Source organism: Haloarcula argentinensis DSM 12282 (assembly GCA_000336895.1).
In the GTDB taxonomy this organism is placed as follows: domain Archaea; phylum Halobacteriota; class Halobacteria; order Halobacteriales; family Haloarculaceae; genus Haloarcula; species Haloarcula argentinensis.
The window spans coordinates 449,318-563,015 of record AOLX01000014.1; the positions used below are offsets into that span (position 1 = coordinate 449,318).

Sequence of the window (113,698 nt, forward strand, 5' to 3'; positions counted from 1 at the left end):
GGACCGGAGCGCATCACGTCACAGATAACCAGCGGCGTCTCGCTGGTGGCGACCAGTCCGAACGTCTCGGTCATCAGGTCGATACCCGGCCCGGACGTGGCGGTCATGGCTCGGGCACCGGCGCGGGCCGCGCCAAGTGCCATGTTGATGGCTGAGAGTTCGTCCTCGGCCTGGACGACCTTCCCGCCGAACTGGTCGACGCGGCCGGTCATGTACTCCATCACGTCCGTCGCCGGCGTGATGGGATAGCCAGCGTAGAACCGACAGCCGGCGGCGATAGCGCCCATGCCGATGGCCTCGTCGCCGTTGAGGAGCACGTAGTCCTCGTCGGTGGTCTCCATGTCGTAGTCGAACTCGCCGTACTCCTCCTGGACGTAGTGCTGGCCCTTCCGGGCGGCTTCCTTGTTGTTCTCGACGATGGCCTCGCCCTTGTCGCCGAAGCGCTTTTCGAGGCTTTCGTCGAGGTTCTCGATGGGGAAGCCGGTGACCTCACACGCCGCGCCGAGGGCGACGACGTTGAGCATGATGGCCCCACCCGCGTCCTCGGCGAGTCGTTTCAGCGGTACTTCGAGTGCCGTCGCGTCGCCGGGAACCTCCACGTCCTGCATCGTCGAGCGCTCACCGTCGTAGATGATGACGGAGTCCTCGTGGAGCTCGTCCTCGTTCTCGTGGATGGTGCGCTCTGTGAGTGCGATAAGGATGTCGAGGCGGTCAACGACACTCTCGACGCGGTCGACTGACGTCCGTACCTTGTAGGCAGTGTACCCGCCACGGATGCGGGAGGCGAAGTCCTTTGAGGTGAAGACGTGTCGACCAGCCCGGGAGAGTGCCTGCGCGAAAATCTTCCCGGTGGAGTCGATTCCATCGCCGGCTTCGCCGCCGATGGCCCAGTTCAGGTCCTCTGGCATTATATCCCTCGGGTAGCCAGCGTGGTAGGAAAAGCCTTCCGTAACCGCCCGCGCGCGCACTACTCGCATTCGAGTGAATACCGGTGTAGTTTCGAGCGGATACCGGCATAATACACCGTATGTGGGAAAACACCGGCAATCGATGCCGGCGAACGTGAAACTCCGCGACCGTAACCCCCTTGCCCGGTCACGGTAACTCCCGAGTATGGATGAACGAGTCCTCGACGTGGTTGCCGTCCGAGATGTCGGACCGGGTACCGTGGCGATCGACTTCGAGACACCGGACGCCTTCGACGCACAGCCAGGTCAGTTCGTCAAGCTGACGCTACCCGTTGAGGGGGAGGACGTCTCGCGGTTCTACACGATTTCTTCGCCGACAGTCGAGGGGGCGTTCGAGATCACTGTCGGTATCGACCCCGACGGCGAGCTGGCCCCCCAGCTCGGCGCGCTCGAAGCGGGCGACGGCGTCCGCATCGCCGGGCCGTTCGGGTCAGATTACTACGAAGGCGAGAGCCGCGCTGTCGTTCTTGCCGGGGGTCCCGGTGTCGGTCCGGCCGTCGGTATCGCCGAGCGCGCGCTGGACGACGGCAACGAGGCCGCAGTCGTGTATCAGGACGATGCACCGGTCCACGAGGAGCGGCTGGACGCGCTCGCTGAGGCCGGAGCGCTCGTCGCGGTCATCGGCAGCGAGGAGTCCCTGACCGAGCCAGTCGCCGACGCCGTCGAGGACGGCGGGCAGGTGTTCATTTACGGCTTCGCGGACTTCCTCGACGCCGCCACGGAAGCGCTGGAAGCTGCTGGGGTCAACACTGACGACGCGAAGGTCGAGAACTTCGGATAGGTCGGTCGAGCGCCGTTCGGGCGCTGTCTTATCGGCTGGCCGTCCCTACGATAGACCGCTGGTAGCGGCGTTATTGCTCCTCACCGGCGTCCGACGCTCGAACAGTCATCACCGGCACCGGCGAGGTTCGGACCAGCTTTTCCGCAACGCTGCCCAGTAGGTAGCGGTCGATGCCGGTACGGCCGTGAGTTCCGATGATGACGAGGTCGGCATCAGCTTCCTCAATAGCGTCGAGGATAGCCCGATACGGGACGCCGTGCGCGATAGCTGTCTCGACGGTTTCGACCCCCATCTCGGAGAGTCGGTCGGACGTATTCTCGACTGCATCCGTCGCAACTGACTCCAGCTCGTCGACGATAACGCTCGATCCGACATCGACACCGAGCGACCGCGTGTCAACGACCGAAACGAGATGGACGGTGGCATCGGTTACGCTTGCGAGCGCGCCCGCCGGTTCAATCGCTGCCTCCGCGCCGCTACTGCCGTCGGTTGGGAGCAGAATGTCGTCGAACGAAACGGTGCCCGGCTCCGCGTCGGCTTTGACCGAGAGGACTGGCACGTCGGCGAGGCGGACGACCTTTTCGGTAACGCTGCCCAGGAGGAACCGCCGGACCCCAGTTCGACCGTGGGTCCCCATGACGATGAGATTGATGTCGGTCTCGTCGGCGTAGTCGAGAACCGCGTCGTGGACGACTCCCTCGCGGACCGCGGCGGTGACGGACAGGTCCTCGGTGTCGACGTGGTTAGCCTGGGATTCTATGAAGGCCGCTGCTGGGGAGTCGCCGTCGTAATCCCAGTCGTCCGTGGGTCCGTGCTCGTCAACGACCGAAAGGACGTGAACGGTGGTGTCGTGTGTTCTTGCGAGCGTCGCGGCGGCCTCAAACGCGCGCTCGGAACCGGGGCTGCCGTCGGTCGGCACGAGGATACTATCGAACATCGGTTGGTGTCGCTGTTCACCGCCGTCGGTGATAAAGTATCGTGGCGGATGGAGGAACGTGGCGGATGGGGGAACTGGCCGGGAGACGGCGACGGTGGTGCCACAAGAACAGAACAAAGCCTATAACAATCGGATGCCAACTTCTCCCATGCGCGAGGCAAGTCGGACGACGCGCCAGCGCATCGCTGACCAACTACGCGACGAAGCGATGGCCGCCGGGACAATCGCGAACGAGTTCGAGATACAGACCAGCGACGCGCTCACACACGTAGAGCACATCTCGAAATCTCTGGAATCGACCGACGAACAGCTCCTCGTTGCCCCACCCGAGTGCGAGGAGTGCGGCTTCACGGACTTCGATGACCTGACGAACCGACCGAGCCGGTGTCCGGAGTGCAAATGCGAGGCCGTCTCGGAGCCGGCGTACCGAATCAGCTGATACAGGCACGACTCTCGGCGGCACCGATTCTGTGCGTTCAGTTTCCGGAGAAGCCGATGCGACCGCGTGATGAAAGGTCGTGGTCGCCGGACGGCCCCTGGTTTTCGAACTCGTAGCGCTCGTCGGTCAGGTAGACATCACCGTCCTCGGTGGTGATAGCGACTTCCTCCAGAACCGCCCCTTCGCAGGGACCGTAGTTACACAGCCCCGAATCGGATGCAAACGTCGCCCCGTGTTTCTCACACACCAGTTCTCCGTTGCGGATCGTCGCTCCACTGCCCTTGTCCAATCGGACATCCGTCCAGTGGGGACAGTAGTTCTCGAACGCGACGACTGCATCTGACAACTCGACAATAATCGCTTCCTTGGTGTCGAACCCGTCGCGAACAGTGAACAGAAATGTTCCGTCATCAGGTACCTCGTCCAGTGCGACGATACGGCTGTCCTCGTCCATACTACGCATCCGTAAGGATGTAAGCCGTTTCAAACCGCCGGTCACGGCGAGTAGCGCGGAACGTAGCTCCGCAGACCGTTGTGGTGGGAATCAAGTCGCCAAAGCCGTGAACGGCCACCAAGCGGGTCCCGGATTCGGACCACTCGTCGGGATTCTGATGTCCACTGGCACGGTGGGTTCTGAGTTGCGTCTCGCTATTGGCGGTGTAGAGCGCGAAGACGTGGTGAACGAGCCGTCTCGATACAGAGTGAGTTTGCAATTAAGCAATCAAATAAGAAATACGTTCCCAACGCTGTATATATCGAGGGTCGGAAGTGAGTATAGATAGCGGCTCTGTCGACGATTCTTTCCCTGATTAGCATTCAGGTCCTCTCGAACTCTGACACATAATCCTACTATCACTACCGACTATTTATTATGATGTAGTGTTTCATCATTCTTTGCAGATGTACATGATAGATAACATGAGACAGACCTTCGATTCCAGATGAACAGAACCCAAATAACCGGCAGTGGCCGAGCGTCTCGGCGAACTGTGCTGAAAGGGATTGGCGCGCTCGGTGCTGCAGTATTCGGTACCGCCACATCGGTCGGCAGTAGCGCCGCCGTCGGTGATAGCGCGGTGTACCAGTACTACCACACAGACTGGACAGAAGTCACAGCGACGCTGGAAACAGTCGCACAACAGGGCTACGATGCAATTCAGGTTCCACCGGCCCATCGGAGCCGCCTCGATCGGAACCATCAAAACGGTGTCACCGACCCGCCGCTGGGGTACCAGCCCGTCGACCTGACGGATTTCAACAGCGTGTTCGGCACAGAGCCCGAGTACGAGGCGATGGTTCAGGAGGCCCACAATCAGGGCCTCGACGTCGTCGTCGACGCAGTCATCAACCACATGGCTGCAAACGACGACTTCCGGGACGCGCCGGGCATTACGTTCGAGGACCTCCCCCGGTTCAGCGAACGCGACTTCCACCCGAAAGACGACATTAACTACGACGATCCAGAGTCGGTCGAGGACGACTGGCTCGTCGGACTGAAAGACCTGAAACAGACGTCCGAATACGTCCGCGGCGAGTTACAGAACTACGTCCAGAAGTACGCGGACCTCGGTGTCGACGGCATTCGCTGGGACGCAGCCAAACACGTCCCCGAGTCGTTCTTCGCCGACTACGCGAACCAGTGGGCCGACGACCTCGATCTCTGGACAGTGGGTGAGGTGCTCGACGGCGATGTCAGCGTCTGCCAGGGGTACGCTGACACGGGGATGTCCGTCACTGACTACCCACTCTATTACACGATGAAAGAGGAGACGTTCCACAGCGGCGGCGATATGCAGGCGCTCGACGGCGCCGGCATGGTGAATCAGTCGCCGTTCCAGGCGTTCACGTTCGTTTCAAACCACGACAGCGGGCCGCCGGACTACGAGAAACTCGCGTACGCCTACATCCTCACATACGAGGGGTATCCACGGGTGTACAGCAACCGTATCAGTGTCGACGACGACGACATCCGGAACCTCCTCTGGATCCGGAACAACCTCGCAAGCGGCGACGCTCAGACCCGTCACGTCGATCAGGACCTGTACGTCTACGAGCGCAAAGGGAACCTCCTCGTCGGCCTGAACCGTGCGAGCGGCCAGCGGAGCAAGTGGGTCCCCACAAGCTGGACGAACCAGGCACTCAACGATTACAGCGGCAACGCGGGCAACGTCTCGACCAACGGTGACAGCTGGGTGCAGATCACCGTTCCCGCAACAAGTTGGGTCTGCTACGCACCCGAGTAGGCAGCGGACACGGGCACCAGTCAGCTAGCACGCCAGCGATCCACGCTGGCTTGCTTTCTACCCCTTCAGTGCAATCAGTACTGTTGCTCCTCGATGCGCTCGTCGAACAGTCGCTGGAGGAGCTTCGTCATCGGCCCGCTCCCGACGGAGATGCCGTCGACGGTCTCGATCGGCCGGATCTCCCACGTCGAGTTTGTGAGAAACGCCTCGTCGGCGTCGCGAAGGGCATCGCGCGAGTAGTGGCCCGTTTCGACGGGGAAGTCCTCGCCGCGAGCGATGTCCATCACCACGTCGCGGGTGACCCCCGGTAGCAGATCGAGGTCCGTACTCGGCGTCCGGAGACCGTTGTCCGTGACGAAAAAGAGGTTGCTCGTCGCTCCTTCGGCCAGATTCCCATCCGTGTCCCGGATGAGACACTCGTCGGCTGGTTCGCCGCCGGCGGCGGCTTTCCGGAGTTCCAGCCGGCCGAGAATCCCGTTGAGGTAGTTGTGCGTCTTCGCGTCCGCCGGGACGGCCTCGCTGGGAATCCGCCGGGTCCTGACCGTCTGGACCGACGCCGGTTCGTCCCAGACACGCTCGCCGTCAAGGCCGCCCCGTGGCAGTCCCTTGCATATGACGACGACAGTCGGGTCGACGTCGCTCCCCGGCGTGAGCTTCCCGGGCTGGACGCCCCGCGTGACAGATAGCCGGACGTACGCCTCCTCCAAGTCGTTAGCCGTGAGCGTCTCATCGACACGCTCCCGGAGGTCCTCGGGCACGGCGTCGGCGAAGCCCAGCGTCTCGGCCGTCCGCTGGAGACGGTCGCGGTGGGCGTCCCACCGGAACGGCTCGCCGCCGTAGGCCCGGAGCGTTTCGAACGCCGCGTCGCCGTAGATAAACCCGCGGTCGCGCACTGACACCGTCGCCTCGTCCTCGGGGACGAGCGTCCCGTTTACGTGGTATTGCATAGCAGGCAGAAGTTCTCGATCATGGTCTTACCGTGATCAGTCAGGATGCTTTCGGGATGGAACTGGACGCCGATGTGTGGGCGGTCGTTGTGGCGGACGCCCATGACGACCTGCGACTCGTCCGTGCCGTCGGCGGTGGCAGCATCGGCTGACTCCGGTACCGCAGCGGCCCCAGCGTCGTCGTCGCTGACAGTGTATGCCGTTTCGGTCAGCACGTCGGGGAGGTGCTCGCGGTCGACCGCAAGCGAGTGGTACCGGCCGACGTCGAACGGGTCCGAGATGTCTTCGAACACACCTGTGCCGTCGTGGGTGACCGACGAAGACTTGCCGTGGACAACCGCCTCGGCGTGGCCGACGGGTGCGCCGTTGGCCGCACACAGCGCCTGATGGCCGAGACAGACACCCAGTGTCGGGTATTCCAGCTCCTCGAATATCGGCATTGAGACGCCCGCCTCCTCGGGCGTCCCCGGTCCCGGTGAGACGACGATACCGTCGGGGTCCATCTCCCGGATGTCCTCGATATCGATAGCGTCGTTGCGCCGCACAACTACGTCGTCCTCGGTCCCGCCGAGGCGGAGGACCACTTCGCCGACGTACTGGACGAGGTTGTACGCGAAGGAGTCGTAGTTATCGACGACCAGCACGGTCGGCGCCAGCGAATCTGTCGCCGGACCGCCCGCGGCGTCGGTGCCGCTATCGCCGCTACCACCGCTGTCAAAATGGCCGCTCATCTCTCGCCCTCCATCGCCAGGTCGACGCGCCGCCCCAGCGCATCGTCGACGGCGTGGACGAGCGCGCGGCCCTTGTCCAGCGTCTCCTGATACTCGCTGTCGGGGTCCGAATCGTGGACCACGCCGGCACCGACGCGGAGGTGGTACTCCTCGGCGTACCGGACCAGAGTCCTGATGACAATGTTCAGCGTCGCTCTGCCGTCGAAGCCGAACAGGCCGATAGAGCCGGTGTAGGGTCCCCGTCGCGTGGCCTCGACCTCGTCGATAATCTCCATCGTCCGGGGTTTGGGCGCACCAGTGATGGTGCCGCCGGGGAATACCGCGCCGATGGCGTCCTGCAGGGACGCGCCGTCGCGGAGTCGGCCCTCGACGACCGAGACGAGATGCATCACCTCTGAGTAGCGGTCGACGCGGCGGTAGTCCGACACCTCGATGCTCCCGAATTTACTCACTTTCCCGAGGTCGTTGCGTTCCAGATCGACGAGCATCGCGTGTTCGGCGCGCTCCTTCTCGTCGTCAAGCAGATCCCTTTCCAGTCGGTCGTCGGCATCGGGCGTCTCGCCACGCGGTCTGGTACCGGCGATGGGTTCGGTCTCGATCCGGTCACCGTCGCGGTGCAGGAGGAGTTCCGGGCTGGCGCTGACGAGGTCGACGCCGGGGAACTCAAGCAGGGCCGAATACGGTGCGGGATTCACAGTTCGAAGTGCGTCGAAGGCCTCGACCGGGTGGACTGCGGCGGGTGCGCGCAGGCGTTGCGAGACGTTCGCCTGGAACGTGTCGCCGTCGCGGATGTACTGCTTGACCGTTCGGACCCGATCAGCAAACGACTCGCGCGTGCAGTCGCTCTCGAAGGTCGCTTCATCAGTCTCGACCGGCGGGTCGTCGACGGTGGGGTCACCCTGCACCGCCGCCCGTGCGAGGTCAACGGCGTGCTGTTTACCGAACTCATAGGCCAGTTCGGGCGTCTCGAAGTCGCCGACCCGCGGGCAGGCTGTCACGCGTAGCGTCACCGATTCACCGCGGGGTTCCGCCCAGGCGGCGAAGCGGTCGTAGCGAGCTATCTGCAGGTTCGGGAGTGCACGGTCAGCGTCAGCGCTGTCGGGCAGTGACTCCAGTTCCCGTGCCACGTCGTAGGAGAGCCAGCCGACGGCTCCGCACGGATACGGCACGTCGCAGTCACCGCGGACCAGTCGCTCGCCGTCGAGAAACTCGGTCAGCGCGGCGAGGGTGTCACCCGCTCTCGGATCGACCTCGCGGAAGTCCGCCGGAGCGGTCCCGAAGTAGCCCCACCCAGACTGGCCGCCGGTCGTCGCCAGATACACACCGCCGGTTTCGTCGCGCGCCCGACGATAAGCGAGAAACGGGTCATCGACGTCCACTCGAACCTCGACAGGGACGCGCGCTTCTGAGGGCGCATCGGCTGCGAGGTCGGTGAACGTAGTCCGGTCGGTTTCGACCGATTGCATTACCGAACGAAAACAGTGCGGCGACTAATTCCCTTGCGGTTCGGTGCACAAAGACGGAACGTCAACGGTCTCAGAAGTCTTCGGCTCGCTCGACCCAGCCCGAAACACGGCTCTCGGAGAGGTCAGTGTCTGCGGCGATGTCTGCTGCATCCGCGACGGCCAGCTCGCCCACCGTCTTGATACCGATATCGGCGAGCCGGTCAGCGTAGGCGGGACCAATGCCCTTGATGTCTGTGACAGGGGCGGTGCTCCCCTCCTCGACATCGGTCGAGTCATCGTTGGATTCGGCTGGCTCCGCATCGGCCTCGGCCGGGTCCTCGTCAGCGGTGGCCTCCGAGTCGCCGGCTTCGTCGTCGGCCACCGTTTCTGTCTCGGAGTCCATAGAAGAATCATCGGCCGAAGATGTCGATTCGTCATCAGTGGTGGCCGGTGACGCGGCAGTCTCCGACTCATTCGTGTGAGCGGGCGTCGCACTCCCATCCCCTGATTCAGTACCGTCCCCAGCCGCGGTATCGGATGTGTGGGTCTCGGTAGTCGTCGCGGTGTTTGTCCCTTTCACAGCGTCTTCGTCTTCAGTAGAGGGCTCTCGCTCGACGGTCACGTCCACGTCGCGATTAGCTCCCGACGTGGATGACCCAGTCCCGTCAAGCCCGAGGGCGGATTTCAATTTCTGAAGCAGACCCATACATGAACGTATTTATCCCCCACACAAATCTCTTGCTGGTGACCGCTCCGCTACAGGTGGTCGCGCAACTGGTCGTTCATCCGGTCCACTGGCGCATCTTCGCCAGTCCAGCGTTCGAACGCTTCGACCCCTTGATACAGGAGCATCCACGCACCGTCGACTGTCGTTGCGCCCGCGGCCGCCGCGTCCTGTAGCAGACGGGTCTCGATCGGCGTGTACACCGCATCGAGCACCGCGAGGTCACCGTGCAACGCGTCAGCGGGGACCGGTGTCGTATCTTCTTCCATGCCGACGCTGGTGCAGTTGACGAGGACGTCGGCGTCCGCAAGCAGGTCGGGGAGCGAGTTGAGCCCGTGGCCGGAGGCGTCCGGGACTTCATCGGCGAGCGCGTCGGCTTTAGACTCGGTCCGGTTCGCGATCCGCACCGACAGCCCCTCGTCGGCGAGACCGAACGCGACCGCTCGCCCCGCACCGCCGGCCCCGACAACGACCGCCGTGCCCGATAGCGATACGTCGTGGTGCTCTAGCGCTCTGACCGCACCAACCGCGTCGGTGTTGTAGCCCGTCGGCGTCCCGCCGTCGAAGTCGACGGTGTTGACCGCGCCGATGCGTTCGGCGAGTGGTGCGGGGTCGACAGCGTCTAGCACGTCCTGTTTGAACGGGATCGTGACGTTGAGGCCGTCGATCCCGAGCGTCTCAGCCGCTTCGATGGCTTCGGCACCAGAATCCGCCGCTGGTTCGAACGTGACGTAGCGTGCATCTAGCCCCAGTGCCTCGTAGCCCGCCTCGTGCATCGGCGGTGACAGCGAGTGCCCGACGGGGTTCCCGATGAGTCCGTAAACGTCCATACCAACGCCAGCGCGCCCCGGTCGTATCAACGCCACGCTCTGTGGGAAGCACGGCTCGGGCCGACACTTTCGCAAGCTTTTCAGCCGAACCCAGCCACACTTCCGACAGTGAGTCGTTTTCGCCATCCACTGATGCAAGTCGCAGTCGCGCTGGCCCTGACTGTCGGCTGGATTTACCTATTTATCTCCGGCATTGCGGTCGGGAACGTGACCACCGTCGCGGTCAGTGGGCTCGCCGTCCTCGGGGCGTCGTTCCTGCTGGCCTGGGGCGCTGAAACCGCAGAGAAAGACGTACCGAGGGCGTTCGCTATCGCTGTTCTCGCTATCCTCGCCGTGGCTCCCGAATACGCCGTCGACGCGCTGTACGCCTGGAACGCCGGGGCTGGTGGTGCGACAACGGAAGCCTGTCGCCAGTTCACGGCGGCAGAAATCGAGTCCGCGAGCGGGGGGCTCGCTCGTGCCTGTCACGACGCGAACCTCGCGATCGCGAACATGACCGGCGCGAACCGCATCCTCATCGGTATCGGCTGGGCCGGCATCGCCGTGTTCACGGTCTTGCGGGCCGCAAAGACGCGGGACCCCGCAGTCACGAAACGCGACGGCTTCCTGAAAGACGCCGTCCAGTTGGACACAGACATCGCGACCGAGATTTCCTTCCTCTTTCTGGCGACGATGTGGGCGTTTCTCGTCCCCCTCGGTGGCGGTATTGGTATTTTCGATACGCTGTTTCTGGTCGGCCTCTACGTCGCGTACATCGGCCTCGTACTCAAGTCCGACATCGAACACAGCGAGCACACCGTCGGCGTCCCGAAGTACTTCCAGGAGTGGTCGCTGCCGTGGCGGCCGCTCGTCGTCCTAGTGCTGTTTGGCTACTCCGGTGCGATGATCTTCACGGCGGTCGAGCCGTTCGCCCACGGCCTCGAAGAGATCGGTGTCGCGAATGGCATCCCCGAATTCTTCATGATCCAGTGGGTTGCTCCGCTGGCCAGCGAATCGCCCGAACTCATCGTCGTCGCCGTGCTAGTCAACAAAGCCCGGTCGACGGCCGGGTTCAACGCCCTCATCTCCTCGAAACTCAATCAGTGGACGCTGCTCATCGGGACCATCGCAGTGGTGTACTCCATCGCCCTTGGCGGGTACGGTGTCCTGCCGTTCGACGCCAGACAGGGCGCGGAGATCTGGATTACAGCGGCTCAGTCCTTCTTCGCGCTCGCCATTCTGGTCAACTTCGAGATCAGTATCCGCGAAGCCGTCGGGCTGTTCGTGCTGTTCATCTCGCAGGTGATTTTGGAGTTCGCTATCATCAGGGATCTCATCGCTGTGCCGATATCGAGTCACGACCTCCTGCTAGCGTACACAGGGCTGTACGTCATCGTCGGGGCCGGACTGTTCGTCCAGCGCCGCGAGGCGCTGAAACACCTGTTCGGACTGGCTGGTGACGCCGTCCGGACCGCAATGGGCCGTGAACCGGTCAATCTGGAGAACGCGGACTGATGCTTGGAATCGTCGTCTCACACGCTGACTCGGCGTCGGCTCACATCGGCGAACACCTGCGTTCTCTGCGTAACTGGGAAACAAGCGTCGACGAAACGCAGCCCGACGCCGAGGGCGGTGGCACGGTGTTCCGAACAGACAGCGTGGAACTCCGCGAGTTCGAGGCGTTACATCTGGACATCGAAAACGTCGCGTCGGCGTTCGACGACCTAGACCTGCTGGTGTTCGCTTCAAAGCACGCTGGCGAGACGGACGAACTCCTGACGGCTCACCACACTGGGAACTTCGGCGTCGCGGAGTACGGCGGCGAAGACGGGCAGTTCGCCCGCGCCTGTCCCGGTGCTCACAAGGCCGTGGTGTCGGCGCTCCAGCGCCACGCTCCGTCGGACTACGAAGTCGGGATAGAGTGTACGCACCACGGTCCGACGGCGGTCGGCGTCCCGTCGATGTTTGTCGAGGTTGGCAGCGCGGAGCCACAGTGGGAGGACCCAGACGCTGCCGAGGCCGCCGCGAGGGCGATACTGGACCTCGCCGACGGACCGGCCGACAAGCCACGAGAGAACGGGACGCGCCGCCACCTCCTCGGTGTCGGCGGCGGCCACTACGCGCCGCGGTTCGAGCGCGTCGTCCGCGAGACGGACTGGGCGGTCGGACATATCGCCGCCAACTGGTCGCTGGACGCACTGGCGGAGTGGGCTGACAGCGACGAGGAGCGCGATACCGTCCTCGAACGGGCCTTCCGGGCCAGCGCGGCCGACTACGCCCTCATGGAGGGCGACCGGCCGGATCTCGAGGCAGCTATCGAGTCGCTGGGCTACCGTGTCGTCAGTGAGACGTTCGTGCAGGAGACGACCGGTGTCGACCTTGGCCTCGTCGAGACGCTGGAAGACGCTGTCCGGCCGGTCGACGACGGTCTCAGGTTCGGAGAGCTTGCACCCGGATACGACGGCGAGTGGACGGTTGTCGATCTCCCTGATGAGCTTGTTTCGGACGTCCGCGGCGTCGATAGCAAGGCGCTGCGCGAAACTGTCGAACGGCAGTCCATCGCGTACGCGACCGAACAGAACGGAACCGTCCTCACCGGCCCGATCGTCTGTCCGGCGACGACGGACCTGCAAACGGTCGTCGACCCACTCGTCGAAATCCTCGAACGGCGCTTCGACACTGTCGAGTGGACTGCGGACGAACTCGTCGCCCGCGAGACGGCGTTCGACCCGGACCTCGCGCGAACTGCTGGCATCCCGGAGGGGCCGAAGTTCGGGCAGCTCGCCTCGGGCGAGTCAGTCGAAATCGATGGGGAAGAGATCGACCCAGAACGGTTCCAGCGCGAGCGTATACGTCGATATACGCTGTGAACACTGGCGTGTCAGCCGTCGAAACTGGCACTCAACACGTCAGACGAGCGTCAGACACAGGGGGAAAACTAATAACTGCTCGTCTGCAAGGACGCTTTAAATTATGGATTCGATAATCGACGACGCTATTGACGAGGCAGAACAAGACGGGGAGGACGCGGCTGGTGGCACTGTCGACGAGACGACATCGACGCCGTCACAGGACATGTCGACGTCGGGGACGATGTCCGACGAGGAACTGGCAAGCGTCGTCAAAGACCTGGAAACGAAGATCACGGTCGTCGGCTGTGGTGGCGCTGGCGGGAACACGGTCACTCGGATGATGGAGGAGGGCATCCACGGGGCCAAACTCGTCGCCGCAAACACCGACGCACAGCACCTCGCCGACGAGGTAGCCGCCGACACCAAGATTCTCATCGGTCGCAAGCGTACCGGTGGCCGCGGCGCGGGCTCCGTCCCGAAAATCGGCGAGGAGGCCGCCCAAGAGGACATCGAGGACATCCAGCAGTCTATCGACGGCTCGGATATGGTGTTCGTCACCGCCGGTCTCGGTGGTGGCACCGGTACCGGCGCGGCCCCGGTCGTCGCACAGGCCGCGCAGGAAGCCGGCGCACTCACCATCTCTATCGTCACGATTCCGTTCACCGCCGAGGGTGAGCGCCGCCGTGCCAACGCCGACGCTGGCCTCGAACGACTCCGATCCGTCTCCGATACGGTCATCGTCGTCCCGAACGACCGTCTGCTGGACTACGCGCCGTCGATGCCGCTCCAGGACGCGTTCAAGATCTGTGACCGCGTGCTGATGCGCTCGGTCAAGGGCATGACCGAACTGATCACCAAGCCCGGCCTCGTCAACGTGGACTTCGCCGACGTTCGCACCATCATGGAGAACGGCGGCGTCGCGATGATCGGCCTCGGGGAGTCCGACTCCGAGAACAAGGCCCAGGACTCCATCCGCTCGGCGCTTCGCTCCCCGCTGCTGGACGTGGAGTTCGACGGCGCGAACTCCGCACTCGTCAACGTCGTCGGTGGCCCCGACATGAGCATCGAGGAAGCCGAGGGCGTCGTCGAAGAGATCTACGATCGCATCGACCCCGACGCCCGCATCATCTGGGGCGCGTCGGTCAACAACGAGTTCGAGGGCAAGATGGAGACGATGATCGTCGTCACCGGCGTCGAGAGCCCACAGATCTACGGCCAGAGCGAGGCCGAACAGGAGAAGGCCGCCCAGCAACTCGGCGAAGACATCGACTACGTCGACTAAACTGCCTCGTCGTCTCAGATTTTTCACCCCTTTTTAATCACCAAAACGTACAGATTCATCTACACTCCCCCTATCATAAATGATATTCTCGCCGAAAAGCGTTTATCCAGAAATTCGGACTCTTTGTCTATGTACTCAGACTCGAGGCGTGGTGTTCTCAAAAAGTGTATTGCAGCTGGGAGCTTGGGACTCTCGTCTGGCTGCCTTGGCTCTCTGAGCGGGAGCGGTGACACCGTCCAGTTTGGTGCCCTCCTCCCACTCAGTGGTGCGCTCGCCCCACTCGGGCAACACGGCAAGCGCATGGTCGAGCAGGCAGCGAGCGACGTCAACGCGGCCGGTGGTATCCGCGGGAACGACCTCGAAGTGACCATCCTCGATACCGAAGCGAACGCCGAAACCGCTGTCGAGCAGTACGGGACGCTCGTCGACCGTGGTGTCACCGGCTTCGTCGGTGGCCTCGTCAGCGACGCGTCGCTCGCCCTCGCACCGGAGGCAGCCAGCGACGAAATCATGGAAGTCAGTCCTGCCAGTACTGCCCCGCAACTGTCGACAGCCGGCCGAGCCAACGGGCGGAAATACTTCGGCCGAACGGTACCGAGCGACGGGACGCAAGCGCTGGTCATGGCGAAGGTCGTCGACGACCCGCTGTACATCGATGCGGACTCCGTCGCGTTACTGAGCATCGACAACTCGTTCGGTGCTGGACTGGCAGACGCACAGCGTGAGGCACTGGACGCCGAAATCGTCGCCGACGTTCGGTACGACCCGTCGTCGGGATCGTTCGACGACACGATCGCGGACGTGTTCCAGAACGACCCTGATGCCGTCAGCTTCACCAGCGTCTCCGGCCAGGAGCGGGGTATCCTTGATGCATACAATCAGTCGGAGTACGACGTTCCTTGGGTGTTGTCCGCGGGGATGTTCGGCGGCGACCTCCCGTCGTACTACGACGGATTCTACAGCGCGTCGCTGTCCTCTGCTCGGACGCAAGCGTACTTCGAACTCGTCCGCCGGCTCTCGGACATCGACCAACCCAGAGCGTACTCTGTCAATGCCTACGACGCGCTGTTTTTGATGGCCTGTGCCGCCGAACAGGCCGGTGAAGCCAGCGGGCCGGCAATCGCCGAGACCATTCAGTCGGTTTCTGGCGGGTCCGGACACACTGTCTCTGTCGGCGACTTCGGCCGCGTTCGGTCACTCACCGACGCAGGCCGAGCGGTGAACTATCAGGGCGCGTCCGGAAGCGTTGACCTGACTGCGAACCTCGAACCGCTGAGTTCGTACCTGATCGAACGAGTCAACAACGGGTCAGTTGAGTCGCTGGAGCTACTGCAGTCACGGTTCTTCAAATCAGGAGGCAACCAATGAGTTCACTTCCAAGCCGAATGGTTCAGGCGACGGAGCGTGCGCTCCCTGACGTTATTCGGCAGCGATACGCGGCGAAGTTCGGCGTCCTGTTGCTCGGCGTGGTCGTCGTGCTCGCGCTCGGCGGCGCAGCGATCCACCTCGACACGGGGTCCCTGGTCGAGTCACAGACCGAGGAACAGATCCTCGGCGTTGCAGAATCCCAGTCGAGTTCCGTGTCGAGTTGGGTCTCGAACAAGCAATCCACTGCGTCATTCCTCGCGGCGTCTATCGGTGACCGGTCCGAGTCAACCTCGGATACAGACCACCAGCGGTGGCTCGAACAGAAGCTCATCGGGCTCCCGGGAGATGTCCGTGCGCTGCATTACGTCGATACTGCTGACGGCACAGTCACCGCCAGCACCGACGACGACCTGAACGGCGTTGCGCTGAGCGACGTTGACGACCCGTGGACCGACGCGAGTGGTGCAGTCGTCTCGTCGGGACCGACGGGCACGTCCGAAGCGTACCAGAGCGGGAACGAATCGGTCATCGCGTTCGTCCAGCCCGTCTCCGGCACCGATGAATACGTCGTGCTGACGGCGTCGCTTGAGGCGCGCTCCCATGAGTTCACGTCACCGTTTGCGACCGGCGACGTGAAAGTCGTCGGGTCGAACGGCCAGATCATACTCGACAACCGGAAAAGCTCGATTCTCGAAGAGTACGCGGCGACCGGGGATTCGACCGACACGAGTGTCGAAGCAGCACTGAACGGCGAAACCGGCTACAAGTCCGTCTCCGCCAGAACGGGCATGGAAGACGGACAGTACGTGATGGCGTACACGCCGGTGACCGGCACTGAGTGGGCGTTGCTGTATCACGTTCCCCAAGATCGTGCGTTCGCCCTGCAGTCGGCTGTCTCCCAGAACATCGCGCTCCTGGTGGCGCTTGCCGTCGGAGCACTGTTCGTCGTCGGCGTGACAATCGGGCGCGGAACCGCAAACGCACTCTCCCGCGTGGCCGAAAGCGCCGAGGACATTGCCGCGGGTGAGATCAACAGCACCCTCCCCGAGACCACGCGCGTCGACGAGATGGGACAGTTGTACGACTCCTTCGCGTCGATGCAGGCGTACCTGACGACCGCCGCGGACCAGGCTGACGCGCTCGCTGCGAAGCGGTTCGACGACCCGGCGCTCGACGAGAACATTCCCGGCGAGTTCGGCGCGGCGCTGGAGGAGATGGGCGAGGACATCCAGACGTTGATTACTGACGTCGAGGCCGCCAGAGACGAGGCGGAGGCGGCGAAAGAGGACGCTGAGTCGATGGCGTCCGCCCTCGAAGCGAAAGCGGCCGAGTTCAGCGACGTGATGGACAAGTCGGCGGCCGGGGACCTCACCCAGCGGATGGCTACCGACAGCGACTACGACGCGATGGTCGACATCGCGGAGAGTTTCAACGAGATGATCACGGAACTCGAACGGACGGTCAACCGTATCGAAGGGTTCGCCGGCACCGTCGACAGCTCGACAGAGACGATTTCCGCAAGCGCACAGGAAGTGCGGTCGGCCAGCGAGTCGGTGAGCGAGTCGGTGCAACAGATCGCTGAAGGCGCTGACGAGCAAAACCGGAACATCCAGCAGGTGAGCGACGAGATGACCGACCTGTCGGCGACCGTCGAGGAAATCACCTCGTCCACTGACGAAGTCGCATCGAAGTCCCAGCAGGCCGTCAACGACGGCGAATCCGGCCGTGAATACGCCGAGCAGGCCGCCGCCGAAATCGAGGCGCTCGAACGGAAGTCCACCGAGGCCATCGAACAGGTGGAGTCCCTCGCGGAGGAGATGGAGCGCATCGGTGAGGTCACGACGCTCATCGACGAGATCGCGGAACAGACGAACATGCTCGCGCTCAACGCGAACATCGAAGCCGCCCGGGCCGGTGAGGCGGGCGAAGGGTTCGCTGTCGTGGCCCGCGAGATCAAGACGCTCGCAGAGGAAACGCAGGAAGCGACGACTGACATCGAGTCAATGATCGACGACATCCGGTCCCGGACGGATACCACCGTCGAGGACATGCAGGAGATGGGCGAAAGCGTCGACACCGGGAAAGAGACGGTCGAAAACGCGACCGACGCGCTGACCAGTATCGTTCAGCAGGTCAACGAAGCCAACGACGGCGTGCAGGCTATCAGCGACGCGACCGACGAGCAGGCGGCTTCGATGGAAGAAGTCGTCTCGATGGCCGAGGAAGTCGGCTCGATCAGCGAGGAGACATCCGCCGAGGCCGAAAACGTCGCCGCGTCCGCCGAGGAACAGACGGCGTCGATCACGGAGGTCACCGAGAAGATACAGTCGCTCTCCAGTCAGGCGACCGACCTCAAGGAACTCATCGACCAGTTCGAAACCAGCGATGCCGATGGCAGTAGTGAACTGGGGTCACACGGGTCGGACGGAACCGCGCTGACCGACGACTGACTGAACGAGTTCAGAACGCCCGTTCCGATTATCGGTCCGTTCTGTCGGCTGCTTTTTTGTGACGCTATACAGTCCGCTCTGTGAAGGGTCGGACTCGTCGCCGCGCACCACAATATAGAAAAGCCACCAGTGGGTACGACCCGCTATGGACGTTCCATACGATCTCACCTCCTACATCCGCGTACTCAAACTGGCGAGTACGCCGTCGTGGGAGGAGTTCTCCCAGATCGCGAAAATCGCCGGCGCGGGCATCGCGCTGGTCGGACTGCTCGGGTTCATCATCTTCGCCGTGATGACCTTCATCCCTGGCAGCAAGCCGGTGTAAACCGATGGGGATCTACGCAGTCAAAACCACGGCCAGTCAGGAGCGCACCGTCGCGGACATGATCATCTCCCGCGAGGAAGACGAGATCCACGCCGCGCTTGCGCCGGACTCGCTCACCAGTTACGTGATGGTGGAAGCGGACGATCACAACGTCTTCGACCGCATCCTCGACGAGATTCCCCACGCCAACGGCGTCGTGCAGGGGGAGTCCTCGATGGCGGAAGTCGAGCACTTCCTCTCACCGAAACCGGACGTGGAAGGTATCGCGGAGGGCGACATCGTCGAACTCATCGCCGGCCCGTTCAAGGGCGAGAAGGCGCAGGTCCAGCGTATCGACGAAGGCAAGGATCAGGTCACCGTCGAACTGTACGAGGCGACGGTCCCGATTCCGGTTACCGTGCGTGGTGACCAGATTCGGGTGTTGGATAGCGAAGAGCGCTGAGCGCAGCGAAGCGCGCCTCGTTCAATTCGAACGGGGAGCGTAGCTGTCCGTGAGAGACCGGAATAATCCTTCTTCGGCGACGTACCAATTGATACGCCGTCTCCGTTTTCAAAAACGCGCAGTCGCTACGCTTCGCCGCCTTCCAGCCGATCGATGACCTCGCTCATGTTGGCGGCGGCCTCGACGGACTCCTTGATCTGTTCGCGGCGGCGGACCTCGGCGGCGGAGGCGTCGTAGGCGCGAACGTACTCCGCACGGGAGTGTTCGTCGAAGGCGTGCTTGATAGCGAAGTAGCCGTCGGGGACGACGGCACCACAGACCTTGCACTCGATACGGTCGTGTTCGACCGACTGGTGGATGATAAGCTCCTCGACGCGGTCGAACTGTCTGTCGTCCCCTTCGATGTCGCACTCCCAGCGTGGCATTTGCTCAGTGGCAGGCGACGCGGGGTTAAAAACGTTGGCTGCTACCTGTCAGGAGTCTGTCCCTCAGATTGCCAAAACGGAAACCCCTAATGGCAGTACGGAGTTAGCGTTCACCGTGCAACCCGAGGGGTACGCCGTTGATCTCCACGTGAAAGTGCTCGACGATGGGGTTGTCGAGCGCGCGAAGGCACGTGGCCTCGACGCGCTGGTGTATGCGCCGCACTTCACGCGACTACCGGAGATACGGCGGCAAGCAGCGGCGTTTTCCGACGAAGAGCTGACTGTGTTTCCAGCCAGAGAGATATTTACTGGCACCTGGCAACAGCGCCGGCACGTGCTAGGCATCGGACTTGAAGAGCCGATCCCGGATTTCATTACCTTCGACGGCGCGATGCGAGAACTGGATCGCCAGGATGCGGCTGTACTGGTTCCGCATCCCGGATTTCTCAATGTCAGTCTCGGACTGGACGATATCGAAGCGTACGACGACAGTATCGACGCGCTGGAAGTGTACAACCCCAAGCAGTTGTCCCACCACCGGGACCGCGCGCAGTCGTTCACGTCGGAAACCGGTCACGAGCCGTTCGTTTCGTCGTATGCCCACGTCCGTGGGACCGTCGGCGAGGCGTACGTGAACTTTACCGAAGCGTTCGACGACGTGGCGGCGCTCAGTACGGCGCTGAAAAACGACGTGGAGCGATCGCTGTTCCATCGCGACGGTCTCTCACACGACCTGCGGCGGGCGGTCGAGTGGGCGCACCTGGGGCTCGAAAACACGTGGGGCAAGTTCGACCGATTGATGTTACAGGGAACCGAGCCGACGCATCCTGACCACGTCGCGTACGACGGTCGATTCAACGACGTGAAAGTGTACTAAACCAGAAACGCGCTGTTCTCGACGACGAAGGTTCTGACCGTTGGCGGCAGATACTGTGGGAGTACGTGGACAAGCAGGGCAACCGCGAGCAGTTCGAAGGCAGTAATCACGACGGTGACGGCTTCGGCGCGGTCGCTTGACGTTGTCACGCCTGTCGGCGAGCCGTACTCTGTGTCCGAGAACGGGTAGAACAGGGCAATCCCCCGTCGGGAGCCGAAGTAGTCAAGCACGTAGTGCGTGAGGACGCCGAGCCACACCCACTGGAGATTGCCGCCGTGATACAGCGGATGGGCCAAGAATATGATGAGGACGGGAAGATTGTGCAGGGTCTTGCGGTGCTTGCCGAAGGCGGTGTCGACATCGGGGAACAGCGCACCCAGGACGATGGGAAGGAACACCTCCGCGATTGTCGCGAAGGTCGTCACGTCGCCCGAGGGGTCGAGAACGTACCCCAGTCCGATGCTCAGGAGGACCGCGTTCAGGACGTGCCCACGTTTGTTCATCTACCGGACCGTCTGTGTCCCGACTGAAAGAGCTTACTACTCCTGTACTGCGGTTTCCAGGTCCCGAAGCGCCTGTGTCGCGATGGCCGCCTTGATCTCGCGACGGGTGCCGTCGAACTCGTAGCGGGAGACTGTCACGCCAGATTCGTTGGTCCCCCACGGAGCGGCCTCGGCGACGGCGATGTACACCGTCCCGACGGGCGTCTCCGGCGAGCCGCCGCTCGGCCCGGCGACGCCAGTCGTGGCGACGCCCCAGTCGGTCCGGGCAGTGTCGCGAACGCCCTGGGCCATTTCGATAGCAACCGGCTCTGAGACCGCGCCGTGAGCGTCCAGCGATTCCCGCGAGACAGCCAGTAGTTCCCGCTTGGCCTCGTAGGAGTAGGTGACCAGTGAGCGGTCGAAGTAATCGCTAGAGCCGGGTATGTCCGTTATTTTCGACCCGACAAGGCCACCGGTACAGGACTCCGCGGTGGCGACCGTGGCAGCAGCCTCTCGGAGACGCTTGCCGACGCGCTTCTCGACTGGGTCCGCAGCATCGTCTGCCATTGGGCGTAGTTGTCGTGATGGGCGAATAAACGTTCAGGGCGGGCCGGGATATTTCAGTTCGGAGACAAAATACGTGTATGAGCTATCAGACGACGCTTGGCTGGTCACTCGTCACGTCGGGCCTCGTGACGCTGTTCCTCTGGGTCTTGCCGGGTTCGGACCTCCTGTGGGGGGTCCTGCTGCTCGCCCTCGGCGGACTGACGCTGTACATCCGCCAGTAGACAGAAAAGCAGACGGGGCCGGCGGTCGGAGTGTGCATATGGACTACACGGAACCCCAGTTTTTCCGAGTCATGCAGTATTCGGCCCGGGCCGATCGGGACGTGGTGGACATGGTGTCGGGCAATCCCGACTGGGACCCACCCGAGGGGCTTCGGGACGGGCTCAGAGACTACGCCGAAGCCCCGGCCGATGACTACCAGTATCCGCCAAGCGTGGGCCTCACGCCGCTTCGTAACGAAATCGCCGCTCGGCGCGGCGTGGACCGGAACCGCGTACTCATCACGAACGGCGCTGGCGAGGCGAACCACCTCGCGATGACCGGCGGGCTCCACCATTTCGACGGCAACGAAATCCTCCTGACGGACCCCGTCTACCCCTACTACGCCGGCCGGGCGAATTTCATCGGCGCGGACATCTCCTTCGTCCCGGTCGACGAGCACAACCGACTGGCCCCCGCGGACGTTCGAGCAGCTGCAAGCGAGGACACAGCCGTCATCGTCGTCAATTCGCCGAACAACCCTACCGGCGCGGTGTACGACGCCGACGCGATGGACGAGTTCGCGGCCATCGCCGAGGAGTACGACGCGCTGTTGCTCAGTGACGAGGTGTACGACCACTTCGACTACGCGGGTCGGTTCAGTTCAGCACTCAACGCTGACTCCGACCACGTCGTCGCTACCAACTCCTTTTCGAAGACGATGGCGATAACAGGGTTCAGAGTCGGCTATGCAATTTTCCCGCCGGAGGAAGGGCCTACTGGGACACTGCTTGAACGCGCTCGCACTCAGCACATGCTCACGAACGTCACCGGGAGCCGGCCGGCCCAGTACGCCGTCCTGCGGGCGCTGAAGACGACGAGTCCAGACTACTACGCCGCCTGCCGACGACGACTGGAAGATCGCGTCGACGACTTCTGTGCCGCACTGGCTGCGGCCGGTGCCGAGTACAACCGCCCCGACGGCGGCTTCTACGTGATGGCGCGGTTCCCCGACTTCCCTGGGTCGTTCGAGAACGTGTACGAACTCATCGACGAGGCCGGCGTCGCCGGGATGCCCGGCGAGGCCTTCGGCGAGTCCCGTAGCGATTGGATACGGTTCGCGCTGGTGACCGCTCGGGTCGACGAGGCAGCCCAACGGCTGGCGAACTATTTCGAGTGAAAAGCGGTCGCCGGCTTAGCCGAAGATCAGTTCCACGTCTCTCGCCCGTGCCAGCAAGTCGTCATCGTAGTACGCCTCGGTCTGGGCAGGATGTGTCTCGTCGATGGCTCGGACAGTCTTGACGGTGTTGGCGAAGTTCTTGTAGGTCGCTTCGTCGACCATCTGGCCGTCAACGACGACCGCGCCGGTGCCCTCGCGTTTGGCCTCGTTGAACGACTCGATCTTGTGGAGGTCCCGCTCCATCTCTTCCACTGTCGGCATGTGGATGCGATTCGCCTGTTCGGTCTGCTTGGGGTGCAGTGACCACGAGCCGTCAATGCCGATAGTCGCCTCGTACTCTACCTGATCGGCGTACCCCTCGGCGTTGTAGTAGGTGACGCCGGCGCGCTCGTGGAACAACTGGTCGAAGGGGCCGCCGATGGCGACGATATCGGCCGCGCTCGTCTCGTTCGACAGCGCTTCGAGCAGGCCGTCCCAGCGGGGCCGCTCGCCGTCGAGCGTGCGACCGCCGAGTTCCGCCGTGTAGTCCACCGGCCCGAACACGAGCCCGGAGAGCCGGGAGTCTGTTGCGTACTGGCAGATCTCACGAAGGTCCGAGCGGCCGGGGGCCGTCTCCAGAATGATCGCCATCTCCAGTGCTCCCTCGGTAAGTCCGGCGTCGCGCTCCGCGTCAGCGACGACCCCTGCGGCGTCGCGTACGTCGTCGAGGCGGCCGGTTTTCGGGAAGACGAAGCCATCGAGTTCCTCGCCGACCTCCTCGGCTAGGCGAGTCACCTGCTCGATGCCGCGCTCGCGGGCGTCGGCGTCGTCGTAGGCCCACTCGACACGGGGGAGGATGTCCCCGGCGAAGTCGTCGGCATGGTCCGGAATGTGCTCGACGATGTTGTCGACGGCCTCGTCTTTCATCGACGGCGCGGTGCCGTCCTCGATGTCGGGAACGAGCCAGTCGGGGGCCTGAAACCCCTCGCTGGTGAGTCCCGAGACGAGGAACTTCGCGCTGTTGTCGTTTGGTATCGCGGCCGGTGCGGTCTGGAATGAGCGACAGAGTCGTGTCATGTATCTCGCTGAATGAGTGCGGTTCGCCGGCCCGAGTAGACCGGGGTCTGGTCCTGATTGAACGCGACGTGCTCGAACGTGACCGCGCCGGCCCGCTCCGGTCCGGCGTCGGGGTCGCAGTCGAGGACGCGAGTGAAGCCGTAGATAGTGTCCCCCAGCGTAACGAAGTCGTGGAACCGCTCGTCGGCGAACCGGTGTTCGCGGTAGGTCGCCTCGTCGGAGCGGGCATGTGCCAGCGCAATCGAGCGAGTCACGTCGCCGTACGCGACGATGTCGCCCGACGGCGAGTCGGCCATTTCGTCGCGGTTGTGGTGCTGGCGAGCGGTGTTGAGCGTCGCCAGCGGCAGGCCGGCGACGAGCTGGTCGTCCATCGTCCGTCCACGTTCGTGGCGGTAGGCGACGGCTGCGTGCTCCTCTTGGGCGGTGTCGAGCGCCCGCCGGAAGTCCTCGAAGTACTTGCCATCTGGAGAGACGAGGGTCTCGGGCAGCGCTGGACCGCCTTCGTCTTGCTCCCCGACAGCGCCGCCGTCGGTGGCTGCCGGCTCGCGTCGCGGAATCATATTCGTCCGCTGGTAGGATACCAGTGTCTCACCTGTCTCGCGGTCCCGGCCCTCGGTCTCCCAGGTGACGATGCCGTACTTCGGACGGGACGAGGACGTGCGGGTGTCGACGACGGTTGAGGTGACTGAAAGCGGCGTCCCGGCCGTCACCGGCTGATGGAACGTCACGTCGTCGCGGCCGAGGAAGTAGCCACCCTTCTCCGAGAGGTCCTCGACGGTGATGCCCATCACACACGCCAGCAGATAATCCGGGTGGACCGGGCGCTCGTCGAAGCCGCGTTCGCGGGCGGTGTCGGCCCGCCAGTACGCCGGGTCGTGGTTGAGTGTCTGGCCCATCCACTGCTCGCTGCCGTGATGGGTGAGTCGGAGGCCGGGGTCGTGAGCGAGTTCGTCGCCATCCGCGAAGAACTCGAAGAAGTGCCCCTTCTCTCGGGTGGCAGCCCGGTCGACCATCGAGTCGAACGCCTCGCTGTCCGAGAGGTCCAGCGCGTCGGGGTCGGTCCAGTCAGTCATCGGCCGGCACCTCCTGTGTGGCGTCCCGCCTGGCAAGCGCCCGCCGCATCTCGTTCGTGACGACCATGAACCCCTCGTCGAAACCCATGCCCGGTTTCGCGAGCACCTGCGCGGCGTCGGTCGCCAGCGCGACGTGGGCACAGGCCCGTGCGGAGGTCACGGTCTCGTTGCACGTCCCGCCGACGTAGGCACGGGTGTCCGTGCCGTCGCAGTACAGCACCGCTTCAGCCGAGCGCTGGATGCCCCCGAGGTCCGGCGTCTTTATTTGAACGAGGTCGGCGGCTTCCGCGTCGACGAACGCCTGCACGTCCTCGAAGGTGTTGCACCACTCGTCGGCGACGATGTCCACGTCGACGCCCGCATCGGCCAGTCCGTCGCGGAGTTCAGCCATCTCGGTTATTTGTGCCTGCCGGCCGCCAGCGTCCATCGGTCCCTCAACTTGAAGGGGGTACGGCGCGGCGGCCTCCCGCAGCGTCTCGAAGTAGTCGGTCACCTCGGTCCGGTCGTACGGCGGGCCGAACACCTTCCCGAGGATGCCGTACACGTCGATGTGGAAGCGCGGCGAGTACGGCTCCGGACCGAGAGCGGTCGCCCGGTCGGAGAGCCAGGCGAGGTAATCTCGCAGCCCCTCGCCGTCCTCGCCGACCTTCTCGACGCTGTTGAACAGGCCGTGGGGCAGGACCGGCACGCCCTTGATGAGCATCTTTTCGGCATTGATGCGGCGCTCGTCACCTGACTGCCCGAATACCGGAATCGGCGAGGTCGCCGGCTCGGTGTCGTAGGTGTCGGCAAGCACGTCCGTCGGCGTCTCGCCCCGTGCTTGCGCGGCGGCGTTCAGCAGCGCCTGCGAGACGCCGTAGCGGACCGCGGTGTGGAGCTGGTCGCCGCCCGAGCGCTGGGCGCTCATCTCCTCCAGCATCGTCGCGTTGGCCCCGAACTGGGTTGCGTCCTGCCCGCGGAGCGCGTCGGCGACGGGACCTTCGACGACCGGGCGGTACTTCTCAGCCCGGAACAGCGGGTCGCGGCCGCCGGCCCCGGAGTATTGGACCGCAGCGCAGTCGCCGGTCGCGATGGAGCCGTCGGCGAGTTCGATTTCGACGATGAGGGCTTCGCCGGCCTCGCGGATGCGGTCGAACCCCTCGGTGACCGGCTGACCGTCGTAAGCGAACCCACTCTGTGTCGCCCCGTCCTTGATCGCCTGCTGGTCGTCGAAGAAGAACCCGGAGAGGCCGGGAACCGTTCGAACGTCCTCAATCCGCATCGCTTGCACCCCCCGCAGGGCTGTTGTCGCCGGCCGGCCGCCCGATGAGCTTCCCGTCGCTGATGGCGTCCACGTCGTCGGCGACCATCCGGAACGACTGGTCGCGGCCCTCGGTCTCGGCCCGCTCGCCGAGCCGCGCGGCGTGAATCTCCTTGATGTCGTCCGGAAGCGCGAGGTCCGCGAACTCGAAGATGCGGACTCGGCCGTCGTCGTCTCTGGCCGGCAGCACCGCGCCCTTGGCGGCGTCGCTGGGTGCAAAGGGCACGTCCAGCGCACCGCTGTCGAAGGCGTTGATAACGCCCTGTGCAACGTCGCCGTCACCGGCCTCGTAGATAGCGTCCATCAGCGCCCGTGTCTCCCGTTCGATGAGCGCCTGTTCCTCGTCGATACCCCCGAGGTCGATGTCCTGTTCGATCATCATATCGATAAGCTGTCTCGTCGTTCGCAGTCCGGCCGCGTTGGCCTCCTTCGTCGGCACGCCCTGGAACTCCTGGGCGGACTTCGTGATGACTTTGTCCGGCTGGGCGACGGCCGCCGTCGCGCCGCCGAGACTGATGACGCCGTTGGCCCGCGCCTCGTCGGGCGGGAACCCTCCCATCCACTCGTGGAAGACGGTCGTGACAGTCACCTCGTCGCGGAGGTATTCGTTGCCGAGCTTCCGCAACGCTCGCAGCGCCGCCACGTCCTGCACGAGGTTTCCGACCTGTCCGTAGCCCAGCGTGAGCGACCGGACACCCTGTGTCGCAGCAAGCTCGCCCTCCACGAGCATCACCGCGATGGCGATGCTCGGCGGGACGAGGGTGCCGGTCAGCGGGCCGAAGGGCTCGCGGTTGATGGTCACGCCGCGCTCGGTGTAGGCCCCGCAGAGCCGGTCGACGAACTGCCAGTGTTCGATGGTCGTCGCGAGGTCGTGTCGCTTCGTGTACGGAATGTTGTAGGAAATCGGCCCGCCCTCGAAGCTCTGAAAGCCGCCGGCGAGCGTGACCATGGCCAGTAGCCGGGCGTCCGGCGTGCCGTGGCGAACCTCGACCGGGGCGTCTAGCGCCCGGATGAGCCGCCGGCAGTCCTCGACGCCGTGATTGACCGCTGGAAACCCGTTCAGTTCGTTTTCGTCGCTGCCGCGGGAGGCGGCCAGTCCCTCCTCCGCTTTCTCATACTCGTTGTCCCGCGTGTACGAGTCGATGGTCGTCGGCAGGAGGTCCGCGCCGCCCTCGTCCTGCAGGTACCGCAGCAGGTCGATCTGTTCTTCGAGGCAGGGGACGCCCGCCCGCGGCTGGAGGAGCGGCTGGTCGGCGGACTCCAACACTTGGGCGAACTGCTTTGAGGCCGGCAGCGACTCGTGGAAGGCGATAGCCTCCTCGAAGTCGACTTCGCGGCCTGTGTGCCAGTTGTCTCTGAGGTCGTTTGCGATGCGCTGTAGCTGGTCGTCGCTGAGTCGCTCGTCAGTTGGCATAGTCACCCGTCAACCCTGATCTGCTCCGCCTCTGTTGTCGTCAGTTGCAGGTCTTCGCGGAGCATCTCGATTGCCTCCTCCGGGTCCGTCTCCGCGTCGAAGACGCGGTCGAAACCCATCTGTTGGAAGGTCGCCTGCGTCTCCTCGAAGTCGGACTGTCCGACGGCGAGGTTCCCACCGACGTACGTGAGCACGTCGAGGCCGGCGTCGTCGAGCTCGTCGTGCAGCCCCTCGCAGTCCTGGCGGGCGTGCCCGTACAGCGAGGATACCAGTACTGCCTCGGCGTCATGAGATTTCGCGGCGGAGACGAACTCGTCCTGTGCGGTCTGGACACCGAGGTTGATGACCTCGAAGCCAGCGGCCGAGAGCGCCTGCTCTAGAATCGTGATGCCGACGACGTGCGCGTCGGAGCCAATCACGCCGAGGATAACGGTCCGGGGCATGTACTTCCCCGTCATCGGCGGGTAGTGATAAACCTAATGGTCTTTCATGATAATATGGCCTTAAGGAATTTATAACGGACGTTCAAGAAGGTTTATGCGGCCGCCCCGTCGTGGTTTTCGCATGGGTGCGCTTGACGACTTACGTGTGCTCGACCTGACACAGGTCCTCGCCGGACCGTACTGTACGATGTTGCTCGCAGACATGGGCGCGGACGTGGTAAAGGTCGAACGCCCCGGCGGCGACCTCATCAGGTCGAACCCGCCGTTCGTGAGCGACGGCGACGAAGAAGCCTACGGCGGGTACTTCCAGAGCGTCAACCGTGGGAAACGCTCGCTTGAACTCGACCTCGGGGACGCCGATGACCGCGAGGCGTTCCTTTCGCTCGTCGAGCGCGCAGACGTGGTGGTCGAGAACTTCAAAGCCGGCACGATGGAGAAGTTCGACTGCGGCTACGAGACGCTACGAGAGTACAACCCGGACCTCATCTACTCTTCCATCCGGGGCTTTGGCGACCCGCGAACGGGCGAAACCCATCGACAGGGCCAGCCGTCGTTCGACCTTATCGCGCAGGCGTTGGGTGGCGTCATGGAAATCACGGGGCAGTCGGACGGCCCGCCGACGAAGGTCGGCCCTGGCGTCGGCGACCTCTTCACTGCCGTACTGAACGCTGTCGGCATCCTCGCGGCCGTGCACCACCGCGAGCGCACTGGGGAGGGGCAGTACGTCGATACGGCGATGTACGACTCGATGGTGTCGCTGTGTGAGCGAACAGTGTACCAGTACTCCTGTGATGGCGAGTCACCGACGCGGCAGGGGAACTCGCATCCGACGCTGTTCCCGTACGACTCCTTCGAGGCCGCCGACGGCCACGTCGTCATCGCGGCGTTCGCCGACGGCCACTGGGAGGCGCTGTGTGAGGCGATGGAGCGCCCGGATCTCGCCGCGGACTATCCAGACGCCGGCAGCCGGATCGCGAACCGGGAGTCCCTGCGCCGCGAGATTGCCGACTGGACCGCCACCATCGATTCGGAAACGCTCCTTGACCTGCTCGAAGGGCGCGTGCCGGCTGCGCCGGTCCAGAACACCGCTGATATCTTCGACGACCCGCACATCCACGACCGGGAGATGCTCACCGATGTCGACCAGCCCGGTGCCGACGAGCAGATAACCATCGCCGGCAGTCCGATAAAGATGACCGAGACGATGCCCTCGCCCGGTGGTCGCGCGCCGCTACTAGACGAGCACAGGACGGAACTGCTTGATGAAGTCGGGGTTGAAACGGACACTAATCGCGTCGAAAGCGACGACTAATCGGCAACTGCCGGCAATTTTCACCACATCAGGGCAGGACCATTATCTATCATGAGCCGTAGAATAGGCTATGGTCGAAGTTCCAGATGCACTCAGTACATTGTTCAGTGCGCGAGTAGAGACTGACGGGGACCGATATATTGTCGAGATTCCGAAAAGCGAAGTGTCCCACGGAGCGATTTCGCCGGGCGAGACCTACCGCGTTGGCCTGCTATCGCAGGTCGATGCCGACTCGTCGGCGACAGCCCAGCCGCAGACGCCTACACAGGAGACCAATCCGGCACGAGCCGACACCGGTGTCCCGCAACCGCCGGTCGACGAGGGCGAAATCCGAAACGTGACCATCGAATCGCTCGGCGACCAGGGCGACGGCATCGCCAAGGTTGAACGCGGATACGTCGTCATCGTCCCCGACGGCGAACCGGGCGACTCGCCGACCGTCGAGATCGAGACCGTACAGGAAAACGTCGCGTTTGCGAGCGTCGTCGACAACGACGGCCACACTGTATAGCGGTATCGTCGCGTCTTCAGTGGCCCAGTGACCGCCGGGCTGGAAGCCTACTGGGCAGGAACAAACGGCCACAGCAGGGCCGTGAAACCGACAGACCCCTACTTGAATGGAATCTGTCGGACGTTGTAGAGGTCGAAGAACGACTAGTAATCACAGCATCACAAACGTTTATATGATTTAAATCCGGTATTTAAAACACTATATGGTCGACCCAAAAGAGAGCATTGACATCGAAAATGTCGTTGCTTCGACCGGTATCGGACAAGAACTCGACCTTGAGAGCGTCGCGATGGACCTCGAGGGTGCCGACTACGACCCGGAGCAGTTCCCGGGCCTCGTCTATCGGACACAGGACCCCAAATCTGCCGCGCTCATCTTCCGGTCGGGCAAGATCGTCTGCACGGGTGCGAAGTCGACGGACGACGTCCACCAGAGTCTGCGTATCGTCTTCGACAAGCTCCGTGATCTGAACATTCAGGTCGACGACGACCCCGAAATCGTCGTCCAGAACATCGTCAGCTCCGCGGACCTCGGGAGTTCGCTCAACCTCAACGCCATCGCCATCGGCCTCGGGCTCGAGAATATCGAGTACGAGCCCGAGCAGTTCCCGGGCCTCGTCTACCGACTTGACGAACCCGATGTGGTCGCGCTGCTGTTCGGTTCGGGGAAGCTCGTCGTCACCGGTGGCAAGCGCAAAGAGGACGCCGAAGAAGCCGTCGACACCATTGTCGAACGCCTGAGCGACCTCGGCCTGCTGGACTAGCGGCTCGGTGCCAGTGACTGGGCGGCAGCCAGTCACAGCCCGTTTTTCGGTTCACTGCGGTCCCGACGCGACTCGCACAGAGCGACTGCGACGGACGGGAACCCCGCGGTTCAAATACCGGGACGACTAACCCCGTTCCGATGGGAGACCCCGCCTCGACGGGCACGGAGTCCTGGCGCACGTATTTCGGCTTCGACGAGCCCTACGAGAATCAGGCCGACGCCGTCGAACGAGCCATTGAGGCGGGCAAGGCACGCGGCTTTCTCGCGATGGAAGGCCCATGCGGGACGGGCAAGACGATGGCCGCGCTCACCGCCGGCGCGACCCTGGTCCGCGATACGGACCTGTACGAGCGGATGGTCGTCGTCACGCCGGTCAAACAGCAACTCCAGCAGTTCGTCGACGACCTGCGAGCGCTCAATGCCGGTATCGAGGAGCCGTTCGCCGGCATCTCGCTCGTCGGGAAGCGCGATCTCTGTCCGTACGGTCGCGAGGGGCAGTTCCCGGACGACGTGGGGACACACGACCGCTGTGAGGACCTCAGAGAGGCGACGGCACGATTGGTCGAAGACGACGGGCACTCGGATGGCGCGGCCGTCGCAGACGCCGCAATCGCCGGTGAGGCCGACGACGACCAGTGGTGGGACCCGCGGAAGGGACAGGACCTCGCTGCGGCCGCACGCCCCGACGCAACCGACCAATCGACCCTTGGCGACGACACACTTCAGACGGCCGGCGCGGCCTCGCCGTACCGGCAGGCCCAGCCAACGGCTCCGGAGTCGATGGCAGAGGGATCAGACCCGCCGCTGTACTGTCCGTTCGAGGCGGACTGGTACGCTCGCAACAAAGGCTCGCCCGTCGACTTCTCGGCCGGGGCGGAGCACGTGGTGACGATGGACGACTACCTCCCGGCGGCGACGGAACGCGGGACCTGTCCCCACCGGGTGATGAGCGTGATGTTGAACGAGGCCGACGTCATCGTCGGGAACTACAACCACCTATTCGATCCGGGCTCTCGTCCGCTGCTGGCGGACGTGCTCGACAACCAGACGCTCGTCATCGTCGACGAGGCGCATCGCCTCGAGGAGCGCGTCCGGGACCTCCTGTCGGACCGCCTCGGCCGCCAGAGCCTCGTGCAGGCGCGCAACGACTGCACGACGCTCATCCAGCGCGCCCAGCAGAGCGCCGACCACAAGGCGCAGGTCCGTGAGGTGCTGTCCGCTCGGGAGGTTCCGCTGGACGCTGTCGACCAAGCCCGGAAGTTCTATGACGACCTCGTCCGGTGGCTCGACAACCGCGTCGAGTCCTTCCTTGACGCCGAACACGAGGGCTGGCGCGCGGACCCGTCGGTGCTACCGGAACACGGTAGGGAGATTCCGCTTCGGGACCCCGACACGGTCGAGCAGGACGAACTGACCGAGTGGGCCGAGCAGAAGGGCTACGACGGGTCACTCTGGCGCTCGCTGTCGAAGGTCGGGGCCGCCGTCGAGGACGCGATCGACCAGCTCGGCCTGACCCGCCAGCCGGTGTGTGCTGCCGTCGGCGTGCTGGCCGGCCAGTGGTGGGAGCGCGACCACGCGACGTTCCTCCGGGAGATCGAACTGGAACACTCGCCGAACCACGGCCAGACCCTCGAAGCCGATTACCAGGCCGTCTACACGCCGGGCCTGCTGTGTTACAACTGTATGCCCGCGACGGCCCTGCGGAACGTCTTCGACGACCTCGGTGGCGGTGTCCTGATGAGCGCGACGCTGGAGCCGCTAGACGTGTTCACCCGCGTGTCGGGACTGGACTCGATGGCCGAGACGGGCTCGACGGCCCCCGACGAACAATCCGGCGATGGAAGACCAGTCCGGTCGACGACCTACGACCTACCGTTCCCGCCCGAGAACCGGGCGTCGTACCTCGTCGACGCGACGCCGTTTACTGCGCGCAACCGGGGCGACCCCGAAATGATGCGCCCGCTCGGTGACAACTGGAATCCGACGCGAGACGAGTACGCACAGGCGCTGCGCGCGCTGGCTCGTTCGCCCGGAAATGTGATGGTGGCGATGCCGAACTACCGGGAGGCGCGCTGGGCCGGCGCGTATCTGCAGGAGGCCGTCGAGAAGCCGGTCCTCGTGGACGAATCATCGAGCAACGAGGAGACCGAACGGCTGAAACGCGAGTTCTTCAGTGGCGACGGGAAAGTCATGGTCACGTCGACGCGCGGGACGCTGACCGAGGGCGTCGACTACGACGGCGAGAAGCTATCGACCTGCGCGGTCGTGGGCATTCCGCTGGTGAACATCGGGTCGCCGCGCGTCCGGGGCGTCCAGCGAGCATACGGCGACGCCTTCGGCGAGGACAACGCCTTCGAGTATGCCCTGACAGTCCCGGCTGTGCGGCGCGCGCGCCAGGCCATCGGCCGCGTCATCCGCGGCGTTGACGAGGTCGGCGTGCGGGCGCTAGTCGGCCGCCGGTACACACCAGATGCGCGGCATTCGGTGTATCCGTACCTGCCCGCCGGCGAGCGCGAGGAATTCACCCGGATGACGCCCGATTTCCTCGCGAGCCAACTGGATTCGTTCTGGGCCGACCACCAGTAGCGCCGCCCGGTGATTAACCGGAAGATTTCGTCGCCAGCGGAAGGCATTTACATCGTGGAACGAGTGTACCTATAGATGCCCGAGTGTCAGAACTGCGGTGAATTCGTAACCGAGCAGTACGTACGGGTTTTTACACCAGAAGCCGTCGAAGGTCATGGCCCCCGGGTCTGTCCAAACTGCGAGGACAAACTCCGGGACGGCGCGGACGTCCGTGAAGCGCGGTCTTCGAGACAGTAGGACACCTCTTTTTCGGGAAGTACTCAAGGCCAGACGAGCGTAGCTTCTGGCATGAGCGAACTCGACGTCGAGGCAGTCGACGACATCGATGCACCCGCAGGAATCGACGCAGCGGAGTACGTCCTCTACGGCGGGAAAGGCGGGGTCGGCAAAACGACGTGTGCGGCGGCCACCGCGCTGGCCTCTGCGCGCGATGACACGGCGACGCTCGTCGTCTCCACGGACCCTGCCCACTCGCTGTCGGACACACTGGAAGCGGACATCCCAGCAACGCCGACGCGCATCCGCGAGGATATCCCGCTGTACGCCGCAGAGATCGATCCGGAGGCCGCCGTCGGCGAGGGGCCCCTCGGTGTCGAGGAAGACGCACTGGGCGGTGTGGGCGAACTCCTCGGCGGCGATGGGATGTTCGGTGGTGGCGCGGGCGGCGCAGCAGGCGCAGGCCAGACCGAGGACCCCATCGGCGGCGAGGAGGGACTCCTTGGCGGGTCGATGCCCGGAGCTGACGAGGCCGCGGCGCTCCGGCTCCTGCTGGATTACGTCGACGACGACCGCTTCGACCGCGTCGTCATCGACACCGCACCAACCGGCCACACCCTCCGTCTGCTGGAACTCCCCGAGACGATGGATTCGATGGTCGGGAAGATTCTCCAGCTTCGCGAGCGGTTTTCGGGGATGATGGACAACCTCACGGGAATGTTCGGCGATGATCAGGATGTCGACGCCGAGGCTGGTATCGAGGACTTACAGGAGCTGTCGGACCGGATCGAGCACCTGCGGTCGATTCTGCAGGACCCACGGAAGACGGACTTTCGCATCGTGATGGTGCCCGAGGAACTGTCCGTTGTCGAATCCGAGCGATTGCTCGCACAACTCGGCGAGTTCAACATCCCCGTCAGTACCGTCGTCGTCAATCGCGTGATGCAGAACCCGAGCGAGGTGCTCGGCGAAGACGTGGACATCGCCGGCCCGAACCACGCCGACTGTGAATTCTGTGCGCGACGCTGGCAAGTCCAGCAGGACGCCCTGGCCCGGTCACAGGACATGTTCCGCGGCCACGACGTCCGCCGCGTGCCGCTGTTCGCCGAGGAAGTGCGTGGCGAACGGTTGCTGTCAGTTGTGGCAGCCTGTCTGGACTGAACTGGGCGAAGGCGGCGGTTAGCTCGTCAACTTTCGGATGACGCCGAACGCTGCATCGCGCCACCGCGCCGGCAGGTAGTCGAGCATGAGAAGTAGCTGTGCGCCCTGTCCGACGGGATACCGTGGTTCGGGGTCGCTGGCGTTGGCAGCGTCACGGATAGTCAGCGCAACCGTTCCGGGTGTGACAGAGAGCGCGTCCTGAATCCCGACGAGATTCGAATCTTCGTGGGCCTGATACAGCCAGTCGTACGCGCCGGACGTATCCAGGTCGTCGAGTTCTTCGTCGGCGCGGTCGTCGAAGTTAGTCTCAACCGGCCCGGGTTCGACAAGTACCACGTCGATGCCGAACCCTTCGACCTCCATCCGGAGCGCGTCGCTGAGCCCCTCAAGGGCGAACTTCGAGGCGGCGTAGCCACCCTGGTTCGGGAACGCGATACGGCCCGCGACGCTGGAGACGTTGACGATGGTCCCGTTCTCCCGGGCACGCATGTGCGGGAGCGCCTCGCGGATGAGTCGGTGCGGGCCGTAGAGGTTCACGTCGAACTGCTCGTGTAACGCCGCCGTCGATACGTCCTCGACCGCACCAAACTGTGCGTAGCCGGCGTTGTTCACGAGACAATCGAGCCGCCCCTCGGACTCAATGAGCGCCTCGACAACACGCTCGCATTCGCGCGGGTTCGTCACATCGAGTTCGGCGGTTTCACAGCCCGCCTCTTCGAGGTCTTCGATGTCCGATTCCTCGCGGGCGGTCGCCCAGACAGTCCAGTCGTCGGCCAGGAACGCCTCGGCACTCGCCCGTCCGATACCCGAGGACGCACCCGTAATCAGCACCGTCTTCGCCATGTGTTGGCCGGGAGAACACACCCCGGGAAGTTATACTGTCGGTTATCCGAACGAGCTACTCGACGGTCGCCTTCGCCTCGTCGGCGTAGCTGTCGGCCAGCCGGGTCGGCTCGGGGAGCTTGTAGCCGTCTGCAGTGGCTTCGACGATATCCGCCGCGGAGCTTGCGCTGACGCGATGGCCGGGGCTGACGATAAGCGGATTGACATACCGATTCGGTGAGTCGTACTGGCGTGTCTGGACCGCGTGGCCGATGATGGTCCCGCCGGGGCAGGTCTCGACGCTGTCGTCGGCTGCAATCGGAATCCGCGTTCCCTCCGGGTACGTCTCGTCGAGCGACTGTTCCGGCGTGCCACAGAGGAGGTTCTTGGCCACGCCGACGGCCGGCACGTCCAGCGTGACGCCGATGTGTGTGGCCAGCCCGGCTTCCCGGAAGTGGATGCGGCCGCTGCCGTCGACGAGTACCACGTCGGGGTCGGTCTCCAACTCCGCAAACGCGGCCAGGATTGCGCCGCCTTCGCGGAACGACAACAGGCCGGGAATGTACGGAATCTCGGTGCGTTCGACGGCGCTGACCCGCTCGATGACCTCGCCGTTCCGTAGCACGACAATCGCCGAGACGGCCTTGTCGTCGACGAACGCCTGGTCGACGCCGGCGACGAGCGGCGCGTCCGTCGTATCGTCGCCAGCACCCAGCGTGGTCTGGTCGCTGTCCGGCGCGTCTCCGGCGGGCGCGATTGTCTCGGGTGAAAAGTCCAGGTCGTCTTCGAACCGCGCAGCCTGGGCGATGTCGCGTTGCAACTCCTCCATCTCAGCCTGCGAGAGCGACGGGTCTGGGACGAACTCGGGGCGAGCCGGGTGCATCGTCATGGACGACGCCGGCCCGGACCGCCCGGTCCACCGGGGCCGCCTGGGCCGCCGCCACCGCCGAACTGTATCTGGCCGGGCATCCGGGTCTGGCCCTTGATTCTCTGGCCGTACCAGAGTCCGATGATGAGGCCGATAAGATGGGCGAGATGCGCGATGTTTCCGCCGAGCAGGCCGGCCCCCATCGGATTGAGCGACCCGAAGATGCTCAACAGGAAGTAGAAGCCAGTGATTGCCCAAATTGGGACAGGAATCAGGAAGTACAGGTAGACGCGGAGGTCCGGTTTCAGGACCGTCAGGAACGCCATGATCGCCAGCGCCGCGCCGCTGGCTCCGAGGACACCGGCGGACGTTCCCTGAACTGCCTGTATTGCGATCTGTCCGAGGCCCGCCAGTGCGCCGGAGACGAGGAAGAAGATCGCGAACTTCTTCGATCCGATCTGCTGCTCGACGATCCGGCCGAAGAAGTAGATGATAATCCCGTTCCCGAAGATGTGATAGAACCCGCTGGGGTCATGTGAGAACACCGACGTGACCCATGTCCAGACGTATTCGGGGTGGCTCGGGCGGAGGACAAACAGCGTGTTGAACGCCTCTGGTCCGAGGGAAAGGCGGACGATGTTTTCGAGGATAAAGAAGATACCCATAATGGCCAGGAACAGGTACGTGACGTTCCCCCGAAAGTACGCCAGCGGCCCGCCCGGCCCGGTGTTGATACCGAGCCGGTCGGTGACGCCGCCCCCGGAGGCCTGGCCACTGTTTACACTCTCGTCGAACCCGCTGTCGAACACGCCACCCGGATCGCTCCAGTTATCGAGTCCGGGGCAATCGTGGGCCTCGGGCAGTCTGTGTTCCGCGCAGTAGGTCCCGCCGCAGTGCCCACACTGGTACGGCATGTTCTCCTGCTTTCCACAGGCATCGCACTCCGACATTGTACTACGATATGAGTGGACGGTGGAAAGGGATTGTGCTTACAGTGGGACAGCCACTGGCAGACCGCTACGATACTGCGATGTCTGCGCTAGTAGAATCAAAAGGCGGCACAGCAGCTAAACAGCGACTCACTCGCCAACGTCGGGGTTGCTTTCGGCATCTCGAAGTACACCGATCCACGCCGGGTCGCCGTCGTACTCGATCGACCCGCCGGACACCTCGATGGTCCGCGTTTCGCCGTCAGCCTGTCGGCCCTCAAACTCCGAATGGAACGTTTCGAGCTCGTCTGAGTCCGCTCCTCGGAGTGATTCGGGAAGTCTGTCGCCGTCGCCCTCCGCCGTGAGAAGGGCCGGTGATTCGTCGATGAGATCACTCTGGTCATAGTCGAAAATGTCCGCCAGCTTCTGGTTCACGTAGACGAACGCCCCGTCCTGAATGATACAGACGCCCGCGAGCTCCTGTTCGACGAGCCGTTGATACCACGAGAGGGCGTTCCAGAACCGTTGCTCGGTGCGATGTTGCTCAACGGCGTTCTCGATGCGATTGGCGAGAACGTCGTACGTATCTGATCTACCCCCCTTTTGCATATAGTCCGTGACGCCCGATGCGATCGCCTCGCTCGCGATCTCCTCACTGCCCTTGCCAGTGAACAGAATGAACGGGATGTCCTGGTACTGCTCGCGGACGAGTTCCAGAAACTCCAGTCCGTCAGTGTTTGGCATATCGTAGTCGCTGACGATACAGTCGACCTGCTCGGTCCGGAGGAAATCAAGCGCGGCGACGGCGCTGGTCTTCGTCACGACATCGAAGTCGTCGTTGATGCGTTCGAGGTACACCTCGACTAGCTCACCAACCTGTGGATCGTCGTCGACGTGCAACACCGTACACTCCTGAGACTGCTCGACTTTCGCCAGCGGAATCGGGACCTCTGTCCGCATCTCGTCGCGTCGGTCCACTGATTCAGTCCGGAGAAGCGGTGTATGTCTCNAACAGTTAAATCCGGAAACTAATATGCAAAAAGAGCCGCCAGCAATCATCGATTCCAGCAAGTAGTCGCGATTGTTGCATGCATCGACCCCCCTGCGTCCGACCCCTGAAGCGAGCCAGCAGGACGTATATATCCTGAATAATTGTCTTCTGATTTCCAGTTACACATCAATACTAAACCCTGATTATCAATTACATACCTGCATACTAAACGCTACTGATGGGGGGTATCGGTAATTTCTCCGCGTCTGCACGCACAATCCCTGTGTGATTTTTCCTTCTAAACTCGTGCTCTTGGCCTTGTGCATATTAGTTTCCGGATTTAACTGTTAATTCTATGCTTAATACAATATATAATATGTAGGTACTTTTCAAATAAATTTAATTATCTGCCTGCCATCATCGAAGTTGTATCATGTCAGATACCACCATGCGCGAATACCTCGCAGAGCACCCGAAAATGGCCGGCGCACTGTTCACCCTCCTGATGCTACTGTCACAGGCAGGGACTGCAGCAGCTAACAACAATATATACATTGGACCGTAGAGTATAGCAATAGCAGATCTAATAGCTCACGACAAGTTATTCTTCCCAGAAATCAGCTGATATCCTCGAGTTCCATCGAATTACTCCAATAGAGGTTCTCGTCAGTCCTGACTGGAACTTGTTGCATCTGAAGGAACTCAGACAATTCTGAGCTAGAGATGGTGAACTTTCCAATCGATCCTGGGGATAAAAAATACTCTTGACAGTCCTCGAAAAACGGAAATATGATTGCTCCTAAGCCTTTGTTGTCCATTGAATATGCTATCATTTCTACATTATATCCCGCTGCAGTAGCAGAGATATCCAGCAAATTTGGTGTCCCATTTTTTGTTTGTGCAACCGTCACACCACCGTCACCCACAACAATGTACTGCCCACCAAGTACGCTCTCACCGCGTGCGATAGTAAGCGCCGCGCGAAGCGGGAAGCCACAGTTCAACAGCCGGGCAACCGTCTCCCCAATGCGAACCGCGCCGTCGTTCAGGACTTCGTTGAGCGTGACGATGCCGGCGATTGCACCCTTCTCGACGAGCGCCAAGCCCTGATTGTACGAGTTGCAGGCGTTTAGCAGGAACGTGTCGATGCCGACCGAGTCGACCGTCGTCACGTCGAGCTTGCCATCGGAGCAGACGAAACCGTCGTGTTCGGTGTGGCCGATGTAGTGGAAGAATTCCGCGTCGGTCGTGAGGACCGTTCTGAGTTCCGCCGTCGTCAAGTCGTCGTGGACCGTGACATCGAACGGCAGATCGTCGCGGGTACCGTACACGTCATCGACGACCTGCCGTTCCTCGTCCATCCGGGCGTCGTTCTGGACGACGCGAATCGTGATGTCCTCGGCGTTCGTATCGCGGTCAAGTCGGTGTTCGAACGCTGCTTTGGTCAGCTTGCTCGCACCGATGGGGATGCTGTCCCCGATCCAAGCCTGTTCGAGTGAGTTCTCGGCCTGTGGCTCGACGTAGTCCGTCTCGGCTGTGGGAGTGTCAGTTTCGGAACTCGCGGCGCGGGTGATGACATCGTCGCGGGTGAATTCAGCCTCGGCCTCCGCCGGCACGCTTGCCTGATTCAGCCGCTGTTGCTGATGCGTTCGGACGATAGCCAGATCGTCGACGACATACGGGAGCTGTTCCGCGTTCGCCGGCTCCGGGTCGATATGTGTCGTCAGCCGCCACTTCGGAATGTGGTCCTCGATAACGTCGTACGGGACCTGCAAATAGGTGGCGACCTGCTCCGCCAGCGGCCGCTGATACAGTGATTCGAAGTCGAGATCGACGTAGGGCTCGATGGCCGAACGCTCGTGCAAGTCGATCTTGTGGAACCCCTCAGTGCGTGTGACACAATCGAGGAAGAACAGCCGTTTGAGCGTCCGTCCGACCTCGGATTCGAAGCCTTGTGCGGTGTCGAGTGAATACGTAAATCCTGTGTCGGTCGTGAGCCGTGGCTCAGATGCGGGAGCAAGTGAGGCACCGAGGTAGTACGAAAGCGGCGCGGCGACGAAGATAGACGCGAGATCGGGCGGGAGTTCGAGCGTGACACCGGTATCCGGACTGTCGATATCCGCTGGGATGTCCAGCGTATCACCGATTTCAAGCGCCGGCGGGTGGCCGCGGAGCGTCGGATAGGAGCGCTCTGGGTCGTGGGCCTTGAGCGCCGACCCGAAGGTCTCGACCGCGGCCATGACGTCCGCCGGTTGCTCGGTCGTCGTGACCGTGGCCGCCGGGCGGTCGTGCTGGGAGCGAGCGCCGATGAGCAGGTCCGTCGGAGCGTCGAACTCGATTCGGGTCCGGTCCGAGTCGACGGTGACCTCGACTTTGGTGTCCTCGACCCGCATGTACGTCTTGATCTGCGTCAGCGGGTCCAGTACGTAATCATCCGCCGGCAGCGTCTCAGACTCGAACTGCGCGACCTCGGCGGCTATCGCGCCGTCGTCGTCACGGACGTACACCATGACCACTGTCGGTAGTTCGATAGCGCGCGTCCGTATCCGGACAGCGTCCCCGACGGGATACTGAAACACGTCGGTCTCCGCCTCTCTGAGGGCGATTGGGGTCGGCGTGTGTATCCGGTAGCGCTGGCGCTCGATCTGGTCAATGACCGCGAGCCCAGGACGGTCGTCAAGCGGTTCGAACGTTAGAGTCATGTAATAAACGAGGGGGGCAGTATTACTCTCGTACGATGAGAACGACAGAGACAATGAAAAAGATATCGCCGACTTAGTTTATTTCAGTCGGGACCGCTCACTGAGTCTCCCTGAAACACGGAGGCTGAACGGGCACACGTGGGTAGAGCAAAAACAGGCACCGCCGCGCAAGCCTTAGTGGCCGATGGGCGAAGCGGGTAAGGGCACCCCGGTCTAACATCCGGTAGTGAAAGAGTTCGAGCGCAAACAGTTGCTAGAGCGCATCGAACGCGACAGCGCGACCGTCGGTGCTGACATCCCCGACGAGATCACCATTCAGGGCGAGGAGATCGAACTCCAGTCGTTCGTCTTCGAGATCAAGCGTCGGGAGACGATTCCACGAGGCGAGCGCGAGCGCGTCGAACAAGCTAAGAAGAACCTGCGGCGCGAGCGCCTCCAGCGCAAGCAACGGATCGAGGACAACGAAGTGAGCTACGAACGCGGCGAGGAGCTTGCCACGGCTATCATCGGCATCGACCGGGCGCTGAACGCCCTCGAACAGCTCGGTGCGGCGAACATCGAACAGGAAGCACAGGCCCAGGAGACGGCCGACAGGAAGCGCTGGATGCAGTTCCTCCAGAAAGCGCTGGGACATGAGGACGCGGACTCCGGCACGGGTCGTGCCGGGCGGAGCTACTAACATGAGCCGGAACGACGAAATCGCAACACTGCTCGAAGAGTTCGCTGACCTGCTGGACGCGAAAGGCGTCGAGTACAAGCCCCGGGCCTACCGCCGGGCGGCCGAGAACATCAGGGACTTCCCCGGCGCAATCGAGGGACTGGCCGCCGAGGGCGAGGACAGCGTCGGTGAAATAGACGCCGTCGGCGACGCCATTTCTTCGAAGGTGGTCGAATACGTCGAGACCGGCGAAATCGAGGAGCTGACCGAACTCCGCGAGGAGCTTCCCGTCGAGATGGACGCACTCACAGCGGTCGAGGGGGTTGGGCCGAAATCCGTCGGCTCGCTGTACGAGGCGCTGGGCATCACCACTCTTGATGAACTGGAAGCCGCCGCCGAGGCCGGCGAGATACAGGCGGTCTCGGGCTTCGGCGCGAAAACAGAGCAGAACATCCTCGACAACATCGACTTCGCCCGTGAGGCCCACGAGCGGTCGCTGCTCGGCGAGGCCCGACCGTACGGTGACCGGATTCGGAGTTACATGGCCGCCGGTGACGCCGTGACCGAGTGCGCGCTCGGCGGCTCGATTCGCCGCTGGCGACCGACCATCGGCGACGTAGACGTGCTCGTGGGGACCACTGACCCCGATGCCGTCGTCGAGCGGTTCGCCGACTGGGACGGCCTCGACCGGATTATCGAGTCCGGTGACACAAAAGCCAGCGCCTACGCTGACGACGTTCGGGTCGATCTTCGGATCGTCGACCCATCGGAGTTCGGCGCAGCGCTACAGTATTTCACCGGGAGCAAGGACCACAACGTGGCGGTCCGAAACCGCGCTATCGAGCAGGACCTGAAAGTCAACGAGTACGGCGTCTTTGATGTCGAGGGCGTCGAAGACGATGACCAGCGGGCTGGCGAACTGGTGGCCAGCGAAACCGAGGAAGCGGTGTACGACGCCCTAGGCATGGACTGGGTCCCGCCGGAACTTCGAGAGAACCGCGGCGAAGTCGAGGCTGCCGCGGACGGGGCACTCCCGGACCTCCTCACCGAGGGCGAGGTCCGTGGTGACCTCCACACCCACACGAACTGGTCGGACGGCGGCAACAGTATCACGGAGATGGTTGAGGGTGCCGCGGACTTCGGTCACGATTACCTCGCCGTCACGGACCACGCAACCGGGCCGGGGATGGTCGGTGGAGTCGGTGTCCCGGACGAGAAGCTCCGTGAGCAGCTCGGCGAGGTCGAATCCGTTGGGGCGGGCGCTGACATCGACGTATTCACGGGCGTTGAAGCGAACATCGCAGCGGACGGCAGTCTCTCCGTTGCCGATGACCTGCTGGGGGAACTGGACGTGGTGGTCGCTTCACCCCACGCCGCGCTGGACGGGGACGGAACGGATCGCCTCGTCGCGGCCGCACAACACCCCGACGTGAACGTCATCGGGCATCCGACAGGCCGGTATCTCAACCGTCGTGAGGGGCTGGACGTGGATGTGGAGCGGCTCGCGTCTGTCGCTGCCGACAATGACACGGCGCTGGAAATAAACGCCAACCCCGCCCGCCTAGATCTTGGCGGTGGCGCGGTCAAGCAGGCCATCGAGGCCGGGGCGACAATCGCCATCAACACGGACGCCCACAGTCCGGGTAACTTCGACCTCCTGCGCTACGGCGTCCACACGGCGCGGCGAGGCTGGGCCGAAACGGGCGACGTTCTGAACACCCGCGACGCCGAGGGCCTTCGAGAGTTCTTCGATGCCTGACGACACCCCCAGCGACCGGCTCGTGCTCGATGCGATGCTCGGCAAGCTCGCCACCTATCTTCGGATGTGTGGCTACGACACGGCCTACGCGCTGGACCGGGACGCCGAGGCTGACGACGACCTCCTCGCGATAGCGGAACGTGAGGACCGGCTGGTGATAACTCGGGACAGCGACCTCGCCGCCCGCGCAGCCGAGAGCGTGCTCCTTACCGAGCGGGAGGTTGACGATCAGCTGCGGGAACTCGCTGACGCCGGCTTCCAACTCTCGCTCGCTTCGGAGCCGGGCTACTGTGGCGTCTGCAACGGCCCGGTCGAGGAGGTCAACCCGGTAGAACCGACGCCGGAGTACGCACCGAGTGCCAGTGACGAGCGGGTCTGGCGCTGTACAGACTGCGGGCAACACTTCTGGAAAGGGAGCCACTGGGCGTCGATCAAGTCAACGCTGGAAGACCTATAGAATACAGACAGTTGGCGGGCGTCGCTACAGTTCTTCAGCGACAGCGACGGCCTCGTCGGTCGTTCCCTCGACGACCACGCCAGTCGTGACATCGTCCTCGGTCCAGTAGACGACAGCCCTGTCGTCGCGCTCGATTGCGGTCGCGTTCTGGCCGTTCACCTGCACTGCCGTTCCGTTCTCCGCATCGTCCAGATAGCTCGATGCGCCGGTCGCGGTCAGGACCGTTACGTTCTCGCCATCAGCATCGTATTGCTGAGCGACAGCCGTGCTCTCGGGCCGACTAATGTACCGTGCCTCCTCGAAAGTCCCGTTCTCGTACTCCGGCAGGTCTAGGTCGGTCGCGGACTGGGCTGCGTCGTATGAGTCGTACGTCTCGACGGTCGTGACGGCGACTCGGTCAGCCGGTGGGGCGAACTGGCTGTCGTCGATACTGACGTTGAAGTTCGTCTCCTCGACGGTGAGTTCCGTCCGGTTCGTCCCATCGTCAGTGGTCATCTTGTGGACGCGGTAGTCCTCGGTATCGACCCACAGCGTCGTGTTCGGCGCGTCGATACTCTCGTTGGTCGGTTCGAGGTCGAGAACGTACGTCGATTCGCCGTTGACCTCCTCAGTCCCCCGGAGCGTCGCAGTGACGTTCTCCTTGGGAACCGGGTCGGTGGTGTCGTTCATCGCCACGGACTCCTCGGTCAGTTCGCGGGCATACGACTGGTTCTCGCCGACCGCCCAGACGACGGTCCCGTTCGTCCCCATCTCGTAGGACCGGTTTTCACTCGTGACTGCGGCCCACGTTTTGTTCGGTTCAGCGGCGGCGTACTCCACCGTCGAAGTCTTCGATTCCGAGTCGTTCGCGACGGTCACCGTCGCCGTTCCGGTCATTGTTTCGGCCGCGTCGTAGCGCTGCTCGGTTTGCTCAAGCACGTCGTCGCCGGACGGCTGCCCCATCTCGCTGAGGCCGGACATGCCGGCGACCGCCCCAGCGGCCAGTAGTCCAATGGTGACGAACACCGCAACGATAGCCAGTTTCCGTCCGGTATCGGCTGTCATTGTCCGGGCTTAGGACTGGAATGGTAAGTGGGTTGCTCCTGTCACAGCGCGGACTACTATGACAGAGGGCGAACCCCTCATTGCCGTCCAGTCCGTACGCGTGGCCGTGAGCGAGTCAGCGAACACGACTGTCCGCGTCGACGGCGTCAGCAAGCAGTACGACCTCGGCGGGACGGTGACGGCGCTGGACGACGTGAGTCTGGACCTGTCGGCGGGGTCGTACACGGCGGTGATGGGACCGAGCGGCTCCGGGAAGAGCACGCTGTTGAACCTCATCGGCGGGCTGGACACGCCGTCGTCGGGGCAGGTCGTGGTCAACGGACAGGACGTTTCGGCGGCCAGCGAGGCCGAGCGGGCCGACATTCGCGGGACAGAGGTCGGGTTCGTCTTCCAGACGTTCAATCTCATGCCGCGACTCTCCGCGGTTGAGAACGTCGCCCTGCCGCTGGTCTTCGACGGTTGGGACCGCAATCGTCGCCGCGAGCGGGCGGTGTCGCTCCTCTCTGAAGTCGGACTCGGCGACCGAACCGACCACGTCCCCTCTGAACTCAGCGGCGGCCAGCGCCAGCGGGTCGCCATCGCCCGTGCGCTGTCGACCGACCCGGCGTTGATTCTCGCCGACGAGCCCACCGGCAACGTCGACACGGACACCGGCGCACAGATACTCGACCTGTTCGACGACCTCCATGCGGCGGGCAACACGTTCCTGCTGGTGACCCACGAACGCCACGTCGCCGAGCGGGCGGAGCGCATCGTCCACGTCGAAGACGGCCACATTCAGTCTATCGAGGACGTCTCCGGGGGCGAGCACTGATGGACACCGGCGAGAGCGTGCGTATCACACTCCGGTCTATCAGAGCGCACAAGCTCCGGTCGGCGCTGACAGTTGTTGGCGTCGTCATCGGCATCGCGTCGGTCATCACCTTCGCCACGTTCGGGGCCAGCGTCGAGGCCGAAATCGTCGGCGACATCGAGACATCGAACGCGGGCAACATCTACGTGTTCGGCACCCCGTCCGGCGATGACGACTTCGACCGGACCCTCCAGCCGGTGTTTACCGAGCATGACATTCAGCAGTTGGAGGGAATCGCGGGAGTAGAGGCAGTGCTCCCGCGTGGTATCGTCCAGACGCAGTCAGTACGACACGGGAACCAGACACTCGCCAGACAGCAGGTCACAGCGACGCGGCCGGCTAGTTTCACGCCAGGGGTCCTCGTCGAGGGGCGCTCCTTCGAGACTGACGAGGAAGCCGTCGTCGTCAACGAGCGTATGGCCGGGTCGTTCTCCGAGAACCTCACGGCCGGCGAGCGGCTCACGATGACGATGCCGGACGGGAGCGAGCGGAACGTCACTGTCGTCGGTGTCGTCAACGGGACGCGCGGGGAAGTCCCGGTCAGTGAGTTCGCCCGCCAGCCGCGGGTGTACGTCCCCATCGATCCTTTCTACGAGTCCGTCGTCGAGAGCCCATCGGCGGGCGTGCGACAGCGGGCATACCCGCAGGTGACCCTCGTCGTCGACCCGCGGGAGATCCCGGAGACGCAGTCGGCGATTCAGACGTACCTCTCCGGTGAGTCCGACGCACGGTCGCTGTCGGCCGACGACACGGAACTTATCGCCCGGTCCGGGAACGACTTTGTCGAGGAGATCAGCGACGTCATCGAGCGAATCACGCGCTTTGTCACCGGCATCGCCGTCATCGCGCTCGTCGTTGGCGCGATCGGCATCGCCAACGTGATGCTCGTCAGCGTCACCGAGCGGACCCGCGAAATCGGCATCATGAAAGCCGTCGGCGCGCGCAACCGCGACGTGATGCAGGTGTTCCTCGTCGAGGCCGCACTGCTTGGAACCATCGGCTCGCTGCTCGGCGTGCCGCTCGGACTGCTCGTCGGCTACGGGGCGACCCGGTACGCCGAAGTGACGTTCTCGCTTGCGCCGCTGTGGATGGCGCTGGCTGTCGGTGTCGGCGTGCTGGTCGGCGTCGTCGCCGGGCTCTACCCGGCGTGGCGGGCGGCTCGGGTCGACCCAATCGACGCACTCAGACACGAGTGAGCCTTACCCGGATTCAGAACACCGAAATACGTGGTCGTCGTACCGACGGGCCATGACTCTCTCGGAAGAGGCCCGCGAACGGCTTGCCGACATCGTCGAACTCCAGCCGACGAAAAACGGCGAGCTACAGGAGCGCTGGGACATGGACAGCGGGAGCGAGGTCCACCAGTACCTCGAATCTGAACTCAAGGAGCATTACTACCGCAACGACAACAGTCTCATCTGTGCGACGCCGGAAGCGACGACCCTCATCGACGGGGAGGACTCCGAACGAATACAGACGGTGACGGTCACCCCGCTCCAGCAGGCTATCGTCGACGTGATCGCCGGGCCGGACGAGGAGAGCCAGAGCGTCGTCGCCGTGTTACACGCACTCCGCGAGGTCGGCGAGGACCGCGACACCGACGACGTTCGCTCCGCGCTTCGCAGCCTCGCAGACAAGGGAATCGTGGAGACAGTCGAGAAGACTGTCCCGACGTTTCGACTAGCCGTGCCGCGGGACGAACTGGATATCGAACTGTCCGAGAAGTGAATCCGGACCGCGGTGTCGGTCGGTTACTCCGAAAGTCCCGGCCGCTGTCGTCGTCGCCGCCGCGCTAACAGCCGTTTTATCGCCTTGCCCGGTCCGCCGTCGAGCGGCCAGTCCATCGACCGCCACGTCGGTGGTTCCGGCTCGTAGGACGGGCACTGTCCCCGACACTCCGCCGCTGTCGGCAGACAGTCTTTCGCCGCACAGTGGGGGTACACGCCAGTCTCGTCGGTACTGAGCTGGAAGTGCCTGCAATCAGGGCGCACTGTGTCCGCATAGCCGCGCCACCCACGAGCGTACGCCCGTTCGGCGATGGCGAGACGCCGCTCGTGCTTCCAGTCGGTGTCCACGTACTCGAACCGCGCCGCGCTGGTGTCGTCGTCTGGCCGGTCCAGAATGCGTGTTCCGGGCTCGTCGACCGACAGCGACCGCGGTTGCCAGGCCGTCTCAGCCGTGCCGGGTTCTGGGTCCACCGTCAACACACCGGCGGCTGCTGGCAGGTCCGCCAGCAGGATCGGTTCCACGCGCTCGTCAGTCGTCGCCGTCGCGACCCACACCTCGTCGGCCAGCGACAGCGCGATGTCCCGCTGTAACTGCGGGACGAGATTTCTGGCGGCGCTGGCCGTCAGATCGGGCTTGTTCTCGATGGCGATGACCCGCCGGAACCAGTCCGGATAGGGACGCACCTGACGGATTTCGATCCGATTGCCACGCTTGCGGGTCTCGATGGCATCACGGTCGGCTGCCTCGTGAATCGACTCCCGGACATATCGCCACGGATAGCCCGGATCAGGGAGTGCGTCGCGGTAGTACGTCCAGTCGGCCGGCGCGTTCTGCAGAACGTGTAGGTGGTCTGAATCGAACGACTCTGCCCCGAATTTCGCTCGCTCGCGGAGTCCATCGGGATCGCACTCCAGTACAATCGTGTCCCACCGGCGGTGTTTCGTCCCGAACTGTCTGGCGACCAGCACTGCTGCGTCGTTGGACGGCGACCACTCGCGCTCAGCCCACTGACAGACAGATAGCTCGAAGGCGAACTCGGAGTCCGGGTTGGCTCTACCACTCAATGTCACGTATCTCGAAAAAATAGTCGGCCGCGTAAGAACTGCTGGGTTAGGCTGACGTGGTCGGGCCTGTTACCTGCTTTGCGTTTTTGTTCGTCTGGCTGGCGAATGCCGTTCCGAACATGCGGAAGACGGCGACCTGCCCGTAGTAGGTGACGAACGGAACGAGGACGAGCCCGATGACAGTAACCGCCAGAATATTGCTAATGAGGTTCGTGATGATGCCGACGACAATCGGCATCAGGACTGCGATGAAGTAGTCGCTCGTGAGGACGACATTTTTCAGCAGCGAGAAGTCGAACGCAGCGCCGAGGCTGCCTTCGACCGCCATATTGGCAAGCGCTGCCGGGACAATGTAGTAAACAAGGAACATCACCGGAATCAGAAGGAGGATTGTCATGAGTCCGAAGCCGGCGATGATTCCGCCGCCAGATTCGCCAGCAGCGCCACCCAGTCCGAGGAGGACGCTGCCGATACCGAAGATGGCGACTATGGGTACGATAGAGTACACGAGACCGACGATACTGAACTTGATTCCGTCGATGATGAGCTCGCCCCAGTCGTCCCATGCAGGTGGCTCGGATTCACCGTCGACGGTCGTTCCGATCACACGAAGCAAATAGCCGTTGAACGCGAACACCGGTATCAACAGGAAAAAGAACACCAGCAGTACGCCGCCGATCAACATCTGTGCTATCCAACTGTCGCCTTGCATTGGGTACGATAGTCCGTCTTCTAACATTTTGGATGCCTCTTTGCAAACTGTAATCTTATCCTATTTAAAAATACTGTTAGTATTGGGACAAATACTATTTATATAATATATTACCAGCAGAAACTAACTTAGCAACGGCTGATATCGGAAAAAGAAGCTTAGATTACATATGTAGGTGCTCGGTCGAGTATCCTACCACGAAAAGTGAGGTTAAAATATAATCTTATATGACACTTTAGGGAGTCTGTGTTCCTCGGAGAGTTCTCCCGACTCATCAAGCGAAGGTAGAGCTACCGCTAACCAGAGCGCCTCGTCGGTACGCATGAGTACGGTTGAGTGCCGCCCGCGCTACCCTACTCCTCGTCTTCTCGCTCGTCGAGGAACTCGTCTGCCTGTTCGAGTATCTCGCGGGGGCCGTCCTGCGTGACCGTGTTGATAGCCTGCTCGTAATCGCGCCACTGCAGGTCGCGGTGTTCTGTGGACAGTTCGGCTGACGCTTCGAACGACTTCGCGACGAACAGGTGGACCGTCTTGTGGATGGTGTTGCCGTTCGCCTCGAACACGTAGTCGTAGTCTTCGCGGAACCCGTCTAAAAGCCGGAAATCACCGATACCGGCCTCCTCTTTCACTTCGCGTATGGCGGTCTGCTGGAGTTCTTCCTCGCCCTCGACGCCGCCCTTGGGGAACTCCCAATCGCCGGGTCGGCTCTTGAGCAGGAGGTACTCCCGCCGGCCACGCGTATCGCGAAAGAGGATGGCTCCCGCGCTCGTGGCCTCTATCATTATCGGATTTTATGACACCGCTACTTAAGAGAATATCGGAGACACAACGGAAACAGATGGCCTTTTGTCACTCGCGACTGAGTGTTCGTCTACAGATGCCCTTTGTCACGACGCTTACCTTCACCAGTGGGGACCGACATCGCCTTGAGGACATTGTCACAGAGATCAAAGAGAGCGCTGAGCAGAAGGGGGTCGAACTCAAGGGTCCGCATCCGAAGCAACCACAGGAACTGCGGATTCCACAGTCGAAAACGCTGGGACCGGACGGTGGCCGCTTCGATTCCTGGACCCACACCGTCTACACCCGGACGATAGAGATCGTCGGGTACGAGGAGTTCGCCCGGAACGTTACTCAACGAACCTTCCCGAACGCCATCCACGTCGAGGCCGGCGTGGAACAGCGGACGCAGGTCGGCAGCGGATCGTAGGGACGGGGAGCCGTCGTTCGCGCCTGTGGTTTCTTATAAGTAACTGTGACCCGTTTCGCCGGCATGAACGAAGCCCAGCAGGAGCGGCTCAGGTCTGTCCGGCGCGACCTGCACAGCTATCCCGAACCCGCGTGGCGGGAGTTCTACACCACCAGTCGTATCGTCGACGAAATAGAGCGTATCGGCGTCGATCAGTTGTATACCGGCCAGGATGTCGTTGACGGCGACGCACGGATGGCAGTCCCCGACGACGACGGACTCGAAGACTGGCAACAGAAGGCCCGCGAAGCCGGTGCCCGCGAGGACGTGCTGGAGGCCGCCGCTGGTGGTTTCACCGGTGCGCTGGCCGTACTCGAACGGGGAGAGGGACCGACCGTCGCGCTCAGGGTCGACATCGACGCGCTGCCGATACCAGAGTCGGACAGCGTGGCACATGCCCCGACGACAGCGGAGTTCCGCTCGACGAATGAGGGGTACATGCACGCCTGCGGACACGATGCTCACGCGACGATTGGCCTCGGCGTGCTAGAGGCCGTGAAAGAGAGCGATTTCCGTGGCACGTTCAAAGTCGTCTTCCAGCCAGCAGAGGAGGTCATCGGCGGCGGGAAGGCCGTCGCCGAGAGCGGTCATCTCGATGATGTGGACCACCTGCTGGCGATACATATCGGTCTCGACCATCCGACCGGGGAGATCGTCGCTGGCGTCGGCGGCTTCCTCGCCGTTCGACAGTTCGAGGCGACATTCTCCGGTGAGACAGCGCACGCCGGCGGGCATCCGGCACAGGGACGGGACGCTGTGCAGGCCCTCGCAACCGCTGTCCAGAACCTCCATGCGATTCGCCGGCACGGCGACGGCGCAACGCGTGTCAACGCTGGAGTTGTCGAGGGTGGGACAGCGACGAATATCGTCCCCGGGGAAGCGACACTGGAAGGGGAAGTCCGTGGTGAAACGACCCCGCTCAAGGAATACATGAGCGAGCGGGCGGACACCGTCATGTCGTCGGCCGCAGAGATGCACGACTGTGAAGTCGCTATCGAGACGACCGCAGAAGCGCCGAGTGCGGTAAGCGACGACGCGCTCGCGGATGTGGTGTACGACGCGGCAGACTCGGTTTCCGGCGTTACCAGCCGTCTTCGAACCGACGACCTCGGCGGGAGCGAGGACGCGACGTACCTGATGGACCGCGTCCAAGATCACGGCGGAACGGCGACGTTCGTCGGCATCGGAACCGATCACCCCGGCGGCCACCACACACCGACGTTCGATGTCGATGAGGACTCGCTGGCAATCGGTATCGATGTCATCAGCGAAGCAATCAGCCAACTGAGCAAGTGACGACGCTACGGCGCTTCCCAGCTGGCGAGCTGAATTGATTTGCCGCTATCCGGCGACTTCCAGTTTAGCGTGACCGTGGCGTCAGAAAGGTCCGACGTCTTGGAAAACGTCACCTGCGACCCGGCTGTGATTTCCGAACCAGCCGACGGCGCGCCGCTGAGACTCGAGAGATCGTGCTGTCCGTTGGCGCCTGAAGCCCCGCTAACGGTGATGTACAGATTTCCGGCCTGGATCGAGTCACCGCTCCGGTGCTCAATTGTCAGGGTGTCGGGACCCTCAGAGTCGTAATTGAACGAAAACGCTGCCTGTGGCGCGCTCTGGCCGAGATTCCCGGAACCGAAATCGAGGAAGAACGTCGCTGCTGTCGCCGCCAGCAGCACCGTTATTGCAACCATTAGTATAACTCCCACAACTGGCGAGACTGCACTATCGTCGGATTTGAATCTGCGTGCTAGCATGATTGACCCCCACTTGGGCGACGGTCGACACGCTGTCTCCGTCTCGGTGACCCCCCGGTCGACCGACCCCAGAGTGACTTCATTTTGATATCACGTTGTCGAACAATAAAACTTGTCGTTCAGAATTATAGTTTATGTGTTACTCAACTACTATCCAGACCGAATTCAAAACGCTACATCTGCCCTTAGCGAACTCATGCCAAAAGATCAAAACCAACCGAAAAACGCACCGAGCCGCCGAATCAGTACTTGGGCTCTGCCCCAGTGACTTCGTAGATATCGTCCATAATCGAGTCACGCTCGCGTTGCCAGGACTCGAAGCCGGAACGCTCGCTGGGGTAGGATTCGTAATGATCCAGCAGCCGGTCGGCGGCCTTCTTCGTCTGGTAAAGGTCCCGGATCGTCCCGAGGTGGCCGATGCTCTTGACGGCCATCTTGAGCTTGAGTCCGAGCCCGATGCTGGTCGAGCCGCCGTACAGCGCTTCGGCGAGCTTCTCGCCGGGCAGTGCAGCCAGCAACGCCATCAGATCGTCGACATCGTAGGCAGTGGTGAAGATATTGTACACGTCAAGCGCAGCGTACCGGGCCCCGAAGTGGTCCATCACGCGCTCGTTGTACTCCCAGAGCGCGGCTTCGTCGTCCGTTCGGCCGGACTCGATAGCCTCGATAGCCTGTTCGGCGGCGTAGGTTCCGGCATAGGCTGCACCGGCGATCCCACCGCCGGTCGTCGGATTGACGTGTCCAGCAGCGTCGCCGACGGCCATGAACCCGGGCGCGACGGCCGAGTCGTACGGCCGACGCGTCGGCAGTGCAGCGCCGAGTTTATCCTGTACCTCCGCGCCCTCGAACTCGCTACGGCCCTGAAGATCGCGTTTGAGGTCGTCGACCAGCTCCATCGGCTCCTCGTTCATCTGGAACCCGAGACCGGCGTTGATCTCCGTGTCCGTGCGTGGGAAGTACCAGAGGTACCCGGCAGAGCGCTCGGTCGGCTTGAACACGAGCGCGTCGTCCCACTCGACCGGCTCGTCTACCTCGATAATCTCCCGGTATGCCGAGCAGAACTGCGAGTACTGGACGTTCGTATCGAAGGTCGCGTCCTCGAGGTCGGTTTTGTCCTGCAGGATTGACAGTGCGCCGGCCCCGTCGATGACCATGTCACCCTCGTACGTGACAGGGTCGCCCTTCCGCATGGCTTTCACCCCGGTCACACGGCCACTGTCGTCCTGTCGCACGTCCTGAACGACCGTATCGTAGTGGAACTCCACGCCGCTATCGGATGCACCCTCGATGAGACAGCGACCGTACTCCCAGCGATCGATGACAGCGAGTTCGCCCGGAACGGGAATTTCGAGGACAGTGTCCTCCTGCGGTATCTCGAAGCGGCCGTGGTCGACATCCGTGTTGGTAAAGGCCGGTTCGAGCTGGGACTTCGGAATCGCGTCGGGGAAGTCGCTGGCTCCCTTCAGTGCGTCCCCACAGGCGATGTGGCCGGCTTCCGTCTCGTCCTTTCGCTCTACGACGACGACGTCGTAGCCTGCATCCGCGATAGTCGCGGCGGCGTAACAGCCGGATGTTCCGGCCCCGACGACGACAACGTCCACGGAAACGGTCCGTGCCGTCGCCGACTCTCCGCCGGCGTTGCCGTCCTGGTGTGTGGTCATGCACTCTCGTCCTGCCCGGAGAGAGAAAATTATTCCGCTACGGGTTTCAGACGGACTGCTGGAACAATTTCTCGCGACGGACGGGTGTTTGATGCGGCATCGACGGATAGCAGTCCGTTTCACTCCGGGACAGCGGTGATAAAGAGTTTTGCTGGGGGGTATCAAATGGCCGAGCATGACCGAGCATACGGTGACATTTGTGGAGACGGGTGAGGAGATTACCGTCTCCGAGAAGGAGACGATTCTCTCCCGGTGTATCGAGGAGGGTATCGCTCAGGAGTACTCCTGTCGTGTGGGGATGTGTCTGGCCTGTTCGGCGAAAATCGTCGAGGGGTCGGTCACCCAGCCTGCTGCCCGTGGTCTGACCGATCGGGAGCGAGAGAACTACGCGCTGACTTGCATGGCACGGCCGCAGTCGGACCTCAAACTCGACCGCGGGAAGTACCCACCCAGTATCGAAGGGGAAGTCAGCCCGGAGGACGGCGACCCTGCACCAGCGGACGACTAGTAGCCACTGAATACCCGTAACATATGGCCTACTAGAATATCGCTAAACACCTTTAACATACGCCTGAAAGATTCCCTGATATAGAGCGGTGAAACCGCGAATGAAGGACAGGTCATATAAGCAAGTGGCCCCTAAGGAGTAGTGACTACAGCGTCAGCGGACGGCCTTCGACGACTGAGACACGCTTCCCCAACCATGACCAGCCGCGTATACAGACTTCACTCGACACTTGAACTGCCACTGGAAGACGCCTACGATTTCTTCGAGGATCCGGACCTTCCACCTGAAATCGCTGACATCGACATTACTCGTCGAAATAATACGCTAATCGTCAGCGCCGTCGCCAAGGACGACTCCATGAGCAAGTACACCCCAACGGCCCAACTCAAGGCCAGCGTCACCGAGAACCGGGTGTACGAGGAGGACCCCGACGAGATGGGTCCACCCGGGGCCGCGAGTACCGGAAGCTCTGGCGGTGGCCCCCAGTGGGGCGCACTCGAAGAGGAAGAAGAAGAGATCGAGTCTGAACTCGTCGAATACGCCTGTTTCAAGGGCGACCGCGAGACCGTGCTCCAGAACACCGCACTCCAGTACGCGATGTTCGAGGTCCTGTGTGAGGTCGCGAAAGTCGCAGAAAAAGGCACGTTGACAGCAATTGCGGCGGTCGACGAGGAACTCAAAGCTGTCCGCATCGTCGATGGGGAAGAGCGGCCCGCTGCGATCAACGTTGCAGAGGAACCCCGCGACGGCGAGGAAGAAGAGGGCGTCAACTGGCGCGACAACGAGTTCATCTCGTAACGCGGCCCGCATAGCGTCCAGTCACGGATTCAGTTTTGTCGAGCCGTAGCTCAATAGCGAATAGCAAACGGCTTAGACCGCTACGCCAGCGTGAGGCCCGAGAGATCAGCGTCGGTAAATCGTGACGCGATTTCGATGGTGAGGTTCGCTTCGATGTAGGCAGCAATCACGATTAGCACGGCGGCTGTCGCAAGCAACCATCCCGCTTCTCGGATATCCTGTCCAGTGACCAGTTCCTTCGTACGGCCGCGGATGTACTGTATCGTGCGCCATCCGAACCGCAGTCCAACGGCGGCGACGATGAGCAGTGCGGGAACCTCAATAAGCCCGTGTGGGACGATGAGCGCAGCGACGACGACGGGCGAGACCTGCTTGAGTGCGATACCGACGACAACACCGATAAGCAGTCCGTTCAAGACGAGCGACAGAACCGTCATCGAACCGAGCGAAATCGCACCGAGCGACATCACGAGCAACGCACCGAGGTTGTTAATGGTCAGTGAGACTGTCGTTAGCTCAGCCGGCATAAATGGATTCTCGCCGGTCGTTCCGGGGTTCTGAAGCCACTCTGCGGGGACCTGGCTGCCGAGCCCGTACCCGAGCAGTCCACTGACGATCAGGATCAGCGCGGCTACAGGGACATAGCGCAACAGCCAGCGGTGAAAGAGACGGGCCGGGAGGGTTGGGCGGTCGTCCATACCACACCTTCTGCGCCGGCAGCAAAAAACCCGAGTGACCGGAACGGACGCGGCCGTCATTTTATTTGCCACCGCCTCACACACCTGTCGACCATCCAAAAAGTACTTGGCACTCGTAATTATATCTCATTACACTATGTCCGAATCAGCAGAGTTCCCGGACTATCTGGACGTTGATTACACTGACGGGGAAGGCGAAGACCCCGAAGAGTACCCGACCGTCAACCACAAGATCGAGAAGGCTATCGAGGTCACGAAGACCGGCCTCGAAGAGTACGAGAACCCTGTCGTGATGTGGACTGGCGGCAAGGACTCGACGCTGACGCTGTACTTCGTCAAGGAAGTCGCCGAGCGCTTCGACCTCGAAGTTCCGCCAGTCGTCTTCATCGACCACTACCAGCACTTCGACGAACTCATCGACTTCGTCGAGCACTGGGCCGACGAGTGGGACCTCGATGTCATCTGGGCCCGCAACGAAGACGTGGGCAACTACGTCGACGAGAACGGTCTCGAACCGGGTGACGACATCCCCGTCGACGAACTCTCCGAGCACAACCAGCACCACATCCGGAACATCCTCGAATACGAGGAGGACACGTTCCCGTTCCTGCTGGACACCTACGTCGGTAACCACCTCCTGAAGACGGTGGCGCTCAACGACACTATCGAGGAACACGACGTGGACGGCATCCTGTCGGGCATCCGCTGGGACGAGCAGGAGTCCCGCGCCGACGAGACGTTCTTCTCGCCGCGTCACGACCCGGACATCTACCCGCCGCACGACCGCATCCAGTCGATCCTCCAGTTCGCGGAAGCAGACGTGTGGGAGGCCTTCTGGAACTTCGTCGTCCCGGACACGGTCGAGGGCTACCCGGACGACGGCTACGTCCCACAGGGTCAGGACGACCTCCCCGAGGGCATCGAGAAGGAAGACGTGCCGGTCTCGCCGAAGTACTTCGCTGGATTCCGTTCGCTCGGGAGCGAGGTCAGCACCGACAAGTCCGCCGAGGAGCCCGCCTGGCTGCAGGACATGGCGAACACGACCGAGCGCGCCGGCCGCGCCCAGGACAAGGAAGACCTGATGGAGCGCCTGCGCGACCTCGGCTACATGTAAACGGCCACGGAACGACACCGGTTCCGTATCGCTGTTTCTCTTGCTGTCTCAGTAGCGGCGTTCGCCACACCAGACATAAGTACACAGCCGAATCCGCCTGTCGACCGAAACGGGCGGTCTCCAGTAGCGGAACTCAGAGCCTGCTAACGGCCGGAGTATTGCCACTCCAAGACTTCGACAGAAGTCGATGTAGGCTGCGCCGGCAGCAATCCCTGATGCGGTGTGGTCGGGCGCATAGAGCGGACACGGCTGCCGGTATATGCGTGGCAACGGCTACAAGCGTCGGCCAACGCTCGTTTTAGACCCTTGTTCATCTTTTCTGAATGATGTAATTATCCGTCCCACAAGCTGGTGGATTACAGTCTAAGCCTCGCTACATCCCGTAACCCGGCCGAAAAAGCGCCATAGACAATTGTCGAGAAAAGGTTTAGGTACTGTCGAACACTACCAGTACGTGAATGAGTTCAGATCAGTACAACTGTCCGAACTGCGGGGCGGAATTGAGCTACCAGACGACGAAGCACAACGGCTGTTCGAACTGCGGTTTCGTTCCGCCCCACGGCGCTGAGTAACGCGGATTGGCCGGGTAGCGGACGCGCTGTTCTGTCATCGGTAGTTGTAGTGGTTGACGAGTAGCGTGCCGTATTTTCGTCCGACATCTATTTTTTTCGGCTCGCTGTATGGTTGTCTGTGACGAACCGTACAGACCGGGGCGTTCTCGCGGGCGTTATCTTCGCCGTGTTACTGGCGCAGGTCTTACTGTATCCGGGCGTCGACAGACTCGTCCAGTCGCTGGGTGCGACGACGGACCTGAACGCAAGTATGTGGTTTCTCGCCGCTGAGTTCGGGGCGTTCGTCGTTTTCGCCGGCGTGTGGGGCGTACTCAGTGACGCCACCGGACGGCGTACACCGTACATCGCCGGCGGGGCGGGCGCAGGCGCAGTTCTGTATGCCCTCATCGCGTGGCTTCCCGGAACGGTCTCGCTCCCGTTTATCGGCGTGTTGGTCTTGCGAGTGCTTCAGGGTGGGGCTACGATCGCCGCGTTCTCCCTGGCGATGACGATGCTGATGGACCTCGGCGGCGGCCACGGCAAGAACATGGGAGCGGCAGGAATCGCTATCGGCAGTGGGACGGCGCTTGGTGCGCCACTCGGCGGCCAACTGTACGAAATCCAGACCACGCTCCCGCTGTACGTGGCGAGCACGCTGTCGCTCGTTGTCGCGGTGGCCGCCCTGTTCGTAACCGACCGCGCACCGTCGGACGGGCGATCGGGCCTGGCTGCGACCGTGTCCGGGCTCAAACAGCGGCCGACGCTCGGCGTGCCGTACGCCTTCGGGTTCATCGACCGACTCACTGCGGGGTTTTTCGCACTCGTCGGAACCCTGTATTTCAGGGAGACGTTCGAACTTGGGCCTGGCGAGACCGGGATCATGCTTGCGCTGTTTTTCGCCCCGTTCGCCCTGCTGCAGTATCCTTTCGGCGTGCTTTCTGACCGTATTGGCCGTACTGTTCCTATCGTCCTCGGATCGGTGCTGTACGGACTCACGGTCATGGGCGTCGGGCAGGCTCCGACGGTGGCCATCGCCGGTGCAGGGATGGTACTGACTGGCGTTATCGGCGCACTGATGGCCCCGGCGACGATGGCGCTCGTCTCGGACCTCGCCGGCGAGACGGAGCGCGGCACTGCGATGGCTGGGTTCAACATCTTCGGTAGCGTCGGCTTCCTCGCTGGCATCCTCATCGGAGGGACTGTCGCCGGAGTCTTCGGCTATCCCGTTGCGTTCCTCGTCGCCGGCGGGACGGAAGTCGTTCTGGCGGTGCTGGCGCTGCCCGGACTGTTACGACTTGAGAAGCCCGCCAAGGATGCCGTCGGGAGCTGATTACGACGCTTCGCGGATCTCGTCCAGCGCCGCGGGGTTCTCGATGCTGGACATGTCGCCCAGGTCCTCGCCGCGGTAGACGCCGGCGATGGCCCGGCGGATAATCTTCCCGCTCTGAGTCTTGGGGAACTCGTCGACGAACAATACCTCACGGGGTCGGAACGGCTTGCCGAGTTCCTCACCGACGGCGGCGCGAATGTCCTCCCGGAGGCCGTCGGAGGGTTCGTAGCCGGGTTCCAGCACGGTGTAGAGGACGACGGCGGTGCCGGTGGTGTCGTCAGGCGCACCGACGGCGGCGGCCTGATTGACGGCTCTGTGTTCCATCGCCGCTCCTTCGACCTCCGCCGGCCCGACCTTCCGTCCGGCAACGTTGAGCACGTCGTCGGCCCGGCCGTGGAGGAACCAGAGGCCGTCCTCGTCTTTCTGGGCCCAGTCGCCGTGGTCCCAGATGTCGTCCCAGGTCGACCAGTATTCGTTCAGGTAGCGTTCGTCGCCCGACCAGAGCGACCGGGTCATCGACGGACAAGAGTCCCGAGCGACCAGATAGCCGCGCTCGTGCGTGTCGGCGATGGACTCGCCATCGGAATCGACGATGTCGATGTCCATCCCCAGCCCTGGACCGCCCAGCGTGCAGGGTTTGAGCGACTGGATCGGCATCGGCATGAGGAAACAGCCCATTATCTCGGTCCCGCCCGAGATGTTGATGATGGGACAGTCCTCGTTGCCCACGTGCTCGTAGAACCACTGCCAGCTCTCGGGGTCCCACGGTTCGCCGGTCGAACCCAGCAGTCGCAGGCTGGAGAGGTCGTGGCCCTCAAGCCACTCGTCGCCTTTCTTGCGGAGCGCCCGCACCGCGGTCGGCGAGACGCCGAACGTGGTGATGTCGTGGCGGTCGATCATCTCCCAGAAGCGGTCCGGTTCCGGGTGATCCGGCGCGCCCTCGTACATGAAGACGGTGCCGCCGAAAGCGTGGTTCCCCAGCAGCGTCCACGGCCCCATCATCCAGCCGATGTCGCTCACCCAGAAGAAGCGGTCGCTCGGCTCGTGGTCGAAGCCGAAGTAAATCTCTTTGGCTGCCTGCATAAGCGCGCCAGCGTGTGTGTGGACGATTCCTTTCGGCTTCCCGGTCGTCCCCGAGGAGTACAGCAACATCGACTCCTGATTGCTCGGGAGTTCCTTAGCCGCGTACTCGTCATCAGCAGTCTCTATTGCTTCGTCCCACCACTCGTCGCGACGTGTCCAGCGGATGGTCTCGTCGGGGTCGTCGGCGACGCCAAGGCGGTCGTAGACGACTGTGTGTTCGACCGGTGTCGTCCCGAGTTCCTCGCCGGCCTGCTTGATTGCCTCGTCAGCGCTCCCCTTGAGGTGGACCTCGGAGCCCCGGCGGTAGAAGCCGTCGCCGGTGAAGAGGACAGAACACTCGGCGTCCGCGATACGGGTCGCCGTCGCGTCGACGCCGAATCCGGAGAAGATGGGCACGGCGATCGCGCCGACCTTGAGACAGCCGTACAGTATCGACGCGACTTCGGGGACCATCGGCATGTACAGGCCGACGGTGTCGCCGGTGCCGACGCCGACGGATTCCAGATAGTTCGCTACCTTGCTGGCCTGTCGATTCAGTTCGTGGTACGTAATGTCCCGCACGTCGCCGGGCTCGCCCTCCCAGATGAGCGCGACTGTGTTTCGAGTGGGGCTGTCCCGCGCTGCGTGGCGGTCCAGGACGTTGTGGGCGGCGTTGATAGTCCCACCGGCGTACCAGTCGGTGAACTGCGGCCCCTCACTGTTGTCCCGGACCTGATCGTATGCGTCGAAGAATTCGATGTCGAGGTACTCCGGGAGCAGGTCCCAGAACCACTCGACGCCCGAGTCGGGTTCCTCAGGTAGGTCTGTGGTCGTTCGCTCGATGAGTTCGTCGTAGTTGTCGATGTCGTATTCCTGCATGAACTCCCAGACGTTCGTCGATTCGACGAACGAATGGCTCGGTTCGTGGACGATGGAGTCTACGTGGTTTTGCTCGCTCATTGCGTCAGTGTTCCGTAGTGTTTGTCTGTCTGGTATAAACTGGTACCGCCGTCCGGTACGCGATGCGTCCGTGTGTTTGCCGGGGTGACCCGGTGCCGGTCCGTTCGTGGGTGGCGGAGAAACAGTGTATATCCACACACCACAGTCTCACTCGTAAGTCGTCGTCATGCCGCCGTCGAACAGCAGGTCTCCGCCGTTGAGGTGGTCGGCGTGGGTCGAGAAGCCGAATACGAAGAGGTTCGCCACGTCGATGGGGTCCATCATCTCCTTGACCCGGGCCTGTCCCAGCATCACGTCATCGATGACCTCGTCGACGCTGATGCCCCGTTGCTCGGCGGTGTCGGGAATCTGGTCGACGACCAGCGGCGTCTTGACGTACCCGGTGCTGATAGAGAAGCCGCGGAGGCCGTCACCACCCTCGGCGGCGATAGACTGTGTCAGCCCCCGCAGACCGAACTTCGAGACGTTGTAAGCCACCTTGTCCGAGGTGACGTAGTGGCCGTGGACCGACGCCATGTTTCCGATAGCACCAACGCCGTCGTCAGTCCCGCGGATATGCGGGATGACGCGCTTTGAAAGTGCGAGCGGGGCGCGCAACATCACGTCGTGCATCTGGTCGTACTTCTCCATCGGGAAGTCCTCGATGGCGTCGATGTGCTGGAGACCGGCGATGTTGGCGAGGTAGCGCACGGTGCCATGAGAGGCGGCAGTCTCGACGATGGACTCGATATCCGCGTCGTTAGTGAGGTCACCGGTCACCGTCTCGACGGTTCCATCGAGGTCGAGGTCCGCCGCTGTGTCCGCGACTTCCGCGAGGCCGTCCGCGTCGATATCCGTGGCGACGGCGGTCACCCCGTTGGCGGCCATCGCCAGCGTCGTCGCTCGGCCGATACCCGACCCGCCGCCGGTCACCAGACAGACGGTGTCGCTCGTGTAGTGGTCGTCGCCGACGAACAGGATCGAAGACTCGTCGATCGGCTCGACTTCGAGCCGTTCGTGAGAGGTGCTGGATGCCATTCAGTCACACGTTCTCCAGTCATCTCCGAATAGGGGCGGGTTGACATGTATACCCGACTGGCTGCTGTGACGCGCCCGCAGTCCGGCCCGAGAACGCTGTTCCGTCATCTCACCGGCGTCGTGGTTTACGTGTAAACCTCCCGTTATTCGTGGGTTACGTCGGAAGACTTAGTCATCCCTGTGAGCGTGGCACACACCGCGTGACCAGCCTCCTCGGACTCGTCCGGGGCGTATTGGGACACACCTATGAAACGAACGACAACGGACCATGACAGCGAAGGTATCGGCAGGCGACAACTGCTCTCCGCCGTCGGCGGCTCAGCCGTCGCCGCAGCGCTCGCTGGCTGCTCGACGCTGCTGAGCGACGGCGAGGCGGCGGACCAGGGTGGGCAGTCCGGTGGCGAAATTTCTGACGAACCGATACAGGCCGGGCTGTTGACCTTCACACGGGGCGCACCGGGCGTACTCGGAATACAGGCCCAGCGTGGGGCCGAACTCGCAGTCCAGCGCATCAACGACGCGGGCGGTATCGGCGGGCAACGCGAGATCGAACTGGACGTGGTCAACGAGGGGTCGAACCCGCTTGACAGCTACAACCAGTTCATTGAGGAAGAAAAAGAGGTCACCTTCGGCCCGATCTCCAGTGGCACGCACAGCCAGATCGCTCCCGAGGTCGAAAAAAACGAGGTCATCAACGTCAGTACCGACGGAACGGTGACGACGCTCTATGAGGAGACGGTCCCCGACCCGACCTACTCCTTCCGCTTCCAGAACTACGACATCATGGAGGTGGTGACGATGGCCCGGGAGGCCGTCGAGCGGATCGGCGCTGACAACATCTCGACTGTCGCCGGGGTCAACCCCGGCTACTCCTTCGGCGAGGACGAGATGCGGGTGTTCACACAGGCCATTCAGAAACTCACTGACGCCGAAATCGTCTACGAGGGGTTCCCGGAACTCGGGGCCAGCGACATGGCAAACCACATCACGTCGATCAACAACGAGGAACCGGACGTGACATTCTCCAGCCTGTGGGGCGGCGACGTGACGACGTTCGTTAGACAGGCCAACGCCAACGACATGTTCGAGAACACGACAGTGTTCGGCACGACGCTGTACAGCGCGGCCGGCGATGTGCCGGGCGATGCACTGGCCGGGACGGACATCTACTCCGGGTCGCGGAACTACTACTGGGGCCTGCCGGCGCTCGGCAACTGGCAGCCCGGCCGCGAGTTGTTCGACGCCGCAACACAGCAGGAGAGCGTGACCGTCCCAACGGCACACTATATGAGCGGGTATGGAGCCGTCACTGCCTGGGCGACGGCCGTCGAGAAGGCCATCGACCTGCTTGGCACCTACCCAAGTCAGGAGCAAATCGCGCAGGTTTTGGAAGGGCACGGCTTCTTCACGCCGGCCGGCTACCACAACATCGCCGAGGACCATCAGGGAGCGTCGAACTCATTCGCCGGGCAGATGGTGTACGACGACGACCTCGGCGCGGCCAGACTTGAGGACGTGAACACTTACGCCGCCACCGAGACGGCACCGCCGCCAGGTGTCACCGGCAGCGACTGGCTGGATAGCTGGAGCGCCTGATACCGAGCCATGGCCGTAACACCCACAGCCGCGCTCGTCCAGACGCTCAACGGCATCCAGTTTGGGTTCATCCTGTTCATGATCGCGTCGGGACTGACGGTCATTCTCGGGATTCTGGACGTCCTGAACCTCGCTCACGGAGAATTATTCTCGCTGGGCGCGTACACCGCCATCGGCGTGTTCGGGTTTATCATCGGTATCATCGGCCCGCCGGGGGGCGGCGTCGTCGGCACCGCCGTGTTCGTCCTCGCGGTCCTCGCCGCCGTGCTTGTGACGGCGGCGATCCTCCTCCCCGTCGGCACCCTCTTTGAAGCGGTGTTCCTGCGTCAGATTTACGACCGGGACCAGGTGTACCAGCTGGTGCTGACCTTCGCCCTCCTGCTCATCCTCCTCGACGTGAAGAAGTTCATCTGGGGGGACAGCTCGATACGGACTGACGCCGTTTACAGCGCAATCAACACGATTCCGACGAGCGAACTCGTCGGGCTAAACTACCCGACCTACAACGTGTTCGTCATCCTCGTCGGCTCGGCCGTCGTCGTGGGGCTGTTCTGGTTCTTCGAGCGGACGAAGACCGGCCGCATCATCCGTGCGACGGCCATCGACCGCGAGATGGCGACTGCCATCGGCGTCAGCACCGACCGTGTGTTCACGCTCGTGTTCGCGCTGGGCGCGTTCCTCGCCGGCTTCGCCGGTGCAATGGCGGTGCCACCGACATCGGCGACCCTGGAGATGGGCACCAATCCGCTGGTGCTTTCCTTCGTCGTCATCGTCATCGGCGGCCTCGGCAGCCTCCGTGGGGCGTTCGTCGGCGCGCTCCTCGTCGGCGTCATCCGGAGCTGGATGATTACGCTGTACCCGCCAGGCGAGATCGCGGCCCCGTTTGCCATCATGGCGCTCATTCTGCTGGTCAAGCCAGAGGGCCTGTTCGGGACGTGGGGTGAGACGGCGTGATGCCGGAGCGCGTCGACCGCGACGGGACGCCGGCGTACCGCTTCCTCGGGGTCGAAGTGACCCGTCGGGAAGCAGCCTTCCTCGTCCTCGGTGTCGTGTTCCTGTTCGTCATCCCCGATATTGCGAGCCTCTCAGACAGCCTCCAGCTCAGTGTCATCCATCAGGGCCTGCTGTTCGGATTCGCGGCGGTCGGGCTGAATCTCCTGCTTCGTCACACGAAGCTCACGTCATTCGGCCACGCGGCCTTCTTCGGCACCGGCGCGTACGCGACCGCAGTGCTGGCCCGCTACGCCGGCGTCCAGAGTGTCGGCCTGTTGTTGCTCGGGGCTATCGCGGCCGCGACGGTGATGGCGGCCATCATCGGGGTGCTGTCGCTGCGGCACACCGGGCTGTACTTCGCGCTCCTGACGCTGGCCTTCGGCCAACTCCTGTACGCCATCGCGCTCGGCCAGAGCGCACTCGGCGGGAGCGATGGGCTCCCGATCCGGCCGGGGCCGGCAAACCAGCCGCTCCTGTTCGGAACCGCGTTCAGCCCGGACGTGTACCAGGTCCTGACGTACTACCTGACGGTAGTCGTCATCCTCATCGGGCTGTTCGTGATGTATCGCATCACGCAGTCGCCGTTCCGCAACGCCCTGGACGCCATCGGGCAGGAACGGACCCGAGCGCGGTTCATCGGTCTGCCGGTCCGGCGGTACGTCTGGGCCGCGTTCGTCATCTCAGGCATCTACGGCGGCGTCGCGGGCGGGCTGTACGCCGTCGTCCGTCAGTACGTCCGCCCGGAAGGAACGCTGTTTTTCCTCCGGTCGGGCGACATCCTGTTCATGACGATTCTGGGCGGGTTCCGGACGCTGGTCGGTCCGCTCATCGGCGGTGTCGTCCTCATCTTCCTGCAGGACGTCGGTCAGGACATCACCCAGTACTACGAGTTCCTGACTGGTGTTGTGCTGCTGATACTGGTGTATGGGTTCCCGCGAGGGATCGTCGGGTCGTTGCGGTCCGGTGGTATCGTCAACACGCGGCTCGGTGAACTGCGTCGTGAGCCGTCCGTCCTGTCGGCGTGGGGCCGGAGCGCCGCGCAGTCACTTGAACGGAAGGTGACAGAGGCGATGACTAGCCTGCGGATAATCCTCTTTGGAGTCGACTGAGATGCTCGAAGCACGCAATCTGCAGAAGTCCTTCGGTGAACTGGTCGCAACTGACGACATTACACTCGAATTCGGTAAAGAGGAGGGCGAACTCGTCTTCATCGTCGGTCCGAACGGGGCCGGGAAGACGACGTTCATCAACCTGCTTACCGGCTTTCTCTCGCCGGACGAGGGGTCCATTGTCCTCGATGGGGACGACATCACCGGCATGTCAGCAAACGGGCGTGTCAATGCCGGCATCGCTCGGAGCTTTCAGGTCGTTAAAGTGTTCGAGGAGATGACGGTCCGGGAGAACCTCCGGACGGTCGTGTTGACCGAACAGGGCAAGACTTGGAGCCTGTTCTCCATGGCCGACGGCCACGAAGAGGTCGAGTCGCAGGTCGAGGAACTGCTCGAAAAGTTCCGGCTCGGAGACGCGGCCGACACCGTCGCCGAAGAACTGCCCCACGGCGACCGAAAACTGCTTGACGTGGCGATGTCGTTCGGCCTTGATCCGGATTACCTCCTGCTCGACGAGCCGACCTCCGGGGTCTCGACCCGCGAAAAGGAATACGTTATCGAGACGATTGTCGAGGTCGGCCGAGCTGAAGGCGTAACGACAGTGACCATCGAACACGACATGGACATCGTCACGGAGTACGCCGACCGCGTCGTCGCGCTCCATCAGGGAACTGTCCACGGGGTCGGCCCGCCGACGATGCTCGAAACCGACGACGAACTCCGACGGCTCCTCTTGGGGGTGGGCGAGGATGAGTAACGAACCGCTGCTGTCCGTTCGCGGCCTCAACGCCGCCGTCGAGGGGTTTCAGGTGACCGAAGACATCGACCTCGACGTGAACGCCGGGGAGGCGGTCGGGCTGGTCGGCCGCAACGGGGCAGGCAAGACGAGCACCTTCCGGGGCATCATGGGTCTGACGCCGGTCTGGAGCGGTTCAGTCATGTTCCGTGGTGAGGATCTGACCAGCATCCGCTCGGAGCTGATTCCCAAGCGGGGCATCGGCTACCAGCCCGAGGACCGGAAGCTGTTCACCGGGATGACTGTCGACGAGAACTTCCGACTTCCCATCTGGACCAGCGGGAAGGCCCGCGGTATCGACGACGAGGACGGGGTCATCGAGAGCGTCTACGACGTGCTCACTGAACTCGATGACCGCCGGAACGCGAAGGTTCAGAACCTCAGCGGCGGCCAAGCCAAGATGGTCGCCATCGGCCGGGCGCTGGCGCTCCAGCCCGATCTGCTCATCCTCGACGAACCGCTGGAGGGACTGGCTCCGGTCGTCGTTGAGAACCTCAAACGCTACATCCGAGCGATCAACGACCGCGACATCGCGGTACTCATCGCGGAATCCAACGTCACGCACGTCCCCGAGGTCGTAGACCGTCTGTACGTCATCGAGCGCGGGGATATCATCGCCAGCGGCGACCCGGAGGAGCTGGCGGCGGACGAGGAAATCCAGAAGTTGATGCAGGGCAGCGGCGCGGAGTAGCGGCAGGGCAACGCTGAAGCCAGTCTCACTCGGTCACGTCGTTCATCGCCGTCGTGACGCGGTCGAGTATCTTCCGTTGACTGCGCCGGAGGTTCTTCGAGATAGCCATCTTCGACACGTCGAACTCCTCGGCGAGCGAGGAGAGTGTCGCGTCCCGGGGCGTGTCGAAGTAGCCGCCTTCGACGGCTTTCTCCAGCGTGTCCCGCTCCACATCCGACAGTTCCCGACAGCCATCGACCAGCCGCTTTGCCGAGTCGATGTTTTGCAACAGGTCGTAGTAGTCCTCCAGGTCGACCGACTCGCGGGACCGGATCGTGTAGTCGTTGTCCCGTTCGAGTTCCGACAGAGTCCCCTCCGCGACGCGCTCGGTGTCGAAGCCGACGTGCCAGATCTCGGACCCGTCCCGGATGCGGAACGGGCCGGTGATGTAGCCGCTGTGGTCGCGGATGACGCTCATCGCGTTCGTCTCGTCGATGCGCGAGCGGATGAGCGCCAGATCGTCTTTCCGACGAAGGAGCTGGTAGGACTCCATGTGGTCGTGGGTCTCCAGTGCGTTCAGCCCGCGATCTAGTTCCTCGCGGTCCGCGCCGTTGACCATGATCCGCGTCTCAAGCTCCCGCTCGACAGGGTGGAAATCCCACTGTTTGGCCAGGAACGACACCTCGTAGTCCCGTGTTGTATCGATGTACGGACAGTCGTACTGGACCATGTCCATCTCGAGCGAGATCATGGGTAATCAATCATGTTGAACAGTCTTAGTGATTGCCTCTCCACCAGGTCGTCTCCCGTCTCAATCGCGCCGCAAACCCTTTTGACTGCGGCAGTTAAGTTTAAGCCATGTACGTCCGGGATGCGAAAAACCGCGAGGAAGTCTGGTTGCTCGACCGTATCGAAGAGATGGGGCTGGACGAGACAGCGTTTAGATCCCGGGACTACGTCGTCGCTATCGACGAGGAAAGCCACGAGAAGGCGGGTTTCGGCCGGATCCGTATCCACAAGGGCGGCGACGAGCCAGTCTGTGAACTGACAAGCATCGGCGTCCTGCCCGAATGGCGAAATCAGGGCGTCGGCGCACACGTCATCGAGCGGCTGGTCGAGTACGCTGGCGACGAGGGGTTCGACACCGTCTACTCGCTGACAAACGCCTCGGAGTACCTCGCGCAGTTCGGTTTCGAGCGCATCGAACCGGCCCAGTTGCCTGACCCACTACGGGACCGACTCGCGACCAAGCAGGAGAACATCCAGCCGGACGCGGTGCCGCTCCGGGTAACCGCCGACCGCTTCGAAGTTCCCGGCCACCTCCGCGGGCGGTTCAAGCAGGCCAGTGCCGGGGAATCCGAGGAGCCCGAAGCGGAGGAAGGGCCCGAAGACTTCGGTATCGACCCTGACGAAGCGACATACAAGTACGACACGGGCGACTGATTAGCTGTCGCCGGATTGGCTACCGGATGTCGACGACTTCGATGTCGAACACGAGCGTCTTGCCGGCCAGTTCGTGGTTGAAATCGACTTCAACGGCGTCGTCCCGGACCGCAGTCACGTCCCCGTGCAGGCCGTTTTCAGCCTCGACGTGGAGCCCGACCTCCGGTTCTTTTCCCACCATGCCCTCGAACGTCTCGGGGTCGTACTCGCGGATGCGGTCGGACTGGAACTCGCCGTAGGCTTTCTCTGGGGGCACCGTGACGGTGGCCTCTTCACCCGCGGCCATGCCGACGAGCGCCTCGTCGATCCCTTCGATGATCTCCCCCGTACCGACGGTGAAGGAAAGCGGTGCGTACTCGCTCGCCTCGACACCCTGTGCCTCCATGAGTCCGTGCTCCCTGGCGACTTCGGGACGTGACGTATCGAAGACAGCCCCGTCCTCGAAGCGGCCGACGTACTCGATGGTGACGCCGTCACCCGGTTCGATTGGCATACGCCCTCGGTAGACGGCGACGATATAAACCCGCCTCGGAACAGCGCGCCGCGAATCGCCACGGACCAGTATTACAAACCGTGAAGGATTTAAGAACCCTTAAGCCTCCGCCGTCCGACAATCCGTCCATGTTTGACCCCGACGAGCTGGAGGAGATACGGGAGTCGAAGGCTCAGTGGGAGGAAGACGACGTCCAGCCCACCGTCGATCGCTTTGGCGAACGCAAGGAGACGTTCACCACGGACACCGAAGGACACGAGGTAGACCGCCTGTACACCCCCGAAGACATCTCGGATCTCGACTACGAAGAGGATCTGGGTTTCCCCGGCCAGGAGCCCTACACCCGCGGCGTGTATCCGACCAGCTATCGGGGCCGCCTCTGGACAATGCGCCAGTACGCCGGGATGGGGACCGCGACGGAGACCAACGAACGGTTCAATTACCTGCTCGACCAGGGCCAGACCGGGCTGTCGATGGCGTTTGACCTCCCCACCCAGATGGGCTACGACTCTGACCACGCGATGGCCGCCGGCGAAGTTGGCAAAACCGGCGTCGCCATCGACTCGCTGGACGACATGGAGACTGTGTTCGATGGCATCCCGCTGGACGAGGTTTCGACGAGTATGACCATCAACGCCCCCGCGTCGGTGCTGTTGGCGATGTACATCGCTGTCGGCGACAAGCAGGGCGTCGACCGCGAGGAGCTTCGCGGGACCATCCAGAACGACGTGCTCAAGGAGTATATCGCCCGGAACACGTTTATTTACCCGCCGGAGCCGTCGATGCGGCTCATCACCGACATCTTCGAGTTCTGTGCCGCCGAGACGCCGAAGTTCAACACCATCTCTATCTCCGGGTATCACATCCGTGAGGCTGGCTCGACGGCCGCCCAGGAGATCGCCTTCACCCTCGGCGACGGCATCGAGTACGTCGAGGCCGCTATCGAGGCCGGGCTGGACGTTGACGAGTTCGCCCCGCAGCTCTCCTTTTTCTTTGCCTCTTACAACAACATCTTCGAGGAAGTGGCGAAGTTCCGTGCGGCCCGCCGCCTCTGGGCGAAAATCATGGACGAGCGCTTCGACGCCCAGAACCCCAAGTCCAAGCAACTGAAGTTCCACACCCAGACCGCTGGCTCGACGCTGACCGCCCAGCAGATCGAGAACAACGTCGTCCGCGTCTCCTATCAGGCTCTCGCGGCGGTCCTGGGCGGAACGCAGAGCCTCCACACCAACGGCAAGGACGAGGCCATCGGCCTGCCGACAGAGCAGTCTGTCAGAACTGCACTGCGGACCCAGCAGATTCTCGCCCACGAGTCCGGCGCAGCGGACACCATCGACCCGCTGGCCGGAAGCTACTACGTCGAATCACTGACCGACGAACTCGAAGCCGAGGCCCGTGAACTCATCGAGGAGGTCGGCGAACGCGGCGGGATGCGCCGCTCCATCGAGGAACAGTGGGTTCAGCGCCAGATTCAGGACGTGGCCTTTGAACGCCAGCGTGAGCAGGAAGCCGGCGAGCGCGTCATCGTCGGCGTCAACGAGTATCAGGTCGAAAAAGAGGGCGAGCAGGACATCGAAGAGGTCGACGAAGCGGTCGAGCAGGCCCAGCAGGACAACGTCGCTACGGTTCGGGAGGAGCGCGACGAGGAGGCCGTCGAGGCGAAACTCGACGCGCTCCGACAGGCCGCCGAGGGCGACGAGAACGTCATGCCCTACATCATCGACGCCGTGAAAGTCTACGCCACGACCGGCGAGGTGTGTGACGTGCTCCGGGACGTGTTCGGCGAGTACCAGCCCGGCTCGTCGATGTAGGCTCGGTCGAGACGCGGATATTGCCTGTTTTTCCAGTCCTCCGTGCTCCCAGAATTATAAGCCATCCCGGTGTACGGCCGACCATGCGCTTCGATCACGCCGGCATCGCCACCGACGACGCCGCCCCGCTCGCAGAACTGTTCGCCGATGCGTTTGAGACACCGGTCGTCCACGAGGAGACATTCGACGGCCTGCACGTGACGTTTCTGGAGCTGGACAACGGCTACTTCGAACTACTGGAGCCGGTACCGGACGCTGACGGCGCGATTCCCAGATATCTCGACAGCAATGGGCCGGGCATTCATCACGTGGCTCTGGAGACAGACGATATCACCACCGCGCTAGAGACCGTTAGTGACTGCGGCATCGACCTCATAGACGAGGAGCCACGGCCGGGTGCGTGGGGGCATGACGTGGCGTTCCTTCATCCGAAAACGACTGGCGGGGTGCTCGTGGAGCTAGTCGAACACTAACGGAGAGCCCCCGGATTCCGGAGTCACTCGTCGCCGAGGAAGGCCGCGACCCGGTCTTCAGCTCCGGGGGTCAGGCGTTCCGGCGGCTCCGCGAACCACGCCGCGCCGACGAGTTCAGACTCGTCCACGTCGAGGCTCCCCTTCTTGTACTCTGCTTCGAGGAAGATGTCTAGCGTGTGCACTGATCCCTGTGCATCGGTGTCCGGATAGTACTTCGAGTGAACGACCTCCGCGACGCCGGTAACTGTACAGCGAATGCCGGTCTGTTCGTTGACGCGGCGGACGGCAGTCCCTTGGACCGACTCGTACTCGTCCCCCTTGCCGCCGCCGGGCAGCGCCCACATGTCAGCGCCGCGCCCAAGCACCAGCAGGACACGGTCGCGGGTATCGCCGGCTGCCTGCTCTGGTATCTGGTCACTTAGCTCGGGGAACTCGGAGCCGTCTCGGGTGACGAACACGACGCTGTTCCCGGAGTACCCAGTCCCGCGTGTCGCAGCGAACACGTCGGCGTATTCGTCGGGCGATAGCTCGAAGGTCTCCTCGGTGACCGGAACCTCGTCGTAGGCCGCTTCCAGGCTCGAAATACGCTCGTCGACGTTCGTCTGGTTGATCTTCTCTGTGAGGTTCGCATCTCCCGCCCCAGTCTCAGGGCCGTCGGCGTCGTCAGTCATACGGGGTTGTACTCCGGGGCACCGATAAGTGCCGTGGTCCAGCCGATGAAAAAGAACTTGTATTCTGGTTGTCTGCTTCCGGACATGAAAGCGATTGTCCTCGCAGGCGGGTACGCCACCCGGCTCTGGCCTGTCACCAAGAACCGGCCCAAGATGCTGCTCCCTGTTGGTGAAACGACCGTCATCGACCGGATTCTCGGTGAATTAGAGGAGGACGATCGCATCACTGACGTGTTCGTCAGTACGAACCAGCGGTTTGCCGACGACTTCCGGGACCACATCGCCGCGAGCAGTTTCGAAAAGCCGTCCCTGACCGTCGAAGAAACCGCCGAGGAAGACGAGAAATTCGGGGTCGTCGGCGCGCTCGCCCAACTGGTCGACCGCGAAGGGCTCGGCGACGAGGACCTGCTGGTCATCGCCGGCGACAACCTCATCAGCTTCGACATCGCGGAGTTCATCGACTACTTCGAACAGTACGACGACCCCACGCTCGCCGCCTATGATGTTGGGTCCCTGGAAAAGGCCAGCTCCTACGGCCTCATCGAACTCGACGGCGAGGAGGTCACGGACTTCCAGGAGAAGCCCGACGATCCCAACAGCACGCTCGTCTCGATTGCCTGCTACGCGTTCCCGGCGGATGCGATTCGCTTCGACGAGTACCTCGAAGACGGAAACAACCCCGACGAACCCGGCTGGTTCATCCAGTGGCTCGTCGATGACGGGCCGGTCCGTGCGTTCACGTTTGACGACGCCTGGTACGACATCGGGACGCCCGAGAGCTATCTGGAGGCCGTCGCGTGGGAACTGGACGGGGACAACGTCGTCGCGGAGGACGCCACCATCGAGAACACCACGCTCGGCGAGAACGTTCACGTCCTTTCGGGGGCGGAAATCGTCAACTCCAGCCTCGACGGGACCATCGTGTTCCCGGACACGACCATCATCGATTCGGACATCCGCCAGTCGATTATCGACCGCGACACGCAAGTCGAGAGTCTGGACCTCGCCGGTGCGCTCATCGGCGCACACACGCAGTTGACCAACGGCGATTAGTCCCGCCCAGCCGTTTTGTCTTTCCTGATTACGCCAGCCACGCGTCTTCGATCTGTACCGTCCCACGACTGCCGTCCCACTGCGTCTCGTACTCCAATTCGATCCGGCGGTCCATGTGTGGCCCGTCGGTGACGAGCGTCTCGAACTCCCCACCTTCGCCGAGGATGTGGACGCCGTACTCGTCGTTGAGTGCCTCCAGTTCGTCGAGCGCGTCGGCGTCGAGCGTGCGACCCAGCCAGGACTCGTCGAGGCCGTAGGCGGCCACGCGGATGATCCGAATCTCGAAGCCGGCGTCCAGCATCGCGTCAGCGAGGTCGCGGGGGTTTTCCTGCCACAGCGGCGCGAACACGTTGGCTTCGAGGCGGTCGGCCATCGATTCGATGCGGGTCGTCTGGTACTCGCTTTCGACAGCCCCGGCAGTGACGCCGGTGATGCCGCCGTCCAGTTCACCGTCGAGTTCACGCAGTGCTTCTTCCAGCGGTTCGAGTTCGGCATCGCCCTGTTCGCCCGAGTCAGGCACGTCGTCGGCTCCGAAGTCATCAGGTTCGACTTCGACCAGTTGGATGCCGATGCTCTCGGCAGCTAAGCGGGCTAACCGGGTCGCCGGAACGTGGTACATGTAGGAGTCGCCTTCCGGGTGGACCGTCACCAGGCGTTCGACGGGGTGGCCCCGCTCAAGTGCCCGGTGCAGCGCCCACGAGGAGTCTTTACCGCCGGAGAACAGCGAAACCCACGCGCCGTCTGTCATAGCCGCCGGTAGCCGTCGGCGGCGTAAATCGCTGTCTATTCCACCAGTTCGTCCTCAATATCGGTGTGGCTGACGTAGGTCGCGACCCGGACGCCGACGAGGCTAATGAGGATGCCTGCGAGGATGAACAGCCCGAGGCGGGTCCCTGCATCCAGCGAGAACCCCTGAATCTGTACGATGCTGAGGTTCGTCTCCGGCACCTGAAACGGCTCGAACACGCCACCGCGTTCGAGGAAGTACGCAGAAAAGCCGCGAACGACGAGCCCAACCGCGACCGCACCGAACGGGAGGTTCACGTACGCGCTCCGGACCCCCTCTTGCTGGATGAGTTCGTCCAGTAGGCGACCGAGCGAGGCGGCCAGCGCTGCGCCGGTCAGCCACGGCACGGACGCGAAGGCAAAGCGGTTCGCCAGCAGGAAGGGACTGATATCGCCGACCGCAGAAACGCCTAGCACACCGGCGAAAACTCCGACGAGCGAGAGGCCGGCGGCGACGACGTAGGTCACGAGCGACACCTGCCCCGAGTACAGCGCTTCCCGGGTCTGGCTGGGGAGTCGTGAAAGGTACGCGTCGATACCCAGTCCCTTGTAGATGAGGAACACGCCGATGGCGGCCGCGATAGCGCCGACGGCAATGGTCGGGCTGGTGACGACGAGCAACAGCGGGAACGCGAGCATGATGATGCCGACGGGGACCAGCACTGTCTTACGCAGTTCCTCGTCGGCCAGGAATTGCTTGAGCAGGTAGTACGTCGATTCGATGTCGCGGGCCTGGCGGACGACGACGCGGTCGACGGCGTCGACCTGAACACGGCTCTCGATGATGGGGACCAGCCGCTCATCGTCAGCACTGTCGACGACGACGACCGCCGAGTCGGGGTCGTGTTCGGCGACCAGAGCGTCGATCTGGCCGGCGATCTCCCGATCAGAGCCGACGCTGTCGCTCCCGCCGCCGACGACGGCGAGGACCGGGGCGGACCCCTCGGCCTCGAGTTCGTCCGTGACCGCCAGTCCTTCGAGAAGGCAGTTGACCCGGCTGTCTTCCGGATCAACGACGCCTGTCTGGGTGATGAGTGACTCGACGGCGTCGCGGCCGACGACGGGACACGCCGCTGCGGCCGGACTGTCCCTGTCGATACACACCACCAGCGTAGTCACACTACGGCGAAGGCGGTCCCCGAATAAAAAACCTCCCGAGCTACCGCCGGAAGGAGAGACCCTCGATATCGCCGTCGGCGACGCCGGCGATACCCGCGCCGAGGGCGAAGGCGACCTGCTGTGCGCCCCCGCGGAGTTTTCCTGTCAGTCCGCGTTCGGGCTCGTACTCCTTGATAGTCACATCCTCGCCCAGCCGTTGCTCCAAGCTCGCCTCGACGTCGTCTCGCGTGCCGAGTCGGTCGACAAGCCCACGTTCTTCGGCCTCCTCGCCGAGGAAGATGCGCGCTTCGGTGTCTTTGAGCGTCTCGGCGTCCATCTCGCGGCCCTCGGCTACAGTGTCGATGAACTGGTCGTAGTAGTCGTCGACAATGCCCTGCAGGTACTCGCGCTCGTCTTCGGACATTTCCTTCAGCGGGACGCCGGCGTCTTTGTACTCACCAGCGGTGAACTGCTCGTAGGAGAGGCCCAGGCGGTCGGCCAGTTCCTTGGCGTTGACCCGCGAGCCGACGACGCCGATGGAGCCGACGATAGAGCCCTCGCGCGCCCACAGTTCGTCACAGCCGGCGGCGATGTCGTAGCCACCGCTGGCACAGACGTCCGTCGCGTAGGCGATGGTCGGCCCGTCGAACTGCTCGGCGGCGATGCGAATGTCCTCGCTGGGGACGATTTCGCCGCCCGGCGTGTTCAGCTTCAGGAGCAGTGCCTCCGAGCCGCGGTCGGAGTCAGCGCGTTCGATCTGTTCGACGATGTCGTCGGCCGACGCGCCGACCGGCGGACTGGTGATGCCACCACCGCCGTCACGGCTGATCGGCCCTTCGACGGCGACTTCCGCGACGTTGTGTGCCGGGAGGAGGGAGCCGGCGATGTTACTGCCGATACGGGCTGTGGCGACGGCGACAGCGACGACAAGCAGGACGCCGAGCAACTGTGCGAGGGTGTCGGGCGTTCTGACAAACAGCACCCACCCCAGGATCGTCCCGATACCGACGATAACTACCACCAGTAACCCGCGAACGATGTCGTCTGCGCCCGCCATTACTGATACATCCCGAGCGGCCGTGCGCTCGTGCTCTCCTCTTGATTCTCCTGCAGTTGCTGTGCGAGCTGTGCCTTGGCACGCCCGATTTCTTCGGCCTGCTCGACCAGCGCCTCGGTGTCAATCTCGAAGTCAGTGAGCGGACTGATACCCGTCTGCAGGAGCGCCCGCGCCGCTTCCGGGTCGGGGAACTGCTGGTCGGCTTCGACGATAAGTCCGACGCTCGTCAGCCCAGTTCGCTGTGATTCGTGGACCAGCGCGCCGGTCGGCCCGGTAACCGCGCCGTTCTCAGAGGGCGGATTTACGCCCGCTCCCTCAAGCATCGCCGCTCCGTCGCCCGTCGAAATACCGTACACGGCCGGAACCCCGTCTTTCTCCGCAGGACGGCCGCTGAGATAGATCGGCGTCGCGTCGCTGGTCTCGAACCAGCCGACCATACAGCTGGCGAACTCCTTCGCGCCGGACGGGGAAACCGGTGCGTCGCTCTGGAGGACGAGCAGGTCGCGATCCTCATCCGCGTACAGCCGGACCGGTGGGCGAACCTCCGGGTCGTCCGTCCCGTACACGGCGATTTCTGGCAATCCCTCGCAGTGTGCCGACGCGTAGTACTCCATGTCGTAGACATCGACGAGGTGGTCAGCGGCTATCTTGCCGACGAGGCCGACGCCCGGGAGCCCCTCGACCAGTGTCGGGGAGTCGAGGGAGATGTCGTCGCGGTGGACCTGTATGTGTGCCATACCTCGGATATCGTCCGCCGGCGGCTTGAAAGCCATGGGCCGGTGCCGTTCGAAACCCACAAACCGACCGCCAGCGAACGCCGGACAATGGAACCACTCGACCGCTACCGACCCATCATCGACGACTTCGAGGCGTTCATCGACGCGTGTGAACGCCCGCTGCCGTCGGCTGTCAGGGTCAACACGATCAAAGCCACCGTCGAGCGGGTCCGGACGGCGCTTGCGGATGCAGACATCGCCTACGACCCCGTCGACTGGCACGACGGTCTGTTCGTCCTGCCCGAAGATTCACCGGGCGCGAACTGGCCGTACTTCCACGGCTGGATTCACGGGCAAGAAGAAGTGTCCGTGATTCCGGCGACCGTACTGGACCCTCAGCCCGGTGAGCGAGTCTGGGACGCCTGTGCGGCACCGGGGAGCAAGACGACCCAGCTCGCCGCGCGGATGGAGGATGCCGGCGAAGTCGTCGCAACCGACAACAATCTCGGACGTATCTCGGCGCTGCGGACCAACACTGAGCGGCTGGGGGCGACGACGGTTGCCGTTACCCACGAGGACGGCCGCAACCACTCGCTCAAGCCCTTCGGCGGCGAGGGATACGACCGGGCGCTCGTCGACGTCCCCTGTTCCTGTGAGGGGACGATTCGCAAGAACCCCGACACACTGGAGGACTGGTCGCTCTCACACGTCGAAGGCATTTCCGGCGTGCAGAAAGGTATCCTCAAGCGCGCCGTCGAAGTGACCGAGCCCGGCGGAACCGTCGTCTACTCCACCTGCACGTTCGCCCCGGAGGAAAACGAGGCCGTGCTGGACTACGTGCTCGACGAAGTTGCCTGTGAAATCGTGGACTACGACCTCCCGCTCGATCACGCCTCGGGGATCACCGAGTGGCAGGACGAGCGCTTCGACCCGAGCGTGACCAACGCTAAACGCATCTACCCGCATCACAACGATACAGGTGGGTTCTTCTGTGCAAAACTGGAGGTGCCTGCAGAATGAGCGATCAGAGTACGGAGTTCACGCGGCTCCCAGAGACGGACGAAGCGCGCGACGACCCCGAGCGAGCGACCCGACAGGAAGTGCTCGACTTCTGGGCTGAACGCTTTGGCGTCCCGCCGGAGACCTTCGAGGGGTACACCTTCTGGGAGCGCGGTGCTGGCAAACTGTGGCTGTATCAGGGCAGCCCGCCGTCGCCAGTCGATATCGAAGGACTGGGAATGACGTTCCTGCGGACACGCCAGGAACACTGGAAGCCGACGCTGGAGGCCGTCCAGCGGTTCGGCGAGCACGCCAGCCAGAACGTCATCCACCTCGATGCGGACGCTGCCCGGGCGTTCGTGGCCGGCGAGGATCAGGAACTCGACTGGGACGGTGACTGGGGGTATCTCGTCGTCACTCACGACCTTGCTGGTGAGGCCGAACCGGTCGGCGTCGGCCTGTACGTCTACGGCGAACTCAGATCACAGGTCCCGAAGGGCCGGCGGCGCGAGGTCTGACCCGGGCGGTACGACCACTTGGACGAGAACGGCTCAGCTGCTGGAAGACTTCGCGGCTGCCGTTCCTTGCATCGCGTACAACTCCGCGTACGTCCCGTCGTCGTCGAGCAGTTCGGCGTGGCTCCCCCGTTCCGTTACCCGCCCATCCTCGACGGTGTATATTCGGTCGGCATTGGAGACGGTCGAGAGTCGGTGGGCGATTGCGATCACGGTCTTGTCTCCGTCAAGCGTCTTGACGGTTCGATGGATCTGCCGTTCCAGATTCGAGTCGAGGTCACTGGTGGCCTCATCGAGCACGAGCACCTCCGCATCGGTCAGGAGCGCTCGCGCCAGTGCGACGCGCTGGCGCTGCCCGCCGGACAGTTTCACGCCGTCGTCGCCCAGCACCGTGTCGAGCCCCTGCGGGAGGTCATTGAGGAACTCGAGGACGAGAGCCTTCTCGGCGACTTCGTAGAGCGTCTCGTCGGAGATATCCCGGCCGGCAGTGAGGTTGTACCGCAACGTGTCGTTGAAGATATGTGGGTCCTGTCGGACCATCGCAACAGCGCCACGCCATTCGTCGAGGGCATAGGTCGAAATCGGCGTCCCGTTCGCTAGGATGTCACCGCTATCCGCCGCATAGAGCCGAGTGAGCAGCGAGACGACTGTCGACTTGCCGCCGCCGGACTCGCCGACGATACCGATGAACTCGCCTCGCTCGACAGTCATCGAGAAGTCTGCAAGCACTGGCTCGTCTTCGTAGGCAAACGAGACGTTCTCGAACGCGATCTGCCGGATTCGGTTCGGGACCGGTTCCCCACCGGTCGTCTCCTGTTGGGATTCGAGGCGGTCGATGAACTGGTGCGTTCGAACCAGATGTGGTAGCTCTCCCTCGATAGCGTAGACGGTGGAGTTGAGCGAGCTCAGTCGGGGCGCGAGTCGGAGCATCGCGAACAGGAACACGCCGAGTTCCGGGATAGACAGCGCCCGGAAACTGAGTGCAACGTAGACGAGCCCGAATAGGAGTAGCGAGACCGAGAGTCGATAGAAGCTGCCGATTGCGACCTCGTTCCGGCGAACAGCGATGCTGGTCGAAGTGTATTGGTTGAGCGTGGCCCGAAACTCGGCAAGCAGCCCGTCGCGCATGCCGAACAGCTTCACGTCACGGATACCCTGCGTCCCCGCCTGTGTTGTCTCCTGTAGCTGTTCGTTTGCCGTCGCCACACGGTCGCCGACGGCGTACCCGGGCTCGATGCCGTATCTGATGATCGCTGTGACACCGCCGAGAGCGACAGCCGAACCGACTGCCAGCATCGGTGCGATAGCCAGCGCGATTCCGATATACACCAGACAGAGGATTGCCTGCTGGAAGAACTGGATAATCCGGCCGATGACACGCCCGGCGTAGCGGGTCTGTGTCAGAATCGTGTTCATGATGTCGTCGGACCCCTTATCATCGTAGTAGGCAACTGATGCGCCCATTGCCAGTTCGTAGCCCCGGTCTTTGAGGTCACGTTCGTACGTCTGTGTGAGCTTCGCCGCGAGCCATTTCACGGTAAACGACGCCGTGTACCGGACGACCATCACGCACGCGAGGCCGGCCAACAGGAATTCGAGTGTGAGCGGCAGTCCTGCAGCGGTGTACGCGGAAAGGAATTGACCGGTGATGCCGTCCGGCTGAAACGGGAGGCCCTGGCCGGTCTGTGCGGCGTCGAGTATCGGAAACAGGAACGAGAGGCCGACGCCTTCCAGCAGCATCACGAAGAGGCTGGCGGCGACGATACTCCCCGTCAGCGCCGGTCGATACAGCGCCACGCGGCGCAACGATGCGTATCTTTCACTGACCGAGGGAGTCGTAGCCATTGTTCGGGATGCGGTTTCTATGAGGCATAGTTACCGGCTTACTACGGCCGGGTCGTTCGGGAGCGAAGGGCACGTCTACCGGCAGTTAGAGCGGCGGCGGGGAGGAAAAGAGGCCATAACAAATAGTGCGAGTAGCGCGGATATCCGTATGGTCGCAATAGATTCCGGATTGACTGTCGTCGCAACTGATAACTGTGTCACCACGACTATCGACGGGGAAATCGTGTTGCTCAACAACGAGACGGGGCGGTACCAGGGCCTGTCGGGAGTCGGCCCGGATATCTGGGAGCGAATTCAGGAACCGACTGAGCCAGCGGACATCGTCTCGGCGCTGGTCGGGGAGTACGATGTCGACAGAAACCGAGCGGCAAATGACGTGGAACACTTTCTGGAAACGCTTGCCGGGGAGCAACTCATCAATGTCGATGCGAGCCCGACTCCGTGAGTGCAGAGCGTTGCCTCGGGGACAGAAGCTTTTGCTCTGTGAAGCAGTGGTACTGATCGCTGCGAGCAAGGTACTGCTTGCAGTCGCTGGGCTGGAGGACGCGGAGCGATATTTCGGTACGGCCGCTCAGTTTCTCCCCTGCCATCGACAGTCTGCGTCACCGGAGTCTGTCCGCTGGGCGGTTTTGACAGCAGGATCGTGTCTACCGGGCACCTACGATTGTCTCGACCGAGCACTCACTGGTAGTACACTGCTGGTCGCCAACGACTTGCCGCATCGTCTCCGCTTCGGCGTGGATCCGCAGTCCGATACGTTCGAGGCACACGCTTGGATCGAATCGAACGGGGATGTCCTTATCGGAGATATCGACGACTTCGGGCGTTTCCGAACACTCACCGAACGCGAAGTACGTGGCTAACGAATAGTAAACACTCTATTCTGTAGTGGTTCAACGATAATAGATACTATAACAAAGACACCGACATCTGAAACCAGGGCCGGGGGTAACCCATGAAGGAATACGAAACGCCGTCGGTCGAAACGTACGGAACTGTCGAGGAAAAAACGAACTGGTGGGACCACGACGACGGATACGGGAAGTGGAGCTAACGTCCACAGCGGGCTCACATATCTAACAGACTTCTCTTTTATTGGTACTCGACACTGGCGACGTTCAGTGTATTCACCGCGACGGTTCTATCGATATGTACTGGGAGTAAAGAACCCATTCTTATCCACCACAGCAGTCAAGCGGTCTGCTATGAACAAGGGGTGCCGTAGATGGGGTGTGTTTCAACATAGATGGAATCGGCGGACAACCACGCAGGGAGGAAACTAGCCGGATGGCGACGACAAACGCAGCCACGTACGAAGCCTTTGGCCTGACGGTCCGCTCGGCTTTCGACGTACCGGAGCTTCCACCCGCTGAGACAGCGCCCGACGGGCGAGTCGATGTCACCATCACCGAGGAACGGATTCCCCGCCCACTGTCGGCTGCGTCCGGGACGACCTTTCACGCGGTAACCGAGCGCGAATACTACCTTCTATACGATGCCGCAACGGTCAGAATTTGCGACGGCACGTCCATCGCTGTGGACCCGGCCGAGGGCGTGCCCAGCGAAGTGCTCCGTCATGTATTGGTCGGCCCGGCGTTGAACCACCTGCTGGATCAACGGGGCTACTTCGTGCTGCACGCCAGTACTGTCAGCATCGACGGGCGTGCAGTGGCGTTCGTCGGGGAGTCGGGGGTCGGAAAAACGACAACTGCGATGGCCTGCCTGCTCGACGGACACCGTGTCCTGAGCGACGACGTGGCTGCGATAGCGCTGGACGATGAAGGACCGATTGTCCGGAGCGGCTACCCATCGATGAAACTCGATCCGGAGGCAGTTGAGGCGTTCGACCCCCCGGTCGAACCACCGGAACAGGTCCACGACGGGCGCCCTCGACACTTCTACGGGCTCAGGCACGACCAGCCCGCGACTCCGGTACCGTTAGAGCGCATTTACCTCCTCGAAGACGGCGAAACAATCGAAGTAGAATCAGTCAGGCCGAACGAGCAGATCATGGCGCTCGTCGATAACACGTACACGCTGGGCGCGCTGGAAGCCGACGGTCAGGCCGTGTCTAACTTCGACGCCTGCGGGGAGATCGTCGACAAGACAAATATAAGACGGCTTCGCCGGCCACGAGATCTCGATACGATTCGGGATGTCGCAGCCAGAATTCAGTCTGATCTCAAGAGCGATTCATGCTGACGGAGGCTGAACCCGAACTTCAGGTGGTGCTCAACTGTACTCGGACCGCAATTGTCACCGACGCTTCCCCCGAGCCTCTCCCGCTGGATGACACGCCCGACTGGGACCGCGTCGTTGAACTCGCCCGGTATCACGGCGTCGTGCAACTCCTCTATGAGGGGCTGGAGGTGATGGCACGCGAGAGCGGTGATGAGTTCACCGTGCCAGCGGACGTGTTGACACGACTTAGCAGCATCGTACAGGGAAAACGGATGCGAAATCTCGCGTTCACGACCGAGCTACAGGAGATACTAGAGCGCTTCGAGACACGCGGTGTACGCGTAATGCCGTTCAAGGGACCGGTGCTGTCTGCCGTTGCGTACGACGACGCAACAGCGCGTGAGTACAACGACCTGGATCTGCTTGTCCATCCGGAAGATATCCCCGCTGCTGCGGATATTCTGGAAGAGCGAGGATACGAGTGGCGCGGGGGCACGCCGCGGTTGGACGACGCCGCACTGTTGGGCGGTCCTGTGACGAAAGCAATCGTTCACGAGTACGAGATGCGAGGGCCGGAGTTCGACGTTGAGCTTCGCTGGCGGGTTGGCGACGCCGAGCGGCCGTTCTCAACATCCTTCGATGAACTCTGGGACCGCCGCGGCGCAGTGGCGGTCGGCGGCCAACCACTCCCGGCGCTTGCGCAGTCAGACCGGCTGCTCGTGTTGGCGTTTCACGGAACCAAGCACCGCTGGTATCTCCTGAAGTGGCTCTGTGACTTCGTTGCGGCGCTGGAGTCCGCAGATGCCGACTGGTCACACGTCCTTGCCCGGGCACGAGAAACTGGCGTCGAGCGGAATCTACTACTCGGGGCTGCGCTCGCCCGTGCCGCCTTCGGGTACGACCTCCCAGTGCCGATACTGGACCGCCTTCGCACGGACGGCCGCGTCTCCGAACTAGCCACTGACGTCATCGAGTCGCTGGCCACCGGGACGCGACAAGCGCCGACACGGCTCGAATCCGCGCGGTTCTACATAGCTGCCAGTGATTCGATGACTGCGCTGGTACCGTTCCTATTGCTGTATTCAGCATTTCACCCGAGCTATTCGGAGTATCAGTTTTGCCCGCTCCCTGGTCCACTACACCCACTGTACTACGTTATCTGGCCGCTCCGTCTCTTCGTTGAAACGCCCCAGTGGCAACGCCAGCAGTCCGAGGAGCCACTCAACGAGGCGACCTGAGCACCGAGTCGCTCGCTTCATTCTGGCGTGGATCTGCTGTATCTGGGAATTGACTTTCAGCGGTGTCCCACAGGGGCTCACTCCCGTGGCTGGATTGTGCCCTCACCCAGTCCTTTCCAGGCGACGCGATAGTCGAGGCGTGCGAGTGCAGCGCTGTCGTCCTTGATACCGTAGTCGGCCAGCCGGTCGGTCGCCGTCTCGTAGGCCATTCCAGATTCGATATCCTCGGCCAGTTCCTCCAGCACAGCGGGATCGACGAGCGTGCGGCCGACACGCTCGTGAGCCGGAAAGGCCACGTCTGCCAGCGCGTCCTCGCTGACACCGTACTCCACGGCGAGGTCAGCGAGCGAGATTACTTTGGCATCCGGCCGCAGTTCGTCGGGGATCTCCGCAGCGCTCTCACGCACGAGTCGCTCCTCGTAGGGTCGCAGAGCGTCTCGCACGTCTTTCACGCTGACCGTGCCGGAGTACGGGATTGCTCGATTGTCCGTCGCTTCGATCTCCTCGCCGACGCCGAGCGATTCGTCGACGGCGACCAGCATCTCGATGTCATCTAGCGCGTCAAGGCGGGCGAGTTTCTTTTCGACGTACTCCGGCGTCCAGAACCCCATAATCTCGAAGAAGACGCGGAAGGCGTCGTGGCTGCGTTCGCCCGAGTCCTCCACACCACGCCCAGTATCACGAACACCGGTGTCAGCGCCGGGCCGCCACTCGAAGGCGAAGTCCGGAATGACGACGTGTTCATCGGCCGGAAGCGGCTCCGGTTCGCGTATCAGGTCCCAGTCGAGGTCCAACGCGGCGAACCGACCGGCGAAGTCGGCTTCGACGCCGCTGTCGTAGCTGACCTCCGTTACGGGCTCGACGCCGGGCACGGAGACATCCGCGTCCGAGAGCGTGAGTTCCCGCTCGGTGCCCCGGTCGTCGATGGCCGCCGTCAGCTCCCACTCGCTCGCGGTCGCGACCGTCCGCAGGAGACGAGCGAAGCGGGTCCCGTACCGGCGCGTGTTCGAGAACAGCGCGTCCGGTCCTGTAACGACGACTTCTCGACCGTCCGCTGTCCGGCGAATCTCGTACATCAGCCGGAGGCGTTTGACGGCAGAGATGAGCGCCTTCGGGTCCGACGAGCGGACCCGCACTCCCGTCGCGTCGAACAACGCCGTCTGCGCCAGCGAGAGATTGTACTGGGTCCGCAGTTCGGCCGGTCCCCAGCGCGAGTCGACATCGGTGAGGATCTGCCGCGAGTCCCGGTCGGCGTACAGCGCGTCGGCCAGCGTCGCGGCGTCCGTGCCGAAGTGATCGGCTGCCTCGGTGAGTGTTTGCTGGCGCTCGGCTTCGCTCACGACCCCGATGTCCGCAGCGACTTCGAACACCCGACGACGGGCGCGAACGGGGTCGACCGGAGCTTGCGTCTCGAAGGTAGCCTCCCGTTCGACGAGTTTCGCCAGCCCGCGGACCAGCTTGAAATCGTCGGCCTCACGCTCTATGTCCGCGAGTGCTGCCTCCAGCGTCTCGCGGGATTCGCCGACGTGGCCCTGGTAGGTGCCGAGCACGCGGGCCGCAAGTCGCTCGGCGTCGGTGTCGGCGAACTGCAGGTGATAGCCGCCGCCCGCCCGGGACACCCGCAGGAGGTCTTTCGTCAGCACACGCGTGTTTCTGCGACGGAGCGACAAAAAACAGGGCGTCGGGCAATCCCATCGGCAGGCTCAGGGACCGCCTCGACGCGCATCGGTCACTATCTGCGTCGCCTAGCGACCCGCTCTTCCGCAGTCTCCTCGGTCACGAGTTCGTACAGCAGTGCCCGCCCGCCGTCGGCTTTCGGCCGTAGAATCCGGCCGAGTCGCTGGGTAAACTCCCGCTCTGAGCCACTTCCCGAGAGGACGACGGCGACGTTCGCGTCGGGCACGTCAACACCCTCATCGAGGACGTTCGCCGTCACGACCCGAGTGTACGTTCCGTCACGGAACTGCTCTAAGATTTCCCGGCGCTCGCTCGCCCCAGTCTCGTGCGTTATTGCCGGAATGAGAAATCGCTCTGAGAGGCGGTACACGAGGTCGGTGTGGGCAGTGAAGACGATGATGCGGTCCTCGCGGTGGCGGTCCAGAATCGTCGCCAACCGGTCGACCTTCCGCTGTGCGTTCATCATCACCTCCCGAGCTCGCTGTTTCGCCAGCAACGCCTCGCGAGCCGCCGGATCGTTGCCAGACCGCTTCACGAGTTCCTGATAATCGCTGCCCGACCGGAGCTGGATGTTGGATTGCTTGAGATAGTCGGTGAACGTCCCCTGATACTCCTCGTAACGGTCCCGTTCGTCCGGCGTAAGTGAAACTTCGAGTCGCTTGATATCGTAGTCCGCGAGGTGTTCTCCCGCTAAGTCGTCAATGCTGACTCGCCGAGCGAGCGAGCCGACGAGGTCCTCGATGGCCTCGTGGGCTCCGTCCGGCCGCTCGAACGTCGCTGTCAGTCCAAGTCGAGCCGGCGCAGCGAGTAGCCGAGGGATGTCCCGATACCCCTCCCCGCCAAGGTGGTGGACCTCGTCGAAGACGACGAACCCGAACCGGTCACCGAGTTCATCGGCCCGCAGGTACGCCGAATCATACGTCGACACCGTGATATCCTCGACGCGCTGTTCGCCCCCGCCCATACGGCCGACGGGATGGTCGAACTCCTGCTGTAGCTCGCCTTGCCACTGCTCCAGCAGATCGATGGTCGGGACGACGACCAGCGTTGGCGTCCCCAGCGCGACCATCGCCGCGATGCCGACGACGGTCTTGCCACTCCCAGTCGGTAGTTCGAGACAGCCTCTGTCATCGGCCCCTCGCCAAGCGTCCAGTGCCGCCTGCTGGTACTCCCGGAGGTCGTACGCCGTCGAGAGCGACAGCGAGGGGAACGCACCGATGTGGTCCTCGTATGCAACCCCACGCTCATCGAGTTCGGCAATCAGTTCGGCGTACCGGTAGGCCGGCGCTCGCCCTGTCTGTGACCGCTGGTCGTACTCGATGCCGGGCAGGTCCGACGGGGGGTCTCCCGTTACGCGGATGGTTCCCGACTCGTACGTCAACTCCAGCACACCCCGTGGTTCGCCAGTCCGGCCGATAACGCTTTCGCGCGCCGCGTTGCCGAGTATGTCGCTGGTACTGCCAGCTTTACCGCAGCGGCCTGTCGTCGACGGGTGAAAGAACACTACGGTTTACGTCTATTCGCTCCCTACCACTCCAACTATGAGCGACACGCGTACGAGACTACCTGCCCTCCTGTTGTCGATCATGCTGACACTGGCTGTCGTGCCAGCCGGCGCGGCTGGAACCCAGACAGGACAGGAGACGCTGACCGTCGATAAATCTGGGAGTGCTGATTATCGGTCGATACAGGCCGCCGTGAATGCCGCCGACAGCGGTGACACTGTCGAAGTTCAGCCGGGTACCTACTACGAAGAGGTCAGTGTCAACGAGAGCATCACTCTCGTTGCACCCGACCGGGCGATACTGGACGGGTCGCGGTTCGTCAATGGGACCGGCATCACGGTGGCCGGCACCGCCGAACCGAACGTCACCGGATTCACCGTACGAAACTACCGCTTTGGCGTCGCCGCTAACGGAACCAGCGGTGATTGGACGGTCAGTGACACGACTGTTATCGCTGCTGATGTCGGCGTTTATGCACCAAACACGACCGGGAACTGGACTATAGAAGACGCCGCCGTCGCCAGCACAGCCTACAGCGGCGTGTTCGCCCGCGGCACCAGCGGCGACTGGATGATTCGCAACACCCGCTTTGTCGAAGTTGGCGGTGACGGCGTCGACGTCCGCAAGTCCTCTGGCGACTGGACGGTCGCCGCGGTCGTCGTCGACCAGTCCGGTGCGGACGGCGTCGACGCCTCTGGGACAACTGGTGACTGGTCGGTCCAGAACACGGAGGTCCGCCGAAGCGATGCAGGCGTCAAAGCTATCAACAGCGATGGTGACTGGGCGGTGACTGACCTGACGGTCAGCCGAAGCGACATCGGTCTCGTAACCGCCTTTTCCGGCGGCGCATGGACACTCGAAGATTCCACTCTCGAAACTCGCGATATCGGGGTCTTCACCGCACGAACGACCGGTGCGTGGACCATCCAGAACACGACCATCGAGAGCCAGCAGCAGGGAATCCACGCCGTCAACACCAATGCATCGTGGACCATCTTTGAGTCGACTATCTCTGTGACCGCCCAAAGGGATGCTATTGGTGTCGACGCTCGGTCTGCGACCGAGGGCTGGTCACTTACCGATGTCACCATCGAAAGCCCCGGTATCGAAGTTGCCGAATGAAGGAACCACGCCAGCGGTGTCTCCCCGTTACGGGCTGCCACTCTCGTCACCAAAGCGAAGCCCTTAATTAAAACACCCTCCTCTCCCAGAGTGCGGGACCGTGGGGTAGCGGTATCCTCGGCGCATGGGGTGCGTCGGACCTGAGTTCGAATCTCGGCGGTCCCACTTCAACTTATAGAGAACAGGTAGTTCGAATATCTCGGTAGCGATTACGAACCGAAGGCAGGCGGCAGTGACCGCGTAGCGTGGTCACAGAGTGAAACCGATTTCCTCTACACTTTTGTAACGCCGATAGCAAGCGAGGGGTATGGGAAAGGCAAACGACGTAGACTATGCTGACCTGCACGACCCGAACGCAGAGTACACGATGCGGGAGCTCTCTGCGGAGACAATGGGCGTTACCGCCAAGCGCGGTGGTGGCCGCGACGTGGAGATCACCGACGTTCAGACGACGATGGTCGACGGGAACTTCCCGTGGACGCTCGTTCGAATCTACACCGATGCAGGCATCGTCGGTACGGGCGAGGCCTACTGGGGCGCGGGCGTCCCGGAACTCATCGAACGGATGAAGCCGTTCGTCGTCGGCGAGAACCCACTGGACATCGACCGACTCTACGAGCACCTCATCCAGAAGATGAGTGGCGAAGGGAGCGTCGAGGGTGTCACGGTGACGGCTATCGCTGGCATCGAAGTCGCACTGCACGACCTTGCGGGCAAGATCCTCGAAGTGCCGGCCTACCAGCTTCTCGGTGGGAAGTACCGCGACGAGATGCGCGTGTACTGTGACTGCCACACCGAGGAAGAGGCCGACGCCGACGCCTGTGCCGAGGAGGCCCGCCGCGTCGTCGACGAACTGGGTTACGACGCCCTGAAGTTCGACCTCGACGTGCCGAGCGGCCTCGAAAAGGACCGTGCGAACCGACACCTCCGTCCGGGCGAGATCCGTCACAAGGCCGAGATCGTCGAGAAGGTCACAGAGGAGGTCAAAGACGAGGCCGACGTGGCATTCGACTGTCACTGGACGTTCTCGGGCAGCTCCGGCAAGCGCCTCGCGGACGCCATCGAGGAGTACGACGTCTGGTGGCTCGAAGACCCCGTCCCGCCGGAGAACCTCGAAGTGCAGGAGGAGGTCACCAAGTCCACAACCACGCCGATCACCGTGGGCGAGAACCGCTATCGTGTCACCGAGGAGCGGCGGCTCATCGAGAATCAGGCCGTCGACATGATTGCGCCGGATATGCCGAAAGTCGGTGGGATGCGCGAGACGCGCAAGGTCGCCGACGTGGCGAACCAGTACTACATTCCGGTCGCGATGCATAACGTCTCCTCGCCGGTTGCGACGATGGCGAGTGCCCACGTCGGGGCGTCTGTTCCGAACTCACTGGCCGTCGAGTACCACTCCTACGAACTCGGCTGGTGGGACGATCTGGTCGAGGAGACCGTCATCGAGGACGGCTACATCGAGATTCCGGAAGAACCGGGCCTCGGGCTGACGCTCGATCTCGACGCTGTCGAAGAGCACGTCGTCGAGGGCGATACCGTCTTCGACGAAGCGTAAGGTTCGGCCCCCATCGTTGGTGTTGACTGGGGCGGCACCGGGTGACGTGGTGGTCACCCGATACCACTCACGGCGGCACAGTTACGCCGTCTCGAACTCGACGCCGGTGATCTCGAAGCGAGCACCACCGGCGTCGCTTTCTCCGACCGTTATCGACCAGCCGTGGGTATCGACGATTTGATCGACGATTCGGAGGCCGAACCCGGGACCCGAAGCCAGCGAGTGGCCGCCATCGAACACGTCCTCTCGCTCGTCGGCCGGAATCCCGACGCCGTCGTCCGCGATGTAAAAGCCGTCGTTCAGTTCACCGACGGTTACCGTCAGGCCGACGGCTGCTCCCTGCGACTGTGAGACCGAGGGTGTCGTACGCTGCTCGCCGGTGCCTTCCTGTCTCTCGGTGTGTGGCGTCTGTCCGTGTTCTACGCTGTTGCGGATCAGGTTCTCGAACAGCTGCCGGAGTCGGCTGGGGTCCGCGCGGACTACGGCTGAGGTCTGTAGCTCCAGTGTCGCGTCGCCGGTCTCGACGGTGTGCCAGCACTGCTCGACGACGGTCTGGAGCGGCACCGGCTCGCTGTCGAGTGCGGCCTCGCCGTTCCGGGCCAGCGTCAGGAGGTCCTCGATGAGCTGTCCGATACGGTCGTGGGCTCGCTTGACTGCGTCGAGATGCTCGCTGTCGTGTTCCATCTGTGCGAGTTCTAGCTGGCCCCGGGCAACGTCAAGCGGGTTCCGGAGGTCGTGGCTGACGACGCTGGCGAACTCGTCGAGGCGCTCGTTTTGTTGTTCAAGAGCCTGTTGATGGCTGTCGCGGGTAGAAATCTCCCGTCCGATACCGGCTACACCGAGCGTCGAGCCGTCAGCAGCTGTTATCCGGCCGCCGGTGAATTCGTACGGGACTGTCGTTCCGTCGGCAGTCAGCAGATCGGCTTCGAACGATGTCTCCCCGGTCTCAAAAGCCGACTCGATACTTTGGCGAACGCTTTCACGATCGGATGTGGCGAAGAGGGCTGCCAGAGTCATCGATGCGAGATCAGCGTCTTCGTGTCCGGTGTCTGCCGCCAGTGCATCATTCCAACGAATCAGATCGCCGTTCTCGTCGAGTTCATAGAACAGATCTGGCATTGCATCGACCGGCGTGTCGGGGCTATCCAGTTCCGTAGCGCGTTCGGATTCGCGTCGCTTCCGCTCGGTGATGTCACGCGAGGCCCCGACGATTCTGGTGACTGTGCCATCCTCAACAATGGGTTGCGCCTCGGCCCGCACCCAGCGCTGTTCGCCATCCGGTTTGGTGATCCGGAATTCGAGGTCGGCAGGGTCGCCGGCTGAAACGTGCTGCATCGCCTGTATGACCCTGTCCTGATCCGTGTGGTGAATCGCTGTCATGAACTCCGCGGGGTTCGCCTGCAAGGAATCCACGGAGCGGCCGTAGATCGTTTCGTATGCCGGATTGACGAACTGTATCTCGGACCAGTCCCCAGAGAACACCCATAACAGTTCGTTCGACTGTTCTGCCAGTTCTGTGAGTCGCCGTCTGGTCTGGCTAGCGATCGCTGTCGATTGGTGATGTTCGACGAGCAACCGAATCCGATTGGCGAGGAGGTGGCTACGGTCGACAGCTGCGTCTCTTCTGAAAACGTCGGTGACCCCGTTCGAGAGTGCGTCGCTGGCGACGGATTCCGACTCGGTCAGCAACAGTACTGGAACAGTGCTGTCCCGCTCGCGGACCGTGTCAGCGAACGCACGACCGGACCGGTCCGGGAGGTCGTCCGCGACAACGATGCCATCGATAGCGTCGTCTTCGAGATGTTCCAGCGCACTGTCAGCCCGGTCAGTCGTAGTCAGTGTAAGCGAATCCGGTCCACGTCTGTCCGGGAACTCTGCGGTCTTGTCGAGTAGTGGGGCCTCATCTACCTGCAACACGTGTATTGAGTCCGCAATCGCATACGTGTCAGACATATTGTGTAAATAGAACTGCATCACCCCTCTTGAAGTTACGCCTGCAATGACGGATTACGCCCCGAAGCGGTCCGAGACTGCTCCCCGATCTATTTTGTCCGGGCCGCTTGTCGGCATCGCCTCGACGAACGCGATGTCACGGGGGTGTTTGTACCGGGCCAGACGGTCATCGAGGAACGTCCGGAGGTCGTCGAGGGTCAACGGCCGACCGTCAGCATCGTCCGAACGAACGACGGTGGCGGGTTCGATCACGGCCTTCCCGACCTGTCCCCACCTGTCGTCGGGAACCGGAATCACGACGACTTCACCGACCGAGGGGTGGTCGGCGATAGCGTCCTCGACCTCCGCGGGATAGACGTTCTCGCCGCCGCTGACGAACATGTGCTTCGTGCGGCCCTCGATGTAGTAGTAGCCGTCCGCGTCGACGCGAGCGAGGTCACCGGTCGACACCCAACCGTCACCGAACGTCTCGGCGGTGGCCTCGGGATTGTCGAGGTAGCCCGTCGCGGCGTGGGGCGAGCGCAACTGGAGTTCACCGACGGTGCCGGGATCGACTGTCTTTCGTTGGCTGGTTTGATCGTCTTTCTCGTTCGGACCCTCGGGCTCGACTACCCTGGCGTCGACGTGCATCGCCGGCTTGCCGACGGAATCGGCCTTCCCACGGGGCCAGCCCTCGGGCATCGCGAAGTTGTTCGGGCCGCATTCGGTGAGGCCGTATCCCTGCGAGAGGTTGACACCGCGCTCCCACCACGTCTCCATCACGCTCTTGCGGCAGGGGCCACCCCCGGACTTGGCGAAGCGGAGCGACGAGAGGTCCGTCTCCGTCCAGCGGTCGTGCTGGGTCATCATCCGCAGGATTGCCGGGACGGCGACGAGGACGGTCCCGTCCTCCGCGTCGATGGTCTCAAGCACGTCGCCGGGGTCGAACTCGCGGGCGATGACCACTGTCCCCCCCATGTGCCACAGCGGGACGGTGAGGACGTTCCAGCCACCTGTGTGGAACATCGGGAACACCATCGGCGTCACGTCGTCCTCGCGCAGTCCCCAGGCCGTGATCGTGTTCAGGGAGTTCCAGACGATGTTGCGATGCGTGATCTCCGTCTCCTTTGGCGTTCCCGTCGACCCGCCAGTGTGGAGGAGGAGATGCGTGTCGCCGGGGGCCGGCGTCGCTGTCTCGACGGGCGTGTCGTCCTCGGGGAGGGCCGAAGCGTAGGGTGTGCTGTCGAGCGTGGCAGCCGAGGACGCGTCGTTGGTGGCGGTTTCGAGATGGAGGAGTCGGGGTGGTGTCGCATCTGTCATCTCCAGAGCCGTCGAGACAGTTTCGGCGAAGGGGGCCTCGACAACGAGGATTTCCGGAGCCACGCGGTCGAGGAGTTCAGCGAGTTCCGGGGGCGCAAGTCGATGGGACAGCGGGGCCAGTCGGCTCCCGATCTTGCCGGTAGCAAAGAACAGGTCGACGACGGCGGGCCGGTTCCGCGAGACGACGGCAACGGTGCCGGCAGCGTCAGAGCCAGCGGCCTCGTCGTCCGCACCGCCACCGTACTGCCTGAGCAGTCGAGCAGTCTGGTTCGCCCGCCGGTCCAGTTCGGCGTACGTGAACCGCTCGCCGGTCGTCGCGTCGATCAGTCCTTCACGGTCCGGCGTGAGCGCGGCCCGGCGCTCGCTCCAGGCACCGACCCAGTCCTGCGGCGTGCCCTCAGACATCGTCGATGAACTCCCGAATCTGTGTGTTGACGCGCTCGTACTCCTCGATGAACAGCAGATGCGGACCTCCGTGGACGGTGACGAAATCGGCGCTCGGCAAGCCCCGCGCCAGCAGTTTTCCGTTCTTGTAGGGGACTACCTCGTCGGCGGTGCCGTGGATGACCAGAGCCGGAACTGTGATCTCACTGAGGCGGTCCGACGCGTCGAACGCTTGAACCGCCGCGCCTTGCCATTCCAGTGCTCGGTCGCTGGCGTCGCTGTCGATGCGCCAGTCGATGATGCGCTCGATGAGGTCCTCGTGGGCGTCCATGAACGACTTCGAGAGCGCTGGCTGCATCTTGTACCGCCGGAGTTCGCGCTCGTCGAGGTCGTCGGGGACGGCGAACATCCGCTGCTGTGTCTTCTCGGGGACAGGCTTGGCCTCCGGGCCGCCCGGCGAGGTACACATGAGCGTCAGCGACCTGGCCCGGTCGTACTCCAGGGCGTACTGCTGGGCGATCATCCCGCCCATGCTGGCCCCGACGATGTGGGCCTGCTCGATGCCGGCGTCGTCGAGTACGGCCTCCAGATCACTCGCCATCTGACTCATCGTGTACGGCCCCTCCGGTTCGTCGGAGTCCCCGGTGCCGCGGTTGTCCCACACGATGGTCTGGTACTCGTCGACGAGCGTCTCCTGTTGCCACAGCCACATCCAGCGGCCATAGCCGATGCCTTCGACGAAGACGACGGTCTCGGCGTCGGGCGGCCCCTCGCGCTCGTAGGCGAGCGAAACGCCGTCGTTGGTCGCGTATTGCATACTGTCTGTTTCTGGTTGGATATCCTTCAAGTGGTCCGGTTCCGCAGTCATTGCTCTACTGGCTCCGTGTTCGGGTGGTCACACCGCGTGTCGTCTTGCAGTCGATGCGCCGCCGTGGGCCGACCCGGTGGAGAGCGGCCGCCCCACGCCCAGGTCGTCGTTCTTTCAGGCGGTTCGACGGTCGTTTTCACCGGTTTCGTCATTCCGAATCACCCCAGAGCTTCGCCGGCAATGCCTCGGCGAACGTCCCGCCGAGACGCTCCCGGAGCGTCCCCAGCAGGCCGTCGGGGACGTAGAGGACGAACAGCACGAACACGAGGCCGACGTAGAGGCTCGCGTGGCCGTTCAACAGCAGGTCGATGAGCCCGCCGATGGTCGTATCCCCGACCAGGGTCGCGTCAAGCGTTTCCTGGCCCAGCAACGCACGGAGATAGGGCAACAGGCCGCCGCCCTGCCCGGCTTTCGAGAGGAACTCTCTCACTGTTTCATCGAACAGGTGGCCGTACAGCGACCCGGCGAGGGTCCCGAAGCCGCCGATGATACTCGCCAGCAGGGCGTCGCCGGTCACCAGGAAGTAAAAGGAGTTCTCCGGGCTGGCCGAGCGCTTGAAGCCGGCGAATAGGCCACCGGCAACGGCAGCGAAGAAGCCGCTGATGGCGAAGGCCCCGAGCTTGTACAGATACGTGTTGTAGCCGATAGCAACGGCGCGCTCCTCGTTTTCCCGGATAGCGATCATCACCCGTCCGAACGGAGAGTGGATAACCCGCTGCATGGCGAAGTAGCAGGCCAGAACGACGAGGCCGATCATGTAGTAGGACACTTCGGTGCCAGACAGCGTCGACTCGAGCAGTGCCACCTCGTCGCCGGTGAGGACACCGATGGACAGCGATAGCTGGTCGATACCGGGGGCCCCGATCTGAAAGCCCTCAGCGTGGCTCGGCCCGACCGCCGGGCCGTCCCGGGGGTTGGTCGCCACGTAGTCCCAGCCGCGGACGAACACGTAGAACACCTGCGCGAAGCCGAGTGTGATCATCGCGAAGTAGACGCCCGAGAGGCGGAACGAGACGAGTCCCACGAGTATGGCCAGCACGACGGCGATGAGACCGCCGACGAGCAACGACAGCATGAACGGCGTTCCGGGCCCGAGTAGCGGCAGCTTCCCGTTGGCGATGAGGATGACAGTGTACGCGCCGGTCCCGTAGAACACCGCGTGGCCAAACGAGAGGTAGCCGGTGTAGCCGCTGATGAAGTCAAACGAGATGGCAAAGAGGCCGAAGTACAGGACGCCGACCATCGTCTCCACCGTCGGCAGGAGCATCTGTGTCTCGGCGCTGACTGGCGAGTTCAAGAGTGTGTGGTACACCGGCGGGTATAGCGCCAGCAGGGCGATGACGAGGATGTGGGCGGTGTGGTCCCGCAGGTATTCGCGGGGCCACTCCGTCTCGACGGTCGTCGCCGGTGGCTCGGACGCCGCCTCGGCGTCGGCCTCGGTTTCGGCGCTAATGGCCCCCCACCTCCTCGACACCAAAGAGGCCCTGCGGACGGACGATGAGCGTCACCACGAGCACCAGGAACAGGACGAGTTCCGGCAGGCCCGTGAACTCGATGACGTTCTGGAACCACCAAGTCGTTACCGCGTCGGCCATCCCGACAACTAGTGCGGCGACGACGGTGCCACGGAACGTTCCGAGGCCGCCAACGATGACGACGATGAACGCCGGCAACAGCGTCTCGGCCGCAAGCGGGACGCTCGCACCCCAGGTCGGGTCCCACATCAGCAACGTGCCGGCCGCACCGGCCAGGCCGATACCCAGCGCGAACACGACAGTGAACACCTGACGAACGTCGATGCCGAGCGCCGACGCCATCTCTGTGTCCTCGCTCCCGGCCCGGATGTACAGGCCATAGCGGGTCTTCGTGAGGAATGCCCAGATACCGACAACCGTGATCGTACCGAGGAGTATCTGGAACAGCGACATCCAGCCGGCGCTGACGGGACCGAGCGCGACTGGTTCGCGGAGGAACTGCGGTTTGGTCGCCAGGGCGGCCTGCCAGTCGGACAGCGGCTGGAGGTCGTAGACTCCCAGGACGATGCGGACGACCTCCTCGATAACGAGCGTCAGCCCGAACGTCAGTAGGATCTGGTATATCGGCGGCCGGTCGTACAGCGGCCGGATGATGGTTGTCTCGATAGCCCCGCCCAGCACCGTCAACAGCGCGAACACGACGGCGATAGCGAGGAAAAACAGACCGAGGCGGGTCAAGGGCGCTGTACCGCCAGTGACCGTCACTACCATCAGGAGGCCGCCGAGATACGCCCCGACCATCGTCAGCGACCCGTGGGCGAAGTTCAACACGCCCATGAGGCCGAAAATCAGCGTCAGACCGCTCGCGATCATCACGTACAGCGCCGATTTGGCGAGTCCGTTGACGATGACACCGCCGAGTTCGCCGAGTGTCAGGAACTCCGCGAGCGCTTCGACGATCATGCCGACAGATACCTCCTGAACCGTTCGTCGTCGGCGGTCACCGCCGCCGTCTCACCGTCGTCGACGACACGGCCTTTATCGAGGATGTAGAACCGGTCAGCTAAATCGAGCGCCAGCGGGAGGTTCTGCTCGACCAGCAGCATCGTCACGTCCTCGCTTGCCTTCGACAGCGCCTCGGCCACGTCCGCGACGATCTGCGGGGCCAGCCCCTCGCTCGGTTCGTCGACCAGCAGGAGGTCGTTGTCGCCGACCAGCCCGCGGGCGATGGCGAGCATCTGCTGTTGGCCGCCCGACAGCGTGCCGGCGTCCTGCCCCCGCCGCTCTTCGAGGATGGGGAACGAGTCGAAGGCCAGCCGGAGGCCGTCGCGCACGTCGTCCGGGTCCGGAATCGCCGCCCGGAGGTTCTCCTCGACCGTGAGCTGGCCGAAAATCCGGCGATCTTCCGGAATCCAGCCGAGTCCCCGAGAGGCGACCTCGTGTGTTTCCAGCCCGACCAGCGACTCGTCCCGGAAGGTGATCGACCCCTCGCGAGGTGGCGTCAATTGAAGGATGGTCCGGAGTGTCGTCGTCTTACCGACGCCGTTGCGCCCCGCGAGTGCGACCACTTCTCCCTTCTCGACGGCGAGGTCCACGCCTTCGAGGATGTGGCTGTCGCCGTAGTACGTGTGGACGCCGTCGAGTTCGAGCAGGCTCACGCCGTCCCCTCCTCCGAGTCCCGGTCGGACCCGGCCGCAGTCGTATCGTCGTCCAGACTGCCCGGTTCGTAGCCGCCGAGATACGCCGACTGTACGTCTGGATTGGCCCGCACCTCCGCCGGCGGCCCGTCAGCGATGACTGCGCCCTGATGCAAGACGACAACGCGGTCTGAGACGCCCATCACGATGTCCATGTTGTGCTCGACCAGCAGGACTGGGTAATCCTCCGCCACTGCTTCGATGAGGGCCCTGATTTCGTCGACACTCTCCGAGGAGACGCCGGCGTTTGGCTCGTCCAGCAGGAGGATCGCGGGGTCGCCCGCTAGCGCGATAGCGACTTCGAGCTTGCGCTTTGCCCCGTGGCTCAGTGTGCTCGCGAGGTCCTCGGCCCGATGTGAGAGTCCGACCCGGTCGAGAATCTCGTGGGCGCGCTCGGTGAACTCGTCGTAGTGGTCGACGTTGCGCCAGAACGTCGTCGCGTCGTCGCTGTGGGCCTGCTCGGCGACCCGGACGTTCTCCAGAACCGTGCTGTTGGGGAAGACGTTCGTCACCTGGTAGGAGCGGTGGATGCCCTTGCTGGCCGTCTCGTGGGGCGAGGCGTCGGTGATGTCCTGCCAAGCTCCGTCACGCCGGAGTTCGACCGTCCCCTCGGTGGGCGAGAGAGTCCCGGTCAGCAGATTGAAAAACGTCGTCTTGCCGGCCCCGTTCGGGCCGATGAGCGAGCACAGTTCCGCGTCGAGTTCGAAGTCGACGCTGTCGACAGCGGTGAGTCCCCCGAACTCTCTGGTCAGTCCCTGTGTTCTGAGCATACCTACAGTGAACAGCCCATCTGGTCGCTGTCCTGCGGAATGGTCGTTTCGTCGGCGCTGATGCGGGCGAGCGGGTCGCCGGGCATAATGGCGGCTCCCCAGCTATCGGCCCACTCATCGGTCGTGGGAATCGGGTTCGCGACAGTCATCGCCGACCGCGCCTGATTGTTGTACTCTTGGAAGGTGTAGCCGTTCTCGCCTTTCGGCGTGTCGGTGACGGTCATCCCTTTCAGGGCATCGGCGATGTCCGAACCCTCGGTCGATCCGCTCTCCTGAACCGCCTGATGGATCGCCGACGCACCGGTGAAGGTCCCCGCCGAGAACAGGTCCGGGACGACGCCGTAGGCACTTGTGTAGCTGTCGACGAACGCGTCGTTGATCGGGTTGTCGTACTGGTTCCAGTGGTAGCGAGTCGTGAACGGCCCGAGCTGTGAGTCCCTGATCTTCTCCGCTGTCAGGGGCTCGCCAAGCACGCTCTGCATCGTCCCGCCGACGACGCTGTTGGTGATTCGCGTGGCGAACCCGCCAAACACCCGATAGGAGTACTCGCCCGAGAGGAAGGCGTTGAACATCGCGGGAAGCGTCGCGACGGTGAACCCGCCAACGACGCCCTCGGCACCCGCTTCTTCGGCGTTGTCCAGCAGCCCCTCCCACTCGGCGTAGCCCTGCTCGACGAAGCGTTCGCCGACGATATCGACGCCTTCGGCTTCCAGCACGTCTCGGTAGTTGTTGACCACCGCACGGCCGAAGCTGTAATCCGCGCCGAACAGGTAGACGCTCGACACGTCCGTCTCTCTGGCGACGTACTTTCCGCCCGAGCGGGCATCCATCGCGGTGTTCTCGCTGGCCCGATAGACGAGGTCGCTACAGGTATCCGAGTTGGACGTGATGTCGGCCGACGCCGCCGGCCCGAGCATGATCGGGATCTGCGCCTGATTGACGACCGTCGTGACGACCCGACTAGCCACCGCCGAGGACGCACAGCCGGCGAGCATGTCTACGTCCTCGTTTTCGACGAGGTTCGTCGCCGCCGTCTGGGCCGTATCCGCCGAGAACTCCGTGTCCCGTATCAACAGGCGATACTCCGTGTCACCGGCGGTAATCGTGATCTCACCGCTGCCGGGGTCAGTCGGCGGGTCTGTATCGCCTTTGTATGCCAGCCCGGAGAGGAACCCCCACAGCGACTGATCACCGTAGTACTTCAGGTCACCAGCGCGGGGCTGCAGGACCCCGATACTAACTGTCTGTGCCGAGCCACTGCCGCCCGATTCACCGTTCGTGCCGCTGTCCGTCGTACCGCCGTCCGAATCGTCCTGTTCAGTCATGGATGAGTCGTCACTGACACAGCCGCTGAGCCCGACAACACCGGCACCGAGCGCGCCGAGAACGCGCCTCCGTGTGGCCGTATTCTGCATAACAAATTATTGTAGATCTGCCGGCCACATAGTGTTCTGAGTTAACATGTTAACGCAGCGGCCAGAACGCAGTTCTCGTCCGTACCGGGACTGGCACAAAACAGCGGTAGATTGCCTATGTCGTTCCCCACTCGGCGAATGAGACCCTCATGACTGTTTGCCGATCTGTTACGTAACTGCTTCAGAAGCTGTGACCCGGTACATCTCAGCGGTCACCCACGTTAGCAACGGTGGAATAGCAGAGAGTCCCAGACCAAGCGCCACCACGAACTGTGTGTTAACGAAATAGCGTAGATGTTTGCGACAAAGGTCCCTTTGAGGGCGGCTAGCCAAACGAGTATCACTGTCGGTATCACTGGTCGCTGACGAAATGATGCCCACACTGACACAGCCAGAAGCGTAATTCCGAACAGAAGATAGGCAAGAGTTACGATTTCAGCTAGGAGTCCGAGTTCGTGGCTGGGATCTATTCGCAGGTGTGCCCGATACTGCTTGATACCCAACCAGAAAACATAGAATCCAGCTAAGCTGAGGCCAATTGACGGGATTTTCCGACCGATTTCCATGGGCAGAATTTATTCTCTTATTGCGAATAGCTTGTGTACATTTTCATACAACCCTCCCGGTGGCTCCCGCAGCCTGGTGAAAATGCGGTGAAAAGTCCAATCATATGTAGCGCGTTCCACAATCCACAGCGCGAATCAGAGAACTGCTTATCAACGGATCCAATTTCAGCTAAGAAGGCGTCGCTACTCGCCGTCTCAATCGTACTACGTACTTAGAGGATTTCGTGATCAGTGTACCGATGCAGGATACCGAGGATGACCAACCACGGCAACATCATTCCGAAGGTGATTGAAACCAGAAATCCAATCCGACGGTTCACACCGAGGAAGTCAAACAGTTCCATTCCTCCCGCAAAACCCGCGAAAATGAACGCTCCGAGGAATCCGGCGACTGGGACTATGATGGCCCTAGTAAGCCACCGCCTCGCAAACCAAAGATACGGTACGAGTAAGATTCCCAAGAGTAACCCGAGTACCGTTGTGAGGCGCAGCCCAAAAACTGTAAGTGGTTCTCCAGAAGATGATTCGGCGTCTTCGTCAGCCATTATTATGACACCCCTACGATTGTATAAAATACTTTCAATCGAGATATTATCCCCACTGATTCTGCCTATGCACTCGTACTGAGTCCGGACATGGGAACGTGATCGATCCGCTCACAGTCCCGAGATCATGCGCGGAAGCCACTCTTTCCCTCCCGTTTGGCTGGAACCGACCGGGCCGATTCATATCCCAACCCACAGTATCGGTGTTATCTTGTGGCGATAGCGGTCCCGCAGCTGTCTATCACTCCGAGCGGAGAAACGATTAGACCGACCGGGACATCGAAATCAGTCCTCAATGACGTCCAGTGCTTCGACGACGCGCTCGATCATCTTCCGCTCGCCGCGCCGGAGGTTCTTCGAGACGGCGGGTTTGGACACACCGAAGTCCTCGGCCAGCGATCCCAGCGTCGCATCACGGGGTGACTCGAAGTACCCTTCGGAGACGGCGGTTTCCAGCGTCTCGCGTTCGGTATCCGAGAGGTCGCGACAGCCGTCGACGAGTGTCATTGCCGCGCCAGCGTTCTGGACGAGGTCCTGCAGCTGTGGGAGCGTCGTCGACGTGCGTTCGATTACGTCGTACTCGTTGTCGCGGTCCAGTTCCGAGAGCGTCGTGTCTGCGTCCCGGCCGCGGTCGAAGCCGACGTGCCAGGTCTCGCTGCCCGCCTCGATGTGGAACGGTCCGGTGATGTAGCCGCCGTTGTCCCTAATGGTCTGCATCGCCGCCGTTTCCTCGATAGTCGTCCTGATGTGAGCGGCGTTGTCTTCCCGGCGCAACAGCGCACAGTCGTTCATGTTCTCGTGGGCTTGCAAGCTGTCCAGCCCCGTATCGAGTACCCCCGCATCCTCGGCTTCGACGATCATCCGCGTCTCCAGCTCCCGCGCGCGCTGGTCGAAGTCCCAGTGTACCGCTGCAAAAGCGACATCGTGGTCTGCCGTCGTGTCGATGAACGGGCAGTCGTACTGCTCCATGTCCAGTGCGATATCTATCATTGGCAGTCCACTGTCTCGTGTGTGATTCGTGTGATACGGTAAAGAATCCCACGATTAATAATAACTATTTCTCGCAACCGGGTTCTTCACGAACGTCTATCCCTGATACACCGTTTCAATAGTGTTTTAGGGCTCGGTTCTGGATGAAGTGGTATGACTTTGCACGCCAGAGAGATAAACCAGGACGTACGGGAGCTGGGTGCGCTCCTGGGCGAAGTGCTGGAGGCACAGACCTCGACCGAGGCATTCGAAACGGTGGAAACGATCCGGAACTCGTGTATCGACTACCGGCGTGGAGACGCCGAGACGCGGGAGGAGGTCCATCGGGCTCTGAACCGATTGAACCCGGAGACGCAGGATATTGTCGCACGCGCATTTACCACCTATTTCGAACTTATCAATCTCGCCGAGGAGCGCGAACGGGTCCGCGAAATCCGAGAGGGCAGCCAGGAAGGCGTGTTGGCCGACAGCGTCGAGGAAGCTGTCCGCGATTTGGCCGAACGCGGTGCAGATCCGGAGGAGTTCGAGCAGGTCCTCGAAGACGTGCTCATCCAGCCGACGTTCACGGCCCACCCGACCGAGGCCCGACGGAAGACGGTGAAGGCGAAGCTCCGGTCGGTCGCCCGTGACATCGAACGACTCGACGAACGGCGGCTCACTGACCGCGAACGGAAGCGCATCGAGCGGAACCTCGACGCCGAAGTGACGAGCCTCTGGCAGACCCCACAGGTCCGTGACCGCCGCCCGGAGGTCACCGACGAGGCGCTGAACGTCCAGTGGTACCTCGAAAACGTCCTGTTCGACGTCATCGACGAGGTGTACGACGAACTCGAACACACCCTCGAAGACGTGTACGACGAGGACATCGACATCGACACGCTCTACGAGTTCCGCTCGTGGGCCGGCTCCGACCGCGACGGTAACCCCTTTGTCACCACTGAGGTGACCGAAGAGACGCTGGAGCGACAGCGCGACACTGTCCTGCCGCTGTACCGCAACAAGCTCAAAGAGCTCTCCGGCGTACTGAGCCAAGACGCCTCGAACATCGCGACTGACGCGCTGTTCAACGAGCGACTGGACCGGCATAAATCCAAGCTCCCCGGCGTCGCCAAGGAAGCCGAGGAGCGGTATCCGGACGAACCCTACCGCCAGAAACTCCGGCTGATGCGCGAATCTGTCATCCGGGTCAGCGATGTCCGCCAGGGCGGCTACGAGAGCGAGGAGGAACTGCTGACCGACCTCCGCGTCATCGCAGACAGCCTTCGAGAGAACGACGCCGAAGTCATCGCCGAGGCCCATGTCGATCCGCTGATCCGCAAGGTCGAGACGTTCGGCTTCACCCTCGCTAGCCTCGACCTGCGCGACCACCGGAAGATGCACACCGACGCCATCGCCGAGGCCGTCGACCGGCAGGGCATCGACTACGCGTCGATGGACGAGGACGAGCGCGTCGAGTTCCTGACCGAAGCGATTCTGCAGGACAACCCCGTCATCGACATGGAAGACACCGAAGGGCTCTCCGAGGACGCCACTCGTGTCCTCGACCGCTTCCGTGCCACCGCCGACTGGCAAAACGAGTTCGGCATCGACGCCATCGACACCTACGCCATCTCGTGGTGTGAGGAACCAAGCCACGCGCTTGAGGTCCTGTTCCTCGCTGATCAGGTCGACATCGTCGACCTGCCCGGCTACTGCGGGTTCGACGTGGTCCCGCTGCTGGAGTCGGAGTACGCACTCTCCGGAGCCCGTCGAATCATGGGCACGCTGTTCGAGAACGAGGCCTACTCCCAGGCGCTGGAGGCCCGGGACAACATTCAGGAGATCATGCTGGGCTACTCCGACTCGAACAAGGAGAACGGCTTCCTCGCCGCCAACTGGTCGCTGTACAACAACCAGAAGCGACTCGCGGACATCACCGACGACTACGACGTGGAGATGCGCCTGTTCCACGGCCGCGGCGGCTCCATCTCCCGCGGTGGTGGTCCAATGAACGACGCCATGCTGGCCCTGCCAAACGAGACGGTGACCGGCCAGATCAAGTTCACCGAGCAGGGCGAGGCCATCGCCGAGAAGTACGCCAACCACGACATCGCCGAGCGGAACCTCGAACAGATGCTCAACGCCCAGATCCGGGCGCGCCAAAACGCGATCGAGGAGCCCGTCGAGGAGATCCCCGACGAGTGGGAAGAGGCGATGGAGATAGCGGCCGACGCCGCCCGCAACGAGTATCAGGACCTGCTCGAAACGGACGGCTTCGTCGAGTTCTTCGACCAAGCGACGCCCATTACCGTCATCGAGAACCTCAACATGGGTTCGCGGCCGGCCTCCCGGAGCGAGGACCGTAGCGTCGAGGACCTCCGGGCTATCCCGTGGGTGTTCTCTTGGACGCAGGCCCGCTGTATCATCCCCGGCTGGTACTCGATCTCGACCGGGCTGGACGCCTACCTCGAAAGCGGCGGCGACATGGAAACCTTACAAGAGATGTACGAGAACTGGCCGTTCTTCCGGACGAAACTCGACAACGCGTCGCTGGCGCTCGCCCGGACCGACCTCGGCATCGCCGAAGAGTACGCCGACCTCGCTGACCCCGAACTCCGCGAGCGCATCTACCCGCGTATCGTCGAGGAGTACGAGGACACCGTCGAGAAGGTGCTCGAAATTACCGGGCAGGACGGCCTGCTCTCGCGGGACTGGCTCAAGGAGAACCTCGAGCGCCGGAACCCGTACGTCGACCCCCTGAACCTGTTGCAGGTCCGCCTGCTCAAGCAGTCCCACCGGACCGAAACCGAGCGCCGGACCCTTCGGCTCACCGTTCAGGGTATCGCAGCCGGGATGAAAAACACCGGGTGAGCCACTGAAGCTCACCGGTTGAGGCATCGTTACAACGACTTACTACGAAAGTAGTACCCATCGAAGGATTTACGCGTCTGCCCCCGGAGTAGCCGGTATGGCACTCGAAACTGTTCTTCTCGCAGTTGGACCGAACGACGCCGACCGAATCGACGAACTCGCAGACGCTGTGCTCGATATCGCGAGCCCGGCCGGTGCGACGGTCATCGTCGCACACGTATTCACCGACGACCAGTACGACGGCGTCGTCGACAGGCTCGAATTCGAATCGACTGGCGAAGCCGACCCCGACGAGGTTGCCGACCGTCACACAACCGTCCGGGAACTCGTCTCGCGGTTCAACGACGCCGGGCTGTCGACACAGGTTCGAGGTGCTGTGGGCAACCACGGCGAGCAGATCGTCAGCCTCGCCGAAGCCACGACCTCGGACCTCGTCGTCGTCGGCGGCCGCAAGCGCTCGCCGACCGGGAAGGCCGTCTTCGGCTCCACCGCACAGGAAGTCATGCTGAACGCGCCGTGTCCGGTTACGTTCGTCCGCGGCGAAGACTAAGACCGCAGAAAACGAGCTTTTCCAGTTACTCTACAAGCGCGGCTTCGAGGAGTTCGAGCGGATGTCGGATCTCGTAGCCGCTGCCGTGTTCCATCTGCATCGCGCAGGTCGGGCACTCGGTCATGCCGGTTTCACCTTCGGCGTGCTCCATGTGCTCGAACATCTCCTCGCCGATCTCCATCGATTTCTCGTATTTCTCCTCTTTCCAGCCGTAGGTCCCCGAGATGCCGGAACAGGAGTCGCCGACGTCCTCGACTTCGGCGCCATCCAGGTCACGGAACAGTTCGACGGCCTGTCGGTCCAGTCCCTGATTCCGCGAGTGACACGGGGCGTGGTAGGCGAACTCTTCGGCGAGGTCACCGTCCACGTCGGCCGCCTGCACTTCGCCTTTGAGGTCTTCGTGGATGCGGAGGTACTCGACGGCCTCGAAGGTGTTCTCGGCGACCTTGTCGATGCCGTCGATATCGAACAGTTCGGGGTATTCCTGTCGGAGCGCCATCGAACACGAGGTACAGGAGGCGATAGCGTGGTACCCTTCGTCGACGAGTTCGGACATCGACGAGACGTTCGTCTCGGCGTGGCGGCGGGCGTCGTCGAGCATCCCGTTGGCGAACATCGGCGTTCCAGAGCACTTCTGTTCGGGCGCGACGACCTCGTAGCCGAACTCCTCGTACACCCGGACCATTGCCTTGCCGACTTCCGGCGTGTTGTAATTGGAGTAACAGCCGTGGAAGTACGCCACCTTCTTGTCGGCGTCTTCGGGGAGTCCACGCCGTTTTCGTGCCGCCTTCGCGTTCTCCCGTGACTGGACCTGCCCGCCGCGGTCGGCCCACCAATCGCGAAAGGTCTGTTTTGCGAAGGCAGGGAAGTCACGCTCGCTGGTAACGCCGAGCGTCTTCTCCATGACCCAGCGGGCCGGGCCGAAGTTCATGGCGAAGTTGGCGAGTCGGGGGACCTTACTCGCGAAGAACGCGGAGGTGCGGTAGTTCGCGAGGATGCGGTTCCGGATGTACTCGACGGAGAGCTTGTCCATCTGCTCGCTGACGTACTCCCCGCGGGCGGTGTTGTGCATCTGGCTGAGCGGGACGCCCGACGGGCAGGCGTTGTCACAGCGCATGCAGTTCGAGCAGTCCATCACCGAGTCGTCGATCTCGTGGTCGTCGTCGGACTGCTTGAGCCGCCACTGTTCGGGGCCCTGGAACTTCGGGCCGGGGAAGTCGTCGTCGACCTCCGCAACGGGACAGTTCGTGTCGCAGGTCGAGCATTTGTAACAGGAGTCCGCGCCGGGACGGAGGTCGAAGTCATCGCTGTCGGGGAAGACATCGACTGGTTCGAACTCCTCGCCTGTATTCGGTGCTACCGGGTCAAACTCTGTCTCTGGTGGGGTCTCAGCGTCACTCATCGTGCCTCCTGTGCGGCGCGCTGGCCCGCCGCGTAGCCTGTTGCAATCGAGACGCCGCTACCGGATTTCTCGGCGGCGAAGTCGTAGCCGCCCAGCACCGAGCCGGCAGCGCGCAGGTTCTCGAACTCGCTGTGCTCGTTCGCATCGAGGGGCCGAAGGTCGTCATCGGTCGCCACGCCGTAGCGAGCGAACTCGTGGTCGCCGAACAGTTCGCCTTCGAACCAGTCGTAGCGGTCCGCAGCGTGGGGAACGTGGCAGTCGAACACCGGTTCGTACACCCCATCGCGGTCGGACTCGACGCCCTTGCCGACGAAGCCGCCGGTCGCGAGGACGTACTGGTCGGCGCTGTTGGGGATCTTCGCGCCGTTTTTCTCGATAAATACCTTTTCGATTCGGTCCTCGCCCTCGAAGTCGACGACGGGATTCCCGGTCTCGATGCTGGCCCCGGCCTCGTCCAGTGCCGAGAACAGCGCGTCCTCCAGTCGGAGACCCGGCAGGGACGGCGGCCCCATCGGGACCTCGAACACGTCGACGCCGAGGTGGTCGCCCAGTGCGTCGCGGATCGCGCCGGGGTTGTCGTCGCCGAGAATCGCCGGGAAGCCGACCCGCTCTTCGCCTTCCAGCAGCGGGTTCACACGCTGGGCCAGCGCCTCGCGGGCCGGGACCATTCGCCCGCGGACAGCGACCTCGCTGTTGGTATCGAGCAGTTTGGCATACCGTGTGACCTTCGCGTCCGCACGTAGGTCGCCCGGGAACCGGATCGTCTCGCCGCGCACGTCGAACGGGACGCCCGTCGCATCGAGGTGGGCGGCGACGTGCGGGGCGTCGAAGTCGACCATCTCCTCGATGCCGACCAGCAGCGTGTCGCGGGTGTCACTGGCCAGGCCAGCGCTGGCTCCGGCCGGGTAGCGGGCGGTCGGTTTGATACTCCCACCGTGGGTCGGCAGGAGCGCGTTCGTGTCCGTGTGCTCACCTTCGTAGGTCGGGACCGCGTCGTCGAACAGCGACAGTGCGTTCCGCACCGTCTGGACGCCCACCTTTCGGTAAGGATGGGACTCTGGCAGCGACGGAATCGCCTCGTACGGATCGGTCAGCGGGCCGTCGCCGTTCGGCGTGTAGCCGAGCACGTCTACCAGGCCCGACGCCTGTCGGAGCGTGCTCTGTTTGTAGGAAACCAGTCGCACGTCGGCTCCCTCGCGGGCGGCCGCCAGCGCGCTGGTCAGCCCGCCGAGGCCGCCGCCGATGACGAGTACCTCCGACTCAATAGCCATCTGTCCCTCCGTCAGCGGCTACGTCCGCGCTGTCGACGCTGCTGCCTGTCTGGCCGCGGCCCGAATCGAACGCCGAGAAGTCGACCGGGTCGCCGTTCGCCGGGTCCTGGTCACGGTTCTGCGTGGTGGCGTGCAACGCGTAGTTCAGCGCCGCCTGTGAGAGTTGCTCGCCCCAGAGGGCGTGGCGCTGACCCTTCCAGCGCTCTTGGAGCAGTTCGTCCCAGGCCTCGCGGACGACCGGCTCGTCGTACTCCGAGTGGAGTTCGCTCGCCATCCGGTGCGAGCAGAAGCCGCCCTGACAGTTCCCCATCGACGCGCGGGTTCGGATGCGGACGGCGTTGAGGTCCGAGCCCGAGCCCTCGATAGCGTCCTGAATCTCGGCGCGGGTGACGCCCTCGCATTCGCAGACAGTCGGGTTCGGCCCGTCGGTTTTGAGCACGTCATCGGCCCGGGAACCGAGTCGCTCGACGCTCCGGCGGCCGATCGGCGACCGGAGCCCGAACTCGTCCATGTAGTCCCGGAGCACCGAGAAGTCCTCGCTGCCCGGCAGTGGTTCGTCGGCGGTCCGGCAGTCAGCGTCGATGCCGAACTTCCCGCAGACGTGGTCGGCGATCTGTTCGCCCATCATTCGGTAGGTAGTGAACTTCCCGCCGACGATGCTGGTCATGCCGGGCAGGTCGTCGCGCTCGTCGTGGTCGAGCAGGAAGAAATCCCGTGTGATGTCCGTCGGGTCGTCACTGCCGACGTCCGGTGGTTCGTACAGCGGACGGACGCCCCAGAACGAGCGGATGGTCCGGGCTTCGTCAAGCATCGGAATCAGCTCCGAGAGGGTGTCGATCATCATGTCGACCTCCCACTGCTCTTCGGGGTAGTCCTCGGGGTCTTCGACCTCCTCGTCGGTCGTGCCCAGAATCGCAGTCGTCTCGTGGGGCACGACGATGTCGGCGTCGCCCTTGGGACGACAGCGGTTGATGACGGTATCGACCTGACGGATGTTCATGATGGTCATGACACCTTTCGAAGGGCGAACTTCGATGTCCAGCCCGGCCATGTCGCCGATGCGGCCGGCCCAGGCTCCCGTCGCGTTCACGACGTAGTCAGCACGGATTTCCTCGGTTCCGCCTTCGGTGCCGTGGACCCGCTTTCCGGGACCGGAGTCGTGTTCGACTTCGATGCCGACTACTTCGCCGCTTTCGACGATGAGGTCGGTGACTTTGGAGTGGGTCTCGATGCGTGCGCCGTGTTCCTGTGCGCTCGCGGCGTTCGCGACGACCAGTCGGAACGGGTCGATAGCCCCGTCAGGAACGCTGATGGCCTTGTCGATGTCCTTCGCCAGGTGTGGTTCCATCGCGCGTGCCTCCTCGCCCGAGACGACCTCGGCGGGAATACCGCATTCCTCACAGCCGTTGAGCTTCTTCTGGAAGTACTCCTCAGAGTCCTCAGGACGCTTGACGAACAGGCCACCGGTCATCTCGACACAGTGGCTTGCGATATCACGCAGAACTCGGTTTTCCTCGATACACTCGGTCGCACTGGCCTGGTCTGAAACGGCGTATCGACCGCCGCTGTGGAGCAGCCCGTGCATCCGACCGGTGGTCCCGTGGGTCAGATTTCCCTGTTCTACGAGGGTCACGTCGAGCCCGCGCATCGCGAGGTCCCGCGCGATGCCCGCCCCAGTCGAGCCGCCACCGATGACGGCGATGTGTGGTGTCGGTCCCATCTATCTTTCCGTGGGTTTGGAGCGCATACACTTCACTTTACCGTTGCTGGTGTTTGGGTAGTAAATTTTCTAAGTAATCATGAGGGATAGCTCAAACGCGTACTGTTAATTGTGGACTATTAGCATACAAGTCCCACTAACTATTGAGCGGAGGAACTGTACGTTCCTTGCCATATACTGATTATAGGTGAATATCTTCAATTTTTGCAGCTTCAGTACGGCTGTCTTGGCACTGTATCTGTACCCGAACAGTAGTTATCACTCCTACCGTTTCGACAGTAACTATTATATATTTTGATAGTGGACTATTCCCGAGAACGTGTTGGCCGTTCGGCCAACGGGAGTGACAATGAGTAAATGGAACCCACTTGACTCAGAAGACGACCCGCCTGATGGAGAACGTACCGACGGCGGCGTCACAGAGGGGCGGGATGGAAACGAGTCGGAGACCGAACCGCCGTCGGCAGGCGCTCTCCAGAAGGACACAGAGACCGAAAACGACCCTGAACAGGCGAAACTGGAAGCACGATGTGAACAACTGGCGGCGGAACTCGAACAGGAGCGGGCGGAACGTGAAGCGCTCGAAACCGCTGTCGACCGTCTCACTTCTGTTGCCAAGGCGAACGCCGACGGCGACCTGACTACGAAACCCGGACAGCCACCAGCTGAGGCGGCTGAACCGCTGTACGACGCATACAGCGAACTGCTCCGGGAATGGACTGACACCGTCGACCGAATGGCGTCGTTCAGTGAACAGGTGACCGCCGCAACGGAACAGGTCGATACCCGTCTCGGGTCGGTCAAGTCCGCCAGTCGGGACGTGAGCGGCGCTGTCGGCGAGATTTCGACCGGTTCGGACGAGCAACGCGACGAGATACAGTCGATCTCCGACGAGATGCGGAACCTCTCGGCGACGATAGAGGAGATAGCGAGCGCCGCAAACGAGGTCGCAGACACGTCCAGCGAAGCCAGCGTTCGAGGCGAATCCGCACTGGAGTCGGCGTCCTCGGCGATGACGACGCTCGACCGGCTGACCGACAACGCCGAAGCGACCGTCGACAAGGTCGAACAACTGAACGACCTGCTGTCGGACATCGAGGAGATTGTGGGTTTCATCACGGACGTCGCGGACCAGACCAACATGTTGGCACTGAACGCCAACATCGAAGCGGCCCGAGCAGGGGAATCCGGCGACGGGTTCGCCGTCGTGGCCGAGGAGGTCAAATCGCTCGCGACCGAGACGAAGGAAGCGACCGACGAAATCGCGGCTTCCATCCAGGAAGTGCACGAACAGGCCGACGCAACGGTGTCAGAGATGTACGACACTCGGGAAAGCGTCGAGGACACCCGGTCGTCGGTCGCCAGCGCACTCGACGAACTGGATTCCGTTGTTTCGATGGTCGAGGAAGTCGATTCGAGCGTCCAGGAGATCGACGATGCGACGGATACGCAGGCCGACTCCACACAGGAAGTCGTCTCGATGGTCGACGACGTCGAGGACATCAGCACCCGGACGGCTGAAGAGGCGGCTATCGCCGCCGACGCCGCAGCGGACCAGACGACGGAACTCGCGGAGGTTTCGACGCGGGTCTCGACGCTCACCGAGCGGGCCGAATCACTGGACGCGTCGCTGGATTCGTTCGAACTTGCGACCGGTTCGGCGGCGGCAAACACGGACGGAACCGTCGTCGAGTTCTGGCACGCGATGGGTGGGCAAAAAGCGCTACTGCTTGAAGAACTCGTTCGCGAGTTCGAATCACAGACGGAGGGTATCAGTCTCACACTGCGGTCGAAAGGGAGCTATCGCGGAACCCTCGATGCGACGCTGAACGCCGCCGAAAACGGTGACCCACCGGCGATTGCGCAGATATTTGAGATCGGTACCACGCGTGCGCGCGACAGTGGACACTTTAGGCCCGTCGAGGAACTCCTCCCCGCAACCCACATCGACTCGCTGCTTGACCCGGTCACGAACTACTACCGGTTCGACGGGAAGCTCCACTCGCTGCCGTTCAACGCGTCGAACCCGGTGATGGCCTACAACCGCGACGCGTTCAGGGAGGCGGGGCTCGATCCCGATTCGCCCCCGGAAACTCTCGCTGACGTGCGAAGCGCGGCTGCGCAGCTCGTCGACGGGAGAGGCGTGGACACCGGTATCACGTTCGCGAACTACTCGTGGTTCGTCGAACAGTGGTTTGCCGAGGCTGACCAGCTCCTCGTGGACCAGAACAACGGGCGGTCCGGGTCACCGACGGAGAGCTATCTCGACGGGGCGTTCGCCCACGACTTGTTCGAGTGGTGGAAAGACCTCGAAGCGGATGGACTGTACCACGACCCCGGAATCGAAGCCAGAGGCGCGGCTCGGGCCCATTTCGCCGAGGGGAACGCCGCGATGCTGATCGGCTCGACGTCGTCGCTGAACAGCATCGAAAGCAGTGCCGATTTCGATGTCGGGACCGGCCGGTTCCCCGTGCTCAACGACCGGACCGGCGTACTCGTCGGCGGCGCATCCCTCTGGGTCGGCGATGCCGTTTCCGAGGCCGTACACGACGCTGTCGGCGAGTTCCTCACCTGGCTTACCGAACCAGCCCAGCAACGTCGGTGGCACCAGGAAACCGGGTATTTCCCGGTCCACGAAGAGACGATTCCACAGCTCCGGGCTGACGACTGGTTCGACCAGAACCCACACTACAAGACGGCGTTCGACCAGCTCATTGAGACGCGCGATACCACCGCAACGCGGGGCGCACAGATCGGCCCGTTCGATACGGTTCGAACAATCATCGAAGACGCAGTCGACAGTATGGATGGGCCCGATTCGGTCCCGGCCGCACTCGATCGACTCGACACACAGGTCACAAAGCAGCTTGAGCGGTACGATTCCGACCGGTAGCGCCGTCTCCTCCTTTCTTTACTAGCCAAACATCACCATTAGTAATCTTTATAATGGTTCACTATGTTGTTTACTGGCAAGGTGGTAGCTTTCATAAATAAGCTACCTCCACCACGGAGAACACAACAATGGCAGACACATACGTTGGCGCGATCGACCAGGGAACGACCGGGACCCGCTTCATGGTGTTCGACCATAGCGGCCAGGTCGTTGCGAACGCCTACGAGAAGCACGAACAGATCTACCCGGAGCCCGGCTGGGTCGAGCACGACCCCGTCGAGATCTGGGAAAACACGCAGGAAGTCGTAACGAAGGGGCTGGCGGATGCAGGTGTCGGTGCCGAACAGCTTGAGGCGCTCGGCATCACGAACCAGCGTGAGACGACGATCGTCTGGGACAAGGAGACCGGCAAACCGGTCCACAACGCGCTGGTCTGGCAGGACCGCCGAACCACCGACCGCGTCGAGGAAATCCAGGAAGAGGACAAAGTCGAGTGGATCCGGGGGAAGACCGGGCTGGAATGTGACGCTTACTTCTCGGCGACCAAGACCGAGTGGATCCTCGATAACGCGGAGCCGCTCAAGATGCAGAGCTCGCGTGGCGCTGACCTCCGCGAGCGGGCCGAAGACGGTGAACTCCTCATGGGCACCATCGACGCGTGGCTCATCTACAAGCTCACCGGGAACCACATCACGGATGTCTCGAACGCATCGCGGACGATGCTGTACAACATCCACGACATGGAGTGGGACGACGAACTCCTCGAAGAGTTCGGCGTTCCGAAGTCCATGGTTCCGGAAGTCCGCCCGTCCTCCGACGAGAGCCTGTACGGGCACACTGACGCGGACGGCTTCCTCGAAGAGGAGGTCCCCGTTGCGGGCGCGCTGGGCGACCAGCAGGCCGCGCTGTTCGGCCAGACTTGCTTCGATAAGGGTGATGCGAAGAACACCTACGGCACCGGCGCGTTCTACCTGATGAACACTGGCTCCGAAGCAGTCGCCTCGGATAACGGCCTGCTGACGACCGTTGGCTTCCAGATGTCCGGTGAGCCCGTCCAGTACGCGCTGGAAGGCTCCATCTTCATCGCTGGCGCGGCCATTGAATGGCTCGAAGACGTCGACCTCATCAACAACGCCGCCCAGACGGCGGAACTGGCCCGCTCGGTTGAATCAACCGACGGTGTCTACATGGTGCCGGCCTTCACGGGTCTCGGCGCTCCACACTGGGACGGGCGCGCACGCGGGACGATTGTCGGTATGACTCGCGGAACGCGAAAGGAGCATATCGTGCGTGCGACCCTGGAATCCATCGCGTACCAGACCCGCGACCTCGCGGAAGCGATGGAGGAAGACTCCGGTGTCGAGATGACGACGCTGCGAGTCGACGGTGGTGCAGTCAAGAACAACTTCCTCTGTCAGCTCCAGTCCGACATCATCCAAACGGACATCGCTCGACCGCAGGTCGACGAGACCACTGCCCTCGGGTCGGCATACGCAGCCGGCCTCGCCGTCGGGTACTGGGACACCGTCGACGAACTCCGGGACAACTGGCAGGTCGACGAGGAGTTCTCGCCGGAGATGGACGTCGAGAAGGCAGACAAGATGTACGCCCGCTGGGACGACGCCGTCGACCGTTCCCGCGACTGGGCACAGGAGGAATAACAGATGGCAATCGCATTCGGACTCACGGCAGTCGATATGCTCGTTCTCGCCATCGCGGCGTTCGCGGGCGGCGCGTTCGGAGCATCTATCGGTGCACTCCCGGCGTTCTGTTTCACCGGCTTCATGGTGCTGATTGGAGAAGCCGGTAACGTCGTCTCAGAGTCGTTCGTCGGCGGTTCGCCTGACGTCATTTCCGGTGCCGCCGGTGGGTACGGAGCCGGCATCGTCGGCCCACTGGCTTTCGGTCCCGTGTTCGGGCCACACGTCGCCTTCGCTGGTGGTGTGGCAGCAGCCGCTTACGCCGCGAAGTACGACGGAATGTACGAGCCGGACGACGGTGACTACCACCCGGCGAAGGACATCGCCTACGCCCTCGGTACCCGACC

107 protein-coding genes and 1 tRNA gene (2 of these 108 cut by a window edge) are annotated in these 113,698 nt (G+C 62.9%); 55 read left to right on the plus strand and 53 right to left on the minus strand.

Annotation, left to right across the window (positions count from 1 at the left end):
- Positions 1-908, minus strand: the 5' portion of a protein-coding gene (locus C443_RS05880) for a 2-oxoacid:acceptor oxidoreductase subunit alpha (protein ID WP_005534651.1). Its footprint begins 853 nt before the window's first position; only the first 908 of its 1,761 coding nucleotides appear in the window; the start codon lies at positions 906-908; the stop codon falls past the left edge of the window.
- Between the two features lie 205 nt (positions 909-1,113).
- Between C443_RS05880 and C443_RS05885 the strand changes: the two genes are divergently transcribed.
- Positions 1,114-1,749, plus strand: a complete 636-nt coding sequence (locus tag C443_RS05885; protein ID WP_005534653.1) for an FAD-dependent oxidoreductase — start codon at positions 1,114-1,116, stop codon at positions 1,747-1,749.
- A gap of 70 nt (positions 1,750-1,819) precedes the next feature.
- Here C443_RS05885 and C443_RS05890 read toward each other — a convergent pair whose 3' ends face one another.
- The gene (locus C443_RS05890; RefSeq protein ID WP_005534655.1) at positions 1,820-2,686 is read right to left on the minus strand and encodes a universal stress protein; all 867 of its coding nucleotides are present in this window, start codon (positions 2,684-2,686) and stop codon (positions 1,820-1,822) included.
- A 148-nt stretch (positions 2,687-2,834) separates the two neighbouring features.
- On the opposite strand from C443_RS05890, the gene C443_RS05895 reads away from it, so the two are divergent.
- Complete coding sequence (locus tag C443_RS05895; RefSeq protein ID WP_004592932.1) at positions 2,835-3,125, plus strand: transcriptional regulator; 291 nt, start codon at positions 2,835-2,837, stop codon at positions 3,123-3,125.
- Positions 3,126-3,162: 37 nt separating this feature from the next.
- Here the strand turns inward: C443_RS05895 and C443_RS05900 are convergent, their stop codons facing one another.
- Positions 3,163-3,579 (minus strand): Rieske (2Fe-2S) protein, encoded by a 417-nt coding sequence (locus C443_RS05900; RefSeq protein WP_005534659.1) that lies wholly within the window; start codon positions 3,577-3,579, stop codon positions 3,163-3,165.
- Between the two features lie 487 nt (positions 3,580-4,066).
- Between C443_RS05900 and C443_RS05905 the strand changes: the two genes are divergently transcribed.
- On the plus strand, positions 4,067-5,368 hold the full coding sequence (locus C443_RS05905) for an alpha-amylase domain-containing protein (RefSeq protein ID WP_049943923.1): 1,302 nt from the start codon (positions 4,067-4,069) through the stop codon (positions 5,366-5,368).
- 74 nt (positions 5,369-5,442) lie between these two features.
- Here C443_RS05905 and C443_RS05910 read toward each other — a convergent pair whose 3' ends face one another.
- From C443_RS05910 to C443_RS05930, 5 genes are all read right to left on the minus strand, one after another.
- Positions 5,443-6,315, minus strand: coding sequence for an aminotransferase class IV (locus tag C443_RS05910; RefSeq protein ID WP_005534663.1), 873 nt, complete (start codon positions 6,313-6,315; stop codon positions 5,443-5,445).
- The gene (locus tag C443_RS05915) at positions 6,300-7,046 is read right to left on the minus strand and encodes an anthranilate synthase component II (RefSeq protein WP_005534664.1); all 747 of its coding nucleotides are present in this window, start codon (positions 7,044-7,046) and stop codon (positions 6,300-6,302) included. The genes C443_RS05910 and C443_RS05915 overlap by 16 nt, the downstream gene beginning before the upstream one ends.
- A complete protein-coding gene (gene pabB / locus C443_RS05920; protein ID WP_005534667.1) occupies positions 7,043-8,512 on the minus strand; it encodes an aminodeoxychorismate synthase, component I in 1,470 nt (489 codons plus the stop codon). Before pabB ends, C443_RS05915 begins: the two co-directional genes overlap by 4 nt.
- Before the next feature lie 70 nt (positions 8,513-8,582).
- Entirely contained in the window at positions 8,583-9,197 is a 615-nt protein-coding gene (locus C443_RS05925; RefSeq protein ID WP_005534668.1) for a helix-hairpin-helix domain-containing protein, read from the minus strand.
- Positions 9,198-9,247: 50 nt separating this feature from the next.
- Complete coding sequence (locus C443_RS05930) at positions 9,248-10,045, minus strand: shikimate dehydrogenase (protein WP_005534669.1); 798 nt, start codon at positions 10,043-10,045, stop codon at positions 9,248-9,250.
- A 132-nt stretch (positions 10,046-10,177) separates the two neighbouring features.
- Here C443_RS05930 and C443_RS05935 point away from each other — a divergent pair, with 132 nt between their 5' ends.
- The 7 genes from C443_RS05935 to C443_RS05965 all read left to right on the plus strand — a co-directional run bounded on the left by C443_RS05935 (position 10,178) and on the right by C443_RS05965 (position 18,743).
- Positions 10,178-11,539 (plus strand): Na+/Ca2+-exchanging protein, encoded by a 1,362-nt coding sequence (locus C443_RS05935; protein WP_005534671.1) that lies wholly within the window; start codon positions 10,178-10,180, stop codon positions 11,537-11,539.
- Positions 11,539-12,894 carry a D-aminoacyl-tRNA deacylase gene (locus tag C443_RS05940; protein WP_005534673.1) on the plus strand — a complete coding sequence of 452 codons (1,356 nt, stop codon included), beginning with the start codon at positions 11,539-11,541 and terminating at the stop codon, positions 12,892-12,894. Before C443_RS05935 ends, C443_RS05940 begins: the two co-directional genes overlap by 1 nt.
- A 103-nt stretch (positions 12,895-12,997) precedes the next feature.
- A complete protein-coding gene (ftsZ, locus tag C443_RS05945; RefSeq protein WP_004592941.1) occupies positions 12,998-14,158 on the plus strand; it encodes a cell division protein FtsZ in 1,161 nt (386 codons plus the stop codon).
- A 129-nt stretch (positions 14,159-14,287) separates the two neighbouring features.
- On the plus strand, positions 14,288-15,526 hold the full coding sequence (locus tag C443_RS05950; RefSeq protein ID WP_311241285.1) for an ABC transporter substrate-binding protein: 1,239 nt from the start codon (positions 14,288-14,290) through the stop codon (positions 15,524-15,526).
- Positions 15,523-17,976, plus strand: a complete 2,454-nt coding sequence (locus C443_RS05955) for a methyl-accepting chemotaxis protein (RefSeq protein WP_049943924.1) — start codon at positions 15,523-15,525, stop codon at positions 17,974-17,976. Before C443_RS05950 ends, C443_RS05955 begins: the two co-directional genes overlap by 4 nt.
- Before the next feature lie 145 nt (positions 17,977-18,121).
- Positions 18,122-18,301: a protein translocase SEC61 complex subunit gamma gene (locus tag C443_RS05960; RefSeq protein WP_004592944.1), complete on the plus strand. Its 180-nt coding sequence runs from the start codon at positions 18,122-18,124 to the stop codon at positions 18,299-18,301.
- Positions 18,302-18,305: 4 nt separating this feature from the next.
- Positions 18,306-18,743, plus strand: coding sequence for a transcription elongation factor Spt5 (locus C443_RS05965; protein ID WP_004516836.1), 438 nt, complete (start codon positions 18,306-18,308; stop codon positions 18,741-18,743).
- 125 nt (positions 18,744-18,868) lie between these two features.
- On the opposite strand, the gene C443_RS05970 is transcribed toward C443_RS05965, so the two are convergent.
- The gene (locus C443_RS05970) at positions 18,869-19,168 is read right to left on the minus strand and encodes a DUF7565 family protein (RefSeq protein WP_004516837.1); all 300 of its coding nucleotides are present in this window, start codon (positions 19,166-19,168) and stop codon (positions 18,869-18,871) included.
- Between the two features lie 115 nt (positions 19,169-19,283).
- Between C443_RS05970 and C443_RS05975 the strand changes: the two genes are divergently transcribed.
- Entirely contained in the window at positions 19,284-20,045 is a 762-nt protein-coding gene (locus C443_RS05975) for a PHP-associated domain-containing protein (RefSeq protein ID WP_005534682.1), read from the plus strand.
- Here the strand turns inward: C443_RS05975 and C443_RS05980 are convergent.
- Both C443_RS05980 and C443_RS05985 read right to left on the minus strand, forming a co-directional pair.
- Positions 20,042-20,548: a metal-dependent hydrolase gene (locus C443_RS05980; protein ID WP_004961832.1), complete on the minus strand. Its 507-nt coding sequence runs from the start codon at positions 20,546-20,548 to the stop codon at positions 20,042-20,044. The genes C443_RS05975 and C443_RS05980 overlap by 4 nt on opposite strands.
- A 36-nt stretch (positions 20,549-20,584) precedes the next feature.
- Complete coding sequence (locus tag C443_RS05985) at positions 20,585-21,094, minus strand: CinA family protein (RefSeq protein WP_005534685.1); 510 nt, start codon at positions 21,092-21,094, stop codon at positions 20,585-20,587.
- 77 nt (positions 21,095-21,171) lie between these two features.
- Here C443_RS05985 and C443_RS21615 point away from each other — a divergent pair, with 77 nt between their 5' ends.
- A complete protein-coding gene (locus tag C443_RS21615) occupies positions 21,172-21,315 on the plus strand; it encodes a hypothetical protein (protein WP_005534687.1) in 144 nt (47 codons plus the stop codon).
- A 38-nt stretch (positions 21,316-21,353) separates the two neighbouring features.
- Positions 21,354-22,472, plus strand: a complete 1,119-nt coding sequence (locus C443_RS05990; RefSeq protein WP_005534689.1) for a pyridoxal phosphate-dependent aminotransferase — start codon at positions 21,354-21,356, stop codon at positions 22,470-22,472.
- Positions 22,473-22,487: 15 nt separating this feature from the next.
- Here the strand turns inward: C443_RS05990 and citE are convergent, their stop codons facing one another.
- Genes citE through glmS form a run of 5 tightly spaced genes read right to left on the minus strand, consistent with a single transcriptional unit; the run spans position 22,488 to position 27,758 of the window.
- Positions 22,488-23,528, minus strand: coding sequence for an L-malyl-CoA/beta-methylmalyl-CoA lyase (gene citE / locus C443_RS05995; protein WP_005534691.1), 1,041 nt, complete (start codon positions 23,526-23,528; stop codon positions 22,488-22,490).
- Positions 23,525-24,601: a 2-methylfumaryl-CoA hydratase gene (gene mch, locus C443_RS06000; protein ID WP_005534693.1), complete on the minus strand. Its 1,077-nt coding sequence runs from the start codon at positions 24,599-24,601 to the stop codon at positions 23,525-23,527. Before mch ends, citE begins: the two co-directional genes overlap by 4 nt.
- Entirely contained in the window at positions 24,594-25,862 is a 1,269-nt protein-coding gene (locus C443_RS06005) for a methylaspartate ammonia-lyase (RefSeq protein WP_005534695.1), read from the minus strand. The genes mch and C443_RS06005 overlap by 8 nt, the downstream gene beginning before the upstream one ends.
- Entirely contained in the window at positions 25,852-27,315 is a 1,464-nt protein-coding gene (locus C443_RS06010) for a methylaspartate mutase subunit E (protein ID WP_005534697.1), read from the minus strand. Before C443_RS06010 ends, C443_RS06005 begins: the two co-directional genes overlap by 11 nt.
- 2 nt (positions 27,316-27,317) lie before the next feature.
- A complete protein-coding gene (gene glmS / locus C443_RS06015; protein WP_049943941.1) occupies positions 27,318-27,758 on the minus strand; it encodes a methylaspartate mutase subunit S in 441 nt (146 codons plus the stop codon).
- Positions 27,759-27,879: 121 nt separating this feature from the next.
- Here glmS and mct point away from each other — a divergent pair, with 121 nt between their 5' ends.
- The 6 genes from mct to C443_RS06040 all read left to right on the plus strand — a co-directional run bounded on the left by mct (position 27,880) and on the right by C443_RS06040 (position 34,309).
- Entirely contained in the window at positions 27,880-29,070 is a 1,191-nt protein-coding gene (gene mct / locus C443_RS06020; RefSeq protein ID WP_005534702.1) for a succinyl-CoA:mesaconate CoA-transferase, read from the plus strand.
- Between the two features lie 70 nt (positions 29,071-29,140).
- On the plus strand, positions 29,141-29,581 hold the full coding sequence (locus tag C443_RS06025) for a TRAM domain-containing protein (RefSeq protein ID WP_005534705.1): 441 nt from the start codon (positions 29,141-29,143) through the stop codon (positions 29,579-29,581).
- A 202-nt stretch (positions 29,582-29,783) separates the two neighbouring features.
- A complete protein-coding gene (locus C443_RS06030; RefSeq protein WP_004516850.1) occupies positions 29,784-30,344 on the plus strand; it encodes a TATA-box-binding protein in 561 nt (186 codons plus the stop codon).
- A 140-nt stretch (positions 30,345-30,484) separates the two neighbouring features.
- On the plus strand, positions 30,485-32,932 hold the full coding sequence (locus C443_RS06035) for an ATP-dependent DNA helicase (RefSeq protein WP_005534708.1): 2,448 nt from the start codon (positions 30,485-30,487) through the stop codon (positions 32,930-32,932).
- Positions 32,933-33,007: 75 nt separating this feature from the next.
- Positions 33,008-33,169 (plus strand): DUF7563 family protein, encoded by a 162-nt coding sequence (locus C443_RS21620; protein ID WP_004516852.1) that lies wholly within the window; start codon positions 33,008-33,010, stop codon positions 33,167-33,169.
- Positions 33,170-33,220: 51 nt separating this feature from the next.
- Positions 33,221-34,309 carry an ArsA family ATPase gene (locus C443_RS06040; protein ID WP_005534709.1) on the plus strand — a complete coding sequence of 363 codons (1,089 nt, stop codon included), beginning with the start codon at positions 33,221-33,223 and terminating at the stop codon, positions 34,307-34,309.
- Positions 34,310-34,327: 18 nt separating this feature from the next.
- Here C443_RS06040 and C443_RS06045 read toward each other — a convergent pair whose 3' ends face one another.
- The 4 genes from C443_RS06045 to C443_RS06060 all read right to left on the minus strand — a co-directional run bounded on the left by C443_RS06045 (position 34,328) and on the right by C443_RS06060 (position 37,906).
- A complete protein-coding gene (locus C443_RS06045; RefSeq protein ID WP_005534710.1) occupies positions 34,328-35,152 on the minus strand; it encodes an SDR family oxidoreductase in 825 nt (274 codons plus the stop codon).
- A 55-nt stretch (positions 35,153-35,207) separates the two neighbouring features.
- The gene (locus C443_RS06050; protein ID WP_005534711.1) at positions 35,208-36,020 is read right to left on the minus strand and encodes an endonuclease V; all 813 of its coding nucleotides are present in this window, start codon (positions 36,018-36,020) and stop codon (positions 35,208-35,210) included.
- On the minus strand, positions 36,017-36,949 hold the full coding sequence (locus tag C443_RS06055; RefSeq protein WP_005534712.1) for a rhomboid family intramembrane serine protease: 933 nt from the start codon (positions 36,947-36,949) through the stop codon (positions 36,017-36,019). The genes C443_RS06050 and C443_RS06055 overlap by 4 nt, the downstream gene beginning before the upstream one ends.
- A 129-nt stretch (positions 36,950-37,078) precedes the next feature.
- A complete protein-coding gene (locus C443_RS06060) occupies positions 37,079-37,906 on the minus strand; it encodes a response regulator (protein ID WP_005534713.1) in 828 nt (275 codons plus the stop codon).
- A gap of 446 nt (positions 37,907-38,352) precedes the next feature.
- Here C443_RS06060 and C443_RS22105 point away from each other — a divergent pair, with 446 nt between their 5' ends.
- Positions 38,353-38,484, plus strand: coding sequence for a DUF7503 family protein (locus C443_RS22105; RefSeq protein ID WP_011223170.1), 132 nt, complete (start codon positions 38,353-38,355; stop codon positions 38,482-38,484).
- Between the two features lie 52 nt (positions 38,485-38,536).
- Here C443_RS22105 and C443_RS06065 read toward each other — a convergent pair whose 3' ends face one another.
- Positions 38,537-40,621, minus strand: coding sequence for a caspase family protein (locus C443_RS06065; protein WP_005534715.1), 2,085 nt, complete (start codon positions 40,619-40,621; stop codon positions 38,537-38,539).
- A gap of 226 nt (positions 40,622-40,847) precedes the next feature.
- On the opposite strand from C443_RS06065, the gene C443_RS06070 reads away from it, so the two are divergent.
- From C443_RS06070 to C443_RS06080, 3 genes are read left to right on the plus strand one after another with little or no spacing between them, the layout of a single operon-like run.
- A complete protein-coding gene (locus tag C443_RS06070) occupies positions 40,848-41,300 on the plus strand; it encodes a DUF5788 family protein (protein ID WP_005534717.1) in 453 nt (150 codons plus the stop codon).
- A 1-nt stretch (position 41,301) separates the two neighbouring features.
- Complete coding sequence (gene polX / locus C443_RS06075; protein ID WP_005534719.1) at positions 41,302-43,038, plus strand: DNA polymerase/3'-5' exonuclease PolX; 1,737 nt, start codon at positions 41,302-41,304, stop codon at positions 43,036-43,038.
- Complete coding sequence (locus tag C443_RS06080; RefSeq protein ID WP_005534721.1) at positions 43,031-43,495, plus strand: Mut7-C RNAse domain-containing protein; 465 nt, start codon at positions 43,031-43,033, stop codon at positions 43,493-43,495. The genes polX and C443_RS06080 overlap by 8 nt, the downstream gene beginning before the upstream one ends.
- Positions 43,496-43,519: 24 nt before the next feature.
- On the opposite strand, the gene C443_RS06085 is transcribed toward C443_RS06080, so the two are convergent.
- Positions 43,520-44,539, minus strand: coding sequence for a LolA family protein (locus C443_RS06085; RefSeq protein ID WP_005534724.1), 1,020 nt, complete (start codon positions 44,537-44,539; stop codon positions 43,520-43,522).
- A gap of 58 nt (positions 44,540-44,597) precedes the next feature.
- On the opposite strand from C443_RS06085, the gene C443_RS06090 reads away from it, so the two are divergent.
- Genes C443_RS06090 through C443_RS06100 form a run of 3 tightly spaced genes read left to right on the plus strand, consistent with a single transcriptional unit; the run spans position 44,598 to position 47,120 of the window.
- On the plus strand, positions 44,598-45,353 hold the full coding sequence (locus C443_RS06090; protein ID WP_005534726.1) for an ABC transporter ATP-binding protein: 756 nt from the start codon (positions 44,598-44,600) through the stop codon (positions 45,351-45,353).
- Entirely contained in the window at positions 45,353-46,588 is a 1,236-nt protein-coding gene (locus C443_RS06095) for an ABC transporter permease (RefSeq protein WP_005534729.1), read from the plus strand. Before C443_RS06090 ends, C443_RS06095 begins: the two co-directional genes overlap by 1 nt.
- A 52-nt stretch (positions 46,589-46,640) precedes the next feature.
- Positions 46,641-47,120: a DUF5797 family protein gene (locus tag C443_RS06100; RefSeq protein ID WP_005534731.1), complete on the plus strand. Its 480-nt coding sequence runs from the start codon at positions 46,641-46,643 to the stop codon at positions 47,118-47,120.
- 23 nt (positions 47,121-47,143) lie between these two features.
- Here the strand turns inward: C443_RS06100 and C443_RS06105 are convergent, their stop codons facing one another.
- The 3 genes from C443_RS06105 to C443_RS06115 form a co-directional block, all read right to left on the minus strand.
- Positions 47,144-48,190, minus strand: a complete 1,047-nt coding sequence (locus C443_RS06105; RefSeq protein ID WP_005534733.1) for a DUF5787 family protein — start codon at positions 48,188-48,190, stop codon at positions 47,144-47,146.
- Between the two features lie 40 nt (positions 48,191-48,230).
- Positions 48,231-48,896, minus strand: coding sequence for a DUF4013 domain-containing protein (locus tag C443_RS06110; RefSeq protein WP_311241284.1), 666 nt, complete (start codon positions 48,894-48,896; stop codon positions 48,231-48,233).
- A 353-nt stretch (positions 48,897-49,249) separates the two neighbouring features.
- Complete coding sequence (locus C443_RS06115) at positions 49,250-49,678, minus strand: bis(5'-nucleosyl)-tetraphosphatase (RefSeq protein ID WP_005534739.1); 429 nt, start codon at positions 49,676-49,678, stop codon at positions 49,250-49,252.
- Positions 49,679-49,773: 95 nt separating this feature from the next.
- Between C443_RS06115 and C443_RS06120 the strand changes: the two genes are divergently transcribed.
- Positions 49,774-50,106, plus strand: coding sequence for an uS10/mL48 family ribosomal protein (locus C443_RS06120; protein WP_005534740.1), 333 nt, complete (start codon positions 49,774-49,776; stop codon positions 50,104-50,106).
- Positions 50,107-50,169: 63 nt separating this feature from the next.
- Positions 50,170-51,441, plus strand: coding sequence for an amidohydrolase (locus C443_RS06125; protein ID WP_005534742.1), 1,272 nt, complete (start codon positions 50,170-50,172; stop codon positions 51,439-51,441).
- Positions 51,442-51,446: 5 nt separating this feature from the next.
- On the opposite strand, the gene C443_RS06130 is transcribed toward C443_RS06125, so the two are convergent.
- Positions 51,447-51,899 (minus strand): type IV pilin, encoded by a 453-nt coding sequence (locus C443_RS06130; protein WP_080505457.1) that lies wholly within the window; start codon positions 51,897-51,899, stop codon positions 51,447-51,449.
- A gap of 242 nt (positions 51,900-52,141) precedes the next feature.
- The gene (locus tag C443_RS06135; protein ID WP_005534744.1) at positions 52,142-53,560 is read right to left on the minus strand and encodes a geranylgeranyl reductase family protein; all 1,419 of its coding nucleotides are present in this window, start codon (positions 53,558-53,560) and stop codon (positions 52,142-52,144) included.
- A 175-nt stretch (positions 53,561-53,735) separates the two neighbouring features.
- On the opposite strand from C443_RS06135, the gene C443_RS06140 reads away from it, so the two are divergent.
- Positions 53,736-54,068 (plus strand): 2Fe-2S iron-sulfur cluster-binding protein, encoded by a 333-nt coding sequence (locus tag C443_RS06140; protein ID WP_005534745.1) that lies wholly within the window; start codon positions 53,736-53,738, stop codon positions 54,066-54,068.
- A gap of 195 nt (positions 54,069-54,263) precedes the next feature.
- Complete coding sequence (locus C443_RS06145) at positions 54,264-54,866, plus strand: DUF7110 family protein (protein ID WP_005534746.1); 603 nt, start codon at positions 54,264-54,266, stop codon at positions 54,864-54,866.
- Positions 54,867-54,946: 80 nt separating this feature from the next.
- On the opposite strand, the gene C443_RS06150 is transcribed toward C443_RS06145, so the two are convergent.
- Positions 54,947-55,564 carry a stage II sporulation protein M gene (locus tag C443_RS06150; RefSeq protein WP_005534747.1) on the minus strand — a complete coding sequence of 206 codons (618 nt, stop codon included), beginning with the start codon at positions 55,562-55,564 and terminating at the stop codon, positions 54,947-54,949.
- Between the two features lie 136 nt (positions 55,565-55,700).
- On the opposite strand from C443_RS06150, the gene C443_RS06155 reads away from it, so the two are divergent.
- Positions 55,701-56,678: a phosphoadenosine phosphosulfate reductase family protein gene (locus C443_RS06155; protein WP_005534748.1), complete on the plus strand. Its 978-nt coding sequence runs from the start codon at positions 55,701-55,703 to the stop codon at positions 56,676-56,678.
- Positions 56,679-57,368: 690 nt separating this feature from the next.
- Positions 57,369-58,559 (plus strand): MFS transporter, encoded by a 1,191-nt coding sequence (locus C443_RS06160; RefSeq protein WP_005534750.1) that lies wholly within the window; start codon positions 57,369-57,371, stop codon positions 58,557-58,559.
- On the opposite strand, the gene C443_RS06165 is transcribed toward C443_RS06160, so the two are convergent.
- On the minus strand, positions 58,560-60,581 hold the full coding sequence (locus C443_RS06165; protein WP_005534752.1) for an AMP-binding protein: 2,022 nt from the start codon (positions 60,579-60,581) through the stop codon (positions 58,560-58,562).
- Between the two features lie 147 nt (positions 60,582-60,728).
- Entirely contained in the window at positions 60,729-61,598 is an 870-nt protein-coding gene (locus C443_RS06170) for an SDR family oxidoreductase (RefSeq protein ID WP_005534753.1), read from the minus strand.
- Positions 61,599-61,844: 246 nt separating this feature from the next.
- On the opposite strand from C443_RS06170, the gene C443_RS06175 reads away from it, so the two are divergent.
- Genes C443_RS06175 through C443_RS06195 form a run of 5 tightly spaced genes read left to right on the plus strand, consistent with a single transcriptional unit; the run spans position 61,845 to position 66,783 of the window.
- A complete protein-coding gene (locus tag C443_RS06175) occupies positions 61,845-63,194 on the plus strand; it encodes an ABC transporter substrate-binding protein (RefSeq protein ID WP_005534755.1) in 1,350 nt (449 codons plus the stop codon).
- A gap of 9 nt (positions 63,195-63,203) precedes the next feature.
- Positions 63,204-64,148: a branched-chain amino acid ABC transporter permease gene (locus C443_RS06180; RefSeq protein ID WP_005534757.1), complete on the plus strand. Its 945-nt coding sequence runs from the start codon at positions 63,204-63,206 to the stop codon at positions 64,146-64,148.
- The gene (locus C443_RS06185; protein ID WP_005534759.1) at positions 64,148-65,296 is read left to right on the plus strand and encodes a branched-chain amino acid ABC transporter permease; all 1,149 of its coding nucleotides are present in this window, start codon (positions 64,148-64,150) and stop codon (positions 65,294-65,296) included. Before C443_RS06180 ends, C443_RS06185 begins: the two co-directional genes overlap by 1 nt.
- A gap of 1 nt (position 65,297) precedes the next feature.
- Positions 65,298-66,053 (plus strand): ABC transporter ATP-binding protein, encoded by a 756-nt coding sequence (locus C443_RS06190; protein WP_005534761.1) that lies wholly within the window; start codon positions 65,298-65,300, stop codon positions 66,051-66,053.
- Positions 66,046-66,783 carry a branched-chain amino acid ABC transporter ATP-binding protein gene (locus C443_RS06195; protein ID WP_005534763.1) on the plus strand — a complete coding sequence of 246 codons (738 nt, stop codon included), beginning with the start codon at positions 66,046-66,048 and terminating at the stop codon, positions 66,781-66,783. Before C443_RS06190 ends, C443_RS06195 begins: the two co-directional genes overlap by 8 nt.
- A 25-nt stretch (positions 66,784-66,808) precedes the next feature.
- On the opposite strand, the gene C443_RS06200 is transcribed toward C443_RS06195, so the two are convergent.
- Entirely contained in the window at positions 66,809-67,513 is a 705-nt protein-coding gene (locus C443_RS06200; RefSeq protein ID WP_005534765.1) for a helix-turn-helix domain-containing protein, read from the minus strand.
- A gap of 107 nt (positions 67,514-67,620) precedes the next feature.
- On the opposite strand from C443_RS06200, the gene C443_RS06205 reads away from it, so the two are divergent.
- Positions 67,621-68,205: a GNAT family N-acetyltransferase gene (locus tag C443_RS06205; RefSeq protein WP_005534767.1), complete on the plus strand. Its 585-nt coding sequence runs from the start codon at positions 67,621-67,623 to the stop codon at positions 68,203-68,205.
- 19 nt (positions 68,206-68,224) lie between these two features.
- On the opposite strand, the gene C443_RS06210 is transcribed toward C443_RS06205, so the two are convergent.
- Positions 68,225-68,698 carry an FKBP-type peptidyl-prolyl cis-trans isomerase gene (locus C443_RS06210; RefSeq protein WP_005534769.1) on the minus strand — a complete coding sequence of 158 codons (474 nt, stop codon included), beginning with the start codon at positions 68,696-68,698 and terminating at the stop codon, positions 68,225-68,227.
- Positions 68,699-68,826: 128 nt separating this feature from the next.
- Between C443_RS06210 and C443_RS06215 the strand changes: the two genes are divergently transcribed.
- Positions 68,827-70,509 (plus strand): acyl-CoA mutase large subunit family protein, encoded by a 1,683-nt coding sequence (locus C443_RS06215; RefSeq protein WP_005534770.1) that lies wholly within the window; start codon positions 68,827-68,829, stop codon positions 70,507-70,509.
- 83 nt (positions 70,510-70,592) lie between these two features.
- Positions 70,593-70,982: a methylmalonyl-CoA epimerase gene (gene mce / locus C443_RS06220; RefSeq protein ID WP_005534772.1), complete on the plus strand. Its 390-nt coding sequence runs from the start codon at positions 70,593-70,595 to the stop codon at positions 70,980-70,982.
- A gap of 23 nt (positions 70,983-71,005) precedes the next feature.
- Here mce and C443_RS06225 read toward each other — a convergent pair whose 3' ends face one another.
- Positions 71,006-71,653, minus strand: a complete 648-nt coding sequence (locus tag C443_RS06225) for an NUDIX hydrolase (RefSeq protein ID WP_005534774.1) — start codon at positions 71,651-71,653, stop codon at positions 71,006-71,008.
- 84 nt (positions 71,654-71,737) lie between these two features.
- Between C443_RS06225 and C443_RS06230 the strand changes: the two genes are divergently transcribed.
- A complete protein-coding gene (locus tag C443_RS06230; protein WP_005534775.1) occupies positions 71,738-72,706 on the plus strand; it encodes a sugar phosphate nucleotidyltransferase in 969 nt (322 codons plus the stop codon).
- Positions 72,707-72,734: 28 nt separating this feature from the next.
- Here C443_RS06230 and C443_RS06235 read toward each other — a convergent pair whose 3' ends face one another.
- Genes C443_RS06235 through C443_RS06250 form a run of 4 tightly spaced genes read right to left on the minus strand, consistent with a single transcriptional unit; the run spans position 72,735 to position 76,420 of the window.
- Positions 72,735-73,454 carry a diphthine--ammonia ligase gene (locus tag C443_RS06235; protein WP_005534777.1) on the minus strand — a complete coding sequence of 240 codons (720 nt, stop codon included), beginning with the start codon at positions 73,452-73,454 and terminating at the stop codon, positions 72,735-72,737.
- 35 nt (positions 73,455-73,489) lie between these two features.
- Positions 73,490-74,611 carry a DUF373 family protein gene (locus tag C443_RS06240; RefSeq protein WP_049943926.1) on the minus strand — a complete coding sequence of 374 codons (1,122 nt, stop codon included), beginning with the start codon at positions 74,609-74,611 and terminating at the stop codon, positions 73,490-73,492.
- Positions 74,612-74,651: 40 nt separating this feature from the next.
- On the minus strand, positions 74,652-75,647 hold the full coding sequence (gene sppA / locus C443_RS06245; RefSeq protein WP_005534782.1) for a signal peptide peptidase SppA: 996 nt from the start codon (positions 75,645-75,647) through the stop codon (positions 74,652-74,654).
- Positions 75,647-76,420 (minus strand): proteasome assembly chaperone family protein, encoded by a 774-nt coding sequence (locus tag C443_RS06250; RefSeq protein WP_005534784.1) that lies wholly within the window; start codon positions 76,418-76,420, stop codon positions 75,647-75,649. Before C443_RS06250 ends, sppA begins: the two co-directional genes overlap by 1 nt.
- Positions 76,421-76,471: 51 nt before the next feature.
- Between C443_RS06250 and C443_RS06255 the strand changes: the two genes are divergently transcribed.
- Together C443_RS06255 and C443_RS06260 are read left to right on the plus strand one after the other, a co-directional pair.
- The gene (locus C443_RS06255) at positions 76,472-77,383 is read left to right on the plus strand and encodes an RsmB/NOP family class I SAM-dependent RNA methyltransferase (RefSeq protein ID WP_005534785.1); all 912 of its coding nucleotides are present in this window, start codon (positions 76,472-76,474) and stop codon (positions 77,381-77,383) included.
- Complete coding sequence (locus C443_RS06260; protein ID WP_005534787.1) at positions 77,380-77,880, plus strand: DUF7122 family protein; 501 nt, start codon at positions 77,380-77,382, stop codon at positions 77,878-77,880. Before C443_RS06255 ends, C443_RS06260 begins: the two co-directional genes overlap by 4 nt.
- A gap of 33 nt (positions 77,881-77,913) precedes the next feature.
- On the opposite strand, the gene C443_RS06265 is transcribed toward C443_RS06260, so the two are convergent.
- The gene (locus tag C443_RS06265) at positions 77,914-79,722 is read right to left on the minus strand and encodes an ABC transporter ATP-binding protein (protein WP_049943927.1); all 1,809 of its coding nucleotides are present in this window, start codon (positions 79,720-79,722) and stop codon (positions 77,914-77,916) included.
- 148 nt (positions 79,723-79,870) lie between these two features.
- On the opposite strand from C443_RS06265, the gene C443_RS06270 reads away from it, so the two are divergent.
- The 4 genes from C443_RS06270 to C443_RS06285 all read left to right on the plus strand — a co-directional run bounded on the left by C443_RS06270 (position 79,871) and on the right by C443_RS06285 (position 83,141).
- A complete protein-coding gene (locus C443_RS06270; protein ID WP_005534791.1) occupies positions 79,871-80,167 on the plus strand; it encodes a PqqD family protein in 297 nt (98 codons plus the stop codon).
- Positions 80,148-80,585, plus strand: a complete 438-nt coding sequence (locus C443_RS06275; RefSeq protein ID WP_080505459.1) for a lasso peptide biosynthesis B2 protein — start codon at positions 80,148-80,150, stop codon at positions 80,583-80,585. The genes C443_RS06270 and C443_RS06275 overlap by 20 nt, the downstream gene beginning before the upstream one ends.
- A gap of 424 nt (positions 80,586-81,009) precedes the next feature.
- Positions 81,010-81,924: a hypothetical protein gene (locus C443_RS06280; RefSeq protein WP_005534793.1), complete on the plus strand. Its 915-nt coding sequence runs from the start codon at positions 81,010-81,012 to the stop codon at positions 81,922-81,924.
- Positions 81,918-83,141, plus strand: coding sequence for a nucleotidyltransferase domain-containing protein (locus tag C443_RS06285; RefSeq protein ID WP_005534794.1), 1,224 nt, complete (start codon positions 81,918-81,920; stop codon positions 83,139-83,141). Before C443_RS06280 ends, C443_RS06285 begins: the two co-directional genes overlap by 7 nt.
- Positions 83,142-83,218: 77 nt before the next feature.
- Here C443_RS06285 and C443_RS06290 read toward each other — a convergent pair whose 3' ends face one another.
- A complete protein-coding gene (locus C443_RS06290) occupies positions 83,219-84,784 on the minus strand; it encodes a DUF790 family protein (RefSeq protein ID WP_005534795.1) in 1,566 nt (521 codons plus the stop codon).
- Positions 84,785-84,873: 89 nt separating this feature from the next.
- Complete coding sequence (locus C443_RS06295) at positions 84,874-86,208, minus strand: DEAD/DEAH box helicase family protein (protein WP_049943944.1); 1,335 nt, start codon at positions 86,206-86,208, stop codon at positions 84,874-84,876.
- Between the two features lie 151 nt (positions 86,209-86,359).
- Here C443_RS06295 and C443_RS06300 point away from each other — a divergent pair, with 151 nt between their 5' ends.
- From C443_RS06300 to C443_RS06310, 3 genes are all read left to right on the plus strand, one after another.
- Positions 86,360-87,445, plus strand: a complete 1,086-nt coding sequence (locus C443_RS06300) for a right-handed parallel beta-helix repeat-containing protein (RefSeq protein WP_049943928.1) — start codon at positions 86,360-86,362, stop codon at positions 87,443-87,445.
- A gap of 94 nt (positions 87,446-87,539) precedes the next feature.
- Positions 87,540-87,610: transfer RNA gene (locus C443_RS06305), tRNA-Pro, on the plus strand.
- A 142-nt stretch (positions 87,611-87,752) separates the two neighbouring features.
- Positions 87,753-89,003, plus strand: a complete 1,251-nt coding sequence (locus C443_RS06310) for a mandelate racemase/muconate lactonizing enzyme family protein (RefSeq protein ID WP_005534800.1) — start codon at positions 87,753-87,755, stop codon at positions 89,001-89,003.
- Positions 89,004-89,084: 81 nt separating this feature from the next.
- On the opposite strand, the gene C443_RS06315 is transcribed toward C443_RS06310, so the two are convergent.
- From C443_RS06315 to C443_RS06360, 10 genes are all read right to left on the minus strand, one after another.
- Positions 89,085-90,956, minus strand: coding sequence for a hybrid sensor histidine kinase/response regulator (locus C443_RS06315; RefSeq protein WP_049943929.1), 1,872 nt, complete (start codon positions 90,954-90,956; stop codon positions 89,085-89,087).
- Positions 90,957-91,010: 54 nt separating this feature from the next.
- The gene (locus C443_RS06320) at positions 91,011-92,660 is read right to left on the minus strand and encodes an AMP-binding protein (RefSeq protein WP_005534804.1); all 1,650 of its coding nucleotides are present in this window, start codon (positions 92,658-92,660) and stop codon (positions 91,011-91,013) included.
- A complete protein-coding gene (locus C443_RS06325; RefSeq protein ID WP_005534806.1) occupies positions 92,653-93,507 on the minus strand; it encodes an alpha/beta fold hydrolase in 855 nt (284 codons plus the stop codon). Before C443_RS06325 ends, C443_RS06320 begins: the two co-directional genes overlap by 8 nt.
- Before the next feature lie 148 nt (positions 93,508-93,655).
- The gene (locus C443_RS06330; RefSeq protein ID WP_080505460.1) at positions 93,656-94,819 is read right to left on the minus strand and encodes a branched-chain amino acid ABC transporter permease; all 1,164 of its coding nucleotides are present in this window, start codon (positions 94,817-94,819) and stop codon (positions 93,656-93,658) included.
- 136 nt (positions 94,820-94,955) lie between these two features.
- The gene (locus C443_RS06335; protein ID WP_005534809.1) at positions 94,956-95,945 is read right to left on the minus strand and encodes a branched-chain amino acid ABC transporter permease; all 990 of its coding nucleotides are present in this window, start codon (positions 95,943-95,945) and stop codon (positions 94,956-94,958) included.
- On the minus strand, positions 95,942-96,640 hold the full coding sequence (locus C443_RS06340) for an ABC transporter ATP-binding protein (protein WP_005534811.1): 699 nt from the start codon (positions 96,638-96,640) through the stop codon (positions 95,942-95,944). Before C443_RS06340 ends, C443_RS06335 begins: the two co-directional genes overlap by 4 nt.
- Entirely contained in the window at positions 96,637-97,449 is an 813-nt protein-coding gene (locus tag C443_RS06345; RefSeq protein WP_005534814.1) for an ABC transporter ATP-binding protein, read from the minus strand. Before C443_RS06345 ends, C443_RS06340 begins: the two co-directional genes overlap by 4 nt.
- A 2-nt stretch (positions 97,450-97,451) precedes the next feature.
- Positions 97,452-98,864, minus strand: coding sequence for an ABC transporter substrate-binding protein (locus C443_RS06350; protein ID WP_005534817.1), 1,413 nt, complete (start codon positions 98,862-98,864; stop codon positions 97,452-97,454).
- Between the two features lie 778 nt (positions 98,865-99,642).
- On the minus strand, positions 99,643-99,975 hold the full coding sequence (locus tag C443_RS06355) for a hypothetical protein (protein WP_005534819.1): 333 nt from the start codon (positions 99,973-99,975) through the stop codon (positions 99,643-99,645).
- 285 nt (positions 99,976-100,260) lie between these two features.
- Positions 100,261-100,965 (minus strand): helix-turn-helix domain-containing protein, encoded by a 705-nt coding sequence (locus C443_RS06360; protein WP_005534822.1) that lies wholly within the window; start codon positions 100,963-100,965, stop codon positions 100,261-100,263.
- 153 nt (positions 100,966-101,118) lie between these two features.
- On the opposite strand from C443_RS06360, the gene ppc reads away from it, so the two are divergent.
- A complete protein-coding gene (gene ppc / locus C443_RS06365) occupies positions 101,119-103,815 on the plus strand; it encodes a phosphoenolpyruvate carboxylase (protein ID WP_005534823.1) in 2,697 nt (898 codons plus the stop codon).
- 97 nt (positions 103,816-103,912) lie between these two features.
- A complete protein-coding gene (locus C443_RS06370) occupies positions 103,913-104,365 on the plus strand; it encodes a universal stress protein (protein ID WP_005534826.1) in 453 nt (150 codons plus the stop codon).
- Between the two features lie 25 nt (positions 104,366-104,390).
- On the opposite strand, the gene C443_RS06375 is transcribed toward C443_RS06370, so the two are convergent.
- From C443_RS06375 to glpA, 3 genes are read right to left on the minus strand one after another with little or no spacing between them, the layout of a single operon-like run.
- A complete protein-coding gene (locus C443_RS06375) occupies positions 104,391-105,767 on the minus strand; it encodes an anaerobic glycerol-3-phosphate dehydrogenase subunit C (RefSeq protein WP_005534829.1) in 1,377 nt (458 codons plus the stop codon).
- Positions 105,764-107,038 carry a glycerol-3-phosphate dehydrogenase subunit GlpB gene (gene glpB, locus C443_RS06380; RefSeq protein ID WP_005534831.1) on the minus strand — a complete coding sequence of 425 codons (1,275 nt, stop codon included), beginning with the start codon at positions 107,036-107,038 and terminating at the stop codon, positions 105,764-105,766. Before glpB ends, C443_RS06375 begins: the two co-directional genes overlap by 4 nt.
- Entirely contained in the window at positions 107,028-108,758 is a 1,731-nt protein-coding gene (gene glpA / locus C443_RS06385) for an anaerobic glycerol-3-phosphate dehydrogenase subunit GlpA (protein WP_005534833.1), read from the minus strand. Before glpA ends, glpB begins: the two co-directional genes overlap by 11 nt.
- A 349-nt stretch (positions 108,759-109,107) precedes the next feature.
- Here glpA and C443_RS06390 point away from each other — a divergent pair, with 349 nt between their 5' ends.
- The 3 genes from C443_RS06390 to C443_RS06400 all read left to right on the plus strand — a co-directional run.
- The gene (locus C443_RS06390; RefSeq protein WP_005534835.1) at positions 109,108-111,651 is read left to right on the plus strand and encodes an extracellular solute-binding protein; all 2,544 of its coding nucleotides are present in this window, start codon (positions 109,108-109,110) and stop codon (positions 111,649-111,651) included.
- A 128-nt stretch (positions 111,652-111,779) separates the two neighbouring features.
- On the plus strand, positions 111,780-113,312 hold the full coding sequence (gene glpK / locus C443_RS06395) for a glycerol kinase GlpK (protein ID WP_005534837.1): 1,533 nt from the start codon (positions 111,780-111,782) through the stop codon (positions 113,310-113,312).
- 3 nt (positions 113,313-113,315) lie between these two features.
- Positions 113,316-113,698: the 5' portion of a hypothetical protein gene (locus tag C443_RS06400; RefSeq protein ID WP_005534839.1), read on the plus strand. 700 nt of this gene lie beyond the right edge of the window; 383 of the gene's 1,083 nt are visible here — the first part of the coding sequence; the start codon lies at positions 113,316-113,318; its stop codon lies beyond the right edge, outside the window.

What these genes read in the sequence shown, in the direction of transcription:
- C443_RS05885 (WP_005534653.1), top strand. Translation starts at nt 1,114, where the DNA reads ATGGATGAACGAGTCCTCGACGTGGTTGCCGTCCGAGATGTCGGACCG.
- C443_RS05890 (WP_005534655.1), bottom strand. Translation starts at nt 2,686, where the DNA reads ATGTTCGATAGTATCCTCGTGCCGACCGACGGCAGCCCCGGTTCCGAG.
- C443_RS05895 (WP_004592932.1), top strand. Translation starts at nt 2,835, where the DNA reads ATGCGCGAGGCAAGTCGGACGACGCGCCAGCGCATCGCTGACCAACTA.
- C443_RS05900 (WP_005534659.1), bottom strand. Translation starts at nt 3,579, where the DNA reads ATGGACGAGGACAGCCGTATCGTCGCACTGGACGAGGTACCTGATGAC.
- C443_RS05905 (WP_049943923.1), top strand. Translation starts at nt 4,067, where the DNA reads ATGAACAGAACCCAAATAACCGGCAGTGGCCGAGCGTCTCGGCGAACT.
- C443_RS05910 (WP_005534663.1), bottom strand. Translation starts at nt 6,315, where the DNA reads ATGCAATACCACGTAAACGGGACGCTCGTCCCCGAGGACGAGGCGACG.
- C443_RS05915 (WP_005534664.1), bottom strand. Translation starts at nt 7,046, where the DNA reads ATGAGCGGCCATTTTGACAGCGGTGGTAGCGGCGATAGCGGCACCGAC.
- pabB (WP_005534667.1), bottom strand. Translation starts at nt 8,512, where the DNA reads ATGCAATCGGTCGAAACCGACCGGACTACGTTCACCGACCTCGCAGCC.
- C443_RS05925 (WP_005534668.1), bottom strand. Translation starts at nt 9,197, where the DNA reads ATGGGTCTGCTTCAGAAATTGAAATCCGCCCTCGGGCTTGACGGGACT.
- C443_RS05930 (WP_005534669.1), bottom strand. Translation starts at nt 10,045, where the DNA reads ATGGACGTTTACGGACTCATCGGGAACCCCGTCGGGCACTCGCTGTCA.
- C443_RS05935 (WP_005534671.1), top strand. Translation starts at nt 10,178, where the DNA reads ATGCAAGTCGCAGTCGCGCTGGCCCTGACTGTCGGCTGGATTTACCTA.
- C443_RS05940 (WP_005534673.1), top strand. Translation starts at nt 11,539, where the DNA reads ATGCTTGGAATCGTCGTCTCACACGCTGACTCGGCGTCGGCTCACATC.
- ftsZ (WP_004592941.1), top strand. Translation starts at nt 12,998, where the DNA reads ATGGATTCGATAATCGACGACGCTATTGACGAGGCAGAACAAGACGGG.
- C443_RS05950 (WP_311241285.1), top strand. Translation starts at nt 14,288, where the DNA reads ATGTACTCAGACTCGAGGCGTGGTGTTCTCAAAAAGTGTATTGCAGCT.
- C443_RS05955 (WP_049943924.1), top strand. Translation starts at nt 15,523, where the DNA reads ATGAGTTCACTTCCAAGCCGAATGGTTCAGGCGACGGAGCGTGCGCTC.
- C443_RS05960 (WP_004592944.1), top strand. Translation starts at nt 18,122, where the DNA reads ATGGACGTTCCATACGATCTCACCTCCTACATCCGCGTACTCAAACTG.
- C443_RS05965 (WP_004516836.1), top strand. Translation starts at nt 18,306, where the DNA reads ATGGGGATCTACGCAGTCAAAACCACGGCCAGTCAGGAGCGCACCGTC.
- C443_RS05970 (WP_004516837.1), bottom strand. Translation starts at nt 19,168, where the DNA reads ATGCCACGCTGGGAGTGCGACATCGAAGGGGACGACAGACAGTTCGAC.
- C443_RS05980 (WP_004961832.1), bottom strand. Translation starts at nt 20,548, where the DNA reads ATGAACAAACGTGGGCACGTCCTGAACGCGGTCCTCCTGAGCATCGGA.
- C443_RS05985 (WP_005534685.1), bottom strand. Translation starts at nt 21,094, where the DNA reads ATGGCAGACGATGCTGCGGACCCAGTCGAGAAGCGCGTCGGCAAGCGT.
- C443_RS21615 (WP_005534687.1), top strand. Translation starts at nt 21,172, where the DNA reads ATGAGCTATCAGACGACGCTTGGCTGGTCACTCGTCACGTCGGGCCTC.
- C443_RS05990 (WP_005534689.1), top strand. Translation starts at nt 21,354, where the DNA reads ATGGACTACACGGAACCCCAGTTTTTCCGAGTCATGCAGTATTCGGCC.
- citE (WP_005534691.1), bottom strand. Translation starts at nt 23,528, where the DNA reads ATGACACGACTCTGTCGCTCATTCCAGACCGCACCGGCCGCGATACCA.
- mch (WP_005534693.1), bottom strand. Translation starts at nt 24,601, where the DNA reads ATGACTGACTGGACCGACCCCGACGCGCTGGACCTCTCGGACAGCGAG.
- C443_RS06005 (WP_005534695.1), bottom strand. Translation starts at nt 25,862, where the DNA reads ATGCGGATTGAGGACGTTCGAACGGTTCCCGGCCTCTCCGGGTTCTTC.
- C443_RS06010 (WP_005534697.1), bottom strand. Translation starts at nt 27,315, where the DNA reads ATGCCAACTGACGAGCGACTCAGCGACGACCAGCTACAGCGCATCGCA.
- glmS (WP_049943941.1), bottom strand. Translation starts at nt 27,758, where the DNA reads ATGCCCCGGACCGTTATCCTCGGCGTGATTGGCTCCGACGCGCACGTC.
- mct (WP_005534702.1), top strand. Translation starts at nt 27,880, where the DNA reads ATGGGTGCGCTTGACGACTTACGTGTGCTCGACCTGACACAGGTCCTC.
- C443_RS06025 (WP_005534705.1), top strand. Translation starts at nt 29,141, where the DNA reads ATGGTCGAAGTTCCAGATGCACTCAGTACATTGTTCAGTGCGCGAGTA.
- C443_RS06030 (WP_004516850.1), top strand. Translation starts at nt 29,784, where the DNA reads ATGGTCGACCCAAAAGAGAGCATTGACATCGAAAATGTCGTTGCTTCG.
- C443_RS06035 (WP_005534708.1), top strand. Translation starts at nt 30,485, where the DNA reads ATGGGAGACCCCGCCTCGACGGGCACGGAGTCCTGGCGCACGTATTTC.
- C443_RS21620 (WP_004516852.1), top strand. Translation starts at nt 33,008, where the DNA reads ATGCCCGAGTGTCAGAACTGCGGTGAATTCGTAACCGAGCAGTACGTA.
- C443_RS06040 (WP_005534709.1), top strand. Translation starts at nt 33,221, where the DNA reads ATGAGCGAACTCGACGTCGAGGCAGTCGACGACATCGATGCACCCGCA.
- C443_RS06045 (WP_005534710.1), bottom strand. Translation starts at nt 35,152, where the DNA reads ATGGCGAAGACGGTGCTGATTACGGGTGCGTCCTCGGGTATCGGACGG.
- C443_RS06050 (WP_005534711.1), bottom strand. Translation starts at nt 36,020, where the DNA reads ATGACGATGCACCCGGCTCGCCCCGAGTTCGTCCCAGACCCGTCGCTC.
- C443_RS06055 (WP_005534712.1), bottom strand. Translation starts at nt 36,949, where the DNA reads ATGTCGGAGTGCGATGCCTGTGGAAAGCAGGAGAACATGCCGTACCAG.
- C443_RS22105 (WP_011223170.1), top strand. Translation starts at nt 38,353, where the DNA reads ATGTCAGATACCACCATGCGCGAATACCTCGCAGAGCACCCGAAAATG.
- C443_RS06065 (WP_005534715.1), bottom strand. Translation starts at nt 40,621, where the DNA reads ATGACTCTAACGTTCGAACCGCTTGACGACCGTCCTGGGCTCGCGGTC.
- polX (WP_005534719.1), top strand. Translation starts at nt 41,302, where the DNA reads ATGAGCCGGAACGACGAAATCGCAACACTGCTCGAAGAGTTCGCTGAC.
- C443_RS06080 (WP_005534721.1), top strand. Translation starts at nt 43,031, where the DNA reads ATGCCTGACGACACCCCCAGCGACCGGCTCGTGCTCGATGCGATGCTC.
- C443_RS06085 (WP_005534724.1), bottom strand. Translation starts at nt 44,539, where the DNA reads ATGACAGCCGATACCGGACGGAAACTGGCTATCGTTGCGGTGTTCGTC.
- C443_RS06090 (WP_005534726.1), top strand. Translation starts at nt 44,598, where the DNA reads ATGACAGAGGGCGAACCCCTCATTGCCGTCCAGTCCGTACGCGTGGCC.
- C443_RS06095 (WP_005534729.1), top strand. Translation starts at nt 45,353, where the DNA reads ATGGACACCGGCGAGAGCGTGCGTATCACACTCCGGTCTATCAGAGCG.
- C443_RS06100 (WP_005534731.1), top strand. Translation starts at nt 46,641, where the DNA reads ATGACTCTCTCGGAAGAGGCCCGCGAACGGCTTGCCGACATCGTCGAA.
- C443_RS06110 (WP_311241284.1), bottom strand. Translation starts at nt 48,896, where the DNA reads ATGCAAGGCGACAGTTGGATAGCACAGATGTTGATCGGCGGCGTACTG.
- C443_RS06115 (WP_005534739.1), bottom strand. Translation starts at nt 49,678, where the DNA reads ATGATAGAGGCCACGAGCGCGGGAGCCATCCTCTTTCGCGATACGCGT.
- C443_RS06120 (WP_005534740.1), top strand. Translation starts at nt 49,774, where the DNA reads ATGCCCTTTGTCACGACGCTTACCTTCACCAGTGGGGACCGACATCGC.
- C443_RS06125 (WP_005534742.1), top strand. Translation starts at nt 50,170, where the DNA reads ATGAACGAAGCCCAGCAGGAGCGGCTCAGGTCTGTCCGGCGCGACCTG.
- C443_RS06130 (WP_080505457.1), bottom strand. Translation starts at nt 51,899, where the DNA reads ATGCTAGCACGCAGATTCAAATCCGACGATAGTGCAGTCTCGCCAGTT.
- C443_RS06135 (WP_005534744.1), bottom strand. Translation starts at nt 53,560, where the DNA reads ATGACCACACACCAGGACGGCAACGCCGGCGGAGAGTCGGCGACGGCA.
- C443_RS06140 (WP_005534745.1), top strand. Translation starts at nt 53,736, where the DNA reads ATGACCGAGCATACGGTGACATTTGTGGAGACGGGTGAGGAGATTACC.
- C443_RS06145 (WP_005534746.1), top strand. Translation starts at nt 54,264, where the DNA reads ATGACCAGCCGCGTATACAGACTTCACTCGACACTTGAACTGCCACTG.
- C443_RS06150 (WP_005534747.1), bottom strand. Translation starts at nt 55,564, where the DNA reads ATGGACGACCGCCCAACCCTCCCGGCCCGTCTCTTTCACCGCTGGCTG.
- C443_RS06155 (WP_005534748.1), top strand. Translation starts at nt 55,701, where the DNA reads ATGTCCGAATCAGCAGAGTTCCCGGACTATCTGGACGTTGATTACACT.
- C443_RS06165 (WP_005534752.1), bottom strand. Translation starts at nt 60,581, where the DNA reads ATGAGCGAGCAAAACCACGTAGACTCCATCGTCCACGAACCGAGCCAT.
- C443_RS06170 (WP_005534753.1), bottom strand. Translation starts at nt 61,598, where the DNA reads ATGGCATCCAGCACCTCTCACGAACGGCTCGAAGTCGAGCCGATCGAC.
- C443_RS06175 (WP_005534755.1), top strand. Translation starts at nt 61,845, where the DNA reads ATGAAACGAACGACAACGGACCATGACAGCGAAGGTATCGGCAGGCGA.
- C443_RS06180 (WP_005534757.1), top strand. Translation starts at nt 63,204, where the DNA reads ATGGCCGTAACACCCACAGCCGCGCTCGTCCAGACGCTCAACGGCATC.
- C443_RS06185 (WP_005534759.1), top strand. Translation starts at nt 64,148, where the DNA reads ATGCCGGAGCGCGTCGACCGCGACGGGACGCCGGCGTACCGCTTCCTC.
- C443_RS06190 (WP_005534761.1), top strand. Translation starts at nt 65,298, where the DNA reads ATGCTCGAAGCACGCAATCTGCAGAAGTCCTTCGGTGAACTGGTCGCA.
- C443_RS06195 (WP_005534763.1), top strand. Translation starts at nt 66,046, where the DNA reads ATGAGTAACGAACCGCTGCTGTCCGTTCGCGGCCTCAACGCCGCCGTC.
- C443_RS06200 (WP_005534765.1), bottom strand. Translation starts at nt 67,513, where the DNA reads ATGATCTCGCTCGAGATGGACATGGTCCAGTACGACTGTCCGTACATC.
- C443_RS06205 (WP_005534767.1), top strand. Translation starts at nt 67,621, where the DNA reads ATGTACGTCCGGGATGCGAAAAACCGCGAGGAAGTCTGGTTGCTCGAC.
- C443_RS06210 (WP_005534769.1), bottom strand. Translation starts at nt 68,698, where the DNA reads ATGCCAATCGAACCGGGTGACGGCGTCACCATCGAGTACGTCGGCCGC.
- C443_RS06215 (WP_005534770.1), top strand. Translation starts at nt 68,827, where the DNA reads ATGTTTGACCCCGACGAGCTGGAGGAGATACGGGAGTCGAAGGCTCAG.
- mce (WP_005534772.1), top strand. Translation starts at nt 70,593, where the DNA reads ATGCGCTTCGATCACGCCGGCATCGCCACCGACGACGCCGCCCCGCTC.
- C443_RS06225 (WP_005534774.1), bottom strand. Translation starts at nt 71,653, where the DNA reads ATGACTGACGACGCCGACGGCCCTGAGACTGGGGCGGGAGATGCGAAC.
- C443_RS06230 (WP_005534775.1), top strand. Translation starts at nt 71,738, where the DNA reads ATGAAAGCGATTGTCCTCGCAGGCGGGTACGCCACCCGGCTCTGGCCT.
- C443_RS06235 (WP_005534777.1), bottom strand. Translation starts at nt 73,454, where the DNA reads ATGACAGACGGCGCGTGGGTTTCGCTGTTCTCCGGCGGTAAAGACTCC.
- sppA (WP_005534782.1), bottom strand. Translation starts at nt 75,647, where the DNA reads ATGGCGGGCGCAGACGACATCGTTCGCGGGTTACTGGTGGTAGTTATC.
- C443_RS06250 (WP_005534784.1), bottom strand. Translation starts at nt 76,420, where the DNA reads ATGGCTTTCAAGCCGCCGGCGGACGATATCCGAGGTATGGCACACATA.
- C443_RS06255 (WP_005534785.1), top strand. Translation starts at nt 76,472, where the DNA reads ATGGAACCACTCGACCGCTACCGACCCATCATCGACGACTTCGAGGCG.
- C443_RS06260 (WP_005534787.1), top strand. Translation starts at nt 77,380, where the DNA reads ATGAGCGATCAGAGTACGGAGTTCACGCGGCTCCCAGAGACGGACGAA.
- C443_RS06265 (WP_049943927.1), bottom strand. Translation starts at nt 79,722, where the DNA reads ATGGCTACGACTCCCTCGGTCAGTGAAAGATACGCATCGTTGCGCCGC.
- C443_RS06270 (WP_005534791.1), top strand. Translation starts at nt 79,871, where the DNA reads ATGGTCGCAATAGATTCCGGATTGACTGTCGTCGCAACTGATAACTGT.
- C443_RS06275 (WP_080505459.1), top strand. Translation starts at nt 80,148, where the DNA reads ATGCGAGCCCGACTCCGTGAGTGCAGAGCGTTGCCTCGGGGACAGAAG.
- C443_RS06280 (WP_005534793.1), top strand. Translation starts at nt 81,010, where the DNA reads ATGGCGACGACAAACGCAGCCACGTACGAAGCCTTTGGCCTGACGGTC.
- C443_RS06285 (WP_005534794.1), top strand. Translation starts at nt 81,918, where the DNA reads ATGCTGACGGAGGCTGAACCCGAACTTCAGGTGGTGCTCAACTGTACT.
- C443_RS06300 (WP_049943928.1), top strand. Translation starts at nt 86,360, where the DNA reads ATGAGCGACACGCGTACGAGACTACCTGCCCTCCTGTTGTCGATCATG.
- C443_RS06310 (WP_005534800.1), top strand. Translation starts at nt 87,753, where the DNA reads ATGGGAAAGGCAAACGACGTAGACTATGCTGACCTGCACGACCCGAAC.
- C443_RS06315 (WP_049943929.1), bottom strand. Translation starts at nt 90,956, where the DNA reads ATGTCTGACACGTATGCGATTGCGGACTCAATACACGTGTTGCAGGTA.
- C443_RS06320 (WP_005534804.1), bottom strand. Translation starts at nt 92,660, where the DNA reads ATGTCTGAGGGCACGCCGCAGGACTGGGTCGGTGCCTGGAGCGAGCGC.
- C443_RS06325 (WP_005534806.1), bottom strand. Translation starts at nt 93,507, where the DNA reads ATGACTGCGGAACCGGACCACTTGAAGGATATCCAACCAGAAACAGAC.
- C443_RS06335 (WP_005534809.1), bottom strand. Translation starts at nt 95,945, where the DNA reads ATGATCGTCGAAGCGCTCGCGGAGTTCCTGACACTCGGCGAACTCGGC.
- C443_RS06345 (WP_005534814.1), bottom strand. Translation starts at nt 97,449, where the DNA reads ATGCTCAGAACACAGGGACTGACCAGAGAGTTCGGGGGACTCACCGCT.
- C443_RS06350 (WP_005534817.1), bottom strand. Translation starts at nt 98,864, where the DNA reads ATGCAGAATACGGCCACACGGAGGCGCGTTCTCGGCGCGCTCGGTGCC.
- C443_RS06355 (WP_005534819.1), bottom strand. Translation starts at nt 99,975, where the DNA reads ATGGCTGACGAAGACGCCGAATCATCTTCTGGAGAACCACTTACAGTT.
- C443_RS06360 (WP_005534822.1), bottom strand. Translation starts at nt 100,965, where the DNA reads ATGATAGATATCGCACTGGACATGGAGCAGTACGACTGCCCGTTCATC.
- ppc (WP_005534823.1), top strand. Translation starts at nt 101,119, where the DNA reads ATGACTTTGCACGCCAGAGAGATAAACCAGGACGTACGGGAGCTGGGT.
- C443_RS06370 (WP_005534826.1), top strand. Translation starts at nt 103,913, where the DNA reads ATGGCACTCGAAACTGTTCTTCTCGCAGTTGGACCGAACGACGCCGAC.
- C443_RS06375 (WP_005534829.1), bottom strand. Translation starts at nt 105,767, where the DNA reads ATGAGTGACGCTGAGACCCCACCAGAGACAGAGTTTGACCCGGTAGCA.
- glpB (WP_005534831.1), bottom strand. Translation starts at nt 107,038, where the DNA reads ATGGCTATTGAGTCGGAGGTACTCGTCATCGGCGGCGGCCTCGGCGGG.
- glpA (WP_005534833.1), bottom strand. Translation starts at nt 108,758, where the DNA reads ATGGGACCGACACCACACATCGCCGTCATCGGTGGCGGCTCGACTGGG.
- C443_RS06390 (WP_005534835.1), top strand. Translation starts at nt 109,108, where the DNA reads ATGAGTAAATGGAACCCACTTGACTCAGAAGACGACCCGCCTGATGGA.
- glpK (WP_005534837.1), top strand. Translation starts at nt 111,780, where the DNA reads ATGGCAGACACATACGTTGGCGCGATCGACCAGGGAACGACCGGGACC.